95 protein-coding genes and 2 tRNA genes (1 of these 97 only partly in view) are annotated in these 110,156 nt (G+C 62.0%); 52 read left to right on the forward strand and 45 right to left on the reverse strand.

The genetic code is table 11. The features are described from left to right. Together WKV53_RS19665 and WKV53_RS19670 are read left to right on the forward strand one after the other, a co-directional pair. A protein-coding gene (locus WKV53_RS19665; protein WP_341406500.1) for a plasmid pRiA4b ORF-3 family protein crosses the window boundary here: on the forward strand, positions 1 to 473 show its 3' portion. Its footprint begins 91 nt before the window's first position; 473 of the gene's 564 nt are visible here — the last part of the coding sequence; its start codon lies beyond the left edge, outside the window; the stop codon is at positions 471 to 473. A 172-nt stretch (positions 474 to 645) separates the two neighbouring features. Beyond that, the gene (locus tag WKV53_RS19670) at positions 646 to 1,485 is read left to right on the forward strand and encodes a CvfB family protein (RefSeq protein WP_341406501.1); all 840 of its coding nucleotides are present in this window, start codon (positions 646 to 648) and stop codon (positions 1,483 to 1,485) included. Between the two features lie 31 nt (positions 1,486 to 1,516). Here the strand turns inward: WKV53_RS19670 and WKV53_RS19675 are convergent, their stop codons facing one another. The 3 genes from WKV53_RS19675 to WKV53_RS19685 all read right to left on the reverse strand — a co-directional run bounded on the left by WKV53_RS19675 (position 1,517) and on the right by WKV53_RS19685 (position 5,711). After that, positions 1,517 to 2,758: a hypothetical protein gene (locus tag WKV53_RS19675; protein ID WP_341406502.1), complete on the reverse strand. Its 1,242-nt coding sequence runs from the start codon at positions 2,756 to 2,758 to the stop codon at positions 1,517 to 1,519. Between the two features lie 96 nt (positions 2,759 to 2,854). Next, the gene (gene pdxH, locus WKV53_RS19680; protein WP_341406503.1) at positions 2,855 to 3,490 is read right to left on the reverse strand and encodes a pyridoxamine 5'-phosphate oxidase; all 636 of its coding nucleotides are present in this window, start codon (positions 3,488 to 3,490) and stop codon (positions 2,855 to 2,857) included. Between the two features lie 40 nt (positions 3,491 to 3,530). Continuing rightward, the gene (locus WKV53_RS19685) at positions 3,531 to 5,711 is read right to left on the reverse strand and encodes a PQQ-dependent sugar dehydrogenase (RefSeq protein WP_341406504.1); all 2,181 of its coding nucleotides are present in this window, start codon (positions 5,709 to 5,711) and stop codon (positions 3,531 to 3,533) included. A gap of 240 nt (positions 5,712 to 5,951) precedes the next feature. Here WKV53_RS19685 and WKV53_RS19690 point away from each other — a divergent pair, with 240 nt between their 5' ends. Continuing rightward, a complete protein-coding gene (locus tag WKV53_RS19690) occupies positions 5,952 to 6,326 on the forward strand; it encodes a VOC family protein (RefSeq protein WP_341406505.1) in 375 nt (124 codons plus the stop codon). Between the two features lie 142 nt (positions 6,327 to 6,468). Beyond that, positions 6,469 to 8,112, forward strand: coding sequence for a 3-keto-disaccharide hydrolase (locus tag WKV53_RS19695; RefSeq protein ID WP_341406506.1), 1,644 nt, complete (start codon positions 6,469 to 6,471; stop codon positions 8,110 to 8,112). Positions 8,113 to 8,119: 7 nt separating this feature from the next. Here the strand turns inward: WKV53_RS19695 and WKV53_RS19700 are convergent, their stop codons facing one another. After that, positions 8,120 to 9,346, reverse strand: a complete 1,227-nt coding sequence (locus WKV53_RS19700; protein ID WP_341406507.1) for an MFS transporter — start codon at positions 9,344 to 9,346, stop codon at positions 8,120 to 8,122. Positions 9,347 to 9,399: 53 nt separating this feature from the next. After that, entirely contained in the window at positions 9,400 to 10,299 is a 900-nt protein-coding gene (locus tag WKV53_RS19705) for a helix-turn-helix domain-containing protein (RefSeq protein ID WP_341406508.1), read from the reverse strand. A gap of 74 nt (positions 10,300 to 10,373) precedes the next feature. Here WKV53_RS19705 and WKV53_RS19710 point away from each other — a divergent pair, with 74 nt between their 5' ends. The 5 genes from WKV53_RS19710 to rimO all read left to right on the forward strand — a co-directional run bounded on the left by WKV53_RS19710 (position 10,374) and on the right by rimO (position 18,458). Then, positions 10,374 to 11,141, forward strand: a complete 768-nt coding sequence (locus WKV53_RS19710) for a 3-keto-disaccharide hydrolase (RefSeq protein WP_341406509.1) — start codon at positions 10,374 to 10,376, stop codon at positions 11,139 to 11,141. Between the two features lie 124 nt (positions 11,142 to 11,265). Then, on the forward strand, positions 11,266 to 15,432 hold the full coding sequence (locus tag WKV53_RS19715) for a cadherin domain-containing protein (RefSeq protein WP_341406510.1): 4,167 nt from the start codon (positions 11,266 to 11,268) through the stop codon (positions 15,430 to 15,432). A 51-nt stretch (positions 15,433 to 15,483) separates the two neighbouring features. After that, complete coding sequence (locus tag WKV53_RS19720; protein ID WP_341406511.1) at positions 15,484 to 16,245, forward strand: spermidine synthase; 762 nt, start codon at positions 15,484 to 15,486, stop codon at positions 16,243 to 16,245. 33 nt (positions 16,246 to 16,278) lie between these two features. Next, positions 16,279 to 16,944, forward strand: coding sequence for a hypothetical protein (locus WKV53_RS19725; RefSeq protein ID WP_341406512.1), 666 nt, complete (start codon positions 16,279 to 16,281; stop codon positions 16,942 to 16,944). A gap of 116 nt (positions 16,945 to 17,060) precedes the next feature. Further along, complete coding sequence (rimO, locus tag WKV53_RS19730; RefSeq protein ID WP_341406513.1) at positions 17,061 to 18,458, forward strand: 30S ribosomal protein S12 methylthiotransferase RimO; 1,398 nt, start codon at positions 17,061 to 17,063, stop codon at positions 18,456 to 18,458. 9 nt (positions 18,459 to 18,467) lie between these two features. Here the strand turns inward: rimO and WKV53_RS19735 are convergent, their stop codons facing one another. Then, positions 18,468 to 18,626, reverse strand: a complete 159-nt coding sequence (locus WKV53_RS19735) for a hypothetical protein (protein WP_341406514.1) — start codon at positions 18,624 to 18,626, stop codon at positions 18,468 to 18,470. Positions 18,627 to 18,904: 278 nt separating this feature from the next. Between WKV53_RS19735 and WKV53_RS19740 the strand changes: the two genes are divergently transcribed. Next, positions 18,905 to 21,601: a beta strand repeat-containing protein gene (locus WKV53_RS19740; RefSeq protein ID WP_341406515.1), complete on the forward strand. Its 2,697-nt coding sequence runs from the start codon at positions 18,905 to 18,907 to the stop codon at positions 21,599 to 21,601. Between the two features lie 65 nt (positions 21,602 to 21,666). Here the strand turns inward: WKV53_RS19740 and WKV53_RS19745 are convergent, their stop codons facing one another. Together WKV53_RS19745 and WKV53_RS19750 are read right to left on the reverse strand one after the other, a co-directional pair. Next, the gene (locus WKV53_RS19745) at positions 21,667 to 22,593 is read right to left on the reverse strand and encodes a sugar phosphate isomerase/epimerase family protein (RefSeq protein ID WP_341406516.1); all 927 of its coding nucleotides are present in this window, start codon (positions 22,591 to 22,593) and stop codon (positions 21,667 to 21,669) included. A 6-nt stretch (positions 22,594 to 22,599) separates the two neighbouring features. Continuing rightward, positions 22,600 to 23,091 carry a low molecular weight protein-tyrosine-phosphatase gene (locus tag WKV53_RS19750; RefSeq protein WP_341406517.1) on the reverse strand — a complete coding sequence of 164 codons (492 nt, stop codon included), beginning with the start codon at positions 23,089 to 23,091 and terminating at the stop codon, positions 22,600 to 22,602. Positions 23,092 to 23,111: 20 nt separating this feature from the next. Between WKV53_RS19750 and WKV53_RS19755 the strand changes: the two genes are divergently transcribed. The 3 genes from WKV53_RS19755 to WKV53_RS19765 all read left to right on the forward strand — a co-directional run bounded on the left by WKV53_RS19755 (position 23,112) and on the right by WKV53_RS19765 (position 26,887). After that, positions 23,112 to 24,926: an arylsulfatase gene (locus WKV53_RS19755; RefSeq protein ID WP_341406518.1), complete on the forward strand. Its 1,815-nt coding sequence runs from the start codon at positions 23,112 to 23,114 to the stop codon at positions 24,924 to 24,926. Positions 24,927 to 24,988: 62 nt separating this feature from the next. Continuing rightward, positions 24,989 to 26,389, forward strand: a complete 1,401-nt coding sequence (locus WKV53_RS19760; RefSeq protein WP_341406519.1) for a hypothetical protein — start codon at positions 24,989 to 24,991, stop codon at positions 26,387 to 26,389. A gap of 66 nt (positions 26,390 to 26,455) precedes the next feature. Then, positions 26,456 to 26,887 (forward strand): hypothetical protein, encoded by a 432-nt coding sequence (locus tag WKV53_RS19765; protein ID WP_341406520.1) that lies wholly within the window; start codon positions 26,456 to 26,458, stop codon positions 26,885 to 26,887. A gap of 168 nt (positions 26,888 to 27,055) precedes the next feature. Here WKV53_RS19765 and WKV53_RS19770 read toward each other — a convergent pair whose 3' ends face one another. The 3 genes from WKV53_RS19770 to rplM form a co-directional block, all read right to left on the reverse strand. Next, entirely contained in the window at positions 27,056 to 33,916 is a 6,861-nt protein-coding gene (locus WKV53_RS19770) for a hypothetical protein (protein WP_341406521.1), read from the reverse strand. Between the two features lie 341 nt (positions 33,917 to 34,257). Next, the gene (gene rpsI / locus WKV53_RS19775; RefSeq protein WP_341406522.1) at positions 34,258 to 34,653 is read right to left on the reverse strand and encodes a 30S ribosomal protein S9; all 396 of its coding nucleotides are present in this window, start codon (positions 34,651 to 34,653) and stop codon (positions 34,258 to 34,260) included. A 22-nt stretch (positions 34,654 to 34,675) separates the two neighbouring features. Further along, positions 34,676 to 35,107, reverse strand: a complete 432-nt coding sequence (rplM, locus tag WKV53_RS19780; RefSeq protein WP_341406523.1) for a 50S ribosomal protein L13 — start codon at positions 35,105 to 35,107, stop codon at positions 34,676 to 34,678. A gap of 261 nt (positions 35,108 to 35,368) precedes the next feature. Between rplM and WKV53_RS19785 the strand changes: the two genes are divergently transcribed. Both WKV53_RS19785 and WKV53_RS19790 read left to right on the forward strand, forming a co-directional pair. Next, positions 35,369 to 36,925, forward strand: coding sequence for a hypothetical protein (locus tag WKV53_RS19785; RefSeq protein WP_341406524.1), 1,557 nt, complete (start codon positions 35,369 to 35,371; stop codon positions 36,923 to 36,925). Positions 36,926 to 37,038: 113 nt separating this feature from the next. Next, positions 37,039 to 37,113 (forward strand) — tRNA-Asn (locus WKV53_RS19790). A 66-nt stretch (positions 37,114 to 37,179) separates the two neighbouring features. Here WKV53_RS19790 and WKV53_RS19795 read toward each other — a convergent pair. Continuing rightward, entirely contained in the window at positions 37,180 to 37,404 is a 225-nt protein-coding gene (locus WKV53_RS19795; RefSeq protein WP_341406525.1) for a hypothetical protein, read from the reverse strand. An 847-nt stretch (positions 37,405 to 38,251) separates the two neighbouring features. After that, entirely contained in the window at positions 38,252 to 38,377 is a 126-nt protein-coding gene (locus WKV53_RS19800; RefSeq protein ID WP_341406526.1) for an HNH endonuclease, read from the reverse strand. Between the two features lie 392 nt (positions 38,378 to 38,769). Between WKV53_RS19800 and WKV53_RS19805 the strand changes: the two genes are divergently transcribed. Both WKV53_RS19805 and WKV53_RS19810 read left to right on the forward strand, forming a co-directional pair. Next, positions 38,770 to 39,207: a phage terminase small subunit P27 family gene (locus tag WKV53_RS19805; RefSeq protein ID WP_341406527.1), complete on the forward strand. Its 438-nt coding sequence runs from the start codon at positions 38,770 to 38,772 to the stop codon at positions 39,205 to 39,207. Continuing rightward, a complete protein-coding gene (locus tag WKV53_RS19810; RefSeq protein WP_341406528.1) occupies positions 39,167 to 40,903 on the forward strand; it encodes a terminase large subunit in 1,737 nt (578 codons plus the stop codon). The genes WKV53_RS19805 and WKV53_RS19810 overlap by 41 nt, the downstream gene beginning before the upstream one ends. A 7-nt stretch (positions 40,904 to 40,910) precedes the next feature. On the opposite strand, the gene WKV53_RS19815 is transcribed toward WKV53_RS19810, so the two are convergent. Further along, positions 40,911 to 42,515 (reverse strand): P-loop NTPase fold protein, encoded by a 1,605-nt coding sequence (locus WKV53_RS19815; RefSeq protein ID WP_341406529.1) that lies wholly within the window; start codon positions 42,513 to 42,515, stop codon positions 40,911 to 40,913. A gap of 104 nt (positions 42,516 to 42,619) precedes the next feature. On the opposite strand from WKV53_RS19815, the gene WKV53_RS19820 reads away from it, so the two are divergent. The 9 genes from WKV53_RS19820 (at position 42,620) to gp17 (ending at position 48,374) form a co-directional block, all read left to right on the forward strand. Beyond that, positions 42,620 to 43,936, forward strand: a complete 1,317-nt coding sequence (locus WKV53_RS19820; protein ID WP_341406530.1) for a phage portal protein — start codon at positions 42,620 to 42,622, stop codon at positions 43,934 to 43,936. Positions 43,937 to 43,940: 4 nt separating this feature from the next. Beyond that, positions 43,941 to 44,846: a head maturation protease, ClpP-related gene (locus WKV53_RS19825; RefSeq protein WP_341406531.1), complete on the forward strand. Its 906-nt coding sequence runs from the start codon at positions 43,941 to 43,943 to the stop codon at positions 44,844 to 44,846. Further along, positions 44,833 to 44,988, forward strand: coding sequence for a hypothetical protein (locus tag WKV53_RS19830; RefSeq protein WP_341406532.1), 156 nt, complete (start codon positions 44,833 to 44,835; stop codon positions 44,986 to 44,988). The genes WKV53_RS19825 and WKV53_RS19830 overlap by 14 nt, the downstream gene beginning before the upstream one ends. Beyond that, on the forward strand, positions 44,989 to 45,342 hold the full coding sequence (locus tag WKV53_RS19835; protein ID WP_341406533.1) for a head-tail adaptor protein: 354 nt from the start codon (positions 44,989 to 44,991) through the stop codon (positions 45,340 to 45,342). Positions 45,343 to 45,414: 72 nt separating this feature from the next. After that, positions 45,415 to 46,704, forward strand: coding sequence for a phage major capsid protein (locus WKV53_RS19840; RefSeq protein WP_341406534.1), 1,290 nt, complete (start codon positions 45,415 to 45,417; stop codon positions 46,702 to 46,704). Positions 46,705 to 46,781: 77 nt separating this feature from the next. Then, positions 46,782 to 46,976 (forward strand): hypothetical protein, encoded by a 195-nt coding sequence (locus WKV53_RS19845; protein ID WP_341406535.1) that lies wholly within the window; start codon positions 46,782 to 46,784, stop codon positions 46,974 to 46,976. A gap of 3 nt (positions 46,977 to 46,979) precedes the next feature. Further along, the gene (locus WKV53_RS19850; protein WP_341406536.1) at positions 46,980 to 47,504 is read left to right on the forward strand and encodes a head-tail connector protein; all 525 of its coding nucleotides are present in this window, start codon (positions 46,980 to 46,982) and stop codon (positions 47,502 to 47,504) included. After that, positions 47,504 to 47,968: an HK97-gp10 family putative phage morphogenesis protein gene (locus WKV53_RS19855; protein ID WP_341406537.1), complete on the forward strand. Its 465-nt coding sequence runs from the start codon at positions 47,504 to 47,506 to the stop codon at positions 47,966 to 47,968. Before WKV53_RS19850 ends, WKV53_RS19855 begins: the two co-directional genes overlap by 1 nt. A gap of 4 nt (positions 47,969 to 47,972) precedes the next feature. After that, positions 47,973 to 48,374 (forward strand): tail completion protein gp17, encoded by a 402-nt coding sequence (gene gp17 / locus WKV53_RS19860; RefSeq protein ID WP_341406538.1) that lies wholly within the window; start codon positions 47,973 to 47,975, stop codon positions 48,372 to 48,374. 14 nt (positions 48,375 to 48,388) lie between these two features. On the opposite strand, the gene WKV53_RS19865 is transcribed toward gp17, so the two are convergent. After that, a complete protein-coding gene (locus WKV53_RS19865; RefSeq protein WP_341406539.1) occupies positions 48,389 to 49,144 on the reverse strand; it encodes a PEP-CTERM sorting domain-containing protein in 756 nt (251 codons plus the stop codon). A 508-nt stretch (positions 49,145 to 49,652) separates the two neighbouring features. Between WKV53_RS19865 and WKV53_RS19870 the strand changes: the two genes are divergently transcribed. The 4 genes from WKV53_RS19870 (at position 49,653) to WKV53_RS19885 (ending at position 51,672) form a co-directional block, all read left to right on the forward strand. Further along, entirely contained in the window at positions 49,653 to 50,237 is a 585-nt protein-coding gene (locus WKV53_RS19870; RefSeq protein WP_341406540.1) for a hypothetical protein, read from the forward strand. Between the two features lie 100 nt (positions 50,238 to 50,337). Then, entirely contained in the window at positions 50,338 to 51,213 is an 876-nt protein-coding gene (locus WKV53_RS19875) for a hypothetical protein (RefSeq protein WP_341406541.1), read from the forward strand. Between the two features lie 13 nt (positions 51,214 to 51,226). Beyond that, a tRNA-Met gene (locus WKV53_RS19880) sits at positions 51,227 to 51,300 on the forward strand. A gap of 111 nt (positions 51,301 to 51,411) precedes the next feature. Beyond that, positions 51,412 to 51,672, forward strand: a complete 261-nt coding sequence (locus tag WKV53_RS19885; protein WP_341406542.1) for a hypothetical protein — start codon at positions 51,412 to 51,414, stop codon at positions 51,670 to 51,672. A 307-nt stretch (positions 51,673 to 51,979) separates the two neighbouring features. Here the strand turns inward: WKV53_RS19885 and WKV53_RS19890 are convergent, their stop codons facing one another. The 5 genes from WKV53_RS19890 to WKV53_RS19910 all read right to left on the reverse strand — a co-directional run bounded on the left by WKV53_RS19890 (position 51,980) and on the right by WKV53_RS19910 (position 58,485). Beyond that, positions 51,980 to 54,538: a glycosyl hydrolase family 28-related protein gene (locus WKV53_RS19890; protein ID WP_341406543.1), complete on the reverse strand. Its 2,559-nt coding sequence runs from the start codon at positions 54,536 to 54,538 to the stop codon at positions 51,980 to 51,982. Positions 54,539 to 54,621: 83 nt separating this feature from the next. Beyond that, entirely contained in the window at positions 54,622 to 55,407 is a 786-nt protein-coding gene (locus WKV53_RS19895) for a hypothetical protein (RefSeq protein ID WP_341406544.1), read from the reverse strand. Positions 55,408 to 55,545: 138 nt separating this feature from the next. Beyond that, the gene (locus WKV53_RS19900; protein WP_341406545.1) at positions 55,546 to 57,513 is read right to left on the reverse strand and encodes a phage tail protein; all 1,968 of its coding nucleotides are present in this window, start codon (positions 57,511 to 57,513) and stop codon (positions 55,546 to 55,548) included. Continuing rightward, on the reverse strand, positions 57,510 to 57,926 hold the full coding sequence (locus tag WKV53_RS19905; protein WP_341406546.1) for a DUF6950 family protein: 417 nt from the start codon (positions 57,924 to 57,926) through the stop codon (positions 57,510 to 57,512). Before WKV53_RS19905 ends, WKV53_RS19900 begins: the two co-directional genes overlap by 4 nt. 10 nt (positions 57,927 to 57,936) lie before the next feature. Continuing rightward, the gene (locus tag WKV53_RS19910; protein WP_341406547.1) at positions 57,937 to 58,485 is read right to left on the reverse strand and encodes a hypothetical protein; all 549 of its coding nucleotides are present in this window, start codon (positions 58,483 to 58,485) and stop codon (positions 57,937 to 57,939) included. Positions 58,486 to 58,612: 127 nt separating this feature from the next. Here WKV53_RS19910 and WKV53_RS19915 point away from each other — a divergent pair, with 127 nt between their 5' ends. Beyond that, positions 58,613 to 58,816, forward strand: a complete 204-nt coding sequence (locus WKV53_RS19915; protein WP_341406548.1) for a hypothetical protein — start codon at positions 58,613 to 58,615, stop codon at positions 58,814 to 58,816. Here the strand turns inward: WKV53_RS19915 and WKV53_RS19920 are convergent. Continuing rightward, the gene (locus tag WKV53_RS19920) at positions 58,813 to 59,439 is read right to left on the reverse strand and encodes a hypothetical protein (protein WP_341406549.1); all 627 of its coding nucleotides are present in this window, start codon (positions 59,437 to 59,439) and stop codon (positions 58,813 to 58,815) included. The genes WKV53_RS19915 and WKV53_RS19920 overlap by 4 nt on opposite strands. Before the next feature lie 17 nt (positions 59,440 to 59,456). Continuing rightward, positions 59,457 to 62,453 carry a phage tail tape measure protein gene (locus WKV53_RS19925; protein WP_341406550.1) on the reverse strand — a complete coding sequence of 999 codons (2,997 nt, stop codon included), beginning with the start codon at positions 62,451 to 62,453 and terminating at the stop codon, positions 59,457 to 59,459. Between the two features lie 142 nt (positions 62,454 to 62,595). Here WKV53_RS19925 and WKV53_RS19930 point away from each other — a divergent pair, with 142 nt between their 5' ends. Then, entirely contained in the window at positions 62,596 to 62,883 is a 288-nt protein-coding gene (locus tag WKV53_RS19930) for a hypothetical protein (RefSeq protein WP_341406551.1), read from the forward strand. A gap of 1,197 nt (positions 62,884 to 64,080) precedes the next feature. Here WKV53_RS19930 and WKV53_RS19935 read toward each other — a convergent pair. Continuing rightward, positions 64,081 to 64,362 carry a hypothetical protein gene (locus tag WKV53_RS19935; protein WP_341406552.1) on the reverse strand — a complete coding sequence of 94 codons (282 nt, stop codon included), beginning with the start codon at positions 64,360 to 64,362 and terminating at the stop codon, positions 64,081 to 64,083. 151 nt (positions 64,363 to 64,513) lie between these two features. Here WKV53_RS19935 and WKV53_RS19940 point away from each other — a divergent pair, with 151 nt between their 5' ends. After that, positions 64,514 to 64,831, forward strand: coding sequence for a WYL domain-containing protein (locus WKV53_RS19940; protein ID WP_341406553.1), 318 nt, complete (start codon positions 64,514 to 64,516; stop codon positions 64,829 to 64,831). Between the two features lie 606 nt (positions 64,832 to 65,437). Here the strand turns inward: WKV53_RS19940 and WKV53_RS19945 are convergent. The 15 genes from WKV53_RS19945 to WKV53_RS20015 form a co-directional block, all read right to left on the reverse strand. Then, positions 65,438 to 66,070, reverse strand: a complete 633-nt coding sequence (locus WKV53_RS19945; RefSeq protein WP_341406554.1) for a hypothetical protein — start codon at positions 66,068 to 66,070, stop codon at positions 65,438 to 65,440. Beyond that, complete coding sequence (locus WKV53_RS19950; protein WP_341406555.1) at positions 66,067 to 67,059, reverse strand: DUF4747 family protein; 993 nt, start codon at positions 67,057 to 67,059, stop codon at positions 66,067 to 66,069. The genes WKV53_RS19945 and WKV53_RS19950 overlap by 4 nt, the downstream gene beginning before the upstream one ends. A gap of 146 nt (positions 67,060 to 67,205) precedes the next feature. Then, a complete protein-coding gene (locus tag WKV53_RS19955; RefSeq protein ID WP_341406556.1) occupies positions 67,206 to 67,517 on the reverse strand; it encodes a hypothetical protein in 312 nt (103 codons plus the stop codon). Between the two features lie 20 nt (positions 67,518 to 67,537). Continuing rightward, positions 67,538 to 68,155 carry a hypothetical protein gene (locus WKV53_RS19960; protein ID WP_341406557.1) on the reverse strand — a complete coding sequence of 206 codons (618 nt, stop codon included), beginning with the start codon at positions 68,153 to 68,155 and terminating at the stop codon, positions 67,538 to 67,540. A 45-nt stretch (positions 68,156 to 68,200) separates the two neighbouring features. Beyond that, a complete protein-coding gene (locus WKV53_RS19965) occupies positions 68,201 to 68,419 on the reverse strand; it encodes a hypothetical protein (protein ID WP_341406558.1) in 219 nt (72 codons plus the stop codon). A gap of 927 nt (positions 68,420 to 69,346) precedes the next feature. After that, entirely contained in the window at positions 69,347 to 69,970 is a 624-nt protein-coding gene (locus tag WKV53_RS19970) for a hypothetical protein (protein ID WP_341406559.1), read from the reverse strand. A gap of 10 nt (positions 69,971 to 69,980) precedes the next feature. Then, positions 69,981 to 71,306 carry a replicative DNA helicase gene (locus WKV53_RS19975; protein WP_341406560.1) on the reverse strand — a complete coding sequence of 442 codons (1,326 nt, stop codon included), beginning with the start codon at positions 71,304 to 71,306 and terminating at the stop codon, positions 69,981 to 69,983. Next, positions 71,299 to 72,129: a DUF1376 domain-containing protein gene (locus WKV53_RS19980; protein WP_341406561.1), complete on the reverse strand. Its 831-nt coding sequence runs from the start codon at positions 72,127 to 72,129 to the stop codon at positions 71,299 to 71,301. Before WKV53_RS19980 ends, WKV53_RS19975 begins: the two co-directional genes overlap by 8 nt. A 7-nt stretch (positions 72,130 to 72,136) precedes the next feature. After that, complete coding sequence (locus WKV53_RS19985; RefSeq protein WP_341406562.1) at positions 72,137 to 72,427, reverse strand: hypothetical protein; 291 nt, start codon at positions 72,425 to 72,427, stop codon at positions 72,137 to 72,139. An 8-nt stretch (positions 72,428 to 72,435) separates the two neighbouring features. Further along, positions 72,436 to 72,840: a hypothetical protein gene (locus tag WKV53_RS19990; RefSeq protein WP_341406563.1), complete on the reverse strand. Its 405-nt coding sequence runs from the start codon at positions 72,838 to 72,840 to the stop codon at positions 72,436 to 72,438. Between the two features lie 62 nt (positions 72,841 to 72,902). Next, positions 72,903 to 73,769: a hypothetical protein gene (locus WKV53_RS19995; protein WP_341406564.1), complete on the reverse strand. Its 867-nt coding sequence runs from the start codon at positions 73,767 to 73,769 to the stop codon at positions 72,903 to 72,905. 34 nt (positions 73,770 to 73,803) lie between these two features. After that, positions 73,804 to 74,061 (reverse strand): hypothetical protein, encoded by a 258-nt coding sequence (locus WKV53_RS20000; protein ID WP_341406565.1) that lies wholly within the window; start codon positions 74,059 to 74,061, stop codon positions 73,804 to 73,806. Next, on the reverse strand, positions 74,054 to 74,608 hold the full coding sequence (locus tag WKV53_RS20005) for a hypothetical protein (RefSeq protein WP_341406566.1): 555 nt from the start codon (positions 74,606 to 74,608) through the stop codon (positions 74,054 to 74,056). The genes WKV53_RS20000 and WKV53_RS20005 overlap by 8 nt, the downstream gene beginning before the upstream one ends. Next, complete coding sequence (locus WKV53_RS20010) at positions 74,605 to 75,108, reverse strand: hypothetical protein (protein ID WP_341406567.1); 504 nt, start codon at positions 75,106 to 75,108, stop codon at positions 74,605 to 74,607. Before WKV53_RS20010 ends, WKV53_RS20005 begins: the two co-directional genes overlap by 4 nt. Positions 75,109 to 75,140: 32 nt before the next feature. Next, positions 75,141 to 75,449 carry a hypothetical protein gene (locus tag WKV53_RS20015; RefSeq protein ID WP_341406568.1) on the reverse strand — a complete coding sequence of 103 codons (309 nt, stop codon included), beginning with the start codon at positions 75,447 to 75,449 and terminating at the stop codon, positions 75,141 to 75,143. A gap of 310 nt (positions 75,450 to 75,759) precedes the next feature. Between WKV53_RS20015 and WKV53_RS20020 the strand changes: the two genes are divergently transcribed. From WKV53_RS20020 to WKV53_RS20080, 13 genes are all read left to right on the forward strand, one after another. Continuing rightward, complete coding sequence (locus WKV53_RS20020) at positions 75,760 to 76,563, forward strand: S24 family peptidase (RefSeq protein ID WP_341406569.1); 804 nt, start codon at positions 75,760 to 75,762, stop codon at positions 76,561 to 76,563. 80 nt (positions 76,564 to 76,643) lie between these two features. Further along, the gene (locus tag WKV53_RS20025; protein WP_341406570.1) at positions 76,644 to 77,909 is read left to right on the forward strand and encodes a tyrosine-type recombinase/integrase; all 1,266 of its coding nucleotides are present in this window, start codon (positions 76,644 to 76,646) and stop codon (positions 77,907 to 77,909) included. A gap of 341 nt (positions 77,910 to 78,250) precedes the next feature. Further along, positions 78,251 to 79,090: a DUF6624 domain-containing protein gene (locus WKV53_RS20030; protein ID WP_341406571.1), complete on the forward strand. Its 840-nt coding sequence runs from the start codon at positions 78,251 to 78,253 to the stop codon at positions 79,088 to 79,090. Positions 79,091 to 79,530: 440 nt separating this feature from the next. Then, entirely contained in the window at positions 79,531 to 79,962 is a 432-nt protein-coding gene (locus tag WKV53_RS20035; protein ID WP_341406572.1) for a hypothetical protein, read from the forward strand. A 700-nt stretch (positions 79,963 to 80,662) separates the two neighbouring features. Next, positions 80,663 to 81,214 carry a hypothetical protein gene (locus WKV53_RS20040; RefSeq protein ID WP_341406573.1) on the forward strand — a complete coding sequence of 184 codons (552 nt, stop codon included), beginning with the start codon at positions 80,663 to 80,665 and terminating at the stop codon, positions 81,212 to 81,214. A 36-nt stretch (positions 81,215 to 81,250) separates the two neighbouring features. Further along, positions 81,251 to 81,715 carry a GNAT family N-acetyltransferase gene (locus WKV53_RS20045; protein WP_341406574.1) on the forward strand — a complete coding sequence of 155 codons (465 nt, stop codon included), beginning with the start codon at positions 81,251 to 81,253 and terminating at the stop codon, positions 81,713 to 81,715. A 113-nt stretch (positions 81,716 to 81,828) separates the two neighbouring features. Then, a complete protein-coding gene (locus WKV53_RS20050; protein WP_341406575.1) occupies positions 81,829 to 83,124 on the forward strand; it encodes a PQQ-dependent sugar dehydrogenase in 1,296 nt (431 codons plus the stop codon). A gap of 109 nt (positions 83,125 to 83,233) precedes the next feature. Beyond that, positions 83,234 to 83,575 carry a hypothetical protein gene (locus WKV53_RS20055; RefSeq protein ID WP_341406576.1) on the forward strand — a complete coding sequence of 114 codons (342 nt, stop codon included), beginning with the start codon at positions 83,234 to 83,236 and terminating at the stop codon, positions 83,573 to 83,575. 154 nt (positions 83,576 to 83,729) lie between these two features. Then, positions 83,730 to 85,085, forward strand: a complete 1,356-nt coding sequence (locus WKV53_RS20060; RefSeq protein WP_341406577.1) for a hypothetical protein — start codon at positions 83,730 to 83,732, stop codon at positions 85,083 to 85,085. Positions 85,086 to 85,193: 108 nt separating this feature from the next. Then, positions 85,194 to 85,817 (forward strand): 3-keto-disaccharide hydrolase, encoded by a 624-nt coding sequence (locus tag WKV53_RS20065; RefSeq protein ID WP_341406578.1) that lies wholly within the window; start codon positions 85,194 to 85,196, stop codon positions 85,815 to 85,817. Positions 85,818 to 86,043: 226 nt separating this feature from the next. Further along, positions 86,044 to 87,153, forward strand: a complete 1,110-nt coding sequence (locus WKV53_RS20070) for an aldo/keto reductase (protein WP_341406579.1) — start codon at positions 86,044 to 86,046, stop codon at positions 87,151 to 87,153. Between the two features lie 384 nt (positions 87,154 to 87,537). Continuing rightward, positions 87,538 to 90,456, forward strand: coding sequence for an RICIN domain-containing protein (locus tag WKV53_RS20075; RefSeq protein WP_341406580.1), 2,919 nt, complete (start codon positions 87,538 to 87,540; stop codon positions 90,454 to 90,456). Between the two features lie 211 nt (positions 90,457 to 90,667). Further along, positions 90,668 to 91,009, forward strand: coding sequence for a hypothetical protein (locus WKV53_RS20080; RefSeq protein WP_341406581.1), 342 nt, complete (start codon positions 90,668 to 90,670; stop codon positions 91,007 to 91,009). 51 nt (positions 91,010 to 91,060) lie between these two features. Here WKV53_RS20080 and WKV53_RS20085 read toward each other — a convergent pair whose 3' ends face one another. Beyond that, a complete protein-coding gene (locus WKV53_RS20085; protein WP_341406582.1) occupies positions 91,061 to 92,950 on the reverse strand; it encodes a glycoside hydrolase family 97 protein in 1,890 nt (629 codons plus the stop codon). Between the two features lie 125 nt (positions 92,951 to 93,075). Here WKV53_RS20085 and WKV53_RS20090 point away from each other — a divergent pair, with 125 nt between their 5' ends. After that, positions 93,076 to 93,768: an NAD-dependent deacylase gene (locus tag WKV53_RS20090; RefSeq protein WP_341406583.1), complete on the forward strand. Its 693-nt coding sequence runs from the start codon at positions 93,076 to 93,078 to the stop codon at positions 93,766 to 93,768. A gap of 151 nt (positions 93,769 to 93,919) precedes the next feature. On the opposite strand, the gene WKV53_RS20095 is transcribed toward WKV53_RS20090, so the two are convergent. Next, positions 93,920 to 94,984 (reverse strand): 3-deoxy-7-phosphoheptulonate synthase, encoded by a 1,065-nt coding sequence (locus WKV53_RS20095; protein ID WP_341406584.1) that lies wholly within the window; start codon positions 94,982 to 94,984, stop codon positions 93,920 to 93,922. A gap of 167 nt (positions 94,985 to 95,151) precedes the next feature. Between WKV53_RS20095 and WKV53_RS20100 the strand changes: the two genes are divergently transcribed. Then, positions 95,152 to 95,880 (forward strand): TlyA family RNA methyltransferase, encoded by a 729-nt coding sequence (locus WKV53_RS20100; RefSeq protein ID WP_341406585.1) that lies wholly within the window; start codon positions 95,152 to 95,154, stop codon positions 95,878 to 95,880. A 345-nt stretch (positions 95,881 to 96,225) separates the two neighbouring features. Here WKV53_RS20100 and hisH read toward each other — a convergent pair whose 3' ends face one another. The 4 genes from hisH to WKV53_RS20120 are packed head-to-tail and all read right to left on the reverse strand — an operon-like array spanning position 96,226 to position 100,716. Further along, complete coding sequence (hisH, locus tag WKV53_RS20105; protein ID WP_341406586.1) at positions 96,226 to 96,852, reverse strand: imidazole glycerol phosphate synthase subunit HisH; 627 nt, start codon at positions 96,850 to 96,852, stop codon at positions 96,226 to 96,228. Then, complete coding sequence (gene hisB, locus WKV53_RS20110) at positions 96,849 to 97,439, reverse strand: imidazoleglycerol-phosphate dehydratase HisB (protein ID WP_341406587.1); 591 nt, start codon at positions 97,437 to 97,439, stop codon at positions 96,849 to 96,851. Before hisB ends, hisH begins: the two co-directional genes overlap by 4 nt. Before the next feature lie 6 nt (positions 97,440 to 97,445). Further along, positions 97,446 to 98,510, reverse strand: coding sequence for a PTPDL family protein (locus WKV53_RS20115; RefSeq protein ID WP_341406588.1), 1,065 nt, complete (start codon positions 98,508 to 98,510; stop codon positions 97,446 to 97,448). A 52-nt stretch (positions 98,511 to 98,562) separates the two neighbouring features. Further along, complete coding sequence (locus WKV53_RS20120) at positions 98,563 to 100,716, reverse strand: DUF255 domain-containing protein (RefSeq protein ID WP_341406589.1); 2,154 nt, start codon at positions 100,714 to 100,716, stop codon at positions 98,563 to 98,565. A gap of 105 nt (positions 100,717 to 100,821) precedes the next feature. Between WKV53_RS20120 and WKV53_RS20125 the strand changes: the two genes are divergently transcribed. The 3 genes from WKV53_RS20125 to WKV53_RS20135 all read left to right on the forward strand — a co-directional run bounded on the left by WKV53_RS20125 (position 100,822) and on the right by WKV53_RS20135 (position 102,551). After that, a complete protein-coding gene (locus WKV53_RS20125; RefSeq protein WP_341406590.1) occupies positions 100,822 to 101,622 on the forward strand; it encodes a ParA family protein in 801 nt (266 codons plus the stop codon). Next, positions 101,609 to 102,256, forward strand: coding sequence for a hypothetical protein (locus tag WKV53_RS20130; protein WP_341406591.1), 648 nt, complete (start codon positions 101,609 to 101,611; stop codon positions 102,254 to 102,256). The genes WKV53_RS20125 and WKV53_RS20130 overlap by 14 nt, the downstream gene beginning before the upstream one ends. Positions 102,257 to 102,377: 121 nt before the next feature. Beyond that, entirely contained in the window at positions 102,378 to 102,551 is a 174-nt protein-coding gene (locus WKV53_RS20135) for a hypothetical protein (RefSeq protein ID WP_341406592.1), read from the forward strand. Between the two features lie 66 nt (positions 102,552 to 102,617). Here the strand turns inward: WKV53_RS20135 and WKV53_RS20140 are convergent, their stop codons facing one another. After that, positions 102,618 to 106,109, reverse strand: coding sequence for an ATP-binding cassette domain-containing protein (locus tag WKV53_RS20140; protein WP_341406593.1), 3,492 nt, complete (start codon positions 106,107 to 106,109; stop codon positions 102,618 to 102,620). A gap of 305 nt (positions 106,110 to 106,414) precedes the next feature. Between WKV53_RS20140 and ftsH the strand changes: the two genes are divergently transcribed. Next, positions 106,415 to 108,610, forward strand: a complete 2,196-nt coding sequence (ftsH, locus tag WKV53_RS20145) for an ATP-dependent zinc metalloprotease FtsH (RefSeq protein WP_341406595.1) — start codon at positions 106,415 to 106,417, stop codon at positions 108,608 to 108,610. Positions 108,611 to 110,156 lie beyond the last annotated feature (1,546 nt).

A 110,156-nucleotide genomic window follows, 5' to 3' on the forward strand; every position in this document is an offset into this window, starting at 1 on the left:
TCCTCCAGCTCAATGACTCCATCCAGGACGCCATGGGCTGGGAAAACAAGCACCCGCACGAGTTCCGCCACGGCAAGGGCAAGCGGCTGACCGACGTGATCGGTCCCGTCGGCCTCGCCGACCAGGTGCCGAAGGGCGGCGAGTTCCAGGACGAACTGAAGGTCACTCTCGCCGATTTCATCGGGAAGAAGCGCCTGCCGATGCGCCTGCTCTATCGCTACGACTTCGCCGAGGATTGGATCCACGAGGTCGTCCTTGAGAAGAGGGAAGACGGCGAGGAAGCAGGGGCGATCATGATCGATGGCGCCCGCGCCTGCCCGCCCGAGGACTTCGGCGGTGCCTTCCAATACATGGAAGCCCTCACCGGTCAGATCGGCTGGTATCGCGGCGAATACGATCCCGAAGCCTTCGACATCAAGGAAGTCGTCTTCGGCGGCAAGAAGCGGAACCCGAAGAAGCGGAAACTGCTTTAATACACTGGGACCGCGGAATTTATTCCGCGAGCGCAGGAAGCGAACAGCCGGGCGGAATAAATTCCGCGCTCCCAGTAGGCCGACGGGCGAAACTCGACAGCATCCGCGAAATCAACTCGCACTATCCTCTTCCTTGGCGCACTTGGCGTCTTGGCGGTTCATTCCTCTTCTCATGCCTGCCATCGGCCAACGCGCCCAACTGACCATCCTCCGCGAGCAACCCTTCGGCATCTTCCTCGATGCCGGCGATGAACTCGGCGAGGTGCTATTGCCGCGCCGCGAAATGCCGAAGCATTGGCAGATCGGTGGCATCGTCGATGTCTTCCTCTACCTCGACTCCGAGGATCGGCCGGTCGCCACGCTGAAATACCCGAAGGTGATGCCCGGTGAGTTCGCTTACCTCGAAGCGCTCTCGATCACCAGCGTCGGTGCCTTCCTCGACTGGGGTTTGCCAAAGGACCTGCTGCTCCCATTCCGCGAACAGAAGGAGCGGATCGAGCCCGGCAAGTCCTACGTCGTTCACGTCCACGTCGATGGGCCGAGCGGCCGCATCGTTGCCACCCGGAGAGTGAGCAAGTTCCTCAACAAGACGCCCGCGGACTACAAGGAAGGCCAGGAGGTCGAGCTGATGCTCTTCGGTAAGACCGAGCTCGGCTACAAGGCGATCATCGAGGGCAAGCACTCCGGCGTGCTCTTCGCGAATGAAGTCTTCCGCCGTCTCCGGGCAGGGGAGAAGACCAAGGGCTACATCGTGAAGGTTCATCCCGAGGGCAAGATCGACCTGTCCCTCTATCCTCCCGGCCGCGCCCGCATCAATGACCTCGAAACGCTCATCGAGGAAGAACTCACCAAGCGCGGCGGCTTTTGGGCAATCAGCGACTCAAGCCCCGCGGAGGAGATCCACAAGGCCCTCGGCGTGAGCAAGAAGGCCTTCAAGCAGGCGACCGGCGCGCTCTTCAAGAAGCGCAAGATTACCATCGGCGACGATGGGATCCGGTTGGTGAAGGAGTGAGATCTCCTCCACCTGCCGGCGATGCGGGAAGTCACTTGAAGGGGTCCGCCAGCGGATTGGGGCTGCTGTCGTTTGTGAAGACCGGAACGTCTTCCCAATCGATTTCCCAGTCCCTGAAGCCCTTGCCAATGCGGTCGCGGATTTGGTCCGTGATCGGCTCGGTGGTGAAGAGTGGCAGGATGGGGCGGCCCGATTGCGTCTTCTTGTATTCCTTGCCCTTCTCCTCGATGAGCAGGATGAATCCGACCACTCCGCCTGGCCGCTCGCCGATGCCAAGATCCATCTCAAACTCCTCGCCCTTCTTGACCTGGATCCAGTCGCCGAAGACCAGCGTGCCCATCGGCCCCGGGAACTCCTGGTCGGTCTTCGCCGGCTCCCAGCGCTCCTGGACGGTTTTCTGAATCTCCGGACGCGCGGCGATCAGGCGCAGCTTGCCTTTCGTTTGGACGCCGATGTAGTCGTCGGCCGATCCCACGAAGCGGAAGGTCATGTCCTTCGGCGCCTTCAGCTTGCCGCTGTAAATGGCGAACCAACCGGACGGCTTCATCTTGTCCGCCGCGCCGAAGAGGGCGGGGCCTTCCTGAGCCGGCCGGTTCGGGATGGCGAGCTGGGTCAGGTAGAGCGTGTCGGGAGCCTTGAAGTATTCGCGGAAGGCGATTTCGCGGAAGTGCCTCTTCTGGAGCTCCAGCACCCGCGAGGTGAAGTGCTCAGGATTTCCGGTGTCATAGTCAGTGACGGGTTTGCCCGCCTTGGTTTGCTTGAAGTCGTAGAGGTGACCCGCCAGGGCATCGAAGCGGGTTTCCTTGCTGCCGAAGAAGCTCGTGGAAACGAAGCCCTTGCCCACGCCGGGGCCGCTGCCCGGACCCGAGCCAGGCCCGGTGCCGGTTCCCAGACCCGTGCCATGGCCGCCTCCCGCGCCGCCTCCACTACCCGAGCTGGCATCGCTCATGGCCATCGGCAGCGCCGCATCGGCAAGCTCCGGAGAAGTGTCCGGCAGCGAGAAGGTCGCCGCGCTTGTCGATGCGATCCGCTTCGAGACCGCGGGGGAGGTCATCATACGCTTCTGCGCCTTGATCTGGCTGGCCTTCTGCCCCTCGTTTCCACCGCCGCCGCCACCACCCGGAAGGAAATCGAGCTTTTCCTGCGGCGGATCGACCCACTTCACGAAGTAGAAGATCGCGAGCAGCACGAAGATCAGGTGAACGAGCAGCGAGATGCTGAAGGCTCCTGCGCCGAAGCGTCGCTTGGGTTTGGGTGAATCGGGGTCGCTCATGGGTCTCGCTGTCTCCAACGGCCACCCCCGCGAATCTCTTGGGAAATTCTATCCTATCACTTCTGCTAGGTCTCGCCCCCCAAGCGCGGCTCCTCGTCACGGCGACAGCCGCTCGATCTGCCACGCACCGTCCTTCCGCTTGTAGAAAAACCGATCGTGCAGGCGTGCCGAGCCGCCTTGCCAAAACTCAATCGTCTCCGGAACCACCCGGTAGCCGCCCCAGAAGGAGGGCAGGGGGACCTCGCCATTCGCGAACTTGTCTTTGATCTCCGCCAGCTTCTGCATCAGCAGCTTGCGTGAGGAAATCACCGAACTCTGGTCCGACACCCATGCCCCGAGTTGCGACTCGCGCGGCCGGGAGCTGAAATACTTCAGCGACTCCGCTGCGGAGATCTTTTCAGCTCGCCCCTGCACGATCACCTGCCGCTCCAGAATCACCCACGGGAACAGCAGGGAAACCTGCGGATTGTCCGCGATGTGCTTTGCCTTGCGGCTCTGGTAGTTCGTGAAAAAGACGAAGCCGTTCGTGTCGAAATATTTCAGCAGCACCGTGCGCAGCAGCGGCCGGCTGATCTCATCCACCGTCGCCAGGCTCATCGCATTCGGCTCATGCAGCTTCAGCTCCACCGCCTGCTGGAACCAGCGCTCGAACTGCACCATCGGATCGGCGGCCAGGTCGTCACGGCGCAGCCCGCGGTCGGAGTATTCCTTGCGGAATTCGGAGAGATCCATGCCCGGGACTTAAGGCCGCAGCCCGTGACGGGCAAGACCCTTACTTCGCTGGCAATCGCAGGCGAGCGGGCAGCATCCCGGGAGCCTCTGCAATGAGCTCCCACGCCCCACCTGACTCCCGGGTGCCCGAGGCCGCGGGCAAGGCCAGCTCGCCCTCCAGCTTCCCCCGCTCAATGGATGCACCATCGGCCAGAGCCAAGACCGCCGCCAGGATCCGCCCGGCCTCTTGGTCGGTGAGCGCCTGGGGTGGCATCGCCATCTCACCCCAATCTCCCGTGCTGCCATTCTTCAAGCGATCGCGCAGATAGGTCACGGCATCTTCCCGCTCGCGGAAGCGGAATGAGACATCGAGGAATCGCGGCCCGATCGATGCCTGCTCCACCTGATGGCAGGCGATGCAGGCCTTCGCGGTGATCAGTTCCTGAATCTCGCCCGGAAGCTGGTGTCCGCCGGCATCGTGCCCGGTGGGTGGAATGTAGCGGCTGCGAACGGCCACAGCTTTCGTGGCCACGCCTCCGGAGGAGAAGGAAACCCGGAACGCCACCTTTTGCCCGAACGCAAGCGAATCGGGATTCGCTGGTAATGTCAGTTCCAGCGAAGGCTCCGCAGGACCGGCCTTGAGTGAAAAGCGCTTCACCGTGACCTCGCCCTTGCCATCAGACGCCACGGCGCGCAGTTCGGATGCGGATTTCGATTCCACGGAGATGGGCTCCGCGCTGCCGAGATCAGACTCATCCACGCCATCGGTGAGATACCAGTGGAAGTCCACGCGATCTCCATCCGGATCACTTCGCGACTTCACCATGAACGTGAGCGGACGATCCGGCACGGCCTCCACTAACAGCTCCGGCGCTTCATTCCCCGCCGGACGAATCCCTCGGATGCGACCGTCCCTGTTGAAATACCAGTTCGTCCCGTATTCCAGCAGCCAGAGTGTGCCATCCGGCGCCATGGCCATGTCCATCGGATGCAGCAGCCGTTCGAGAAGAGGCGTTAGAGTGGTGATCTCTTCCTTCTCATTCAGCTTTGCCTGCCACATGCGACCGCGCGCCCAATCGTAGGTGATGAGGCTGCGGCTATCGTCCGGGCCCAGAAGGTTCCACTTGCGAGTCTCATCGAAGTAGAACACCGGCCCGGCCATCGCATTGCGCGAGCCGCTTCCTAACTCCGGGAAACGCTCGCTGTCGCCATAGGGATACCAGAGGAACGCGGGCTGCGCGGGTGGCAGTTCGTGCAGGCCGGTATTGCGGTGGCCGGGATTCACCAGCTTGGCGGGATCGTTCCATTGGCCGTCTTTTCCCTTCGGCTGCCGGTAGGGCTTGTTGTCTGCGATCACGAATGGCCACCCGAAATTGCCCGCACGCTTTGCCTGATTGATCTCGTCGTAACCCATCGGCCCGCCGTCACCATCGCGTTTGCCATCAGGCCCCACTTCGCCCCAGTAGAGCGTCCCCGTTTTCGGATCGATCGAGATGCGGAAAGGATTCCGGCATCCCATCGCATAGATCTCCGGCCGGGTCTGCGGCGTACCCTGTGGAAAGAGGTTTCCCGAGGGAATCTCGTAGCCTTCTTCGGTCAGCTTGAGCCGGAGGATCTTGCCACGCAGGTCGTTGGTATTTCCCGCACTCCGCTGCGCATCGTAGTGCTTCCGGTTCTCGCGATCATCCACTGGTGCCACACCGCCGGAATCATAGACGCTCGTGTTGTCGCCGGTGCTCAGGTAGAGCAGCCCGTCCGGCCCGAAGGCGAGCGAACCACCCTCATGGGAGACCCGCTTGTCCCGTTCCATCGGGATCTCTAACAGATTCTGCTCGGAGGCTGCGTCCACGCGGCCATCGCGGATCGTGAAGCGCGCCAGTCGATTGAGCGGCTTCTTGGGATCGCTGTAATAGAGATACAGTCGCTGGTTCGTCGCAAAGGCAGGGTCCAGGGCGAGCCCGAGAATTCCGTCCTCACGTGAGACCGGACTATCGGGCGCGGTCGCACGCAAGGCCGCCACCTCCAGCTTGCCGATCTCAAACACGCCGCCCGTCGAAGGCCGCACCCGCAATACCCGGCCCTCGCGTTCCACTACGTAAAGGTCGCCATTCTCCGAAACCGCGATCTCCATCGGATCCTGCAGACCCTCCGCGACCGGTGGCGTAAGCTGGAGGTCGGTGGCAGCGCTTGCGGCCAAGGAGGACATCAGTCCACCCACAAGCCCGGTAAGGAGTCTTTTCATGATGCGAGGGCGCTCGCTGTCCGCAGTGACCGTGAAAATGAGGACGGCGAGGTGCCTTGAATTACCCCACGGGGCGCTTTCCGGTGACAATCCCCCTCATCGGTTACCAACAAGACCCGGATGGGTCGCAGGAAAGTTTCCAAAACACTCCTGACATAGGGTTGTCAGTTGGGCCTGCTGGAGTGTGCGTGTCGCCCCGATGCGAGGGCGGAATTCCAAACCACCAACATCACTACCACCATGAAAATCAATTCCCTGAACTGGTTCGAAATCTTCACCAACGACCTCGCGAAGGCCACCACCTTCTACAGCACCATCCTCAATACCAAACTGGAATCACCGGACTCCTCGGCTAGCTGCCGCATGGCGATCTTCCCCGGCGATCACGACAAGGGCGTCTGCGGCGCGATCTCCCAGATGGACGGCTGCAACCCCGGTGCCGGCGGCACCATGGTCTACCTGAATGTCGAAGGCGACCTCGATGGCGTCCTTTCCCGCATCCCCGCCGCCGGCGGCAAGGTGCTGAAAGACCGCATGGACATCGCCCCCCACGGCTTCATCGGCGTCTTCCGCGATCCCGAGGGCAATGTCGTCGGCCTGCACAGCTTGGTCTGACCCCCGTTTGTTCCCATTGCCTGCCGTCCCGCGAGGGCGGCAGGCCCCTTTGCATCAACCTCCCAATTTCCCCCGATCATGACAATCTGTCTGACAACCATGGTCTTGCTCTTCCGTAGGAACTCCTGCTTTGCCTTGTCCTATGGAAACCCGCTTTTTCTCCCCCTGCGCCGCCTTTTTCGTAATCGCCTCCGCCGCCAGCGCGCAATCGGGCGAGTGGAAGAGCCTCTTCAACGGCAAGGACCTGACAGGCTGGACCGTGACGGTGGACAAGCTGCCGGTGGGACAGGATCCCGACCACATCGTGCAGGTCCGCGACGGCGCGATCCACATGTATGCCGACACCGATCCGGCGACGAAGGTGCCCTTCGGCGTGATCACGAGTGACGCCTCCTACTCGCGCTTTCACCTGGCGCTGGAGTATCGATGGATGGAAAAGAAGTTCGCCCCCCGCAAGGACTCGATCCGCGACGCGGGCCTGCTCTATCACGCGTCGAATACGGCAAAGATCTGGCCGCCCTCCGTGGAGTATCAAATTCAGGAGGGAGACAGCGGCGACATCATCTTCATTCAGGAGAGCGGCTACAGTTGGGCCCATCCGAATCCCGATCAGGCTCCGGAAGGGCAGGGCGATGCCTCTCTCTTGCCGGAAAATGGCGGCTTCATTCGCAAGGCGAAGAACCAGACCTACTTCGGTCGCTTTCCCGAATACGATCACCCGGGCTGGAACCGCGCCGAGGTCATCGTGCAGGCCGACGAATCCGCCGAGCACATCCTCAACGGTCATACCCGCTCGCGCCTCGAGGGCATGCAGAATCTAACAGGCGGTGCCTTGAAGGAGGGCAAGATCTGCCTGCAATTCGAAGGCGCCGAGATCCAGTATCGCAAGGTCGAGATCCGAGAACTGGAAGAGCCACTTCGTCCGGACAAGACCCTGCTCAGCATGAGCGCCGTGAAGGACAAGCCCGCGCGCAGCGGAACCATCATCGTAAAGAATCCGCTCAAGCACTCTTTGCCCGCGGACATCTCGATCACTGGCAAGGACGCCGGTGCCTTCAGCGCCACAGCGGACAAGATGTCCCTCGAGCCCGGCGAAAGCATGGAGGTCAGCGTGAATTTCAAGCCGATCCATGGAGCCGACCGCTACAGCGCCGGCCTCCGTATCGGCACTCCGGAAAGCGGCACCTTCGTGATTCTCCAAGGCATCGGCCTCGCTGCCTTCGAAGGAAAGAACGAGCCGCCTCTCCAATCCATCGTCCAAGCGCTCGGAATGACGATCAACGTGGGCGACACGAACCTAGAGCACGATACCAAGGCTGACACCATCGGCGAAAGTCAGGACGTCCGCTACTTCACGAAGGCAGGCGAGGGGAAGGTCCGCATCACGCCGCTCGCGCGCTTCTCGCCTCCGGGCGCGACCCCATTCGGGATCGTCGCCAAAGGCACCACTGCCCTCGTCCAGTCAGGCAAGCTTGCTGACTCCGCGAGCATACCCGATGCCCATCAGTGCCTTCTTCCTCCGCTCGAAGGCGGTGCAAGTTCACTCGAAATCGACACTCCCGCTGAAGGCTTCGCGTTCTACATGAACGCCCATCAATACGTCTCCTTCACCGATCCCGGCCTCCCGACCGAAGCGAAGATCGCCCGCACCGCACGGGTCTACCCCGCCCAACGCCTCGCCGGCCGCGACCTCACGAATGCATTCGTCGTCGGCTTCGAGGAAGCCGCCAACGGCGACTACCAAGACGCCGTCTTCCTGATCGAAAACGTGAAGCCGCTTCCCTAACAGAAGCTCACTCCTTCTCCGTCTCCACATCCGGCAAGAAGACCGTCAGTATCCCGATCAGCGGCAAATACGCGCAGATCTGGAACACAAAGTTGATCCCCTGGTGGTCCGCCACCTTGCCCAGCACCGCGGAGCCAATCCCCGCAATCCCGAAGGCCAGCCCGAAGAATAGTCCGGCAATCATCCCGACCTTCCCCGGCAGCAACTCCTGCGCATAAACCAGAATCGCCGAGAACGCCGAAGCCAGCACCAAACCGATCACCACGCTCAGCGCAGCAGTCATACCCAGTCCCACATGCGGCAGCAGCAGCGAGAACGGAGCCACGCCTAGGATTGAAACCCAGATCACCCGCTTGCGCCCGATGCGGTCGCCGATCGGTCCACCGGCAATGGTGCCCACCGCCACCGCGGCCAGCAGCAGGAACAGGTAGTACTGCGAGCTCTGCACCGGGATGTGGAAGCGATCGATCAGGTAAAAGGTGTAGTAGCTGGTCAGCGAGGACAGGTAGACGTACTTCGAGAAAGTCAGCGCCACCAGCACCGCCAGCGCGATCGCCACCGTCTTAGGTGGATAGGCCGAGTGCTCTCCCGTGGCTTTCGCCTTCGGCTTCATGCGATGGACGTTCTGGCTCTGCCAGCGCCCGATGAAACTCAGGATCACCACGCCTAACAGCGCCACCGCCGAGAAGGCGATGATCGAGCGCTGACCGTGCGGCACGATGACCAGCGCCGCCAGCAACGGCCCGATCGCACTGCCTGCGTTCCCACCAACCTGGAAGATCGACTGCGCCAGACCACGACGCTTGCCCGCCGCCATGAAGGCGATGCGCGAGGCCCCCGGGTGGAAGACCGCGGAACCCGTGCCGATCATCGCCGCCGACATCAGGATCGTCGGGAAGCTGGTGGAATTCGCCAGTGAGATCAGGCCGATCAGCGTGAAGCCCATTCCAATCGGCAGCGAATAGGGCATCGGCTTTCGATCCGTGATCCATCCCACCAGCGGCTGCAGCAGCGAAGCCGTGAGCTGGAAAGTGAAGGTGATCAGCCCCAACTGCGTGTAATCCAGCTGATAGGAGTTCCTGAGAATCGGATAGATCGAAGGCAGCAGCGCTTGAATGGTATCATTCAGCAAGTGCGCCGCGCTGATCCCAAAGATCAGCGCCAGCACCGTATCCGTCTGCGGGCGTGTCGCGGCCATGGCCGCGGCCTCGTCCTGAGCAGTGGTTTCGTTCATGGGCCGGAAAGCGTCGACCCGATCCCCGGCGCGGGCAAATTCTCCGACCGGGACTAAGCTCCCTCTTTCTGGTATTTTTCTCGGATTTCATCCCGGAACTCCGCCGGAGTCCGATCCTCGTAGCGGCGAAAGAAGCGCCCGAAATACGACGGATCCTTGAATCCCAGCTGATAGCCGATCTCCGCCACGCTGAGTTCCGAATAAAGCAGCAACCGCTTCGCATCGAGCAACCGCCGCTGCCGGACATGCTCACCCGCAGGACGCCCGGTCGCCTCGCTCACCACGTCATTAAGGTGATTCGCGCTGACGCCCAGCTCACGAGCGTAAGGAGTGAGCGCCTGCCAGTCCCTGTAGTTCCGCTCCACCAGCAGTTGGAAGTCGCGCACCAGACTGGCCGCCCGCTGTGGCGCAGTGGCTTGCTCGTGATCCCTCCAGCGGCTGGCCTTCACCAAAAGGATGCGCAAGAACGCTCGAATGATCTCCGCCGCTCCGGGTCGTGCTTGGTTGAACTCCTCCTGAATCTCATCAAACAGCGCAGCGGTCGCCTCCCGCGCTCTGGCCGGCACACTCATCCACGGCGGAAAGTCGGCCGTGTAGTAGAACGGCAGCTCCAGCAGGAACTGCGTCGAACCCGCGGCCCCCGCATCGAAAAACTCACGCGTGAAGGACAGGATCGTCCCATCGGTCTCCTTGCCCGATTGCACCGCATGAATCTGTCCCGGGCTCAGGAAAAACAGCGTGTCACCCCGGACCTTCGTCTCGCGGAAGTCGTGCATCAGCCGTGCCGGACCCCGGATCAACGACATCTGGAAAAAGTCGTGATAGTGCGGGGTGAGCAGGGTGGGGTTCCACGCTCGCGATTCCTGATAGGGAACGGCCACGAAGCCCTCTCCCCGCAGCAGGGACTGCCGGTAGTCGCCCAGTGCGACGGCGGGAATGGCTTCGCGCTTCATCGGAGGAAGGCTGCTAGTCTTCTGCCTCTCTTCTTCCTTGGAAAGAGTCTTTCTCCCGCGAGAGTAACCGTCTTGTGAAACTTTCCACTCTCGCCGCTTTCTCACTCCTTTCCGCCTCGTCCCTTCACGCCGGAGTCGGTGTCGGAGCCAAGCCCGTCGAAGGAGCCGAAGTTGTCTTCGACGGATCGCGCGAGATGCTCGATGCGAAGTGGACCTACTGGCAGGGCCCGCGTTTCGCTTCCTCACTCCCGATCAAGTGGAAGATCGTCGATGACCCGGTCGACAAGGGCACGGTCGTCATGAGCGATGACCCCGCGGCGGCAGGTGGCCTGTATGGTACTGCCGACATCGTGACCAAGGAGGCCTACAAGGACTTCCGCCTCCACATTGAATTCAACATCGCCAAGCCAGGCGGCAATAGCGGCGTCTATCTCCAGAACCGCTACGAGATCCAGGTCCTCGACGGCGACAAGACCAAGCACGGCATGGCCGCGGTCATCAACGAGACCGAGTCGCCCTACGAGCAATACCTCGGCGCCGGCAAGTGGAACGCCTACGACATCACCTTCCGCGCCGCCCGCTTCAAGGACGGCAAGCTCACCGAGAAGGCCATGGTCACGATGTATTTCAACGGCAAGAAGGTGCACGTGAACCAGACCATCAATCAGGTCTGGGGCGGCGCGAATTCCGGCGTGGACGGCGGGAATGACGGCGGCAAGGGCATCACCGATACGCCGCAGGGCCTCAAGCTCCAGGCGGAAGGCCACGACGTGCGTTTCCGCAACATCTGGATCAAAAAGCTCGATCTCGAAAAGCCCGACTCCGACTTCGCAGCCGACTAACAGCAGCGGTGCCCCAAGCCGCTGGAGGCCAGTCGCCCCCACGGACGGGTGGCTATGCAATTTTATGCATCAAGTTTCTCAGATTTTGATTGTTGTCATACAGGATGCTGCGTAACTGGGATCGGTGAACCCAAAAAACCCCTCTGTTCTCCGGTGCCTTGCTGCGTCGCTATTACTCGCACTGGCGAATTCAGCCCATGGCGCGTGGTCGAAGTTCGAGGACTTCGAAAGCGGCTTTACCGCGAATGCGACCATCAATGGCGTGCACGGCTGGGTCGCCGATATCCCCGCCAGCGTCACGGCCGCCGCCGATCCCGCCTCTTCCGGCCGCGGACTGGTGTGCCGTGCCGTGCCCAGTGCCCGGAACGATATCTACAAAACGCTCGGTTCCCTACAGATTCCCAATGGCGCGACCGGCACCGTGTTCTTCGAGGCATTCATCCCGACCGCCGGGGCAGGGGATGAAAACATCAGCATCGGCCTGTCGGACATCGCCGCGCCGAATGACTATGCCACCTATGAGCCGCAATTCCGCTGGTTGAACACGGACATCTCTCCGCGCAATGGGGCAAACTTCACCGACACCGGATACAACCACAAGACCGGCGAATGGATGCAGGTCTGGATGGTGGTAAACAACGCCACGGACACCGTGGACATGCATGTCCAGTCACCGGTCGGCTCGACGGGCCGTGTGAAAGTCGCCACCGGCTACGGTTTTCGCAACGGCCTTGCCGCAAACGCGCTGGTCAGCTTCATGCTGATCCAGACCGCCGGCCAGGATGTCTACATCGACAATATCTACGTCGCCAATGGCAGCGAGGATCTGACCTTTCCGCCGATTCCAAGCCTCTTGCCGACCGTCGTTGCCGATACGATCCAGACCGGCGTCGGCGGTGCGATCGCCTTCGATCCTCTGGCCAATGACACCGGCAGGATCGATCCCGCCTCGCTGCAGATCGTCACCGGGCCCACCTCCGGCACGGTCGTCATTGAAGGCGGAAAACTTCGCTACCACCACACCGGCGTCACTACCGGCACGGATAGCTTCCGCTACCGGATCAAGAGTCCCGAGGGGACCTACCAGTCCGAGGGAAATGTGACGGTGAATATCAGCAGCAATTTCCGCCTCGCCAATGTCACGGCAAACGTGCCGGCGAATCCGCCCGCTGCCGCCGCCGGAGGCTTGGCGATCATCGATGGCCTGCCGGGTCTCACCTTTCCCGATGCCGTCGCGATGACCTCCGTGCCCGGCACGCCGAAGGCACTGCTCGTGGCTTCGGTCAATGGCTCCGTCTGGTATGTGCCGGACTCCACCGCGGCAGCGCCGGTGAAAATCCAGGTGCTCAATGTCGCATCGCTCTCGAATTTCACCCGCGGTCGCAGCATTTACTCCATCGAGTGCTTCCCGGATTTCGCCACCACCGGACACATCGTGGTGAATTATCAGGGCGACTCCTCGCGGCTGCCTGCACCCGGTGCGGGACAAACGGTGCAGGACGTGATGACCGGCCTCGACAAGAACGGCGCGCCCGATTCCGTCATCGAGTGCGACCTGCGCGTCTCGCGCTTTACGCTGTCGCCAGCACACATCGCATCGGCGGCGGACGGACTTTCCGCGACCGAGAATTCCGCCGCATTGGCCACCGAGTTGCCCTACATCAATCTCGCCGAGCAGAACCTCTTCCACAGCATCAACGACGCGAAATTCGGTCCGGACGGCTATCTCTACGTCACCTTCGGCGATGAAGGCGACCAAGGGGATCCCCACCGCAACGGCCAGCGTCTGACGAAGGACTTCTACAGCTCGATGATCCGCATCGATCTCGATCCGAACTCAACCAACCCGAAGCCGAACCCGCACTACGCCATCGCCGTCGGTGCCTTGAATGGCCTTCACAGCCCCAACACTCCCTACACCAGCACCTCGCAGACGCCGAACTTCCGGGTCCCCATCGACAATCCCTTCATCCACACCAGCCTCGGTGGCACCTGGGCCGGCAGCTTCGATGGCACCGACTTCTCCAGCCAGCTCACGAAGGTCCGCACCGAAATGTGGGCCGTCGGCTTGCGGAATCCCTTCAAGTTCCACCTCGATGCCGAGGATGGCACCGGTGCGACCGAGGCGTGGATCGGTGACGTGGGCAAGGATTCCCGCGAGGAATTCTCCATCCTGAAGAAAGGCGAGAACGGCGGCTGGTCCTATTACGAAGGGGACATCGTCACTCCCGGGCTGGCATTCGTGCCGCCGCAGCCCTCCGGCACCACGCCGTGGAAGCAGCCGCTTTTCACCTATCCGCACAGCAATGGCAACAACTCGGCTACCGGCGGCATCTTCTATCGCGATACCGCTCTGCCCACGCTGACCAATCGCTACATCTGCGGCGACTACGGCTCCGGCCGCATCTGGAGCATCAGCCGCGACGGCTCCTCCGTCATCGAGCTCGCCGACCTGCGCCTCAGCACCAATCGCATCGTGGACTTCCACGTGGACCCGGTGACGAAGGACATCTTCGTGCTCGAGAATGGCGGCAGCAACCGCGTGATGCGCATCACCGTGCAGCCGCCCGGTCCAGAAGACTATCCGACGAAGCTCTCGGACCTCGGCTTGTTTGCGGACCTTTCCAATCTGACGCCGAATCCCGGTGTGGTCCCGTATTCGCCAAACCTGACCTTCTGGTCGGATGGCGCGGAGAAGAAGCGCTGGTTCGTCATCAAGAACCTCACCGACATCATCGGCTGGTCACAGGATGGAAACTGGACCTTCCCGAGTGGCATGGTCTGGGTGAAGCACTTCGACTTCGACCTCGACCGCAGCCATCCCGGCACCGTCAAGAAGCGGCTGGAAACCCGTGTGCTGGTGCGGAACGCCACCGGAGCCTACGGCGTTTCCTATCGTTGGAACGAGGCGGGCACCGAGGCCACACTGTCTCCTAACACCGGCGAGGATTTCCCCATCAACTACACCGATGCAAATGGAGCGCCCGCCACTCTCGGCTGGCACATCCCATCCCGCGCCGAGTGCCTCAGCTGCCACACCGTCACCGCCGGCCATGCGCTCAGCATGAACACGCGGCAGTTCAATCTCCAGCAGACCATCAACGGCCAGACCGGCAACCTGCTGACGCTGCTCTCTAACAGCGGCTACCTCGCCGGCTTCACGGGAACTCCCGCGAGCCTGCCCCGCTTCTACAAGCCGGATGATACCAATGCCGGCCTCGAGGAACGCGTCCGCTCCTACCTCGCGGTGAATTGCTCCTATTGCCACCAGCCCGGCGGCGGCACACCTGAGTCGTGGGATGCCCGTCCTCATCTCACCTTGGAACAGACCCATCTGCTCTACACCCATCCCGTCAGCGAGGCGACCCCGGACCTGAGCGATCACATCATCCGCCCCGGCGACAAGGCCCACTCGGCGCTCTGGAACAAGATCAACGCCCGCTCCGTGATCAATGGCACCTTCAACGGCTACTCCCAGATGCCGCCTCTCGCCACGAATGTCTTCGACGAGCAGGGCCTCGCACTCATCGGCGAGTGGATCGATCATCATGCCAACGTAGCCCCGTCACCGGCAGCAGGCAGCATCGGCCAGACGAACCTCTCCGAAAACGAATCTGCCGGTCACCTCGTCGGCATGGCCAATGCCGTGGACCCCGATGTGCGCGAGGGCATCCCCGATCAATCGCTGCTGACCTACACCATCACCGCCGGAAATGATCGCGGCCTGTTTTCCCTCGACCCCGCCACCGGCGAGCTGCGCTTGAATGGCATCATCGACTTCGAGCGCCAGTCGCAGCACCAGCTCACCGTGGAAGTGGCCGACCACTTCGCACCGAATCCCGGCGTCCTCCACCGCACGGTCATCGTCGATCTGATCGACGAGACCAGCCCCGACCTCACCGCGGACCTGGATGGAAACGGTCTCTTCGATGCCTGGGAATCGTCCTTCGGCATCAGCAACCCCGCGGGCGACGATGATCACGATGGAACGAACGCGTTCTTCGAACTGCTGTCCGGCGGGGATCCCAGCGTCGCTGAGTCGCCATCGTCCCTCGGTCTCACCCACGTCCTCAATGGAGGTCAGGAACTCGGGTGGAACGTCCGCAATGGTTTCATCCTCGGCCAGGACTATCACGTCCAGCTCTCCGACGATCTCGGCGCGTGGGGCGAGCTGCAGCCGGTGGACTACACCGTCCAGTCCGTCACCCCGGTCAGCCCCGGCGTCTCCCGCGTGGTGATCAAGGTCCCCGCCGCCGGTCCGAAGCAGTTCCTCCGCCTGAGCGGGCCCTGAGACGGAGCTTTTCCTTTCCATCCTGCCGCCCGCCGTGACGAAGTGGGGGAGATGAGTCTCCGCTGCCACGCCGTCGTCGACACCGCCTACCAGCAGGTGCAGATCTGGAAATCGGAGCGCCAGTGCGAATTCCGGGTCGCCGGGGCGATCCACGCGTGGTGGCACGAGCGCCGGTTCCTAACAGGTCTGGCCTGGGACAATATCGCCGCCGCCGCCCTGCTGCGGCCCGCCGGCCCTCCGCGCTCGATCCTGATGCTGGGCCTCGCCGGCGGCACCGCCATGCGAATCCTCCGCCACCTCCTGCCGGATTGCCGGCTGGTCGCGGTGGACATCGATTCCGAAATCGTCGCCCTCGCCGAGCTGAACATGAAACTCGACGACCTCGGCATCGAGATCCACATCGCCGATGCCTACCAGTGGATCGCCGCCTGCAAGGAGAAGTTCGACGTGGTCATCGATGACGTCTACCTCGCCGGCCGCAGTGACGTCTTCCGGCCCGGCAAGTCCGACAATCGCCAGATTTCCTCCCTGAAGCGCCTGCTCACCCCTGGCGGCCTGCTCGCCGCCAATCTGGTCAATGGTCCCGGCCACCGAGCCATGCAGATCCGCACCCGCGCGGCCTTCCGCGCGGGCTTCCCGGTGGTCCGCTCGGTCACCACTCCGGACAGCATGAATGAGACCTTGGTCGCCGGTAAGGACGTCCTCCCGGTCTCCGCCCTGGGGGATTGGCTACGGGTTTTCCCGGATGCGACCGACCGGAAGCTCTGGAAGCGCCTGAAAGTCCGCCGTCTAACCCCCGTGGCGTCGCGTTGACAAGCCGCCGGGCCCCGCGCAACCTCCGCGCCCATGGATACTTTGAAGATTCTGCTCGGCGCCACCGTGGCTTTGTTGCTCGGCGCGTTGGGTGTCTCGCTTTATAACCAAAAGGCTCCGGCCCAATCGGCCGACTCGGTGGAGAAGGCGGAATTGATGCGCCAGATCGAGGAACTCCGCCTTGAGCAGGATCGCCTGCAGATTGAGAAGCAACGGCTCGCGCTCCAACAGGCCGCCGCCCAAGCCCCGCCAGTGGTCGTCCCGGCCCCGTCTTCCACTCCGGCCGCCGATGTCGCCGCCATGCAGGATCAAATCGCCCAGCTCCAGGCCGACAAGGAAAAGGCCGAGCGCGATGCCGCGACCGCTGACCGCGAAGCCGCCTTCGTCGGCGGCAGGGAGATCGAGAATCATGACAAGGAAGCCCGCCGCGCCCGCCTGATCAGCCAGGCGCTGGTCATCGCCCGCGTGAAGGAATGGGTGGAAAGCCCTGATGCCGGCACCTTCGCCACCGTGGACATCGTCATGCCGGAGAATGTCCAGCCCGGCACCATCCTCTGCCTGCGCCGCAAGACCGGGATCCTCGGCCGCCTGAAAATCGGCGACGTGAATATCGAGGGCGCCATCGCCAATCCGGTTTCCGCTTTCACCGAAACCCGTCCGCAGGCCGGCGACGAGCTCATCCTCGACCCGACCTTCTAAGCATCTCGTCGAAAGACGATGACCCAAGGGGCTGCACGTCACGCACGGCAGCCCTTCATCGCCTCTCACCTCTGGTCTCTGGTTCCTTGTTTCTCGCTTCTTCTCCGATTCGTCCCATGTCCACCACCGTCGGTCTCATCTCTCTCGGCTGCGCGAAGAACCTCATCGACTCGGAAGTCATGATGGGTCACCTCGCCGAAGCCGGCATGTCGCTCACCTCCGAGGCGGAGCTGGCGGACGTGCTCATCGTGAATACCTGTTCGTTCATCGACATGGCGAAGCAGGAGTCGATCGATGCCATCTTCGGTGCGGTCAATGCCCGCAAGGAGGACCCCGACCGCGAACGCCAGAAGATCATCGTCGCCGGCTGCCTGTCGCAGCGCTTTGCTAAGGACCTGCCGGGCATCATGCCGGAAGTGGACGCCTTCATCGGCCTCGACCAGATCACCAAGGTTGCGCCGATCATTGAGAACCTCGTCGGCAAGAAACCCGCCCCCGCGCCGAAGGAGGCGAACTCCGCCACCGAGGACCCGCGCGACTACGTCACGCTCAAGCCGCAGTACGTGCCGGACTACGTCACCCCGCGCTTCCGCCTCACGCCGGAGCACTTCGCCTACGTGAAGATCGCCGAGGGCTGCAATCACACCTGCACCTTCTGCATCATCCCGAAGATCCGCGGCATGCACCGCTCGCGCACTCAGGACAGCGTTGTCCGCGAGGTCGAGGCACTCGTGAAGTCCGGCGTGAAGGAAATCAACCTCATCTCCCAGGACACCACCTACTTCGGCATGGACAAGTGGGAGGGCCAGCGCCCGAACCCGAACTCGCCGGTCGACTCGTCCCGCGGCGAATCGCTCGCCACGCTGCTGCGCGAGATCAACAAGATCGAGGGCGAGTTCTGGGTCCGCCTGCTCTACACCCACCCGGCCCACTGGTCGGACGAGCTCATCAAGACCATCGCCGAGTGCGACAAGATCGCGAAGTACGTCGATATCCCGCTCCAGCACATCTCCGACCGCATGCTGACGGCGATGAAGCGCAAGACGAATGGCGACTACATCCGCGACCTGCTCCGCCGCATGCGCGCCGGCATCCCGAATCTCGGCATTCGGACGACGTTCATCGTGGGTTTCCCCGGCGAGACCGAGGAAGACTTCACGGAGCTGCTGGAGTTCATCCGCGAGTTCCGCTTCGAGCGAGCCGGCGTTTTCCAGTACTCGAAGGAGGAGGGGACCCCTGCCTACAAGATGACCGGCCAGCTTCACCACATGACCCGCAAGGGCCGCTGGAGCCGCGCCATGGCCGAACTGCAAAAGGTCGCCTCCGAGGTGAACCAGGCACAGGTCGGCAAGCAGGTCCGCGTCCTCGTCGAGGAAAAGGGCGTCGGTCGCACCGAATGGGATGCTCCCGAGATCGACGGCTCCGTGCACGTCGACGAGAACATCCCGGTCGGCAGCTTCGCCGATGTCACCATCGGTGACTGGCGCGGCTACGATCTCGTGGCCGCACGTTGATACCGCGGATCATCGCAGCTCCCATCCCGGGGATGGGAGCTCTGGTAGGCGGAGGCTCTCTTCCCGCAGCTTGGCATCGCTGCTCTCCAGGGCGAGGTCGCGGGCCTCGTCCGGGCTGTGTTCTCGCAGGGTGGGAATGACTTGCTTGCTGCCGATGTCCAGCCGCACCGCGGATTTTCCGGGTGATCTTACATCATCTTGGCAGATGGGTAAAATTCGTAGACCTCTCATTGCGAAATGCCACGAAAGTCAGTTAGTTAGACCATATCCATGTAATTTCTGCAGCCTTTGTAATGCCGCGGATTTTTTGGTTATTAGGGGATAAATAATTGGATCATGCAGAGCTTAGATTCGGTTAGAATTACACCATTTTGGTGATTTATGGATGAGGCTGAAGATCACCTCCCGGTGTTCTGAGACAACTGCAACCCCATCCCCACTCTGCCATGAATTCCAAAGAGATAAGCCCCGTAAGGAGGCTTGCTTCATACTCCTCCCGCTCTGCTTGCCTGGTATCATTGTTTGCCTGGCAAGTCGCTTCCGGTGCCGATGTTCCCGTTTCCAAGGGATCAAGTTCCGGCACTGGCGCCTCTATTAACCTGTCGATAGCCAGCTTGATCACCACCAACACGGGCAATCTGGGCCAGTCCTCCGGCACTGCTCCCGCGCCCTACTCGGTCTCCAAGTCTGCCGTTCCGCTGAATGTGAACACCGGCGTTCCCCTCGTGCTCGACCTTGTAGGCGCAAACGGCGCGATCAATTCCTCAGCCTCCTCCAACGTCGACGGCAGTCCCGGCTCCAAGACGACCGCTGCCACCGCACAGGTGGTCAATCTTTCGCTGGATGTTGCCCAACTTCTGGGTGGGCAACCGCTGGTCTCCGTGGGGGCTCCCACCGTGACGACGAATGTCTCGGTGGCCGGACAGGGAGGATCCTTCACTTCCAATTCCAGCGTTTCGCTCACCGGATTGACGCTCAAGGTACTCGGCGCATCCATCGATCTCTCGGGAATCAATCTTTCCAATGTTCCGCCGAATACCGGTGTGAACCTCGGCGCGAATGCCGTGGCGGGACTTGCCATCATTCTCAATGAAACCCAGACCACCGGCAACGCCGCTGGCGGCCTCACCACCACCACGAATGCCATCCGCATCAAGCTCAATGCGGTAAACCTCGGATTGATCAATGTTTTGAACGGCGACGTCATCATCGGTCACGCCGACGCGGCCGAAGGCTCCGATCCGGACGGCGATGGCATCTTCTCGGGCACGGACGGTGACAGTGATGGCGATGGAATTCCAGACGCCGTCGAAATCGCCAATGCCGCCGCGGGTGGCGACACCGACGGCGACGGCGTGGCCGATTATCTGGATCTCGATAGCGACAATGACGGCATCAACGATGTCATCGAAGCCGGCGGCAAGGACGCCAACGGCGACGGACGCCAGGATGCCAGCGGCGACGGCAATCCGGACGAGGATGGCGACGGCATCGTCGATTCGGTCGATCCGAATGACTTGATCACCGGCGGCGGTCACGGCGTGGCCCTGACAGTGCCGGATACCGATGGCGACGGTGCCAAGAACTACCTCGACCTCGACTCCGACAATGACGGCATCAGCGACGTGGTCGAATCCGGCGTGGGATTGAACACGGATACCAATGGCGTTTTCCACACGGGAGATACCGATGGTGATGGCATCGACAATGCCGTCGACGGACTTGCCGGTTACGGCGATGCCCCGGGCTCATCGGGTGCACCTCTGGATACCGACAACGACGGCATCCCCAACGCTTACGAAGTCGATAGCGATAACAACGGCACCAAGGATATCGCCGGCACGCCCTACGCGAGCCTTGATGGCAATGGCGACGGCCGCATCGACAATGGCGCCGATACCGACCACGACGGCGTCCCCAACGTGGCCGATGTCCAACCCGGCGTCTTCGGCGGCTTGCCGAACCCAGCCGGCGACAATGACGGCGACGGCATTTCCAACGGAGCCGAAGGTTCCGGCCTGGTGGATACCGATGGTGACGGCGTGGCCGACATTGCGGATGGCGACTCGGACGGCGATGGCATTCCCGATCTCGCGGAAGGCCCCGGCGATCTCGATCGCGACGGTGTTCCAAATGCCCGCGACCTCGATTCCGACAACGATGGCATCAATGATGTGATCGAAGGCGGCGGCAAGGACACCGACGGCAATGGCCTCCAAGATCCCAGCGGCGACGGAAATGCCGATGAAGATCACGATGGCATCGTGGACTCGGTCGATTCGAATGACGCAGTCGCCGGTGGTGGCACCGGAGTCGCGCTGACGCTTCCGGACACCGATGGCGATGGAGCGAAGAACTTCCTCGATCTCGACAGCGACAACGACACCATCTCCGACCTCGTTGAAAGCGGCCTGGGTGCCGTCGATAGCAACAACGATGGCATTGGTGAAGGAGCGGATACGGATCAGGACGGCCTTGTGGCTTCAGTCGACGGACTGCCCGGTGCCCGCGGTGATGCGAACGGCTCTACGCCGATCGATACCGATGGCGATGGCATCCCGAACTACATCGACCCGAACAGCGATAACACCGGCTCGCCGGACATCGTCGGTGCGGGCAATGGTGCTCTTGACGCCAACCATGATGGCAAGGTCGACAACGCCACCGATTCGGACGGCGACGGCATTCCGGATGTTGCTGATAACGACGACATCAATTCCGGCGGACTGGGCTTCAACCTGAAGACCTACGCGCAATGGGTGAACGAGCAATTCAGCTCACCAGCCAATACCAACCCGGCGATTTCGGGTCAGGAAGCGGATCCCGATGGCGATGGTTTCACCAACGCGGAGGAATTCGCCTTCGGAACCGATCCTGAGGACAACCGGAGCTTCCCGAAGGTCATGACCTCAGGCATCCCCGGTGCGATGGGCGGCGTCCAAGCTACCGTGACCAAGGATCCTACCGCCTATGCCTTCGTCACCGTCGAGGGTTCCCGCGACCTGGTGATCTGGCTGACCGGCCCCGGAGCGATCTCGGTCGGCACCGATCAGCCGGCGCTCTTCAGCGCCCAGATCAACAATGCCTTGCCGGGCGGTGAGAAAATGCGCGGCTTCATCCGCTTCCGCGTCATCATTCCCTGATAGAAACAGGACAGCACATCCCGCCGGTCTCCTTGCGAGGCCGGCGGGCTTTTCGTTTCCACGCCTCAGCTCCGCTCCGGGAACTTGTGCTTCCACACCGTCAGCGCGTCGCGGATGTCCTCCGTCTTCTGCGTCGGACTGAGTTCCCACACGATCGGGCAGCCTTGCGGGAAAAACGGCAGCAGCTCCTGATACTCCAGCGTGCCCATGAAGGGCGTGCGGTGATCGCGCGCCGGCCATTGGACATCGTGCAAGTGCCCGCCGATCAGGTGAGGGGAGATGCGCCGCAGCCACTCGACGTGGTCTAACAGCCCGAGGTTGTGCTTCAGCTGCACGTGGCCGAAGTCGTGCCAATAGCCGACCCACCGGTTGTCCGCGAAGTGCTCCTGCAGGCGCACCATCTCGCGCTCCGTCGGCATGTCCTCGAAGCGCGAGCGTGATTCCACGGCCAGCTTCACGCCATACTCCGCGGCCTTCTCCGCGATCTGCCCGAGTGCCTCGATCGCGCGCTGGTAGTAAAGCGGCGCGATCTTCTCCCGCTTCTTCACGAAGGCGATCTTCTCGGCCGCGTAGTCAGCGCCATTGCGGCCCTGCTCGGACACCATCGCGGTCAGCCGCTTGGTCCACTTCTTCGAGTCCATGGGCACCGAGCCCATGTGGAGCACCAGGTACTGCGCCTTGAATTCGGCCGCGATCTCCAGCGTCTTCAGAGTCATCTCCATCGCCCGCTGGCGGTCAAAGGGCCGGTGCGAGGTGAATTCATACGCGTCCGGCGCGTCGATCATCACCTCGACGGGCGAGGGGAAGTAGTTGTGCACCCCTAAGCACGTGAACTTGCCCGCCGCATACGCCTTCCGAATCCCCGGCAGCTTCGCGATGGTCATGCCATGCGATAGCTCGATGTTCGTGAACCCGAGTTCCACGATCTCATCGATCATCGCCTCGCCATCGTGATGGCGGGAGTTGTTCCAGCAGGTGGAGAAGGAAAGCATGGCGGTCTAGCCGATCTGGCGCTTCAGCGTATCGAGCAAACCCTGGCAGGCATCTTCCACCAGATCGGCGACATCTTCGAACCCGCGCTGGCCGCCATAATACGGATCAGGCACGTGGTTCGCTTCCTTCTCGACGCAGTATTCGACCAGCAGCCGGATCTTTTCGCGATGCGTTCCCGTCCGGTCGAGGCGGCGGAGGTCCGCCAGGTTGTCCTCGTCCGCGGCGAGCAGGAGGTCGAAATCGCGCAAGTCCTCCGCTGTCACCTGCCGCGAACGGCCCTCGATCGTATAGCCGCGGCGGCGCAGCGTGTCGGCCATCCTCGGGTCCGGGCCCTTCCCGGCGTGGTAGCCGATCGTCCCGGCGGAATCGATCTCGATCGCGTCGTTCAGCCCGGCGTCGGCGACCTGATGGCGGAACACGATTTCAGCGGCGGGCGAGCGGCAGATGTTCCCCATGCACACAAAGAGAACACGGATGGGCTTGCGGTCGGCGGGCATGGTGGCGAAAAGCTCCCGGCATGCTCCGCATTCCCGCGCTCGCGGCAATCGCAAAGGTCCTGCTCGCTGTCGCCTTCGCGGCCGGGCCGAACGTCATCGTCGTCATTACCGATGACCAGGGCTACGGCGACCTGTCTGCCCATGGCAGCACCCAGGTGAAAACCCCGGCGCTGGACAAGTTCCGCGCCGAGTCCACCTCGCTCGACCGCTTCTACGCCAGCCCCACCTGCGCGCCGACCCGCGCTGCCCTGATGACCGGCCTGCACGAGTTCCGCTGCGGCGTCAGTCACACCCTCATGGGCCGCAGCCTGTTGCGGCCGGGGATTCCGACCCTGCCGGAAATGTTCCACGCCGCGGGCTACCGCACCGGCATCATCGGCAAGTGGCACCTCGGCGATGCCTACCCGTGCCGGCCGGAGGACCGCGGCTTCGACGATGTCTTCGTCCTCGGCGGCGGCGGCATCGGCCAGACACCTGACTATTGGGGAAACAGCTACTTCGACCCCATGATCCGGCGTCGCTCCGGATGGGAAAAGACCAGCGGCTACTGCACGCAGGTCTTTTTCAATGAGGCGATCCACTGGATGAATGAGCGCGTCGCCGCCAAGCAGCCCTTCTACCTGCACCTCGCCACCAACGCCCCGCACGCCCCATACATCCCGCCGCAGAAGGACTCGAAGCTCACCGGCGCCGATGCCTTCCACGCGATGATCGACGACATCGACGCCAACTTCGCCCGGCTGATGGAAGCGCTGGAAAAGAGCGGCGCTGCGAAGGACACCATCGTCGTCTTCATGACCGACAACGGCTCCGCCATCGCCGCGTCCAATGCCGGCATGAAGGGGAAAAAGGGCAGCCCGGACGAAGGCGGCGTGCGCGTGCCATGCTTCATCCGTTGGCCGGAAAAGATCGCCGCCGGAAAGGTCGTCAAGGACGTGACCGCCCACCTCGACCTGCTGCCCACCCTGACCAGCCTCTGCGGCGTCACCCGCCCGGCGGATTGGCAGGGCGACGGCGTCGATCTGGCTCCCGCGCTGAAAGGGGAGACTGAATTCAAAAAGAACCGCATGCTCTTCACCCAGGTCGGCCGCTGGCCCGGCGATGCGCCTGCCGGGCGCTTCCGCGGTCAGGATTTCTCCGTCCGCGATGACCGCTCGCTCCTCGTCGGCCTGGAACTCTATGACCTCTTCGCCGACCCCGGCCAAAAGACGAACCTCTTCGCCGAGCGCCAGGTCGATGCCCAGCGCCTGCTGACCGCCTACGGCCGCTGGTGGAATGAGGTGCTGCCCGTCGTCCGCGAGCCCGTCCGCTACGTCGTCGGGGCGGAGGAGGCTCCGGTCGCCCACCTGACTGCGCATGACTGGTGGCCATCGAAGGAGGCGGACCAGGTCCGCGGCGCCGAATCCGTCGTCGATCAGGAACAGATCCGCACCTTCCTGCAAAACGCCCAGGTCGCCGCCACCCGGAATCCGCTCCCGGCCACCTCCGGCCACTGGAAGCTCCAAGTCGCCCGCGAGGGGAACTACGAGATCACCTTCGGCCTCGTCCCCCCCGAAGCCTCGGCCGAAGACCGCCGCGCCCTCGGCCGCCTCCGCCCCGGCACCGCCCACCTCCGCGCCGGTCAGGAGGAAACCAAAATGGCCGTCCAGGACGGCGCGACCTCGCTCAAGGTCCCCATGGACCTCGACTCCGGCCCGCTCGACTTCGAAGTTTGGTTCGATGGCCAGCTCCTCAACGACCGCATTCTCGGCGCATTCTTCGTTTCCATCGAGCGCAAGGGCGACCGCAAGGTCCCGAAGCTCGACCTGAAACCACGCCCCGCCCCGGCAAAGTGAAAGATTGGTCGCAACTTTCGCGGGGAGAACGGGTTTGAGACGACCGGAGATCGATACGTATCATGAAAAACACCGCCACCATCGGAATTGCGGCCCTCCTCGCCGGAGCTGCCGGGGGATATTTTGCCGGGAAAGCCGGCTCGCCGGACGCCACGGCCACCACCGCGGCGGAGTCTGCCATGCGCGACACCAAGACCAGCCTGCGTCCGGGTGCTGCTTCCGCAGGGGAGTCGAAAAAGGGAGTCCGCAGCGTGAAGGAAGCCCTGAGCGAGCCCGGCCAGATGGCCCGCATGCAGTCCCTCATGGATCTCTATGCCGGCATGAATGCCGACCAGCTCCAGGAAGCCGCCGGCAAGCTCGAAGAGCTCCCGATGGCCCAGCGGATCATGGCCTCCATGCTCCTCTTCAGCCGTTGGGGTGAAGTTGACCCGCAGGGTGCGCTTGCCCACGCCGCCACCCTTGGCCCCGGCGGATTCTTCGCCCGCCCGACCATTCTCCAGAGCTGGGCCAGCTCCGACCCGGCAAATGCCGCCAAGTATTTCAGCGAGCACCCCGGCGACTTCGCCAATATGGGCTTCGGTGGTCCCGGCGGCGGCGGCGAAGGCGGTGCCGGCACCATTGCCGCGGAATGGGCCAAGCTTGACCCGACGGCGGCCATCGCCTGGGCCAATAGCCTGAACGGCAACAACCAGACCAATGCCCTGCGCTCGATCATCACCGAGCTGGCAGGCACCGATCCGACCAAGGCCGCGCAGATCGTCACCACGCTTCCTGCCGATGAGCAGGGCCGTGCCTATGGCGACATCGCGGAAAAGATCGCCTCGAAGGATTTCGCCGCTGCTGAAACCTTCATCGCAGGCCTGCCGGCCGACGTCCGCGACCGCGCTCTCTCGAACGCCCTCAATGCGCTCGCCCGCACCGACCCGCAAGCCGCCGCAGCCAAGCTCTCGGGCATGGCCGAAGGGAACGACCGCGACCGTGCCATCTCCGGCATCGCCGACGGCTGGGCCCGTCAGGATCCCGCCGCTGCCGCTGCCTGGCTGAGTCAGCAGACCTCGGACAATATGGACAATGCCGTGCGCTCGGTGGTCTCCTCGTGGGCCGGCCGTGACAGCGCCGCGGCGCTCTCCTGGATCCAATCGCAACCGCAGGGTGACCTCCGCGACGAGGCGGTCGGCACCTACATCTGGACCAGCCGCAACTCCGATCCGCAGAGCACCATGCAGCTCGCGGAAAGCATTACCGACGAGAACACTCGCAACCGCTCCGTCTTCATGGCCACCCGCCGTTGGATGCAGCAGGACCGCGATGCAGCCACTGCTTACATCCAGCAATCCACGACCCTCAGCGACGACGCCAAGCAGAACCTCCTCGACGCGGGGAATAATGGCGGACGCGGTGGCTGGGGTGGTGGCGGCCCTGGCGGTGGCGGCGGTAACCGTGGTCGCCGCGGCGGGAACTAATCTCCCCCTGATTTGACAAGCCCGTCCCCGGCGCAAATCGTCGGGGACGGGTTTTTTCGTTCATTCATGTGGGCTCCGGAGGACACCTATGCCATCGCGCGCATCGATCTGCCCCGTGCTGGCACGCACGGCTGGCAGGTCCGTCTGCAACGCCGCGGCGTGAAATACGGGAAGTTCTTCGCCGACCGGCAGCAGGGCGGACCCCGCGAAGCCTACGACGCCGCCCGCAGGTGGCGGGATGAGCTGATGACCCGCTTCGCCGCGGAGGAAACTCAGGCCCGCATCTGCCGCCCATCCGCCAGGAATCAATCCGGCGTCGTCGGCGTCTCCAAGATCCGCATCATCGCTGCCAACGGCACCGAGTACTGGTTCTGGCAAGCCGCCTGGTGCCCCGCTCCTGGCGAGCGGCGCAGCATCAAATTCTCCATCAAACGCCACGGCGACCGCGCCGCCTTCCGCCTCGCCGTCGAAGCCCGCCGCGACGGCACCAGCCCGTAGCATCACACTGGGAGCGCGGGATTCATCCCGCCCGTCTTCCCATGTAGCGGCGCGTCTATGACCCTCGCTAAAAGCGAGGGTAAGGCTCGCATCACCCTTCACCGCGATCCCTCTTCCACCCAAGCCGCGGCGGAAGGATGCTGCCCTTCCGCCGCTTTGCTCCACCCCTCACAAATCAAAACTCTCAATCCGCGCCCCCTTCTCCGGATGGCTCACCAGCACCGCCACCTTCCGGATTTCCCCCAGCTCGCTCCCGGTGTGGCTCAGGTAGTCAAACTTCCCACGCAGGTCCGTGTATCCGTCCTTGTGGAAGACCGCCTCACCATTCGGCCCCTGCACATACACCTTCACATACGTCTGCGGCAAAGGCAGCCGGCTCGCGCTGTCGAACACCTGGATCGTCCGCTCCAGCGGCTGCCGCACCGTCTCCAGCGCCCGGCTATCCAGCACCCGCAGCACCTTCGTCTTCTCCGACTGCGCCGCCACCAGCACGTTGCCACGGCGGAATGCCTCGGGTAGCTCCACCTCCGTCTGCTCGCCCAGCAAGGCCACCTCGCGCGACTCATTCGCCCGGATCGCCGGTAGGGCTGCACCTTCGCCAGTAAGGAACGGGTCCTTCGAGAACATCACCTCGAGATCCACACTGAAGAGCTGCAGCATCGTCTTGTCGAGACGGTGTTGCTTCACCAGCAGCTTGCCGTCCGCGGCCAGCGCGAGATCGAGCGAAGGCGCTTCCTCCTTCGGCCGCTCCGCTTCCACCGGGCGCGGCACCTTCAGCGCCACGATCTCGTCGGCCTGAGTAAGGATCGCCTCAAAGCGCGACTTCCACAGCCCCGGCGGCAGGACGTTCCGGCGCATCGCGATCGCCCGCGCCTCCTCCGGCTCGCCACGATGGAAATGCACCACCGCCTTCAGATAATCATACGCCAGCTTGGCTTCCAGCTTCGTGGCATCGATCTCATTGAAACGAGCCAGTGCCTCCTCGATCCGATCCTGCATCAGCAGATGCGCCGTGAGCGCCAGCTTGTCGTCATCGCTCAGGGCCGGCTTCCACGACAACACCTCCAGGAACTTCTCATAATGCTGTGCCGCCTCCTCGTGGGTCAGCCGCTCCTTGTCGGCGAAACGATGCGCCCGCGGATTCACCAGCGGGTCGAATTCCAGCGTCTCCCAATCGCGGTGAATCACCGGCCGGATCTCTAACAGCGGACTATCCAGCCAGTCTCCGAATTCCGGGGATGGGACGTAGTCGGCCCCGGGAGGCATCGGCAAGACGCCTCCACTGCCTTCGTAGATCGGCAGCAAATTCTCCAGATAGTCCCGGATCGCTGGCAGCGAATCGTGGAGGAAGCCGAACGACGCGACATCCTTCGAGTAGAAGAGCCGCTCATGCAGGATCGGCGCGGCCTTCCGGAAAAAGTCCGCGTTGCGGAGACGCCAGCGGATCAGCTTGAGATCGATCGTCTTCAGGTTCGCCGTCTTGAGCCGCTCAAGCACCGCATCATCCGTGCCGTCGCTTGCAAGCGCCGGCCACGAATTCGCGTCCGCAGGCGGCGCTTCGGCGACCACCTTCAGCGTCCGCGTCGCGGTGCGGGCGAGCACATTGTCGGCCTCGGACACTTGCAGCGGATACATCGCGAATTCGCCGGCCGCGGGGAAATAGAAGGCTAGCCGCAGGTTCAACACGCCGTACGGTTGCAACTCGTGGGTCGAGGTCAGGGTCGAAGGTTGCCCGTCCAGCGGGATCGCTCCCGCGGGGATCTGCGAAAGCACATCCACCCGGCGGCCGACACCCTCCGGATTCGTCACCACCAGCGAGGCACCATACGGCACGCCGGCGATGAACTCTCCCGTGATGCTGTTCTCGATCTGCCGCCCCTCGACCGTGCGGAAACGGTCATCCAGTCGATGGAACGTCTGCCGCACCAGCACCGGCGCATCCGGCGCCACCTTCTGCGTCTCGCGGGTATCCTTGTAGAACAGCAGCATCGGCTCGCGTGCCTTGACCCGCAGCGTCGATCCATCCACCTTGGTTTCCGGCCGCTCTGCCTTGAAGGGCAGGTCCAGCATCGCCAGGCAGAACAACGCCTCGTTGGCGTTGTGCGTGCACGCATTGAAATGCGGCGAAAGGAAACCGCCCTTGCCATCCCACGCCGCGAGATCCAGCCAGAAGCGATTCAACGGGATGAACGGCTCACCGGTCGGTCCACGATACTTGTAGTAGTTCGACTCGAACCACAGCCGCGTCTGGTCGCGCTCGGAACTCCACGAAGGACGGGACCGCGGAGCCGAGAACGGATCGGCAAGGACACCGCCACCGGATCCTCCGACCGAGTTCGGCAACTCGGCAACCCCTTCGAGAGCGCCTGCTCCTGCAGCAAACGGATCAATTCCCGCGTCTCCGGCTCTGTTGCCACCGCCGACAGTCGAGTTCACGAGCGAATCGATCATGTCGATGTTGGTGGGTGTGTTGCGCACGATGAGCTTGTTCCCGACGATTCTGGCGGAGGCACCGGGAGCTTCGGCAACGCCGCGCTCCTTGAGAAGATCACCAATGCTCACACGCGGTCTGAGTTCCGGGCGGTCCTCGCTGCCAGGTTCCGCGAATGGATCCGTCGCTCCGGAGTCCACTCCGCCTCCGAGTATGGTGACAAAGTCGGGCGGGATGGTGAAGGTGTGGTTGAGCAAGTCCTCACCCACCTCGGTGGCGGCATTGATGGTCACCGCGTAGTCGTCCACTTTGTAGCGGAGGTGAGTCTTTTCGCAAACGTAGCGGAGCGCCTCACCAAGCGGGACGTTGCGGAGATTCAGTTGATCGATAATGAGGACTCCCGGATCTGCGTTTACTTCGCCTCTTGGTCTCCTGATCACGAAATTTACGCCTTTCTTCGATGGGTCGCTTTCGGTGGTGTCGTATTTGGCCGCGCGCGAACGGAGGAAGTCGACGGCTTCAGCAACGGAGGTGTCGTCGAAGTCGATTGCCGGAATGATGATGGTCTGTAGCTTTTGGAATAGGTAGTTTGCTCCACTGGTTTTCGCTGCTCCTGTCAGCCCGCCGGTCAGTATCTCGTTTCTCGCCAGTCCCAGCGAATCCTGCGTCGCCAGATCCGTCCCGCGCAGCGTCTGCGTGAACAGGATCGTCTCCTGCTCCGGCGTCGGCGCTTCCAGTTCCCAGCGCTGCTTGAGTTCAGCCGCGATCCGCTCCCGCACCTCCGGCATCGCCTGCGAAAGCAGCGCCTTCTCCGCCGCATTCAGACGCTGCCACGCATAGGGCCGCAGGTGCTTGGAAAGATCCCGCCCGAGCAGGATGTCATCGATCACCGTCGGCTCGCGTTTCTCGGCCAGCATCGGCTTCACATACTTGGTGAAGAAGTCCGGATCCTTCCTCGCAAGGAACAGATGCAGCTCATGGCAAGCATGCTCGGAAAGGAAGGCCAGCTTCCGCTTCTCATCCAGCGATGGCCAGTCGAGCAGCGGCAGGAAGTCATTCAGCCGCGCATCGCCCGTCGCGCCTACCAGGAATTGATGCGCCTCCGCCAGCGTCGTGAACGCCCGCCAGTCGGCATCGATCACGCTCTCGATGCTCGCCTCCGCACCCTTCGCCAAGGCCGCCGCGCGTCGCGTCCCCACATGATACTTCTGCGCATCCAGCGGCCGCGAAAGCCGGCGATCCCGCAGCGGCGTGTCCGTCGCCTTCAGCGGCACCACCAGATGATGCCGTCCCGCCGGATCAGCCGCCACGATGTCGACCACTTGGCAATTCGAGAAATCCGCCGCAGGCACCTGCACCATCCCATTCGCACCCACTTCCAGGTCATATCGCAGCACCGAAGGAGCCGCGAGGAAGTCGATGCTCGGCCCGCCATCTTCGCCGGTCTTTCGCGACTCGGGAGCGGGAGGCGCAGGCTTGAAACTCCGTCCACCCGCGCCGCTTCCCGTCCCGCGGCCTCCGCCCCCGGACTTTGGATCTTGGCGCGTCTGCGTGAGATCGTCCTCGCTCCAGCGATTCACCAGCAGTCCGGGACGCGGCAACATCGAACCGGGGAAAGTCTTCGCCGCACGTCGATCGAGGATGTAGCGCATCTCATCCCCGAGCCGGCTTTCTTCTTGAAACGCCAGACCCGTGAAGCCCGGCTGCAACGCATTCGGCATCGGCGGAGTGAAAGGCTGCAGCGCCTCGCCCGAATCCCACGAGTGCAGGAAGCGGCTGCCCAGCAGTGAGACCCGCGTGCCCGGCGTCGCACCTTCGATTCGCACCACCAGTGAGCCCGCCTCTTCCGTTGCCGCCGCGATGAAAGGCAGCGAGGGTAAGGAGCGCGGCAGCAAGCGGGTAGGGGACACCAGCAGCCCATCGCGATCCACTCCGCCCGAGACCCGCACGGCGATCGCGTGGCCATCTAGCCGGAGCGCGTAGTCACCAGCCGCCAGCCCGCGGGCCACCAGTCGGCGATTCTCCACTGCCAGCTTGTCGAAATGATCGCGGAGGATGACGCCCTCGCGCTTCTCTAACAAACTCACCCGCGCATGCTCCGGTGCCGCCATGAAGCGCACCAGCGGCAGCCGGATTTCATCGCGAGTGGACAGCTGGATCTCCTCCGGCAGGTCCATCCATCCGCCATCCTCATCCGGGAAATAACCGGCCGGAGCGATGTCCGGACCGGTCACGCGGACTTCGGCGATATCGGCCAGCTTGCCAAGCGCCACCCGGCCCCGGTCATCGCTGCGCAGCGCCAGCTTGATCGTTTCGAGATGATTCCGGTGCTTGAACTCGAAATTGAGCGGCCGCGAGGCCAGCGGCTCACCATTCCGCCCGCGCAGCTCCACGCGATGGCCGTCCGTATCCCGCGTGAAGAAAGCAGCAGCAATGCGCCCCGTGCCGAGGATCCCGTTCATCGCATAGCTGTGCTCGGCCGTCAGCGGAATCGGGTCCGCTCCGTCGCGCGGCGTGACCGTGCCGGTCAGCCGCAGCTTCAGCGATGTCGCATCCGCCGGCACCTGGAAGGGCACGAACATCTTCGGCGTGAGCTTCAGGTCCCCACCGATCACCCGCTCGGTGGTGATGCCGCCATTCAAGGTCGCGATCAAAGTCAGCGATGGTTTCTCGATCCACTCCAGCGGCAACTCATAGCCATGGCTGGTCAATTGCAGCCGCACGAAAAGATTCGCCTGCTGGTCGGCGAGCAGTTGCTCGCGATCCAGGTGAAAGCGCGCCTGAAGTGCGATGTGTTCGCGTCGCGGTTCCAGATCCAGCGGCACCGCGAGCTTGCCACGACGGACCAATCCACTGTCCCGAGCATCATCCGTGCGATCGGGAATCAGGATCCGGCCGTCCGCGCCCGCGGTGAAGGTCTCGCTCCCCAGCGAAATCGTCGCGTCCTTGAGCAGCGCCCCGTCTTCATTGAAGACCCGCACGCTTTGTCCCCGCGCCTGTCGCTCGACGTAGGGAATGAGCCGGCCCTTTCTAACAAGCGCCCGCGATGACACCCCGCGAGACACGCATTCCACGATCCACGCGCCCGGACCGGCCAACTCCGGCAGATCTAGTAGTTCCCGATGAACCACCAGCGGCGGCTGTTGGAAAGTGATCCGCTTCTCGTGGTGCGGCACCAGCCCCTCCAGATCCAGATCCACCGGCGGCTCCTTGCCTTCACGCTCCATCCACGCCGGCAGATCCAGCTCGAAGATCCGCACCAGCAGCTCCGGCGTGTATTTCAGATCCAGCGGCAGCTTCACCGCGGCATCCGCTGGCAGCGTGATCGGCTGACCGGGTGCGAAGGAAATGCGCGTCTCCTTCTGCAAGGACTGCACCTCCGCCGGATCCAGCTCTGCACCCCAGCGCACCGGATCCGCCCCGGCCAGCAGCTTGGCGCGTGCCTGCAAGCGACGCAGCACCTTCTGCTCGATCAGATCCTTGAAGGCATCCGGCGTATCGGCAGTCGCCAGGAAGTGCTGGAGGTAGGCCTCGATCAACTCGAGGTCGTCGCCGATCGGCGGACAGGCCGTGGCGGCTTCGTAGTCGTGGCTCGCATCGATGCGCGGATTGGCCACGAAGTTCTCCGTGACCTTCAGCAGGGGATGGCTCGCCCGCGGCAGCTTCAGATACGCGAGGAAGTCGTCCAGCGGCAGCTGCCCAAGTTCCCGCTGCAGCCGCAGGTGATGGAACAGCACGTGGGCCTTCAACGAATTGAGTGCCGGCGGCGCATTCTTCAGGAAATCGCGGCAAGCGGCGAGATGGGCAGCGTGCGCGGCACGATCGAGCTCGAAGTTCGTCTCGCTCCCCGGCAGCAGCGTGACAAGGCAGCGGACCACGAAGTCCTCATTGGCCTGCAGGGTGGGAATGGCGACCAGCAGCTGCTCCAATTGCCCACGGGTCAGCAGTTCATGGATCTTCGCCGACCCGAACCTCGGAGGATGATCCAGCGCCAGCACCTTCACGATCAGCGGCACCACCGCCGGGTGATCCGCACGAGTTAGCCTCTCGTTGAAGTAGCGTAGCTTCGCCTCGTCGAAGGTATCCAGCCGGTCGAGCTCCGAAAACAAGCGCTCCTCGGAGAAGCCGCGATAGCCCGAGTTGTTAGAGCGATCATTGGCCGCGGTCTCGAAGGCTTGCGCGGAGACCAGCGCCGGATCCAGCCGGTCCGGCAGCTTCGCATCCGCACGGGCATCGGGCTTCGCGTCGTCGAACTTCAGATCGAGCAGCCGCACCAGCGAATCGATCGTCTTCTTCGGCGTCGCATCATAGCGCAGCAGCAGCTCGCGCGTCTCAAGCGTCTGGAAGCCATCATCGGACACCGGGTTTTCCTTCCGTCCCGACTCCGCCTTCCACGCATCCATCGTCCGCCGGAAATCATTCGCCCGGCCCGCGAGCTGATGATTCAGCGCTTGGTAGAAAAACCAGTCGCGCGTCTGCGGCACCAGCCGGGTCAGCGCGGAGTCGCGAGTGGCCGGATCGGCGAAGGCTTCCTTGAATTCCAGATCGGCGGCAGCGAGGGGAAGCGCGAGTAGCAGGGAAATGAGGATTTTGCGCATGCTCGAGATATAGGAGAGCCACGCGGGGAAGGTCCACACTGGGAGCGCGGAATTTATTCCGCCCGAAGCCACGGGCGCTGCCACCTCCATCCTCGGCTCCCGCCGAATCGGGGGCTTTCCTTAAAATCCCATTTCAGAGAACAATGAAACGAGCGAAACGAGCAAAAGGAATAGGGGAGGGCGGAACCTCTGCCTTTCTTTCGTTCGTTTCGCTCGTTTCGTTGTCATCCGCTCAGAACTCCGACAGCCCACCACCTCCTACGGAATGACTTCCTCTCTCCCGGCAGACACGAAAAAGCCGCATCCCTCTCGGAATGCGGCTTTCGTAAACTCGGTAGCGATTAGCGCTTGGAGAACTGGAAGCGCTTGCGGGCGCCGGGGCGGCCTGGCTTCTTACGTTCCTTCATGCGCGGGTCGCGGCGAAGCAGGCCGTGCGGCTTGATCACCTTGCGCAGCTCGGCGTCGAAGATGGTCAGCGCGCGGGCCACCGCGAGGCGGATGGCGCCGGCTTGGCCGTGGGTGCCACCGCCGGCAGCGGAGACGACCACGTCGAACTTGTTCAGCAGGTTTGCATGCTGGAACGGGGCCAGCACGGTGTTCTGCAGGGGCAGCGTCGGCAGGTATTCCTCGAAGGAACGACCGTTGATGACGATTTGGCCGGTGCCTTCGGTGAGGCGGACGCGGGCAACGGCGTTCTTACGACGGCCGGTGGCGCTGAGGTTCTTGGCTTCGCTCATTTCAAAAAGAGGTCAGTGGGGTTCAGGCGATTTCGTAGGCCTGCGGCTGCTGGGCTTCGTGCGGGTGCTCGGCACCGGCGTACACCTTCAGCTTGCCGTATTGCTGGCGACCGAGGCGGTTCTTCGGGATCATGCCCCAGACCGCGTTCTCGACGAGCAGCACCGGGCGGCGCTTGCGCACCATGCGCGGGGTTTCCACCTTCTTGCCGCCGACGTAGCCGGTGAAGCGGGTGTAGATCTTGTCGTTTTCCTTGGTGCCGGAAAGGGCAACCTGGTCAGCATTGATCACGATGACGAAGTCACCGGTGTCAATGTGCGGGGTGAAAGTCGGCTTGTGCTTGCCACGCAGGAGGCGGGCGGCCTCCACGGCCACCTGGCCCAGGATTTTGTCCTTGGCATCGATCACATGCCACTTGCGCTCGATGTCGGTCGGCTTGGCGGAAAACGTCTTCATTGAATTGGAACTGAAAGGTGCCTGTCAGCGACGGGACGGTGCACGTCTCGCGGCGAAGGGGCGCGCAAGCTAGGGATCGCCACTAGGGGTGTCAATCGGAAATCCGCCGGAACTTTTCGTCCCGCAGACGCGCGAATTCAAACCCCTCTGCCGCTACCCTGTCGAGAGGGCATGCAAGGTGCTTGGCAGATTGCAGCGCCAGCCCTTTCTTTACTTGTGACGGACTCCCTCTCCCTCCAACATCCGGCCATCCTGACCCCCATGGTAGAGCAACTCACCGTCCAGCCGTTTTTCGATGTCCTCGGGCAGGCCTGCGCTCCCCACGCTCCGGGAGTCAATGCAGCCGCCACCGCCCGCTTGGAGCGCGTCCTCAAGTCCCCGGTTGATGCTCCCGGCCGCGGCATCCTCCTCCGCGCGCCCCGCGCCGGCTTCGGGAAATCCCACCTGCTCGGCTACGTCCAGCAGCGCCTCGGCACCACCCACGAATTCCTTCCCATCCACCCGCTCGAGGGCTCGCGCGTCGATGCCTCCGGCGCCATCGAGGCCGCCCTGCGCCGCCTGACCCGGCCGCTGCCAGCGGGTGGGGGACTCACCTCGCTCGATCTCCAGGCCCGCCGCCTCTTCTCGATGGCCCTCCAGCCGCTGGTCACCTCGGGCGAGGTCCCGTGCCAAGACCGCGAGGCCGCCCTGACCGCCCTGCGCCAGCGCCCGGTGGAAACCTTCGACTTCCACCACTCCCAAGCCGTCACCGCCCATTGGACCAAGGAAAACTTCGAAGTCCTCGGCCCGCGCCTCGCCCTCGAGCTGAGCCGCCGCACCGGCACCGCGCTGAATGAGTCCTCCTTCTGGCTGGCCTCGCTGTTCCGCTTCGCCGTCGCCACCCCGGAGCACCCGGGCCGCACCGGCATGATCATCCAGTCCGCGACCTCCGAGGCCGGCGTGGAACGTTTCGCCGCCCTGCTCGCCATGCTTTCCCTGATCGGCCGCGTCGTCATCGTCGCCGATGATCTGGAAGGCCTCCACGCCGACCGCGCCGCCGCCCTCCGCTTCGCCAGCTTCCTCGCCAGCGTCCGGCAAGAGGCCCCGCGCGTGGATGCCATCGTCTCTCTCAATGACGATGTCTGGCAAAGCGCCTTCGAGCCCGCCCTCAGCGGCGGCCTCCAGGATCGCCTGGGAGAGGTGGAGGTCCGCCTCGAGCCGCTCGATGAGCAGGCCCTGATTTCCCTCCTCGAAGCCCGCACCCCCGGCCGCGCCAGCTCCCTGCGCCACCGCCTCGGCCTTTTCCCCGCCGAATTCTACGCCCGCCGCATTCTGCGAAAGGTCGCCGAGATGGACGAAGAAGCCGGCTACATCGAGGCCCCCGCCCCGGAGCCGACCCCAGCCCCCGTCGCTGCAGCAATCCCCGCCGCCGCCGTCGCTGCCCCTGCGCCCCAACCGGCACCTGCACCGGTTCCGGAAGCCACACCTGCGCCAGCACCCACTCCAGCTTCAACTCCCTTCAGCGAACCACCCGCGGCAGTCGCAGCCCCCGCACCCGTTCCACCAGCGGAGCCCGTCTTAGAGAGACCTGCGGCCCCCGACCTCGTCGAGCCCCACGCCTTGGACCTGGAGCCCGAGCTCCGCCCCGTATCTTCGCCTGTCGCCTCGCCCTTCGCCGAAGCCGCACCACCACCACTCGCGAAGCACGAATTCGAAGCCGAAGTCATTTCCGAATCCAAGCCCGCCGCCGAGCAGGAACAAGAGCCTGTCGCAGCCACTGGCGGTGATCGCATCGATGACCTCCTCCGCCAATTCCGCGAACGCTACGGCCGCGAGTGAGCAGGGGAAGCACACGAAAAAATTGCTGAAGAAACCTTCGATTTTTCCCTTGCCAGTTCGTAGGTCGTCGTCCCATCTTCCGCCCGCCCCGGTTCCCGGGGTTGGTTCTCAAATCCGGCGTAGCTCAGCGGTAGAGCGGGTGGCTGTTAACCACTAGGTCGTAGGTTCGATCCCTACCGCCGGAGCCATAAAATCAACGACTTACGTTGATTGTTCCGATTCTGATCCGATAGAATCGACATTGTGCGCCAGGCTCACTGCTGCCTGTTTTGCTCCACCTCAATCGAGATGAGCACCACCGCGTAGGACTTCGCGCGGATGAACCAACGAGTCCCGAAACTGTAGGGCATGCCGCCGTATTTCTGAAGCATCCTCACCATCGCCCTCTCCTTCAACCCATGCCGCTCGCCGATCTCAGCCACCGGGATTTCTTCAATAGGGCTGATGGTTACGGCTGCCTTGCTGGCTGCTTCGATCATTGGCCCGAGATGTTGGTCCAAGATGTGCCAGCGATCAGCTGGAGGGAAGTGAGCGAACTTCATCCGCTTTGACATACACCATATGGGCTCGGTGTGGCAAATCTGCGGGGCGAACTTTCCACCTGTCCCGACTTCGCATCGTCCTTGTCGCCCAAATGGGAGAGGTGAGGGCACTCTCACCGCTTGGATGGAGTGCCCAGCCCGCTGCTGCCGCCGTCTGGGTTTTGGGTTTGGGGCGGTCGGAGGCAGTGCGCGCCAGATCCCTGAGGTAGCCAAGATGCTACTCAGACCGGCTCCGGTCGCAAACGACTTTTGCCTGCACCTGCTACCCTGGGGCTTGACCGCCATGACTTCGTGAGTATTTCGGTGACGACGTCCTGACGTCTTGCTCAAGGGAACGACCGTGATCCCACCGTGCGGCCCGAGAGACCGATCTGAGGTAACATAAGGCGCTCGCTGCCGGTCGGGCGTAGTAACGGGGGAACCGGCATCCAGCCTTCTCCATCTGGTGAGGGCTACCTCCTCCCGGAACAATGCCTAAAAAGAAACTTGGACACCTTCAGCGATCCGTTCTCCAGCTAGCCCGAAGAAATGAAGGGTATGTTTGGGCAGATCTTATTTATCAGGAGCTCTTCGGCCGTGCGCCCAAGGCGGGGCATGGAATGCGCGATCCTATTGACGGTACCACTCGGAACTCCGTTTCACGCACACTTTTATCGTTAGAGAAGCGGGGGTTGCTAGTACCCGCACCGGATGTGCGAGGCTTCAAACTGAGCGATAATGGCCAGGACCGAGCCGCTGCATCGTAAGCCCACGGGACGCACACGACGTTCTGCAACGATGGTTGTCAGCCGAAGCGTGCTGTCTTCTTCGAGTGACACGAATGGCAGAGAGCCTGATGGTTGGCGCGGTCCCACTTGTCCCCTCCGGCGTTGATGGGCTGGATGTGGTCGGTCTGAAACGAGGGGGCCACGGCTCCCGGAGGACCGAACGAAACAACCAGGGGGGTGCCATCCACCCACACCTTCACAGCGTCGCAGAAGCAGATTGGATGAGCTCGCAGGTAGCTCCGCGAGTAGCGCTGCCACGCAGGGTCGTAGGCATTGGCCTGCCTCAGGGACCTGAATGTCCCACCTTTCTTAACTGTTCGCTGGAACGTCGCATTTCGCCTCATGGGATGGTCAAGGTTGGTTAGAGGTCAGGCGAGGGTGGGGGAGGGGGGCAAATCTCTGCCACTCCCGAAACAGCAGAGCGCGCCCAAGCCTTTTTAATCGCTCTGTGGGTTTTGACGGGGTGGGGGTCAACGGGGCCAACCTGCCGTCCAGCGGGTTCTCCGGAAACGTCCATGGCGGCACGTTCGGGTCGATGGGCGCCCGAGGGACCAAGCCGAAAGAGAACCTGTCCGTGTTGTCGGGCACGTTGGCGCCGCTTTCCTTGAAGGCTCCGGTCGGAATCAAGGGTGGCGACGAGGCGAAGCGGGAGTATGAGCGGCTGGCGAACGAGTTGGTGAAGCTCGGGCACCTCACCGACCTAAACCGGCAGTTGCTCGTCGATTACGTCGAGGGCTGGGCCATTGCCGCGGATGCGCTGAAGGAGGTGAACGATGAGGGGGTTACCCTTACCGGCGAGAAGGGCAGCAAATACCTCCATCCCGCCATGACCGCCTGGTCGATGGCCCGGAGCGCCATGGAGACCGCGGCGAAGGCGCTGGGGATGACCCCCCTGGCCTTGCAGTCGATCAAGAACGTCAAACCACCGAAGAGTGAAAAGAAGGAAGACGGGCCGTCCAACTTCCTCACCTGAGGCGATCGAGCATGTCTCGATCGACTACGCGCGGGAGGTTGTGGCCGGCGACCGGATTGCGTGCCGATGGGTGAGGCTGGCATGCGAGCGGTTCCTCCGTGACTTGGAGCGGACTGACATCCGCTTCGACGTGGCGGCTGCGGACCGAGCGATCGGGTTCATGGAGACGTTCCGGCACTACAAGGGCCAGTGGGCGGGCACGCGGATGAAGCTGGAGGCGTGGCAGAAGTTCGTGGTGGGAAACATCTTCGGGTGGAAGTGGGTCGATAGCGGACTGCGTCGGTTCAAATACGCTCACATCGAGGTCCCCCGAAAGAACGGCAAAACCCTGCTCGCTGCCGGCATCTCGCTCTACATGCTGTGCGCCGATAACGAGGGGGGCGCGGAGGTCTACAATGCGGCAACCAAGAAAGACCAGGCGATGATCCTGCACCGGGACGCTCGTGTGCTGATCGAGAAATCGAAGGACCCGGACTTCAGGGCAGCTTTCGCCATCCGGAAGAACCCGCCGATCATCGAGTATGGTGCCGCGGACTCGTTCATGAGACCGCTGGGTCGGGACACCGAAGGCGACACCACCGACGGCTTGAACCCGCATGCGGTGATTGCCGACGAAACGCACGCATGGACGAAGCTGGGTTTCTGGAACGTCCTTAACTCGGCGCTTGGTGCACGTTCCCAGCCGCTGTTTCTGATGATCACCACGGCCGGCCACAATATGGACTCGGTCGGCCGCTCGCACTCGCTTATCGTGCAGCGGATCTTGAAGGGGGAAGACGGTGGGGAGGGTGACGACTACTTCGGCATCATTTTCACCATCGACGAGGAGGATAAGGAGCGCCTCGACGATCCGATGGTGTGGGCGAAGGCCAACCCGCTCTACGGCATTACCGTCGATGAGAAGAAATTCCGGTCCCAACTCGCGCTGGCGAAGGCGGACCCCGCGATCAACCGGGAGCTGAAAACCAAGTGGCTCAACATCTGGATCAACCAGGCCTCGCTGTGGCTCGATTCTGACAAGTGGGCGAAGGGCGTGCACAGCTACGATAAGGCGAAGCTCGACGGCCTTCGTTGCTACGGCGGGCTGGATCTTGCCATCACCCGGGACCTCTCGGCGTTGGTGTGGGTCTTTCCTCCGCAAGACTGGCTCGAGCGGTGGACGCTGCTTTCGCACTTCTGGTGCCCTGCGGCGGATATCAACACCCGGTCCAAGCGCGATAAAGTGCCCTACCAGAGTTGGGCAGAGAATGGCTTCATTGTTCCTACGCCCGGTGAGGTGATGGACCACGGCTACATTACCGCCCAGATCCTCGCCGATTGTCAGCGCTACGACGTGCAGGCCGTGGGCTACGACAAAACCTACGCCGCCTCACTGGTCAATCCGCTGGTGGAAGAAGGGGTGAACATGCTGGCGTTCTCACAGGGCATCATGACTATCTCGCCGTATGCGAAGGAATTGGAGCGGCTGGTCATTCAAGGGACGCACCTGAATCACTTCGGCCACCCAGTGCTGGCGTGGAATGCGGGCAACGTGGTGGTCCACATGGATGCTAACGGCAACATCAAGCCGGACAAGAAGCGCTCGGAGGAGCGCATCGATGGCATCATCGCGAGTATCATGGGGCTCGGGTGCGCGATCGAGATGGAGTATGACGGATCGCTGGCGGGGCAATGGGACTGCACGGTCCTCAGCTGAAGCTATTTCAGGCCGGGGGCAGGATCGAATCAACCCGAGACTCATCCAGCTTACTTCGGCGCCTGAGCTTAGAAAGTATTCCCCGCATCAAGCTGATTGCTTCTGCGGCTGCCTGATCTTGCGAAAAGCGACGTATGAACTCTTTCAGGATGTATTGGACATCCGAATCGCTTGTCTTGATCCACTCCTCTATTTCGCGGCTGCTAAAGTTGGCCAAGAACTTCAGCTCACTGGGATTCCAACTATTGCTACCCGCAAGTCTCTTAAGAAGCTCATCAAGCGTGAAATCCGGAATTGTAGCCTCCATCTTCTCGGTTGCTTTGACCCGCACCGACTCAGGAAGCCGGCTCATTGTTAAATCGAACCAACGACCATGTGTCATTGCAGCCACGAAACGATTTAGTGAGGCTTCAAATGATATCGACACATCCTTCGGAATCCTGACCTTAAGCTGTTTCAGGAAATCGACCACCGTCGCGAATTCTGCTACCGACACGTCAGATCCATGCTCCCGCAGGAATTGAATCTGCTGTTCAACGAATTCGCGGTGGGATGTCGTGAAATTTGTGTAGTAGCGAGCCCAAATCTGGCGATGTATTGCGGTAATGTTACCCACTCGGTTTGCCTCGTTGCGGCTGGTTAATAGCTCATCCCAGTCGGCGAGCTTCGCGAATCCGTGGATCAAATAGTCAACAATGACCTCGTCCTCTTCTGCTGGGTAGAACTCCAATTTTTTCAGAAACTCAAGATCCGGCTTTTCGCGTTCATCCTTGTCCAAAAAGAGCGAATAATAGTTGGACTTAAGCACCTCCTCTATGGATACCACAGATGAGAACGCGTGATGGACGATTGTAAGTATTACGCATTTTTCTAAAAAGGAATGAAGAATGAATGGATATTTTTCTGATATGTCCTTTTCGAAATACTCGATAGCCCACGCTACGCGCTGCATCACTCTTATATTATTCAATTTCAGCCGGTGGAACGCCGCGCTAACGGATTCTGGAATGCCGCTTTGCCAGATGATTCGCAAATTGTCCGAAATTGACGGGGAGTAGGTTATCTCAAGATCAACGACCTTCTCGCGGTACTCGTCGAATGCCTTGGCTGCATCAGCGGAGAGCTTGTCGTCGTTGAGAATCAGCACGACTTTGCAGCCCCGATCCTGTGTCAGGAGTGAAATCATCCCCAGGACGCTGGAGGTCGAGACGCTTTCCTCTTTCCTCTCCAAGTCGTCGATGCACACCAGGAAATTGTTGATCAAATGGCTCTCGACGACCTTGTTAGCGATGCCAACCAAGTTCACGTGGGGGGTCTGAAAATATCCGGCATATTTCAGTATAGGACCAAGCTTTTCCAGATGCTTCTTCGGAGACTGCTCATCGACAATCTTGAAATTGGAGGAGATCTGACTTGTGAGTGCCTCTATAGAAGTGGCACCAAAAAGCGACGCATAGGCGTAAGCAGTGAATTTTAGGCCGGACAGTCGGTTGGAGAGGAAACTGCGCCAGAAAAAAGTTTTCCCCACACCCCACTCGCCTTTGATCACGGCTACGCGGAGCGAATCATTGCTGAGGAAGTTCTCGAGACTTCGTTCAAGGGGGGAGATCATGACTCATCTTGATACAAATGTGGTGGGATCTGTCCACCCGTGAACGGGGCGAAAGGAGGCATCGGGATGGGGTGTGAACCGGGCCGGTGCGGCACGGTGACGGGGTGTTCAGCCGTCTGAAAGCCGCCGCCACTGTCCTTTTCACGGGCCAGAATACCCCTGCCGTGCCGGTGGATGGTGGGGACGAAGGGACCGATTCCGATGTCGGCACCACTTCCTTGCCGCCAAACTGGGCGAAAATGTGGGGCGGCGACGGGGCGGGCACCAGCTCCGCGGACCGGCTCGCCGCCGTGTATGGGTGCGTGCAGGTAATTGCCACGTCGATCGCTGCCATGCCGCTGCAGTTGTATCGGAAGAACGGTGACCGTCGCGAAAAGGAGACGGCCCATCCTCTCGCACGGTTGCTTGAGGGCCGTCCCAATGAGGTGATGACGTGGACCGAGCTGCGGGAGGCGCTACTGTATGAGCAGATCCTTCGTGGGAATGCCTTCGTCAGGGCATTTTGGTCCGGAGGCAACGTGCGGGAACTGTTCCCAGTGCCGCGGGCCAACGTGACTGCCAAGCTGACGGACCAGCGTCGCATTCAGTACAAGATCGGCACCAATCCGAACAAAGTGCCGGAGGGGAACTTCGGCTTCCAAGAGGTGCTGCACTTCAAGGCGCTGACGGGCGACGGCTTGGAGGGAATCAATCCGATCAAGCATTGCCGCATGAGCACTGCGGCAGCGGCGGCCTTGTCGCGCTACGGCCGCACCTCGGCGGAGGAAGGCCAGCCCTTGCGCGGGATTATCACGGCCGAAACCACTTTCAAGAATGATACCCAGGCAAAGCAGGTGCGGTCGCGGTGGGGCCAAGCGTGGAACGACGCAAAGAATGGCGACGGCATCGCAATCTTCGAGGGTGGCGATATGAAGTTCCACCAGGTGACGATGAGCATGCGGGACGCGCAGTTCATCGAGTCGATGGAATTCTCGGTCGAGGAGATCTGCCGAATCTTCAACGTGCCGCCTCACCGGATTCACAAGCTCGACCGGGCCACGTTCTCCAACATCGAGCACCAGTCGAAGGAGTTCTATACCGGGACGCTGGTGCCGTGGATCACGCGCATTGAGGACACGCTGGACCATTGCTTGCTCACCGAAGGAGACCGGGCCGCCGGGCTCTATTTCCGGCACAACGCCGATGCGCTGCTCCGCGGAGACCTTAAGACGCGGTCGGAAAGCTACTACCGGCAGATCACCTCAGGCGTGATGAAGCCCAACGAGGCGCGTGCGCTCGAGGAACGGCCGCCGGTGGAAGGAGGCGACCAGCTTTTCATTCCCACGAACCACGTCCCGATCGAATTGGCCGGCAAGGTGGCGGCGGGTGCCCCTGCGAAGGACCAAAAGACCGACGAAACCGATCCTCCAACCGACTCCTAATCCGATGCCCAAGAAAAAGAAGTTTCCCGAGCTCGTCGCCACCGACGAGTTGCTTGCCGTGCTCGACAAGCGCCCGCTGCCGGCGGCGGCGCGGCGCATCGATCCCGAAAACCGTTTGCCCAAGTTCGAGGTGGTGAACGCTGCCGCGGGCGGGAAGAAGAAGGCGGCGATTCACATCCTTGACGCCATCTCGTGGTGGACCGGCAACGATGCGCGCACGTTCCAGCAACGGCTGGCGGCGATCGATGCGGACGAGATCGATCTCTACCTCAATTCCCCGGGCGGTTCGGTGTTCGAGGGAGTGACGATCTACAATCTTCTGGTGGCCCACAAGGCGACGGTGACGGTTCATGTCCTCGGCTTGGCGGCTTCCATCGCCTCGGTGATTGCGCTGGCGGGTGACACCGTCCACATCGCGGAAAACGCGATGTTCATGATTCACAACCCGTCCGCCGGTGTGTGGGGCGAGGCGGAGGAACTGCGGAAGGTTGCCGGTGTGCTCGACAAGATCACCGAATCGATCCTCAACACCTACGAGGAGCGAACCAAACTCACGCGTGACCAGCTTCGCACGGCGATGGCGGCCACGACCTACTACACGGCGGACGAGGCGGTCACCTCCGGCTTTGCCACGGCCAAGGTGGCATCGGTGAAGGCCGCGGCGGCGCTGTGGAGCCCCGATGATTTCCCGGAACTCAGTCCCGAGGCGCTGGCGCTGGCGGTTGCTGCGGAGGACGACGAGGAAGAAAAGGAAGAGGAAGAGCCTACCGGAGAAGCGGGCAAGCGGACGGCACCGCCAGCGACGGATGATGACATCCAAGAGCATCCCCATGAGCCGACGCTGGACGATGTCCATGCGGCTGAAGATCTCCTCAAATCCATCCGCGCCGAGTTCGATGCTGACGACTGAAGAAATGGAGGTCTTGAAGGACCTGGCCGGTGCCATGCGCGAGCTCGCGGAGTCAAACCGCGAGCTTGCCGCGGCGCAGATCGAGCACGCGGAGGCGTTGTTTGGTGGCAAGGACGAGGAGGACGCTGCCACGCTCGATTGAATGAACCCGGGTCTTCTCAACCAACGAATCCGGATCGAGCGCGCCGGTGCGGGTGCCGACGCTCTCGGGCAGCCCACCGAGGCGTGGGAGCTGGTTCTGTCCGTCGCCGCCCGCCGGATGCGGGACAAGGCGGCGGACGAGGCGGTCATTGCCGACCGGGACACCGAGAAGCGGACGATTCGCTTCCGGGTGAGGTCGCGGCCGTTCACGCAGATCTACGAGCCGGGCGACCGCCTGGTGGAAGCGAAGCGGACCGACCAGCCGGAGACGATCTGGAACATCACCGGGTGGACCGAAGTCGATGGCACGAATGGGATGTATACCGACATCCTGTGTGCGGCACCGGCTCGCTAACAGCGGCGAACGGGGCGAATGAGGGTTGCGCGATCTACGCAGTGCCCCGGATTCCCGGGAATGCTGCGGGGCATGGATCGACAAGACATCATCCGACGAATCGCGGCAACCACGGCGCTCATCACCCCGAAGCTCGGAGAGTATGAGGCGTTGATCAAAGAAACCAAGGGCAAGGGGGAGAACGGTGCCGACCGCCCGTTCACGGCCGAGGAGATGACGAAGCACGTCACTCTCGGCAAGGAGATCAATGTGCTGAACTCCTCCCTTTCCACGGATAAGGGCATGCTCAAGGCGCTGGACCTTTCCAATGCGTCTGACGATGCGACTGCCGAGCAGATGAACCTGCCAGGCCGGGAAAAGCTGCCGCAGGCGAGCGATGAGTATTTCGAGAAGTTCCAAGCCCTGGGCCGCGTCGGTTTCAATGCCGCGCGAATGGACCCGGAGCAGTTCAAGGCGCTTTCCACGGTGTCCCCCTCGACTGGTGCTGTGCTGATCCCCACCGTCATCGAGCAAGCCATTTTGATGGAAGCCGCGAGCCTCTGCCCGCTGATGCGCATTTCGGGGGTCGAAATGACCTCGACCATCCACGGACAGATTCCCTTCATGGGAGAACTCGGCGTCCTCGCTCCACGCAAGGAAACCGAAGCCTATGCCGGCTACGATCCGACGCTGTCGGCAAAGGCGATCGACATCTACAACTACGGCGGACTTTTCCCGGTCTCGCAGGAGATCATGGATGACGCCGCGGGCCTTCCCGGTGCCTTCGCTCGCGTTTGGGGCCGTGCCTACGCTTCCACCATTGAAGAATACGGCTGGAAGGGGACGGGTGGACAGACTGCCTTCTTCAACCAAGCGGGCGGTGCGATCACCGTGACGCTTGCCGGCCGCGTGTGCCCCGGTATCCGGACGCAAAACTCAACGGTGGTGCCGGTCGTGGTAGCCCTTGCCGCCGCCGCGGTTGCCTACGACGACGTCGTGAAGCTGAAGCAAGCGGTGGTCCCCGAGGCCCGTGCTGGCGGTGTCTACGTCATTTCGACGGACTTCGAGACCAAGGCACTCCTCCTTAAGGACACCACCGGCCGCCCGATCTGGACGCCGTCGATGATCGCCGGGCAGCCTGCCCAGATCAACGGATCGCCCTACGAAGTTTCCAGCAAGCTGGATGCTGCCACCACTGGCCTCAATCCGGCGTTCTTCGGCAACTTCAAGCAGGGTCACCGCATCGCGGTCCGCAAGGGCCTCACGATCAAGACCAGCGAGCACTACCTCTTCGGCAATGGCATGATCGCCGTCGCCGGTGATGTCCGCTGGGGTTCGCTCGTTGAATACAACGCCTACCTCGCTCGCCTCAACATGGCGTAAGCCTGACCACCTTGGGTTAATCGGAAGGGCCGGCCGGGTGACTGGCCGGTCCTTTCTCTTTTGCTTCCAACTCGATCATGAAAAAGAAACCAACCTCGAAAGAAGGAGCGGCGGATCAAACGAATGCCGCAGCAAACACCGCGACCGGCGATAGCGACAGGACGGCGGTGGCAGTCCGAGAGACGTCTGCGTTCATTACCCCGCAGATGGCTTCCTGCAACTACTTCGCTGGCGATCCGACCTCCGTCGATCCGAAGGACGAGAATCCTTGATTCATGGCCAAGCCTGTCATTCCCGTGACCGAGGCAAAGCAACACCTGCGGGTTGAGCATGACCTCGATGATGCGATCATCGCCGCCTACACGGAGGCTGCGGTGGACCGGACCTTGCAGGAGATCGGTCTGGCGGGCGTGCTCGAGCGCGTGCACTCCACGGAGACGACGTTGCGGGAGTTCGGTTTCCTCTACCCGGTGGAGGAAGTGACGTCCGTCGAGAAGAAGGGCACGGGCGGCGAGTGGCAGACCTTGCCGGCGGAGGAGTGGACGCTCTCGGGCAACCTCGAAGAGCGGCACGTCCTCACGCTGGGCGCTGGTCATCTTTCGGGGAACTGCTACCGGGTGACCTGGAAGGCGGGCTTGAAGCCCTTGCCCGCCTGGTTCCGGGTGGCAGCGCTGTTCCTTATCGGGCACTACTACGAAAACCGTAGTTCGGTGCTACTCGGGCAGGGAGTGGCGGCCGTGGAGGTGCCGATGGGATTCAAGCACCTCACTGCGCCGCACAAGCGCTGGTTTTTCGCCTGATGGGTGCCGAGATCAAAGTCGAGGGATTCAAGGAGCTGCGGGACCGGGCGCTGAAGCTGGACAAACGGCTTCAGCGCAAGGTCTACGGCGCCGCGGTGCGGGCCGGTGGTAAGGTGCTGGTCGATGCCGCGCAGGGGAAGGTGCCGGTGCGTACTGGATCTGTGAAGGCCTCGCTAGTGCACCGGGCCAGCTCGAAGCCGTCGCAAGGGTTGTTCGGGGTCAAAGTGACCATCAAGGGCGGGAAGCTGGCATCGGCTCGGGTGGCGCATCGCCGCGGTGGCAAGGGCAGCGAGTATCACCCCGACGCGGTGGAGCGCTACTACCGCTTCCAAGAGCTCGGAACGAAGCATCACGCGGCCCAGCCGTTCCTCAAGCCCGCCATCGAAGGCAACCAGTCGGCCGTGCTGAATGCCGTGAAACAGGAGCTAGCGGCGGGTCTCGAACGTGAAGCCCGGTCACTGTGAGGCCATGATCAATGACCTGCTGACGTGGTTCGTGGCGGCCGTGAAACAGGAGCCGACGCTGGCGGCGTTGCAGGCCCGGGTGTTTCCGGACGTGGCGCCAGAGCAGACTCCCAATCCGTGCATGATCTATCAGTTCATCGAAAACGAGGGCGAGCCGGTGCTGGATGCCGGGGCGGCAACCCACGGCACCCTCGCGTTCCAGGTGAGGATCTACGGTGACTCCCGGCGCGAAGCGAATGCCTTCCGGGAATCGATCCGGCTAAAGTTCCAAGGGATGACGCCGCAGGCGATTGGCGGCGGGTGGAAGATCGAGGGCAGTGCCTGGGGCGACCTGCCCGATACCTACGAGAAGGAGACGAAGGACTACGGTGCACTCGGCGTGGTGGAATTCCATGTTGCCCGGTAGCCCAGGACTCCGTGTTAGCAGCGCTGGCGCTTGCGGCGAAGGAAAAGGGCGAGGATGCCGGCGCTGAGGAGAGCGGATGATGGCTCGGGGATGAGGACGAACTGGGACTGGAAGCCATTGGGCGCGCTGCCATATGCCCCTGGCATCCCGTTAGCGAGGATGTCCATCTGAATCGAAGAGTTCGTGGGATAGTCGGTGAGATCCAGCACACCATTAGTGGTAAACCGAACGGTGAAGTTTTGAGACTGGGTAGTCGTCTTAGATTCGCCTTCAGAAAAGACCGTCATCGAATAGGTCATGAGCCCTTGCATGGTCCCAATGTCGCCGGGGCCGAAACGATAGGTCTTGCCGGTCCACGTGAGGGCACGGTCTCCGGAGTCGAAAGTTGCCGCGGACAGATCTAGGGTGACGGTCACTGTCGAGTAGCCATCGGCGAAATGCGGCTGGGGGCCCTGGGGAAACTGCGGTGCGTAGTCGTTCACTCGCTGATTCGTGACGCCGGTGGTGTATGAAATCGTGGCCGAGGATCCACCCATGGAACCGGAAAGCCGTGCGGTCAGATGGTCGGGATCGATTTCCAAGGTGGTGGTAAGCTGCGCCTTAGGTAGCTGCACGTAGGCCGACTGGCCGCCGGTTTCGGGATGGGAAATCTGGAGGTAGGCTGGAGTCATGTAGGCGAGTTCCGAGGTGATGTAGGTCTGCACCGCATGGGACGGCACCACGGCGAGCAGTTGGGCAACAGTAGCGAGAAGGATGGCTTTGATTTTCATAGTTGAGGGGTTGTTGTGCCAGGTAGGCGGCGGACATGATGGCACTAACCGAGAAGTGGATGGCAAGGCCGGGTGGAGGCGTGACCGCGGATGGCGCGGATACCGTTGATCTTTGAGGAATGAGGGCGGCGAAGTAACGTGGACAGAATGTCCACGCTCCTTAATGGCTTTGCCGGTAAACGGGGCGAGCAAGGTTGCCGCCCTTCCCGTTACCTTGTTCCGGAGCTGGATGCTCCAAGCCGTGAAAGGCGACTGCACGAGACTTCAGCGACCAAACGGCACACCACGGCATGCTCGCCTTCCAAGGAAGGATCTACAGTGACTCTCGGCGCGAAGCGAATACGCAGAGGAAGTCGTCAGGTACATGTCCCAAGGAATGACGCCGCGGGCTATCGGCGGCGCGTGGAGGATCGAGGTCGGTGCCTATGGCGAGCTGCGATTTGGAGGTCTCTTCTGCGGCTAGGGAAAGATTGACGGAGTGGAAAGGTTCTCCTTCGCTGGGAGGCGCATGAAATCCCTCCTAAGCACCCCGCTCCTGACCTTGACGCTCGGGTCTCTGTCTGCTCCGGCGCAAGGCGCTGTGATCATGGCCTCGACTTATTGGACGAGCCTAGCGGACGGACCCTATTATGGGACGACGCAGCCATTCCTTTCCGCGGGCACTCGCCCAGCGGCCGAGACCTCGATGTCAGGCTACGAAGGTCCGTCCGGCGGCCAGGTGACGATTGATCTTAACATGGGCGAGACGGTGATCAGCGCAAAGATGATCGCCAGTGCCGTGACCATCACCGGCACGGTCTTTGCGCCCGTAGAGTGGAATATGGTTCTTTATGGGAACTACCCGGCGGCCGGGTATCAGGCAGGGGATCAGGTGTGGTATACCCAACAGCAGCATTGGGCCGGGTTCTTCACCCAAATGGACTGGAAGTCGGAGATCATGATGTACTTCGAGGTGGTAACCAATCAGGGAACCTTTGTGGATGACAACGGTGGAACTGGTTACCTGATTCACTATGGAAGCATCCCAGAGGGATCGACGGTTACGCTTGGGCTCTTCGGGCTGGCGATGGCAGCGAGACGTCGCAGATGGTGAAAAGGTGCGCCCGGAAAACCGGAAACGGCGAGTGCGGATCACGTTGCGAACGGGGCGAACAAGCAGCCGCCGCCCTCCCCAGCGCCTCGGTGACTCGCCGATGGTGCGAGGCGTGAAAGGCAACTGCACGACTCTCCAGCGTTACAACGGCACCGGTTGGGACACGATTTCCAAGCGGGTATCCATCACCGGTCCCAGTCGCTCCCGCGAGACGGTCGAGCAAGAGCTCACTTTGGACTGTGATGCCTCCGGCGGCAGCTCCACGAAAAAGAAGAGTCCGGGGACCAAGGAAATCGGCGACATCTCGGTAGAGGTGCTGTGGAATCCGAACACGCCTTCCGGGACCAAGCAGGTCAACACGGCGACCGGCGCCGGCACGGTGACGGTGGCGGGCAATGCCTCGTTTACGGTGACCGATCCGGCGCTGGCCGGATCACCGAAGGCTTACGCGGTGCCGGTGCCGACGGGCGCGCCTGCGGTGTGGATGGCTGCCGCTCGCTTGTGGTTCCAAACGAATGCCGCCGCCGCGGACTTGCGTGCGCTCTACGACATCTCCGGAGCCACCGACAAGCTGATCCTCACCGCGAGCGATTCGCGAGCAGATGTGCCGACCTTGAACGTGGCGATTGCGACGGGGTCGGCGACCGGGATTACGACAGCGGCGACCTCGGCGGACACGACCGCCGGTGTGGCCGGGTTTGACAACGATGAGAACCATCACCTGTTCGAGGATGACTACGACGCCGAGGTGGCAACCTTCTGGAGAATCGTCCATGAGAATGCGGCAGGCACCGGGATGCTGGTGCACGCAACCGTGAAGGAAATTGGCGAGCCGAGCCACGAGCCGAACAAGGACGTGAAGGTAACCTTCACCTTGGAACCTACCGGCGAGTTCTTCAAGAAGGCCAACGACATCGAGAGCTACGTCTTGCCGGCCTCGATCACCGCTCCGCAGAACAACTGGGGCCACAACTGATCATCCTCTCCCTCGCGGGGTAGAGCAGGCAGGTAGCTCGCTAGGCTCATAACCTAGAGGTCATCGGTTCAAATCCGATCCCCGCCACTCTTTCAAAGCTTCAATCATCAGTCCTCCAATCACCAATCGAAGTGTGAGGGGGAATGATGGCCAACCGTCCAAGTCGACAGGATGTCGCACTCCTTATTTGCCTAACCGATGAAACAGCGACTCAAGCTCACCGTCCGTGCGATCCGTGCCATTCAAAAGAAGCATGGCATCGAGAACCTTCTCCAACCCAAGCCCGAGGATGAGGCCAAGATGGCGAACCTCGATTTCCTGGTGGATTTCTACTTCGAGGGCTCCCGTGGTTGGGACAATGCGCCGACGATTGAGCAGGTGGAGGACGTCGAGATCGGCGATCTATCCAACGCGGTGAAGGCGGTCTTCAATGGCGCACCGGCGGAGGGAAACGCCTGACGGAGGCATGGGCGCGGCTGCACGTCGCGACCGGCCTCCGCAAGGACGAGTTTGAGCAGCTCGACATCGGCGAGCTCGCGGCGCTGAATGACGCGTTGGAGCAGCGGCATCGTTACGAAGCCCGGCGGGATGCCGGGTTCAAGGCGATGCTGTGCAACCTGCTGGCCGGCGGGAAGAAGACGTGGCGGGAGGAAGACTTCCTTGCCGAGAGTGCTGTAGCCGTACCACCCGAAAGCGAAGAGGCCCGGCAAGCGATCGAAGCTTACCGGGCCAGAGTGGCGAGGGGGCGGAAGAAAGTGCCCGGTGATCAGGGAACCCAGACGAACTCGGACGGGCCGGGATGAGAGCGGACCTTGAAGGTGAATAGATTGACCTGTCCCGGCTGGGCGCTTGAAACCGCGCTGAAGACGCCGGGACTCACGAAGGCACCGCCGGGCGTGCATGCCAGATGGACCTGTGGCGCCACGATGGCCCCGGTTCCCGCGTTCCGCGCGACCACCGAAAAGCCGGTAAAGGTCCGCTGAAGCGTGAACTTCATCTGGGTCGTGAGCGAGGTGTAGGGAATGCCCGTGTCCACTTCGCTCACCGTGCCGCCGTTGCGGAATTCCATCTTGAGGTTCGCATCCGGCACCGATCGATCGAGCTTGAGCCCGATGCCATGGTCCGGGGTCATGTCCGCGGTCGAGTCGCGAGAATAGAGGCCAGCGCGGAAGATGCCGCTTGCCGGAGCCCACGGGCACGCCATCTCGATCGCCATCTCGTAGGTGTTGCCAAACCAGAACATCGCCGCCTCCAGCATGAGGCGGGCTTGTTCGGAGCCGCCGCTGGTGGTCGAGTAGAACTCGACATTGTTGCCGCCGGTCACGCTGCCGCGGACAAGGTAGCCGCCCGCGATATTGGTGATGGTCCAACCGTTGTTGCCGTAGGGGCTGGTTCCTCGGGAACGAATCCACGGTTCATGGAAGATGAGGCCATGGCCGAGGTGCTCATTGATGGTCTCGGAGCGATTCTGTTGGACGACATGCTCGAGCTGCGAGCGGGTGGCGAAGGTGTAGTCGATGAAGCGGCAGATGTAGCCGCTCTGCATGGCGGGGTATTCCAGGCCGCCCGTGTAATAGAAGGCCGAGGCGTCGCTGCTGTTGATGACCACGTTGCCCTGGCTGGAAGAGTCCATCCGGCGGACGATGAAATTCGCGTTAACGAAGGTCGCGCGGTCGACCACCAGCGAGGACGCACCGCTCAGATCGACGAACGACGCGCCGGTCGACTGCTCCATGTTCATGGCCACGATCACGAGACTGGAGACCTGATAGAGGTCGGCAAACTTCTCGCAGAAGGTCGCGTCCACGCCGATCACGGTGAGGTCCTTGCAAGAGAGCCCATAGATGGCGGTGACCGAGCAGTGATCGAAGTAGCTGGCGCTGATGAGGTGGTTGGCCGTTGCTCCATTCGGTCCCACGCCGATCTCGGAAAAGTAGATGCCGTAGTCGCAGAAGCCGAAGGTGCACCCATTGATGAGGTGGTTTGCCGTGCGGTTGGAAACGAGGTCGTATTTGAAGCCGAGGATCTGGACCTGATCCATCACGAAGCCATTTCCCACCCAATCGTTCGCGCCGGTCGCCGGGTCGCCAATCTGGACCCCGGTACCAACTTTGCCTCCCATGGCGGTATTCGAACCCGAGACCTTGAGATTCCGCATCGCGGCCCCGAAAGCCGAGGTGAAGTAAACCACCGGCGAGGTGCGGACGGCCGGGAAGAGCACCGCGGGAGAGTCGGTGAAGTTCGAATTGTTCGCCCCGTGGATGAGACCCACCACACCGCCCTGGCCCATGCCGACCAGGTGCGTGTTGATGCCAACGGTAACGTTGCAGAGATAGCGGCCCTGCGGGAAACAGACCGTCTGGATCTTGTCCGATGCGACCGCGGCATCGATCGCCGCTTGCACCGCGGCGGTATCGTTGGTGCCCCAGAAGGCCGCCGTATTGGCGACCGAGGAACCCGCCGCCACTGCGAGGGTGACCTGGCCAGAATTTTGGTAGCTGGCGATGGTGGTGATGAGGTCGGCGCTTGCGGCACCCGCTTTCTCCACCCGGATGTATTTGCCCACATCGCCCGCCGAGAATCCTGCGTAGCCGGACGAGAGCACCGCGCTGCCACTGGTCATCGAAGCGACGAAGATCGCCTTGGCATCGCCCGCAGCTCCGAAGGCCTTGACCGAGATTGCGGCCCCGAGATCGATGGCCGCCTGAGCCGCTTGTGCGGCGCTCATCGCACTGATGCTGGCAAGGGTCACGTCGGCACTCGGCAGGCCGAGGTTGGCGAGGGCCTGCTCCTTCTGACCACCGGTGAGGGACTGGGGAATGTCCGGCCGGATGACGGGAAGGCCTTCGAGGTAGGACCATGCCACCGGCGGAGCATCGAGGCCCTCGCTGCCGGACTGGGGATCGAGGAGGCGGAACTCGGCGGAGATGTAGGTCATCTCGCTGCCGTCATCCGCCACATGGCGGACGATGAAGCGGTAGCTGTCCTGGGCGAGGGCTGCCTCGGCCTTGGTGAAGGTCGCCGCGAGGAGCTGCTTGGCCCCACCGGCCCAGTCGCCAGCCACGAACGTCTCATCGCAATCGTCGGCATCGAACTCCTTCCGCATGAGGGAATCATCGGCGGAGGTGGCATTGAGGGACTTGACCTCGACGATGATGGTGCCGACGCCGGCGGCGAGGAGGTGCTGGCCGTTGTCGGTGAGAGCGAGTTGGAAGGCGAGGTCGGAGCCGCGCCACGCGAAGGGTGCCTCCTGGGTCGCAGCGTCACGAACGGTGCGGGACTGGGAACGGGCTTCGCAGAGGATGCGAATGATGTGAGACGGCATGCCCGGATTGTGCCGGGCGACCGGTGTTCGGTGATCAGTGGAGGAACGCGGTTGGGGGCGTTCGGGAGGAGATGAGACGCATCCTAGCGGCCAAGCGGAATAAAGCCGCTCACCACTGGGGGCTGCCCTTTGTCGAACCGGGCAGGAGCCCCGCTGGATGTGCAGTGGATGAAGTCGGCCCCATACGTTGACGGAAATTTGAAATCTCGTCGGATATTGCCGTTCAGTGTCATGATGCACGAGCCATTGTAGATGCCGCCTTCGCCGCGACTGCAAGGCATGCAAAGCGACACTGCTTCAATTTCATTGTCGAGGTCCGCAGTCGACGCGTTTCTTTCTTCCAGCCAGTTGAGCAGCCGTCGACCATCAGCGTCATCCCAGCTGGGCGAAGGCCACTCGAAGGTCATGGCAAAACTCCAGCCTTCCAGCACGACAGGCGGCTTTACGGTATTATCTGAAGACCTCGATATTGCAGGGGTAAATTTGACGCATTGAAGTTCGCATAGTGTCTTTGATCGGCTTAAGAGAAACAGCTTAGAACCCAGCACGGATTGCGGCATTTCCTTGAGGTGGTCGTCCAGAAATGGCCCTGTTGCGAATACGAATATGTCGACGCGGACCGACCTAACCGGCACCTTGGCCGGGTCGATGCGTGCAAGCTCAAGACGCGCTTCGGCGGCCTCTTTCTCGAGTAAAGCGGCGCGCTCGCGAGATTCCGATTGGAAACGTTTCAGTTCCCCGTCCTTCCAGTCGGCTTCCTTGGCTGCGAAGTACCAGGCACCGAATCCCGCAACGGCAGCGAGAACCGTTAGGACGACCGTCGCGACGCCGCAGGTCTGAGACGCCTTGGAAATGAATTCCGATGTCATAGGCGACGCGGTTTACAAGAGTTCGGTATCGGAGGCTGCAACAAAACGTCGCGAAATTTGGAAGCGACTCTCTCTGGTAGAATGGCTTCCGCGGTTCCAATCTCCGCGCCGCCCAAGTCGAATGAAAGTCGACACTCCTTATGGCGGCAGCTTCTCAATGCCTTGCTCCGGACCGATGAGGTTGTTTTTGAAGAAGGCTTGGATGATCGAGACGTCCGCGACGCCATAGTCGACGGCGATCTCGCCGGAGGGGAAAACGACGCTGGTGCTATTGAAGGCACGGGAGAGCGAGCCGTTGGTGATGGTCGCGGTGTAGGTCGCGGTGCTCGTGTAGTTGAAGAGCGAGGAACCATCGGTGGTGGTGACGTAGGTCTTGACCGTCAATTCGACCTTCTGGAGCTCGCTCTCGGTGTATTCAGGCGGCTCCCAAGTGATGGTGTAACCGGCATTAATGCGGTGGTTGGCGATGATGTCGGCCGGGTTCGGTGGCGTGGTCATTTCCCACTGGGGATTCTTCACGCCACGGGAGCGGATGCTGGCGAGGGCACCATTGCCGCGATTGATATCGAGCTCGTCGGTGTCCGCGTCCCACTCGTAGATGGAGGGGTCATATTCAATGAGGTCGAGGCGGGTAAGGAACTTGTCCCCATCGCGGAGGAACGTGAATCCGTCGACCTCGAAGACGGTGGCATCAAGGCCGATCTCAAGGGAGGTGTATTTGCAGAGGTCTCCCGGGCGGACCAGAAGCCCGCGGAGGTCGAGATTGATGGAAAGGGTGCGGCGGAATCGGGCGCGGCGGAGGGCGATGCGTGCGATGCGCTGGGCGGCCGTGTAGCTGATCGTGAGGGGGAGATCGATGTCCAGCCAGTTGGTATTGCCCTCGGCGGCGATGGCGGAGGTGTCCTCGTATTGCGGGAAGGACGCGGGCTGCCAGTCGGCCTCATCGAAGAAGTTGCCGCGGACGGCGTTGGGGAAGGCGCGGTCCGGCTGATCGAAGTTCAACTCATAGGCACCCTGCACCATGGCCTCGGTGAAGTGGGGCGTATCGGCGTCGGCTTCCTTGGGTGCCCCGGCCTCGATGAACCAGGTGCCCGAGCTGTAGCGGATCTTGCCGGCCATCGCCTGCTCGAGGGTCTTGAGGACCTCATCGTGCGGCTGGTCCGCGGTGAACACCCCATCGCCCCGGTAGCGCTTCTCGCTGCCGCCGCCTTTCAACGGCACGTCCTGATCGCAGACATTCGCCGAGGCATTGAGGGTGGGCGTGTCGATGTTGGCCGGGTCCACTCCCATCTTGGTGACGAGGTAGTGGCGGGCCTGGAGGGCGGGATTGCGGCTCCAGGCGGTGGAACTACTGCGGGTGTCGTAGATCTTGGCGCCCTTGACGATGGCGGAGAACTCGGGGGACTGGCCTTCCCATGAGACGCTGAAAGCTTTTGTCACCGCGTAGATGGCGGCGATGCCGTGAAACTTGTCGGTGGTCTCGATGACATCCGGGATGCCGATCGGGTCGCCCAGATTCGGGGTATTGCGCGGATCGAGGGCATTGCGCATCTGGTTGCCGATGTCCTGCGTGGGCGTGCCCTTGAAGGTCCAGAGGATGATGGTTTTGCCGTATTTTCCGGCGACGCGGCCGAAGGTCTCGCCGGGGATGACCGAATAGGAGAGCTGCTCATCGAACATCCACACCGATTCGATCTCCTGCACCTCGTGACCGGCGAGGGCGACGAGGAGGTGGGTCTCGAAGCCGATGCGGTTGTGGGCGAAGATCAGCGGGCCACCGACACGAGCGCGGCCGAAGATGGTGCGGCGCGGCGTGAGAGGCTGGCGAAAGTTGCGGCGGGCATTCCGCTGGATGCTGTTGAATTGGTCCTGTAGGGCTTCCTTGCGCTGATCGTTCGCCTGCTTGAGGGAGTAGGCGATCGAGGCGACGGCGACCACGGCTTCGACGACGGCCGCGTATTCGACGATGTAGGAGACGATGGCGACGATGGCCTCGCCGATGCCGCCGAGGCAGGGCGGCCGGTGAGGCGACCACGGGAAGCCCGGATGGCCGATCTCCGCGCGGACGCCAGGCGGAAGGTAAGGGATGGGTTCGTGGCTTCTCATGGGGCGGGCCAGCGGAGGGCGGCGGTGGCGTGGCGGCGGTGGAGGTAGGCGTGGCCGGCGAAGCCGAAAGCCGAGGCGACGATTGACTTGCCGCGCCAGATGCCGGGGTGATCGCCATCGGTGAGGATGATGTCACCGGTTCGGAAGTCGCCGGGATCGGTCACCTGCTGCCATCCAGCGGCGAGAAGTTGCCCTTGCACGGCCATGCAGATGGTTCCCTTTCCCGCGACGTGCTTGCGGAGGCCTTCATTATGAGTCGCGTAGGTGCCGCGGATGGAATCAGCGTGGGAGGAGCCGGACACGAGGTCGACCCAGCCAGCGATGAAGAGCACACAGTCATGATCGCCGGGAACGTAGCGTCTGCCAAAGGTGGCTCGGAGGTAGGAATCGAGGTCGGCGATGAGATCCTTCATAGTGCCGTTCTTAGAGCTTGATGGTGATGTCCTGCAGGGACGCGACGAAGCGGAGCGAAGTGTCGCCGGGGTAGAGCCCTTGCTGGTGGGCGTCCGTGTAGAGCGAGCCCTCCGAATCGCGCAGGCGGGCGAGCTCGTTGCCCACGGTCATCCGGAGGGTGGAGCCTTCCGGGGCGCGGGAGAGTTGGAGGGTATCCATCTTGCCCCGCATGAGCAGTTCCACGCCGATGAGGGTGCGGGTGTCGCCGAGGAAGAGGGCGAGGTAGACCTCGGCGAGGCGGCGCTTGTAGACGATGCCCGCGAGTTCGGAGAGGAGCTGGTTGGGGATCTCGGTAAGCGAGAGCTTCAGGCTCCCGGCGCGGATGTCGCTGTATTCCTCGATTGGTTCGACGCCGGCGAGGCAGCCGAGGCCAAGCCAGGTGTGACCGTTCCAGACGACGGGGCCCAAGCCGGTCCAGGCGAAGAGCGGGTCGCCGAGGATATCGAGGTGGACCAAGAGCGCCGGGGTGATGGCGCTCGTCTGGATGGCATCCGCGAAGTCGGGACTGAGATCTCGCATTTGCGAGAAGTGTTCAGTTTCCAATGTTCAGTTTTCAGCATGGGCAGCGGGGGATTCCCGCCATTCGCGGGAGCGCCGCCAATCTGCTCGTCCCTTGCATCCCACGCATCATGGGCTAGCAGTCCGCATGGATGAAACCGCGCTACGAACGTTCGTTGAGGAGCAGATCGAGTCGTATCATGCCCCCCAGGGAAGCTCTGGCGTCGGCGACCAGTCCGCTGCCGACCACGTGCGCCGCTCGCTGGCCGAAAGCGGAATGAATGTGGCGGTGCCTCACGAACTGTTTGAAAAGGTGCTCGCGGATTCGCTGGCGAAGCATGACGAGAGCTAGTCCACCAATATCTCCTGCACGCCGGTCAGGCTGAAGGTGTAGGGCCGGGAACGTTCGTAGGCATCGGCCTCCCACTCGGGCGCTTGGGAGGTGAAGCGGAAAACGCCAATGGCATCGCGGACGATGAGCGGGGTCTCATCCGGTACCGTCCTCATGATCTTAGGCCAGAGGGAAATGGTGGCGGTGCCCGTGGCGGAGCTGTTGACGTCGGCGCGGACCTTGGAGAGTTGGTCGCCGACTTGGACCCAGTCGCCCGCCTTGAGGATGCCGGGGACGTTTGGCGTGAATCCGGAGACGGAGATGGTGCGATCGCCCGGGGTCGCAGCAGCGGTGAGAATGGGATTCCCGGTGGCCTTGCCGAGGGGCTTGCGGCGGGCGGGGTCCGGCATGCGGAAGAGACCGAAGGGTGCCTCCAACATGAGGAAGAAGCCCTCGGCAACCTGTGCTTCGCGGCGGTTGAGGCGGCGGACCTTCATGACAAACGACCACCGCTCGAGCTGGCCGCGCTGGGCTTGCGCTTGACCGGAGAAGGGCGACTCGGCGAGGCCGTGATTGCTCTCCATCTTCCATGAGATGGTGATGGCGTTGAGAAGTTCCTCCGGAATGTCGATGGGGTCGGGCATGGGCCAGCGGTAGGTGGTCAGGTTCCAAACGCGGACGCGCGACGGCCGCCTTGGGCAATGAGTTCGGGGATGGTTTGGATGATGTCCCGCTTGAGCATGGGGAGGATCTTGGCGAGCTCCTGGTGAGAGACGCCCGGCGCGAGGTTGATGGGGGTGGTAACGTTGATGACGGGACGGCCGCCACGGCGGGCACCGGAGGAGCGGCGGATCTTGTCGTGATCGATGACCGTCTCGTTCGGGTGTACCATGGCGAGCATGCCGCCGCGGCCGTCGAGGCCACCGGTCCTGGAGCCGGTGCCGGTGAAGCCGCCGCCCTCGAAGGAGGTGAAACCCTTGAGGACGGTGCCGAGGAGATTGCCCCAGGTGGACGCGTCGCCCGCGCTGTCCCCGGTCAGCCCGGCGAGGCCTTTGAAGAGGGCTTCGAACGCACCCTTGAGCGCGGAGCTGGCGAGGTCGGCGGCGAGGCCATCGATGAAGCCCTTGAAGTTGAAGCGACCGTCCTTGATGAACTGGTCGATGGCCGATGAGACGTTGTCGAGCGAGTGCTTCCACACGCCCTCGAAACGCTCCGCTTCCTTCACCGGGTTACCGTCCTTATCGAGCTCGATGGCGCGCGGGGCGAAGGCGAGCTTGAAGCCTTGGCCAAAAGAGAGGTTCTTGCCGGTGCGGCCGAAGTCGACGAGGGCCTTGCCTGCGGGCGAGATGCCGTCGGTGACAAGGCTCTTGAAAAGCGAGACGCCCTTTTCACAGAGATCAGTGAGCCACGAGTGACCCACGGCGCGATCGGTTTCCTCCTCACCGGTATCGCCGAAGACGTTGAGCGCCTTGCGCGCTTCATTGATGCCGTCGCGGAGGCTGCGGAGCGGAGCGAGGGCCTTGTTGCCGAGGTCCTCGAAAGCCTGGACGATTCCGGCGACCGCGTTCTTGGAGAAGTCCCAGAATCCCTGAATGGCCGTCTGAATCTCGGTCCAGATGCCGACCGCGACTTCCTTCACCTTCTGGAAGGCGGCGACGATGGGCGGGCCGAAGCTGGCGGCGATCCATGCCCCGAACTCCTTCAGCTTCTCCCAGACGGGGGTGAGGGCGGTCAGAACGGCACCGATGCCGAGCTTGATCGCATCGAAGGCGAGCAGCGCGACATCCTTCACGAGCCCGCAGGCTTCCGATGCGACCTGTCCCCAAGTGGCGAAGGCCTCGCGGAGTGGCAGGAGTTTTTCCCACAAGGCGGAGATGCCATTGACGAGGAAGTCGCGGGCGGTGGCGAAGGCGCTCTTTACCGAGTTCCACGCCTCGCCGATGCGAGCGCCCATGTCCTTGAAGAACTGGACGATGCCATTGACCGTCTCGCCCGCGCTGGTGCCCGCGGCGGGAAGCTCGGCGGTGAGCCAGGTAACGAAGGAGGTGAGGCTGGCGATGGCGCTGGTGACGCCCTGGACGATGCCAGTGAGCGCGCCGCCCGCCGCCTGCTTGAAGGACTCGAAGAGGCTGGCGCCATCGGTCCCGAACGCCTTGGCGACGGCAGTGCCGAAGTTCGAGAGCGAGAGCTTCAGGGAATCGAAGAGCGGTCCAAAAGTGGCGACCAGCGAGGACCATGACGACTTGAGCTGATCGAGCAGCGGCTGGTTGCTCTGTACCCAACCGGAGAACCACGCGCGGAGATCGTTCCACGCGCCCATGAGCTGATCCTTGAACAAGATGGCGCCACCGACCGCGGCGGCGATGGCGATGCCCCACGGGCCCGTTAGAAAAGCGGTGACGGCACCGAGGCCGGTGAGAAGCGCGGGACCGGCGGTGACGATCGAGGAAAGTGCCAGCGCGAACGGCGGCAGAAGGGCGGCAGTGGTGGCGATACCAAGGCCGAGGTTCTTGGCCCACTGCGGGAGGCCGGAGAGCTTGCCAAGGAGATCGGAGCCCTTGTTGGCGAGATCGGTGAGGCCCTGCAGGAAGCCGCCGCTGGTGAGCTCGATGGCAATGCGCTGGAAGGATGCCTTGAGCGCATCGATGGCGCCGCGGTAGCCCTTGGTGCGGGCTTCCGAGAGTCGCTCGGCGGCCTGCTGATCGCGGGTGGCCTCGATGTAGGTCTGAAGGTCCGCTGCACCCTTCTCGGTGAGGATGGCGGCGGCGCGGATGGCATCGGAGCCGAAGATGGTTTGGAGAGTGGAATTGCGCTGGGCTTCGCTCAGTCCCCCGAGCTTGGTGCGGAGGATGTCGGCGACCTGGGTGATGTCCTTGATCTTGCCCGCGCTGGTGGTGAATGAGATGCCGTATTGGGCCATCGCCGCCGCGGCTTCATCCGTGGACGGAATGAGGCGGGACAACATCGTCTTGAGCGAGGTGCCGGCATCGGAGCCTTTCAGGCCGTTGGAGGCGAAGAGTGCGAGAGAGCCCGCGGTCTCATTGAGATCGAGGCCGAAGATCTTGGCGACCTTCGCGCTTTGGGAGAGGCCTTGGGACAGGCTCTCCACCGAGGCTGTGGAAGCGATCGAGGCACCGGCCAGCGCATCGGCAATGCCCGCGGTATCCTTCGCGGTGAGCCCGAAGGCACCCATCTGCTCCGCCATAACCTCGGCGGCGCGGCCTAGGGCGAGGCCCTCGGTGGCAGCGAGGCGCATGGTTTCCGCGAGGGCGCCCGCGGATTGTTCGGCCGGCGTGATGCCCGCCTTCGTAAGCTCAAGCATGCCCTCGGCGACCTGCTGGGGGGCGAAGGTCTTGAAGGCCTTCGAGAGGTCGAGGGCCTGCTTGGAAAGACCGGCGATGGCAGAGTCTCCGAGTTCGGCAGCGGCGGCGGCCTGGTTGATCGTGGTTTCGAAGTCTCCGGCGACATCGATCCCGCTGGCGAGGGTGGCACCGAGGCTTGCGGAGCCGATGAGGCTGCCGAAGTTGGTGAGACCGGAAAGGCCTTTCGAGATGCCCTTGGCACGCTTCTCCAGGTCCTTGGTGAAGTTGCCGAACTTCTGGCTGAACGTCGCCACGTCCAAACCCAGACGGACTTGCAGTGTGCCGAGGAGTGCCATTCGGCACGAGAGTGCCGAGTGGGCGATGATCGGTGATCAGTGACAGATGGTCTTTCGGGCCATTCGCGGAGTCCGTCCGGCTGCCGAAAAAAGTGCGAGCCCACCGCTTGACGAATTCCGGAGATGAGTATTTTCCGGAATTATGGCACTGCAAAAAAATGCATTGATGGCCGACCTTCGGGGGGCGATCCGCCATTACCGCGTGATTCGCTTTGCTTACGAAGGCCGGAAGTATGAAGTGGAACCTCACGAGCTGGGGCGCAACCCGGTGACGGGTACCTACGAACTCAAAGCGTGGGTGCGCCGCACGGCGAGTGAACATCCCCGCTGGCTGACCTTCAATTATTGGAACATGCGGGCTCTGGAAGTATTGCCGGACACCTTCTTGCCCAGGCTGGTCAAGGAAAGCGACACCTCAATGGCTGGTTGAGGTGCGTCATGCTGATCCCTGATGCCGCGGGGCGGGATCTTGCCAATCAGTGGGCTGCTTGATACTCTCCCTTAGGCCTCCCAGCCAAGGGCGGCAGGTGCACGGGTTTCACAACCGCACCTGCCGCCTTCTCCGGGGAGGTATCGCGCGGTGTTCAATGGTCTCATACTTGATCAAAAATGGCGAAGCGGTCGGCGAAATTTTAAGGGCCGACTTCGAATCCCTCCCCGAAAATCCCGAGCACCGATGGCACGACTATCAAATCATGCTCACCAAGCGGGTGACTGCGCACGCCGGGGACAACTTCAATATCGTCATCTCTAACGGCACAACGCTGCCGTATTCAGTCTCCCGGTGCTATGTCGGCCCAGACGGCTGGGTGGTCGAGGGTCAAATCCTATTCTAACCCTCCGACTATCCGCCCCGCCGGGGGGAGGACCGGCTGGGGGTTGGGAAAGTGGAGCAACATCATGATGGCCTTGAGGACTGCGCGGCATCACGCGATCGCGTAGGGGGGGCGGTGGGACGAGTTGGAGGTTGCGGGCGCTGGGTAAACTGCGGGACATAATCCTGTCTTGGATCGACGACACTTGGAACCCACACCTCTTTTCTTGGACTCCGACGGACTCACCACCATCCCACCGTGTGGCCCGAGGAACTCATTCACTTGGGCAAACAACGCTTCGCCGCCGGCCGGGCGAAATAACGGAGGAGCCGGCAATGAATTTCATTTGATAGCAGCGCGACGCTCTACAACGTGGCGCGGTCATGAGCGCTCTGCCGGGTAGCCTCGGCACCAACACCCTCCCCGTCGCCGGGGGAGGGTTTTTCATTTAGTGACGACTTGTCCTCGGCGACACGGCATGGTATTCGCGGGGGATGGACCGGCATCTCCCCAGCCCGGAAAAGGTGATCAAGGACCTCGGGTCGATGGCTGCTGATCTTGTCGACATGCGAAATCGCCTGGAGCGGTTGCAGCTTCACCCTGGAATCGAGCGTCCTCCCGTTCCTGACCGCACCAGGACGCCCGAATGTCCATCAAAAGCTCCCGAACAAGAACCGGTGCACCAGCGCGACAGCGGCGGCGATTGCGGTCACGACCACCGACGCCACTAGCAGCAGTTCATCAGGTCCAAACTTTCGAATCCTCGGCATCGCCGTTCCTGTTAGTCAGCCCTCACTCCTTGTCAAACGACGTCAGGCGTCGTGGCCATTCCTCCGCAGGATGAACTGCAGGAGCGCGCTCGCCTCAGCCACCTTGTCGCCGGACAGCCGGGCGAGAAGGCCGCGAACGTAGCGGATCGCCCGGGGATGGCTCTCGTGGTAGTGCTCGCCGCCGATGTTGAATTCGCGGCCGACGTCGACCTGCCAGTAGAAGACCTCGAACTCGGCACCGGTGGCGTCACGCACGATCGCCTTCATGTCCTCGACGCCCCGGGTAACGGTGACCGCCTGCTCATTCGCAAGCCCTGTAGGCAACGGGTACCCGATCACGTCAACCAACCAGCCGTTCATGCCGGATCTCACTGCCACGCTGCGCATGCGAACAGCGTAACGGGGAGGTCAAGACGGGGGCAACGCTGAGGAAACGTCAGTTGAAAAACCAGTCTAACCGAATTTGTTCGCAATTATGCGTGTTTCCGCATCCCTCAATGAAATCAGGTCGGCAGTCCGCGGCGGCCGCCGTGTGGCGTTCGAACATGGCCGTGAAAAGGTGGTTGCCGACCTTTATATGCTCGGGCATTCGAAGAAGACGGGAGCCTACGTTGTCGTCGCCTGGTGCCACGAGCCCGTCCAAGAGTGGCGACATTTCCGATTCTCAATGATGTACGACATTGAGCCTTTAGGGGAGATTGAGAGGTTCCGCGAGGATTTCAATCCGAACGACCCCAAGCTGGTGGCCATCGACTGCATGGTGCCCTACCTCCCCCCGCGTCGGCACCACTGAGCGGATTCCCGGTGTCTCAGGGGAGGGTATCGACCCCAATCCCCACCTCTGAGCTCGCGGCATCTCGAAGCCTTTTCGCTTCCACCTCAGCCTGCTGAGTAGCGGACAATTTCTCCAGAATGTACGAGGATACAGTTTCCAAGTCGGAAGGCTCTCCCTCCGGCATGATAGTTCGAGCCATGTAGAAGGCGTCGAGCAATTCGGAGTAACGGGAACTCGGAAATTTCCGGCGGAGTGTGAGGAGTAGACCAACCTCCGGTGGCAAAGGGTGGGGAGAGCTCATGGCGGGAGACCTCCAATTTACTCAAGACACCCTTACTTTCCACAAAATTGCACGTCGCAAATCTGCGCTAAATTACGGTGCGCACGCGAACAGCAGAGAGGTGGCGATGCCGCAGAGCCTCCGGCCCGTCACCGGCGGTGCGTGCACTGGACGCGCCGGAGACTCTGGACATAGCAGGGCTATCACAGCAGTAGGACCGTGCCAGCAATTTCCGATCCGAGCCCGGGCCCTAAATCCGCAAGGGATTGCTACCGCGAGGGGGAGACAACGCGCGTTTTTTGATCGGGCTCGTGCCGTTCAAGGATTCTTGGTCGGCTGGGAGGTCAGGGCGCTTCGTTCTTAGCGGCGTGCTCGATTTGACCAGCCTTAATCATCGTCATAGCGAAGTGATACACGTTGAACACGAACGATTTGAGCTGCATCATCACAAATGCCCAGAACATCACTGACATGATGAACGTAGCTTGCACCAGCTTCATGCGCACATCTTCACTCACCTCGAAGATCGTCGCCCACGATTGAAAAACCCCCTCCTTTTTGCCAAAAGCGATAATGCAAAGTTGGAACATCGCAAACGCGAGGAAATAGATAAAAACTCTAACGATCGTGAAAAAGTTATACTTCAGGTAAATTAGTTGGGTCTTTTTGTGGCGCTTACGAAGCATTAGTTGAAGTAGGGAGGGACTTGCGCTCGCAGCGAAGATCGTGAAGCCGGCAATTAAGAAGCCTAGGAGACTGACCGCCGAATTGAATCCTAGATTTGCGAGGTCCTGAATGGCTTCCAAGATTTTCTCCCCATTTTGTATGAACGCGAATCCGCCTGCCACCACCCCCGCCAGTACCGCAACGATCCAATTGAAAATCGAATCAGGAATTCCTAGCGATGCGAGGTAGATTTGCCAGAGGTTCTTCTCGGCAAGAACGTCGTCTGGATTCTTTGAGCGAGCAAACTTCATAGGCCGTAGGAGTCTTTGATCATCCTAACCTTCTCCTTCACTTTGTCGATGACGTCCGGGACAATAATCGAGGCGGTTTTCTTAAGTCGTTTAAATGCTCCGTATAGCTCTAGCGCGGCACTTTCTAGATCCTCGGAGAGCTCCGGGATCGAATGCTTCAGCTTTAGGCTGTCTTCATCGCCCTTCATTTCGGACCCCCCAAAGTCGACTCCGTTTAGTTGAAGATCGTGATTTCCCTGCTTGGCAAGAGCTGCCACCTGCTTTGTCGCCTCGTCCTTATTCAAGCCTTCTTTGTTCTCATAACGGAGAGTCGTTTTCGTGCTTTTAAGGAGATCCTGGGATGTCCGAACTTGGTCGAACAGTCCATCGTTATCAAATTCGCTATTCGTTTTCTTGAGGGTCGTTGTGATGGACTTTAACCGAGCAAACTTTTTGATGAAATCTTCGACTGATCCTTCGTTGGCAATAGGGGTGATGCTGATACTTGGATACGGATATTTTTCGACTAACTGCTTCTTCTGCATTCGGCCGATACCCGGGTGCTCAATTTTGGACTGAAAGTCGATGAACGCCTTGTGCTTCAACTTCAGAAACTTCGCCAGCGTGGCTTGGAACGTCCCGACACTCGGCGAACCTGTGTTCTCCCTGACGTAAATGAGCCGGTGCGACCCCACCACAAGCAGGAAGAGGGAGGAAGGGGAGGAATGCAGAGTATCCTCAGTGGGGCGGAGTTCGTTCTCAATCAACTGCTGCTCTGAGGCGATGACCTCATCTTTCACCAATCGTCCCACCACCCCCAAGTCGTCTTTCAAATTCACAAGCCTTGGCTCGTGAAGCAGATAATGGGTGCCGGTGAAGCTCCGACGCAGGGTGTCATCAGTGAGGGCGGGCGCTACCACCTCCTCGAAAAGGTCAACAAGGTTCAAATGATCTCCAAACTTAACTACGAAATTGGCTACTTCCAAGTATAGGGACTTAGTTTTAGGCATGGGAAGGATTAGGCTTACCCTTCGCGAAATAGCTGAATCGACCCATAGCACCAGATTTATCTACGTATCCCATTTTTCCCACGTCGAAAATCCCTGTTTGCTCTGCCTACCGATCTCTCAACCTCGAGGGTGTTCGCCTCGATCCCTCATTTCTCCTCCGGGTCCAGCTTGTCAGACTTCGCCCCTTTGATCTCCTCGACCGCGGACGCCACCTGCTGGGATAGCTCGACGATCTTCGAATTGTGCCCGTTGGCGGTGTCGAAGGCCGTCGTGGAAATCTCGGTGTTCGCGTCGATCCTAGCCACGAGATCCTTCTTGTTCTTCGACTGCCGCCAGATGAGCACCGCGACACCGGCGGTGGTGGCAAGGCTGGAGATGGCGGCAACGAGGGTGCCGAAGTGACGGATGATCGCGTCAATCTGCGATTCGGTAAGGGAGGCAAGGATGGTGGTGGACATTGGAAGAGGGTATCAGGGTGTCAGATGATCGGGCCTTCAATCAGGATGTTCGGGAGTAGCTTCTGCCCGTACTTCTTCAGCGCGTTCACCGCCTCCTGAATCCACGGCGAGCCCTCGGGCACCGTGAGGCAAAGCCAGCTCGACGTGCCGGTGATCGGTCCACGGCCGAAATGGAGGTTCACCTGCTGGTGACCCCATTCGTCGTAGTTGCGCGGATCGTCCCGGCCCCACATGCGGCGGATGTGGAACTTCCCTTCGTGGGGAATGCCGAGCTGCTTGGCCACCTCCGCGTCGTCCGCCTGCCGGAGCGCCGGCTTGCGGCCCTTGTGAGCGCCGGAGTACATCCACCACACGCCGGGCTTGAGCATCCCGTAGGGCTTGCCAACGCCTTCATTCCAGCCGAGGCGGGATGGGTCAGTGTTCGCGTTCGCGGGGAGCATCCACTCCGGAGTGACCAAGAAGAAGGCGTCATCGAAATACCCGAAGTCGTTCTCCTTCGTCGGGCCCATCGACTCCGCGCGATAACCACGAACCGCGAGGTTGTAGACCTTCGGCAGCGGTCCGGTGTTGCCATCCTTCAGCCACGCCTCAAGGGCGAGCGTCTTGATGAGGGAAACAGGTGCTTTCGGCAGGTTCATGGTGTGGTACGGTTGCAAGCGGCGACTTCCTCGGGCGAGATCCGGTCACTTCTCAGCGCGGATCTGCGGTTGCTTGGCGGCGACGACAGCCGCGGCGGTGGTGGTGACGGCGTTTGCCCCCGCGGTGAAGGCGGCCCCGTCGAAGGACTGAATGACGGTTCGCTCCAAGGCCTTCCCGGTAAGAGGGTCGAGCTTCTCGGTGGTGGTCGTACTGCAAGCAGGACAAAGGCAGGCGACCGCGAGGGTGAGGAGCCGGGCTTTCACCACGTCACCCCCTTATTTGAGTGGCCGAACCGGCCCTCGGCTTTGGGCGTTTTCAGCCGCACTGACGGCGTGTCCAGTGGGTTCGCGGACCCGTTCCAAGAGGGTGGGGCAACGAGCCCGCACGATGAGAGCGCCAGAGCCAGTCCGGTCGACAGAAGGCGGAGTTTTGTTTTCATGCACCGCCAGTCTTCCGCCTGAGCGGATCGCTGGAACTAGCAGAGAGACCGCTTTCAAGCCGTTCGGGAGGCGAATCCACTTTCAGAATTCCGGGCCCGGTGTTACCTGCCCACGATGGCCATTCCCTGTTGCCCCAAATGCGAATCCGCGGAATTCGAAGTAAGCACGATTACCCCCAAGGGGTCGATCCATCCCCTCAACGCCATCCATTGTGCTTCGTGCGGTTCGGTCGTTACTTTCATGGAATTCCACAACATCGGATCTCGCCAGGCGATGATTGCGAACCACCTTGGCCTAAGATTGGAACCTTAGCTTCGCACGCTATATACGGGCTCCGGGAGCAAACGAGCCGCATTTGGTCCGAGCGCAGCTAAGAGGAGCTACTTCCACGTTATGCATTCCGAACCCCCATCCGCTTGGCGAGTGGTCTTCAGTGTGCCCTCCATTCCGGGCTTTAAGTCAATAGAGGCCCGGGTGAACGGCTGTAATTGGAAACCCCAGGTTGGAATGACGCTGCGGATGCTGAACGAAGGTAAGGGTCCCGGCATGAAATATGCAGTCGCCTCGTGCGAGATGCTCGCAGCCGAAAAGACCCTGAATGTAAAGTTGCGACCGCTTGAAGACCCCAACGACGTACCTGGGATTCCTCTGTTGGACGATCTTCCCGGCCCCGTCGATCTTCCGGAATAATTGCTACTCAGAACCGCGATCAGCCAACTGTCGCGGCCGGGCCTTTGCATACGCCGGTGATCAGCGCTTGGCGTGACGGAGGACGCCGACGTAAACGGCCTTGCGGGTGAAGAGCAGCACCGGCTGCCGGTTGGCGGACCGCTGTTCCTCGATCAGCGTGAGGACCGTCTGCAGCTCACCGGGATAGCAGGCATCGGTGAGGATCTCCACGTTGGAGGGACAGTCGTTCCGGTGGTGGTGGGGATGCTCTTTCAGCAGCGCCTCAAACGCGGCCGGCCGGTTGTAAGAAGCAGGACGTTCGACCGGGCCGCGTAGGGCAGGGAAGCGCCGTTGCGATTCGATGGTGAGCGACCAGTCCGGCTTCATCGCCGAGCGCGGGGCGCAGGCAGTCCGCACGCTGCGGCGGCGGTTGCGATCCCGCTCCTTTTTGATGGCTGCCGAAAGTTGCGACAGAATGGCGAACTCCTTGTTAGAGAACAGGATCAGGCGGCGACCTTGCAGAGACCCGCAGAGTTTAACGGCGTGCTCCGGCGTGATTTCGAGGTGGTTGGTCAGCAGATCGACCGGCGGCGCTGTGCCAAGGCCGCTTTCATTGGTGAACCCGCGCAGGCAATCCAAGGCCAGCGCCTCGTGGAGCGGAAGCTTCTGAGCGATGCGACGGGGGCGGGGAAGTACGAGTTTCATGGTAGGTCGATCATTTCTTGAACTGCTTGTCCGTGCGGCCCTTCCGCGCGGCCTTCCATTGGTCGGCCTGCTTGTTTACGACTTCTGGAGGCGCCTCCTCCGGCGGAGGCGGCGTGAATGGCTGGAAGGCCTGTACGGCACCATTGAGGCGGTAGTGCAGCGTGACGTCCTTCGGTCCGTTCCGCACCTTGGCCAGCTTGATGCCGTCGTCGCCGATCATCAGGGCCACATCGGAGTCGAAGAGGATGGCGTCGGACTCGCGGCTATCGCCTTTCTTGTTCACCTGGGAACCGGTGAGGACCGGGCAGTTCAGCTTCTTGGCAAGCTGTTTGAGGCCGTTGGAGAGGCCGGCAACCGCTTCCTCGCGGTTCTGGTTCCGGTTTCGCTCTGCCTTGAGAATTTGCAGGTAGTCGACGACCACAAGGTCGAGCCCGTCATTCTCGTCGGCGAGCCTGCATGCTTCCCGCTCGATGTAGGCCAGGGACATTCCGGGCGTGTCGTTCACCCAGCAGGTTTCCTCGACCAGGATTCGGATCTGATTCTCGATCGCCTGAAGGTCCAGCTTCTTGGCGCGCCTCGGCTGGGTCATCAGCTCCATCGGAATTTTTCCGCGGTTCGACACCGCACGCATCCCGATCTCGATCGTCATCATCTCGACCGAGAAGAACGCCACCTTGTATCCGGCCTTCAGGGCCGCGCATGCGATCTGGAGCATCAGGACCGACTTACCTCGGGAAGTTTGAGCGAGAACGGTCCAGAGGCTTCCGTCCTTGAGCCCGCCGGTGGCGGCGTCCAGATCGTCCATGCCAGTCGAGATGCCCGGGATAGGGCCCGCAGCCGCAAGCCGCTTCATTTCCTCCATCAGCTCCGCCATCACCTGCCGCATCGTCTTCGACCGCGTGGGGCCCGCGAGAGCCCGCCTCATCGCCTCACGGGTTGACTCCAGGGCTTCCAGCGCTTCGTCGGTAGTGGTCGCGTCAGTGGCCCATGCCAAGCCATCGCGCTGGATGCGCATGGCATGCGTCATTCGCAGGTCCTTCAAGTATTTCGCCCAGGCACGGCCCCCGGTGGTCTCACGGAACAGGTCCGAGATTACGATGTGTCCGCCGATAGACATGATCTGGCCGGAGTGCTCGAGCGAGGCGGAGAGCGTGGCCTCGTCGACGGGTTCGCCATTGCGGGCAAGCTCGGTGATCGCGTCGAAGATCGGCTTGCAGGCGTAGAAGTGGTCCGAGTCGAGCCCGTCCGCGGAGGCACGGCGGCGGAAGGATTCGTCCCTCGCCATGAGCGAGAGCACCGTGCGCTCGGTGATTGGCGACTGCGGGATCTCAGACACGGAACTCGGAGGTTTTGAGGGTTCGTCCCAACAGGGAGTCTTCGCCGCCGGTGGCTGTCGGCGCGGGCACCGGCGTGATTCCCCACTTCCGGTCCTTCACCCAGACGTGGGCTGTGCAGACGTACTGGCCGCCCGCCTTGGTCCACTTCTCCGACTTTCGCCAAAGGCCGAGCGAGTCGACGAGTTCGTCGTGCTCCGGCCGCTCTGATTTCGGGATCGCGTCCCACGCCTTCCGCACCCTGGGCTTGGAGGAGCGCTCACGGCCACGGGGGAAGATGTCGTAGGCTTCCCAGATCCGGGCGCAGCACTCGGCGTCTTCGTCCCACGGGAGATTTCCAGAATCCGCCCCGTCCCCTGTGGGGACTATAGGGGTATTATTAGAAGAATGAAGAGCATCGTTTTGGCATGCGTTCGGCATCGCAGTGGCATCCGGTTTGGCATGTGCCGCTTTCTTGCCACCACGCTGCCGCTTTGATGCGGTGGCATCGGTGTCCGTCTTCTTGTTTCTCTTTTCCCATCCGTTTTTTGCGTTTTGTGACTGTCGGTCGCGAAACGCCTTCTGTTCGTTTCGAATTTGTTCGAGACGCGCATTCCGGAGGAGACCATCAGCGCCGACGTCAAATTTCGCCCGCACGGATGCCACCGCATTGCCATGGCATCCGCCCAGTCGCGCGAGGGTTTCGATGTCGTCCGGGAGAGCACCGTGCTCCCATTGGTAGCAGAGGAACCGGATGTAAGCGCCGGCCTGCTCCGCGGTGAAGATGGCGGTGCCGACCAGGAAGTCTTGCGGGTAGAATTGGAAAGCAGGTGCCTGGGTGTTCATGGAAATGTTAGACGTCGCTGGAGGTCTCCAGCGGGAGTGCGGAAGGAGTTGCGAGGTGGACGCGATGAACGACACCACGGGTGCCGTCGCGGGCCGAGATGAAGCCGAGCTCTTTCAGCTGCTTCAGGGCAGCGTCGACGGCGCGCCCGGAAAGACCGGTGGCGGCCGCGAGCTTGTGGAGGCGCATACCGGTCTCGCCCGCGGCATTTGAAAGGCGCGCCAATGTCGCCAGCACGGCTTGTGACCCGTCGTCACCCGTCGGTGTTTGCAGCGCTGCCTGCTGAAGTCGCTTGTTCATCGGGATCTCTATTTGCGGACAGATGGGCGAAACTTCCACCACCACGGCGGCAGTGGTGTATGGGTTTGCTCCGAGATGCCGATGGCTTCTTCCAAGAGCCTGCAATCCGACCTCAGCCGCTTCCGGGCGATAGTCATGGTGGAAATCGTCGAATAGCGGCGCATCACCTCCGCCGAGTATTTTTTGCGCAGGAACTCTTCGATCGCGTGCATCTGCACCACGGCACCGGTGATGTCTTCCCACAGCCCCACGCGCTCCGCCTCAGCGGCTCGCATGGTCGCAAGGAAGCGCACCTCCCAAGTGCCGGGGCCGCGCCACACCGCGGCGATGCGCTCGGTCACCGGCATGGTCATCGGTTCAGCCGGTCCGCCCTGCAACTCGTAGCAGAGGTTCAGGAGATCGGGATGAGGCATGCAACGCCCCACGGCATGGAGCGTTGCATCCTCATCTTCAGGCCCGGCATGGAGAGCGATGCTCAAGCAGCGGCAGTGCCTGGGTTGGAGTCTGGAGCGGCATAGATCTCCCATCCTTTCGCCGAGCAAACCATGCCGACGAAGTCGCGGACCATCTCCGCGGTGCACCACGTCTTGGCGGTGAGATCCGAGACCCACTTGAGCAGCCGCGTCGGGTTCGGGATGTCATCGAGCGCCACTGACCATGTGGGTCCCGGCTCTTCCGGCCGGCACTCGACGACCACACGGTCACCGAAGATGACCACCGGGCCCTTGCCCTCTTGCTTTGCCGTCAATTTCCGCCGGAACTCTTCGGCGGCTTCCTTCGCCGTCCACATGCGGCCCTCCGGTCGTCGCGTAGTTCCTTCGCGGGCGATACTCTCACGGATGATGGCGAGCTTCTCTTCATGCGCCTTTTGCGTCTCGTAGACCCGGCAGATCACCGGCAGCATCACGGACGCGAGGCGGGCGTCGTGCTTCCACCACTCCTCCGAGGGACCGGGCCCATGGAATGGGGAGGTGTTTTTTTCGATGATGGTCGCGACGTCTGCCAACCCGGCGACGATCTTGCGGTGATCGAGGCCGGATTCTGCGGCGTAGTCGCGGGCGGCTTGGAGCACCCGCATGGTGCAGTCGTGCATGCCGGTGTGATCCTTCACCTCACCGCTCGCGCGGAAGATGGCGGAGGCGACGGCAACGGCGGCGATAAACACCTCGTTCGACTGCGGCACCGACCACGCGGGCGAGGCGGGAGAGGGGACGCCTTCCGACTCGGAAGCCGGCGAGGTCATGGCTGCGAGCCCTTCACGAAGCTTGCCGTGATCGTCAGCAGCTTCGCGGCGACGGGTGGCGAAGATTCCGGCAAGGTCGGAAATGAGGATGATGGTCATGGAATTGATGGATTGAGATTTAGGTGGTGGATTTTCAGGCGATGCGTTGCTCGATGCGGATGGCGTCGAGCTCGGTGCGGCTCCAGCCGCGGAGGTGTCGGCGGATCATCGCGACTGGCGTGTCGCGACGGTGCCGCTTGGCGAGTTCGTGAAGCCGGCGGAGTTCCTCCTGGTCGGCGATCACGATGGTGATCGGCTCCAGTTTGGCGGCTTCACGCGCGGCCTTCCGCTCGGCTGCCGCCTCATGGTCGAGGGCCTGTTCGAAGGCGACGAGGGCAGGAACGTCAGGCACGGGCGGACCCTCCCTTCTTCTTTGGGCGATCGATTCCGAGCTGCACCCACGCGTCGTATTCGCAAGTCTTCGGGAACTTGCCTGCACGCGCGCACATGGAGTGCGAGAAGATCGTTTTCGCCTGATCCTGCACGTCGGTGTCGTCGGCGAGGTTTCCCTCCTCCTCGGCGTTCTTCATCTGCCTCCAGACGAGATCGGTGCCTCCTTCAACGAACAAGGTCACCAGCCAGCCCAGCGGGCGGTTGAGCACCTTCGCGGCGATCGCTGTAAGCTCCATTGCCTCCGCGAGGATCGACAGCTGGACCGTGACAGGATCGGCGATCGGCGGGCGCTGGTCAGCACGGACCAGCGCTTCAAGGAGGTCATCGCCAAACGATTCCAGTTCCATGTAGAACTGGCCTTCCATCACCATTTCGGGCGTGAGCCCGAAGTGGCGCGCAAACTCCTCGGCAGCTTCCAGCGTGGCACGCGGGACGGTGACCTCCACCATCTTGAGCGGCTGCGGATCGGCCCTGGCCTTCCGGCGCCGGAGTGCGGTCGCATTCAAGACGCACCCCCTTCCAGGGAAGCCTTCGCCTCCTGCTGAAACTTCAAGGCTACGGGGCGGAGCTTTTCGTAGAGTGCCTCCATTTCCTCTGGGCTCCGGTCGCCGTGTTCCGCGACAATGTCGTAGGTCAAACCGTTGAACGAGACGTCGTAGTCACCGCTCAAGCCGTCCTTCACCATGGTGTCGATCCATTCATCGACCCACTTGTCGGCGTCCACGTCGGCAATCGCGCAGCACTCCCGCAGATAGCGGACGCGGCGCTCATCGACGAACACCGGCAGCTTGCCGGAGGGGACCACACAGAGGGTGAGGGGCACCGTGAACTCGCCGCCGGCTTCGATCTCCTTGAGGAGAGCGGTGAGGGCGGCCGACTGGGCGATGTCGCGAAGATCCCTCACATCGAAGCCGAGCTCGTCGGCGAAGGACTTCAGTTGATCCGGATTGAGGTGCGGGGTATCTCCGGCGTTGACCGGAGCCTGCATTGTGGTTACTGGTTTCATTGTAGTTTGTGGATTTGCCCGCGCGGGGCGATTCATTTGGCAGGGGTCGAGGTTGCCGCCTCGGCCCTTGCTTTTTTCCGCTCTTTGCCCGGCCAGACGGTTTTGCCGTCGAGGTAGGCTTCGAGATTCTCAAGGGTCACCCCATGCTTGCCGGGACTCGTCTCGGTGACGGGCATGCGCTGGGGAACGGTGTGGCGGGACAGGCCCGTCATTTGGCAAATGGTTGGAATCGGGAAGGTGACGAGCCGCTTGGCACCGCCGGCTTCCTTGATCGCGGCATCGGCGACAATGCGGGCAGCCATCGCCTTCACCTCCTGTAGGTCGGTTGGGCTGAAGTTCATGGCTCAGTTTCCAGTTGGGGCGGTCGAGAGTTCTACAGGGGGAAGGGGAAGACGGCCGGTCGCGCGGACCTCGGCCACCAGGCGCTCAACGGCAAGTTGGATGACTTTCGACTCACTCGTTCGATTCGCGGAAGCGATTCGAGCGAGGTCACCTGCTAGGTCGTCGGCTAGGTATGTCGCTTTTGGTTTCATTTGGAATGGCTACAATGAAGCGCAGTGTCGCGCAACGAAGAATGCGCTACAGTGTCGCACAATATTTCGCAAGAAAAAACGTGCTACAGTGTCGCGCATCTGCCAAATTGCCGAAAAGATGGATCGCGAAAGGAAGAACAATGCAATCTCCGTGCGTTTGGAGCCTCAGCTTCGAGAGCGCGCGGCGGCCGTCGAGAAAGCAACCGGGATCAACACCGCGGACCTAATAAGACAATCCCTGGAGGCAGTAATACGCTCGTTCGAGCTGAACGGGAAAATCGATTTCCCCATCTATGTAGTCGGCTCCGAAGGTATGCTCTCCGCTGTTGCCCAAACTTTCGTTGAAAAGGAGGGCGAAAAGATGCGGGGACGCATCGAAGAATTGCTTTACGCAAGGATGGAAGAGGAGTGGCGGAAACACACGGGACTCTTCCCTCCAAAGGAAGGCGATGGGGGTAATTATGTCATCGAGGTAGACGACTGGGTTTCCGCGGGCGGACCTGAGAAGGAGGATCGGATCAGCATTGACTGCATCGTCACTGAGAAAAACTACCCCGAGAACTACCGCGCTTTCCAAGTGTCTGGACAGTCGATGTATCCGGAGATCGTAGATTCCGAGGTCGTAATTGTTCGGCCAAATCACGAGATGGCTGATCCTGTATCGGGATCGCGGGTGATTTTCCGAGATGACGCCGGTAGACTATCGCTTCATCAGTTTATCATCGACGCGAACGGCGTCCGGTCATTGAGGCCGTATAATCCGGTATTTCCCGAGATCAAGCCCATCGCTGCCGGGCTCATTGATGCAGTTGTTGTCGACGTGCTCCCGTTGCCCGAAGGGCAGAAGGTTATGACGGAAGCTGAATTCCGAGCAATACACGGCTGGCCACCAGGTCACCCTGACGCTCCTAAGCCCACTTGATGCTACGAAGGGGCGCGTTCGTCTCCCAGTCAAGGTTTCCACTACGAGACTGCGCTTGGTATCTATCACTCCAATCATCCATGCCCGCATCCCCTCGCAAAGCTTTCAAAGTGCGCCGAGGTAACTCACACCTCACGTGCTACCCGTGGACGCATCCGACCACCCGCAAGGAGCTATGGCGTTACGCGTGGCGCGAGTCGGTCGGCAAGCCGTGGCGCTACGTGACCGAGGCCACGAAGGCCAACATCGAGGCAAGCGCCCACGAGAAGCTCGAACAACTTGAAGCCGGCGGGCTGGTCTGGAGTGGCCTTGCTGGCGACGAGCAGAGGTTCCTCGAAGCGGTTCACCGGCAAACGACACCCGCGGATTGGCCGGCGGTGCTCGACTTCCTAAAGGCCCGGAAGCGCAGCTCCGACATCGTAGGCGCCGTCGCCCGCTTCATGGACTGGAAGACCGAAGCCGCCGGTGAAGAGACCCCGCACCTTGCCCGCGTTCGGGGAGTACTGGAGGAGATGTCCACCGCCTTCACCGGCCGGGATGTCGCCGAGATCCACGCGCCCGATCTGCTTGAGTGGTGGCGTGGGCGAGGGGAGGGGAAGAGCCCGAAGCGCCGGAAGGACATCCGCAGCGCCCTAGTGACCTTTTGGTCTTGGGCGCGCCGCGAGGGCATCGCCGGTGCCGATCCGATTACTCCGGCCGAGCGCATCCCATCGGTGCAGGTGGATCATGGCGAGCGTCGCGTCCTGACGATCGACGAGATGGAGAGGCTCTTCGCCGCCGTGGACCCGAAGTTCCGCGTCTGGGCGGTGCTGGGCGCGTTCGCCGGTCTCCGGCCCGAAGAGATCGCCCCGCCGACCAAGGGCTCCAGCAAGAAGAAGCGGAAGCGCGGGCTGCACATCGAAGAAATCGACTGGACCTTCGGCGTGATCCGGGTGCCTGCCGTTGTCTCAAAGGTGAACACGCCCCGCGTGGTGCCGTTCAACGATGCTCTGCGCGCCGGCCTCGCTTGGGCGAACATTGAGCCGGGAATGACCGGCCCGGTCTGTCTGCTCAATCCCGTGGAGGAAGGGGAGACCATGCGGCTCGGGAAAGCGGTGTTCAAAACCGGCTGGCCCCAGGACGCGCTCCGGCACTCCTACGGCAGTTACAGGAATGCGGTGGTTCGCTCGCTCCCGAAGGTGGCAGAAGAGATGGGAACGTCGGTGACAATGCTCAATCGCCACTACCACAATCCCAAGGCCGAAGAGGAGGGACACCAGTGGTTCGCACTGCGTCCAAAATGTTCCGATTTTGTTCCGATGAAACGGAGGTCTAAGGCTGTAAAACCGATCGAGGCCACCGGCTGACCCCTTGATTTAGCAAGGTTTTCTATGGATTCGACAATTCCAGCACATGCCTTTGTAGTTTCGATCCCTACCGCCGGAGCCAATTTGAAAGGTGCGCATCCTCAAGGGGTTGCGCGTTTTGTGTTTCGATACTCGGCAAGAAGCTGAACATTTCGGCCCTTCAAGTGGGATGGTCCGCCGGGGGAAAGTTTAGGTCTTCCAACGAAGCCGCAACGATTCCAACGATGGGGGACGAAACCGCAATGGGGATGACACCACCCCAGCCATCCGGGAGATTCGGCTTTTGGAGGTTCTCGCGAGAGAAAGTAACCTTTTCGTGCTTCGAAACGAAATCAATGAACATGGACTCTGGCGTGCGGCACATTCTGGTTTTTGGCGCAGCGGCGGTCGTCGCATTCGTTGTTCCCCGACGATCATGCGCGGGCGAGACCGCCCCCGGCCTGCCACATGAGCAGAAAGCGAATTTCGATTCCGCCCTCTCCGCGGAGATCTTGAAATTGTTCGCAGAAGATCAGAAGCTGCTAGCTCGTTTTGGAGATGCGAAACGAGACCCGGAATTCAGTGGCGCTTACGAGAGGTATAAGGGCACCATCCTCAAGACGCATCCCTCGGTTTTTTACGATCTCGCCGTTAAAGAATTGTGGGCTGCCGACCCTGACGCTCTGGCGCTCGTGACAGAAATTGTTAGATGGCGCGCCTCCACAACCGGCAGATTGAAAACGCTGATTTTACAGAACGGATGGCCAACACGTCAGCTCGTGGGTGACGAGGCGGCGGCAGCGGTTTTCTTTCTATTCGGACACGCTGACACCGACAATGCGTGGAGACGAGCGCAGCTCGACACGATCAAGCGGGTTTTCGAGGTAGATCATTTTAACCCCCGGCTATTTGCCCATATTTGCGATCGAATTGAGTCTGTGGACAATGCCGCCCAGATCTTCGGAACAGTCATGGGACCCGGAACGGCGGTGGGAACTGCGGAGCTATACCGCCCGCTGAAGGACGGCTACGACGCCGTCAATCTCCGGCGATTGCAGATAGGACTGCCGCCCATGGAAGCAGATTTGGAGAGGTTCAGAAAAGGTGCTAAAGTCGGCCCCTACATGACGCCGATTTTCAAAGAGTGGAACATGTCTGAGGTGTATTCACCAAGCGAGGCCGTGGAGAAACCATCGGAATAGGCGTTCGACTTCCGAAACGATGCGCTGAGGGGCGGGGATGTCTGCTTAGGCGCCGATTTCGACGACCAAGCGATTTCCTCGCAGACCGTCGCAAAACAAATGGGGGCGCTAGAATTCATCGGTCGCGGCAATTGTGCCGTGATGGGGGCGTAGCTCGGGACGGTGATCGGCCCTTGGGTTGACACTCAGCGGCTTTTTTCCAAGCTTTATCAAGAAAGTCCGCCTAGTCTGGAGTGTTAGATATCCGGCTCCGGGTGGGCTAATAAACACGGTTCGGCAAGAATCCCATGACGCGACTGGCACGGTCTCTTCTCTTGATCCCCTTTGGTGTAGTGCTCTTCGTAGCGGGTAATCTGGCATCACCCATCTTCCGCGGCAATCAAGGGCAATGGCTAACGTTCCGGAATACGAGCCAATGGACTGAGGGAACAAGAGGCCCCGTGAAGTTTCCCGGAAGCTTCGCAATTGAACTGGTGAGCGAGATCAACCTGAAGGTTTATCGGATAGAAGACGGCGAGGATTCACTTGAAGAGAATATCCGGCTCGATCCGAAGGATTTCCGTGTGGTTTATGTGACCCCGGTGATTCCATCAGACGGACAGTCCAGAGTTGTGATTTATGCGACCGGTTCGGCCGGTAAAGACCGAAGCTGGACATTGAAGACCGGCGAATTCATGGCGATGGGGTGCAATCCTTGGGTAGGAGGGATTGACCGAAGGCTTCGTCCTGGTGAGGAGGTGTTCCTTTTCGCGTTATCAATGTCACTCACGCCAGATGGGACACCAGTTACTGGCTCGGTTCAGGCAATGAAGGCCGAGTCTCGATCACACAAGAGCGCCTTCCTGGCATTTACGTGCGAAGCGATCCAATGAAAGCCAAGCCGAACAAGTCATGCCTGGCAACCCCGTCAGGGCGGAGCAATAAATACTGCCCAGTTTGAAATTCTCCATGAATCGCTCACCGCTTCTCGCTCTTTCTGGCGCGTTCATTCTCTGTCATTGCACGCAACAAGGCCCGCTCCCGGAAGGCCGCCCTGACGCGGCAAAGTCTCCAACTGGAGAGACGAAGTTCGCCACACGGTCGCATGGCATTTCCACGCAGCATGCGATGAGAGAGCTGGTGCTCGCGCTTCCTGACGTCTGGGGAGATGTCAGCCCAAAGTTCGCTGAGTCGTTGTTCGACAAGCAATACCCTAAAGGACCACCCGAGGACTTTGCGGCAGTGGAAGGGCAAGGCTTAATGGCTTCATTCACGGTGGCGCGATTGGAGCCTGACCTTGTCTCTGTCGCGAACCACTGGGATCTCGCTGGCGAACACGATGAGGTGCGAGTCCTGAGGCGGACGCCGGATGGGTGGAAGGATCTCACTCCAACTCTATTTCCCTATCCAGTTCCGAAAAATGAAGACGTCAGGGTTCGGGGCACTCGCGGCGGAACAATATCAGTGCAGCTTAAATTCGGCGGACCTTCGCAAAACTACCACTGGGACGGCACGCGATATAGGAAGATCCAACCTGGCAAAACTACGAATTAATACCGAACAATTCGCGACTCCGCCAACCTGCCAAGCGCAATGATTCGACTTGCTCGCTTGATTCTCCATCGGCTCGGCCTCGCAGACCATCCCGAACCTTGGAATGGTCCGGTGGGAGACTTCTTTATCTCCGACAAGGATGCTACCTGCGATTATCTCAGCCAGCGGTTTTCTCAGGAGGCTGTTGAGATACTGGGCAAGATTCTTGGGTTCACGATGGTCGCGAAGATCAATGGCCGTGCCTTTCTCATTTCTCGGAACTATGTGGAGGAGATGACTGCGGAGCGAGTCGTGAGAAGAGGGAGAGACTTTCTCACTACGGTCGGATATTCCGCCATTTGGGAGCGCCAGCGACGATCCACCATCTATCGATCCGAGTCCGGGCAGGGCTACTGGGTTGCCTCAGATCGTCCGCTTCACGGCTACAGGGAGCATTTTCGATCCATCAGTGCGGATGAGTTTCAGGCTCTGACAGCTCATATACCCCGCGACCCTGCCGGGTATCCCATCGTCACTCCTCCAGACGAGTCCACTTTGCAGACAGCCCGCAGCCTTTCCCAGTCATCACCCCGTGGGATCAGGCTTGATTGAATCCGCTAGCTCCCGAGCTATAAACTCGTGCCTCCCGTGAGCGAAATCCAAACCAAAGTCGAAGAGCACTGCTCACCCCAGGACCGTGAGCTGATCGTACGGGAATTGGTCCGCTTCAACGACACCCACGCCGCACCGGAAAACTACCACGATCTGGTGGTGCTCTCCCGTCGCGATGGAGCGCTTGTTGGCGGCCTCATCGGCTACACCCACTGGCACTGGCTTTTCATCAAGCAGCTCTGGGTCTCCGAAGGCCATCGCCAACTTGGCATCGGCACCAGCCTCATGACCGCCGCAGAACGCGAAGCCGTCGCGCGCGGCTGCCTTCATGCACATTGCGACACCTTCGATTTCCAAGCCCTGCCTTTTTACCAAAAGCTCGGCTACCAGACGTTCGGAAGTCTCGCGGACTACCCGGTGGGCCACACGAGATACTTCCTCTCAAAGCGAAACCTGAAGGAACCGGAAAGTCCGGCCCGGTTTGTGCAGCCAACGCCGTAACCGAAACAGCCGAAGAACCCGGGACTTTTATTGGACCGCTAGGGTGAATTCGCTTACCGCTTCCCGCGTCCGAGGCTCACGCCTCCAGTCCCCCCCGGGCTTTTCATGTCACCATGTATCGCCCGATCCTTCTCTTCCTTTTCTCCAGCCTGCTCGCCCACGGCGAAGCCGACTCATCGCCGCGTTTGGTGCCGGTCTGCCCGAACCTGGTGTTCGAGGACAATGCCTCCGCCGCCGCGGTGGTGCCGGATGACTCAGGCCGAGTGATCGTTGGCCTCCAGCGGGGAATGCTGAAGCTACTCCCCCAATCGGAAGACGCCTCCCAAGCGGACACCTTCCTCGATCTCCGCGAGAAGATGAAGGAGGAGACCGACTTCGAAGAGGGGATCCATGGCATCGCCTTCCACCCGGACTTCAGGAACAACCGCAAAGTCTACCTCTCCTACTCCCAACGCGGGCCGCGCCGCACCATCATCAGCGAATTCACCGTGCCGACTGGCGATGACTTCAAGGCGGAGCCGGCCAGCGAGCGCATCATCCTCGAGCACCCACACCCGCTCGGCAATCATTGGGGCGGCGGCATTGTTTTCGGGAACGACGGCCTGCTCTACATTGCCATCGGCGATGGCGGCCTGCGGGACGATCCCTATCGTCTCGGCCAGAATCTCTGGAGCCTTCACGGGAAGATCCTCCGCATCGATGTGAACCGCCAGAGCCGCGCGCTGCCCTACGGCATCCCGGAGGACAATCCCTTCGTGAATCGCCAGGAAATCCGCGACGAGATCTGGGCCTATGGCTTCCGCAATCCCTGGGGCATCTCCATCGATCGTCCCACCGGCAATCTCTGGTGCGCCGACGTCGGCCAGGACAAGTGGGAAGAGGTCAATCTCGTCAAACCCGGCGGCAACTACGGCTGGAGCGAGCGGGAGGGCCCGGAGCGCTTCGCCACCCGCGCGAATGCCCCTGAGGAAGGTGGTCCCTTCGTCCAGCCCTATCACGCCTATCAGCACTCGGAGGGCATCAGCATCACCGGCGGATTTGTCTATCGCGGCAAGCAGCTGCCATCGCTCGTCGGCCACTACCTCTTTGCCGATTGGGGAGCCGGAAAAGTCTGGGCCATCCCCGCCGAAGGCAAGGCCCCCGATGAAGCCCCCAGGCTGCTCTTCGCCAAGACGCCGGACAACCACCCGGCGTTCGTCCCCACCGTCTTCATCGCGGACGCCTCGGGCGAGCCACTGCTATTCTCCCACGCGCCGTCCGTCGTCTACACGCTAAAGGAAAACCGCGCTCTCGCTGTCACCGACGAGATCATCCCCGAGCAGGAAGAAAGCCTGCCCTCAGTCACTCCGGACGAACCCGACCTACCAGGCGACGTCGCGCCGGATGAAGAGACGGAAGTGTCCATCTGATGTCACGCTGGCTCTTGGTTTGACACTCAACGGCTTACATTTAAGCCTTTAGGGGGAAGTCGCTCTGGATGGTGGGTTCGCTCTCCGGCTCGATTTCTCGATACCCACTATGGATCTGGATCCCCAGAAAGATCGATCAAGCGCCAGTGCCAATGGCCGCCTCAATTTCTGCCTCAACTTCTTTCGGCTGGGAGCGCTTCTGAATCCATTCATCTATTTCTGCGCCCTGATGCGCGCAAATCCGAAGAGCGACTGGCTTGGCGTGGTCGCGCTTGCGGCACTGGTGCTTCAACTGGTTTTCCCTTTTGGCCTGCTGCTCATAATCATGGGACCTCGGGCGAAATCATCCGATGTGATTTATGACTTCTTCATCGTGCTGGTAGGGTGGGCGATCGTGGCAGTAATGGTCTACTTCCTGATCGTCTACACCGCAGCCCACGCAGGATGTTGAATATAGCCTTCTAGCTGCGATATCGACCCCTTGCGCCATTCGGGGCCGTCCTTGAGGGCCGGATCAGTTGGAGCCTAATGCTCCATGGCATTCGCTGCATGGGAATTTACACAGCATTGACACCCGGCTTTCCATCCTCAGGTATCATTCGGACATGTCCCGATTCGTCTACCTGGTTCTCCTTCTCGCAATAATCGCGGGGCGCGCCGAAGAGGCATTGTGGGAGGACAACAAGCTCACCCCGGGTCAACCCTTTCCCGGACGCGTGATGGCTGTGGAAAGCAGTTGGGGTGGCTACCGGTTGGTGATCGAGAGCATCGGCGAAGGAGACAAGGCCTATTGCATCGCCCAGGCTTGGCCAGGTGGACAGCCTCACTTAAACTACAAGGTGATCCAGAAGGCCGACCTTCCGGTGTCGAGCTCCACGATGATCTATTTGAATCCGGCGATCGAGGTCGGTCGCTTCAGTTGGTCGATGGGGCCTTGGAAGATCGGAGAGGTCTTCGGTGATGACGACTGCCTGAAAAAGGCGGTGGCCATGGACCCGGCCACCGCGAATCGACAGGACGAACCGATATTCAGCGAGTTGATGCCCGGGCGGATCTTCTCCATTCCCGAAGAGGGTCCTACGGATCCTGTCGAGTTGAAGAAAATCTACGACCACTATACGGGAAGCAAGTTCGCCGACATTGCCCATGAGCTTGCCAAGCGCGTCAGCGAGCAGCTGGATCTACGCGGCTACATTCCCGAGGAGAAATTGGCAGAGCCTTGGACTGATAGCCTCCAGTTGACCCTTTCCCAAGCGTGGCGGTATCAGATGGACTCGGTCGCCCGGAAGGAAACCTACGGCGAAAAATTCGGCACCCTGATGTCGGTTTTGGAAGATCCCAAGGTAGGCCAAGGCAGGATGTATGCTTTGGCGGAACTACATACCCGCATCTATTGGGGAAACCAACATGGTGATAAAAGCCTTCCTCCCATGGAGGAGACCCTAGCTCGTCTGAGCGCGATCGCCTTGAACAAGGCCGAGGGGACCGAGCTTCGGCTGGCATTGGTACCCATCCTCTACGAATACGGCGATCCGAATGAGTATCTGGATTTGGCCATTGAACTCTCGTCGCTCGAAAAGAAGCCGCATCGCATGGCCGAAGCCTTTCGCTTGGCCACGCCCGTCACCAGTGCCGACCGGCTGACAAAGGCGAACCGCGCAAAGTTCCTGAATCATGCATTTGAGCTTCTCCGGCGCATTGATGACAAAAAATCGGGGACCGGTTATTTCCTTGCCGGCCATATCGGGAATTTCGTCGGGGTATCACCGGTGAGAGACGGCCAAGGGGCTTTCTCTCCGGACCAGACCCTCCCTGAGTATCGGGTCGATCATGGGCTCACGGAATCCTTTTTCCAGAAGTCCGTGGATAACGCCATGGAGTGGTGGATGAACAACTGGAGCCAATACCAAGGCGACCAGGGAGGCGGAGAGGAGCCGGCTTCCCACCCCGGAGCGAAATGAACCCCGTCTTTCCCAGACCCTACCCGATCGGCAGCCGCGCCTTCCAAATTCCGTGATTGAGTCACCGCGGAAAGGCGCTGGAATGCCCGAGCGTAGAAACGCGTTCCCATGATCAAAAAACTATTCACGGCCCTGATGGCCTCCGCCCTCGTCCTCACCGCGTCCGCTGCCGACCAGGAGAAGGATGAAAAAGGATTCGTTTCCCTCTTCGACGGCAAGACCCTCGACGGCTGGAAGGTCGGCGGCGACCAGAAGGCCATCCGCGTGGAAGATGGCGCCATCGTCGCCAATGGCAACTGCACCCATGCCTACTACATGGGCAAGGACGGCAAGGCGAGGTTCAAGGACTTCGAGCTCCGCGCCGACATCATGACCAAGCCGAACTCCAACGGCGGCTTCTACATCCACGTCGACTACCAGGATTCCGGCTGGCCGATCGCCAAGGGCTACGAAGTGCAGGTGAACAACACCCAGTCCGACGTCGTCAAGTCCGGCAGCCTCTACCACGTCGTCGATAACAAGGTGCCCTTTGAGGACAACACCTGGATGAAGTACGTGATCCGCGTCAAAAACGGCAAGATCACCGTCTCCGTCAACGGCAAGGAACTCGTCGACTACAAGCCCAAGGACGAGGAGAGCAAGCTCCAGAAGGACGGCGGCACCTTCGCCATCCAGGCCCACGACCCGGGCAGCACCACGCTCTACAAGAACATCCGCGTCAAGGAGCTCTGATTTGAAAGCAGGCAGGGACGTTTCTCCGAAATGTCCGGCAAGGGGGCGGCTGTCATCCACGGCTCGCCCCCGATTTTTTGGCCATCCGCCAGAATCCGGACCGCCCGGAGCCAATCCCTGCCAAATCCCTCACATTCCCCGGCGCGGGTTCGCATCATTCCTGCGAATCCGCGCACATCTTGAGAGCCGGTTGACCGCCGCGGCCCGGCGATTTAGGAGTTTCCCCATGGATTTGACCCCGACTGCCTACGGCACCTGGAGCGCCGGCCGCTTCATGCACTTCGGCGACACCCTGCCCGAAGAACGCTTCCTGTCCTGCATCCAGACCGCTTGGGATGCTGGCATCCGCACCTACGTCACCGCCGACGTCTACGGCAATGGCAAGGCCGATGAACTCCTCGGCCAGGCCCTCGCGGACAAGCCGCGCGAGGAATACTGCCTCGTAGGCATGGTCGGCCACGATTTCTACGAGGGCCAGCGCCAGGGCCCCCGCGGCTACCCGCGCTTCACCGAGCTGCACGCCCCCGGTAAGTTCCGCGACTACCTCCGCCAGTCCTGCGAGAAGTCCCTCGAGCGCTGCCGCACCGACCGCTTCGACCTGCTGATGCTGCATAATCCGGACGAAACCGGCTACACCAGCGATGCCGTCTGGGACGGTCTCCGTGCCCTCAAGTCCGAGGGCCTCGCCGAGCGCATCGGCCTCGCCCCGGGCCCAGCGAATGGCTTCACCCTCGATCTCATCGACTGCATCGAGCGCCGCGGCGCCGACATCGATTGGATGATGCTCATCCTCAATCCGCTCGAGCCCTGGCCCTCCTGCCACGTCCTTCCCGTCTGCGAAAAGAACGGCATCAAGGTGCTCACCCGCGTCGCCGACTACGGCGGTCTCTTCCACGGCGACATGAAGCCCGGCCACGTTTTCAAGCCCGGCGACCACCGCGCCTACCGCGCCGAAGGCTGGGTCGATCACGGCCTCGCCAAGATCGAGAAGATGAAGCCCATCGCGGAAAAGCACGGCCTCTCCCTGATCCAGTTCGCCTCCATCTGGAATCTCAGCCAGCCCGCCGTCGAAAGTGTCGTCCCCACCTTCATCCAGGAAGCCAGCGACGGCGCCCGCTCCATCGAAGACCAGATCCAGGACTTCGCCGCCCTGCCAAATGTCCGCCTCACCGCCGAAGAATCCGAACAGGTCCGCCAGATCGGCGACAACACCGGCTGCATGACCCTCAAGGGCGCCAGCAAACGCCATCAGGTCAGCGAGCGCCCCGACGAATGGCCGATGCGCGAGGACCTGCTGGAACTCGCCGGCCGTCACGGCCTGGGCACGGAGTGGTGACCTCTCGTCACCTCCAGCCGAGCGCCTTCAACGCCCCCATCGGGGCATAAACGAAACAGCCCCGGGCAACCCCCGGGGTTTTTTGTGTCCCGGCATCAGCACCCGAAAGGGGAGCGATCCGGCGGGTTCTAATGTCATTATGCAATGCCTGCGGAGTCGACGTGTTGATTGCGGGATACTCTTTGCATGCAAAGGGGAGATATCGTGCAGATTATGGAACGTGTTATGGCTATTTTGCGGAGAATGCCGATGGGGGTTGCCATATCAAGGCGACTTCATTTGGAATGTTAGTTCCCCTTTTGGGGATAACCCATGAAACCTAATAACCCATTGTACACGAATCGTCCTCCGCGAACGCGCCGGAGGCTCCTCATCAGTGCAGCCTTGATCGGAATATCCGGAATCGGGCTATGGCATCATAGGGCGAACTCCGTCCCACCGGATGCCCTCGGACAAGGCCAGGGAGATCACGCGAATGCGCCCAAGCGCGATCGCCACGTGGTCGATCCCGAAGCCAAGCGGATCGAGATGCTGGCGAAGCGCGGTGAAAGCGCGATCCCCACGGGCATGGAGGACACCCAAGGTCCTCCCGTCCCCGCCATGGTTCCCGAGCGCGAGCTCATCAGCTCGGGATGGAAATCGGATCCCGAGCCCGCGGTCGCAAACTTCGCCCAATGGGCGAGCGTCTACTTGGCCGGCACGGCAACCGATCGGACGCGGCTGGAAGAGAACGGCGTGAAGCTTGCCGCAGAGCGACGCGAGTTCTTGAAAGCCGAGATCGCGAAGGATCCACGCCGCGTTCTCGCCGATTCCATCCCGCTGGCAGTGCGGGATCAGATGCCGGCGTCGGTTGAAGCCCTGCTGGAAGACCGCGTCGATGGTTACGGCGACCTCTACTCGCTGCACACCACACCGGGCATGGATGGTCAGGGCGGTGCCCCGGTCATCGATCAGGCACGCGTTGGCGGCGAGAGCTACCAGGCCTTCCGCTATGGCAAGCGGACAAGCACTCCCTACATCAATGGCGGCTCACTCCACGGCGTCGCCATCGACAATCAACTGGCCGTGCTCGATAGCCCGCTGCGGACGCTGGAAACGGGCGAGAAGCTGCAGGGTTCCACGGTGAATGAGTATTGCCCGGTCTCCGAACAGACGGTGGCCGCTCCCGCGAGCAGCACGGTGGCAGGGACCGAGAAGACCCTCTTCCAGATCGGCACCGATCTCTACGGCACCTGCGAACCGGCACACGTCACGAACGTGGAGTCCGCCATCGTGTCCGGAGAACAGAATGCCGACAATACCGAGAAGACGCTGACCAACCACGACCTGCAGGCGATCTACAAGAAGAGCCTCACCGGCGGATCGCGGATCTATGCAGCCGGCGATGCCGGCGTCGGAGGATCGGGCGGCTACATCGGGAAGCCCCCGACGAGCCTGACCCACGGTGGGAAGAATATCCTGATCATGCGCGTCCAGCCGACGGACAAGCCATTTCCCTCATGGGCCACGGTTGCCAGCTTCCAGGACACGGTCACCCGTGCCGATGGCTGGGACGCCCGCATGCGTCGCATCTCTTATCAGAAGACATGGATCAATCGCGCCGATGTCACCCCGGTGATGACGCTGCCGCAGAACTCCGCCTACTACACCGGCAATGGCTACGATTGGGGCCGCTGGGCGGATGACTCGAAGGCCGCAGCTGCCGCGCAGGGCTACAATCTGGCGGACTACTCGTGCTTCGTCTTCGCGCACGAAGGCTACAGCCAGTTCGGCGCCGCCGGCTGGGGTGGTGGCGGAAACATCTGGTGCAATGGCAACTTCGATGTGCGCCTCTTCGTCCACGAATACGGCCACGTCTTCTGGCTGCCGCACGCGAACTCATGGTATGCCACCGATGGCAATCCCATCTCGCCTAGTCGCCAGCATCGCGAATACGGCGATGCGAACGATCCGATGGGCAATGCCTGGGGTGCGAACCAGTACAATACCTTCAACGCCTACTTTAAGAACTTCTGCGGCTGGCTGCCGGATACGGCCGTCCAGACGATCTCCCGCAGCGGGACTTACCGCGTCTATCAGGATGACGGAGGCACGGCATTGAACCGCACCCTGGCGCTGAAGTTCGGCCGCGACTACGAGTTCAACTACTGGATCTCCGTCCGTGGCGATGCCATCGCGCAAACGAACTTCAACAACGGTGCCGCCGTCATGGCGGTCTCCTCATGGCGGGCCTCGGACAGCAAGCTGCTCGATTTGAACAATCCCGGCGATGATAACCGAGACAACGCACCGTTGGCCGTCAACCAGACTTGGTATGACGCCGCAGCCGATCTGACGCTGAAGACCATCGCCGTCAGTGGCACGAACCCAAACCGCTATGCCGATGTCCAGGTGACCTTCGGTCCTCGAAATCAGGGCGGCTATCGCCCTCTGGTCAGCGGTGGCGTCTATCGCTTCAAGAATCGCCAGAACGGCAAGTACCTCGATGTCCCCGGTAACAGCTCGGCCGACAACGTCTCCGTGCAGGTGGCCACGGCATCCGGCACCGCATCCCAGAACTGGGTGGCGTGGCGCAATGCCGACGGCACCTACAGCTTCAACCACCAGGGCACGAACAAGTGGCTGGACGTGGTGAGCAACGGCGGCGGCGACGGCGTCGACGTCATCCAATACACCGGAAACGGCGGCGATGCCCAGAAATGGTGGGTCGCACAGAATCCGGCAGCCCATCTGTTCCTCGTCCACAAGGGCACCGATTCCAAGGTGCTCGATATGGACCCGAGCGGAGTCAACGATCTGCACCAGTGGGGTCACAACGATGGCAACTGGCAGCAATGGTATCCCGAGCTCGTCGCGATCGTGCCCGGCACCTACCGCCTGCTGCCGAAGCACGCGCAGTATCAGGCGCTGGACATTGCCGGCGTCTCAACCGCGAACGGTGCCCAAGCCCACATCTGGGAATACGTCAGCGGTGCGAACCAGAAGTATGAAGTGAGCAACCCCGTTGGAAGCTGGCTACGCCTGACTCCCACCCATGCGGTCGCCAAGGCACTCGATGTGAATGCCGCCGGCAGCGCGAACGGCACCAAGATCCAGCAATGGGATTGGTTCAATAACAATGCCCAGCACTGGGGCATCAGCCGCACCGACGGGAACTGGCTGCGCTTCACACCCGAATGCGCCTCCGGAAGCTGCATGGAAATCACCGGTGACGACACCGGCGTCGCAAACGGCAGCATAGTGCAGCTGTGGCAGTTCACCGGTGCCCAGGACCAGCAGTGGCGCTTCGCCGATGCGGAGTGATCTGCAATTTCCTCTCCTGTGCTTCATCAAGGCCTGCTCCGCTTCTCCGCGGGGCAGGCCCATTGCATCGCCGCTAACCTTGTTCCGGACATTGTTGAAATGATCTTCCGGGCCGGTGTTCGGTATGTAGGATGCGCGGATGGCAGTGGGAAGAAATAGGTGTGGAAGCGTCATTCGGTGGGCGGCGGTCTCTGCGCTGCTGGCGGGTGCGGTGGCGTGCAAACCCGCGAACAACGCATTGGCGCTCGGCGAGTATCGCGGAGAGAAGAGCGGGATCACCGAAGTGATCCTTCTGAAGAAGGACGGCGTCTTTGATCACAGTGCTTTCCGCGATGGAAAGCAAATCCTCAGCGAATCAGGGACCTTCACCGTCAGCCCGAACGAGGTCACCTTCGTGGAATTCACGGAAGTCTATGATGTCATAATGGATGCGATGAGACCGCCGGGGAAGAAGTTCAACTCCTACGCTTTCACCTACATCCGGGATGATGCCTTCGCTGAGTTGAAGGCCGATGATGAGCGGAAATTCGCCCTGATCCAGTGGCTGCCGTGAGCGAGAACGGGGACGATTCTCGAAATTTGAAGGGTTGGAGGATCGGGCGGATCAGGAATCTTGCTTGAGCACGAAGCCGCCGCGCGCCGGAAGCGTATGCGTCCACTTGCCAGTCGATGCTGGCACCGCCTGTTCGTCCAGACTCTTGAGAGCATCAGCCCCTTCCTGAACGAGCTTCCACCCCTTGTTACCGAAGCCAGACAAATCGAGCTCCACCGGCCGGTCGCCTGCAGTGCCATTGATCCCCGCAATGAACCAGGCATCCCCCGCACGCCTCGCAAGGATCACGGCGTTGCCGGGCTCCCCAATGAGACACCGCGTCTCATCCCAGCGGGCAGGCGCAGTCTTCAGAATCTCCCTCGCCGCAGCAGGAAACGCCTCATACGTCTCCGGCTTGTCAGCATAGTGGACGATGCCCGAAGTAAAGATCAGCGCGGTAGCCAACTCGTGAGCGGCGGTGTTCTTCCGCGGGTAGCGCTTCTCCGCGAGCCCCAGCGGCGTGAAGTCCATCGGCCCCGCGACATTGCGGGTAAAGGGTAGAATGGTCGCAAGCTCCGCGGCCTTCTCCGGATACCGCTCGTCATACATGTAAGACTCCTCACCAAGCACAGATTCCGCAGCGACGAAGTTCGGCCACGTGCGCTGCCAACCGCGTGGCAGCGTGCAGCCGTGGAAATTCACCAGCAGCTTGCGCTCCGCCGCATCGCGCAGCGTTGCTTCCATCGCCTCAAGCGCTTCCTGCCGATCCGTCGACCAGAAGTCGATCTTCACCCCGCGAATGCCGAGCGCGGCGATCTCATCCAGCCGGCGCTTCCTACGATCCGCATCGTAGAAGACCTCAGCATGGGACCAGACCAATAGACCCACCTTGTCCCGCGCGGCTTGCTCTGCCAGCGCCTTCGTGTCCGCCTTCTCCCAACCGGCATCGAGCAGCGAATATTCCCAACCCTGCTTCGCGGCATACGTGATGTAGCTCGAGTAAAGCTCGGTCTCGTTCCGCCGGTCCGGATACGCCCACCAGCTCCACGAGGCTCGCCCCGGCTTGATCCACGACGTATCAGCGATCTTCGACGGCTCAGCGAGATCAGTTACAAGCGTCGAAGAAAGGATATCGCCAGCGCTATCGCCGACCGCGATCACCCGCCAGGGCATCGTCCATGGCAGCGAGTGACGCGGCTTCACACCATGGCTGTATTTCACGCGTTTGGTTCCTTCATCCTCGAAGGGAAATGCGATCCGATAAACACCGCCGGATGAATCAGGCCCGAGGTGGCACGCACAATAGTTCTCACCCGTTCCGGACTCGGTGAGCAGCAGCCATGCGCCGGGCGTCTGAAAGAGCGCCGGAAAATACCAGCCGCGGGTATCGCCACCGCGCGAATAGGGCGGGGGATCGCCAGGTTTCACCGCGAAGTAGTAGTCCTCATAAGCGGGGCTGGAGGAACTCGATGCATTGTAGGGCGAGATCCATCCCTTCGCTTCACCCGGCACGCGGAAGCCGCTCGCTTCCTCATCCACCGTCAGTTCATCGCTCTCGCCTTCGAGCCGGTAGCGAAAAGCCACCCCTTCATTGCCCGCATCCAGATCGAGCTCCATCCTCGCGCCGCCCTCATTCGCAAGCGTGATGCTCAGTCGCCGATGCCCTTGATCCACCCGCGGCCGGATCCCGGCAAATAGTTCGTACTGCTCACGATGCTCTTCAACTTTGCTGGTAGAGATGACCTTCAGGCCCTTCGCGAAATCGTCGTTCCCCGCCTTCAGTCCCAGCGGCGAGGTTCCCAGCACCTCCTGGCCCTTGCGACTCACGCGATAGCTCGGCACACCCGCCTCATCCAAATCCACCGTGATCGTATTGTGGCCGTCAGGAGAAGCGAGCCTTGCCACTTCGGCAGCGGGGCAGACTCCAAGCAACAGCAGGGCAAAACTCCAAACAGGCCGCATGCCCCTCAGACGCCCCAAAGCACGCCGCCCTTTCGGCAATGACGCGTCCGGGAGGTCGCCCAAATATGCGACATCCGTTTTCCCATTGAGTTCATCGCACCGGGGACACAATGGTTGGTCCCGAAATGAACATCGTGATCCTCACCGGTGCCGGCATCTCCGCAGAGTCCGGGATCAGAACATTCCGGGACGAGGACGGCCTGTGGGAAGGCTACAGCGTGGATCAAGTCGCCACCAAGCTGGGCTTCGGCGCGAACCCCGAATTGGTGAATCGCTTCTACAACCTTCGCCGCCGCCAGCTCGCCGAGGTGGTTCCCAATGCCGCCCACACGGCTCTGGTAGAGCTGGAGGAGAAGCTCGGAAATGGCTTTCTCCTCATCACCCAGAACGTGGACGATCTCCACGAAAGGGCAGGCAGTCACCGCCTGATTCACATGCACGGCGAACTGCTCAAGTCGCGCTGCACCTGGTGTGAGATAATCTCGCCGTGCGACGGCGATCTTCATGCCACCGACTCCTGCCGCAAGTGCCGCCGTGACATGGGCATGCGACCGGACGTGGTCTGGTTCGGCGAGACTCCCTACGAACTGGATAGAATCGGCAAGGCCCTGGAATCCGCGGACATCTTCATCGCCATCGGCACCTCGGGCATTGTCGAGCCAGCATCACGATTCTCCATCAAGGCCAAGGTCTACGGCGCCAAGACCATCGAGGTGAATCTCAACGAAACCTCGAAGACCTCCGAGTTCGACGAGATCATCCGCGGGCCAGCCAGTGAAACCGTGCCCGCATTGGTAAGCCGCCTTCTCCAAAGCTGAACGCCGAAAGCTCGCGAGTCTTCCGGTCGCGTAGCGACCCAGGAAGGTAGCCGGGGACTTCAGTCCCCGGATTCCCGTGGCAAACGATTGGTGTCGCATCGCGACACAGGAACTAACGCCACGTGGCCGCTTCGTTCCTGAAACCAGTGCCTCAGAGCGCCCTCCGCGCCCGCACCGCCTCAGCAAACCTATCCAGCACCGCCACCGTATCATCCCACCCAATGCACGCATCCGTCACCGACTGCCCACGCGTCAGCTTGGAAAGATCCGGCACCAGCTTCTGGTTTCCTTCGACCAAATTCGACTCGATCATCGTAGCCACCACCTCCTTCGAGCCTTCCTCGATCTGCTTGCATAGTGCGTTCGCCACCAGCGGCTGGTTGCGATAGTCCTTCATCGAGTTGCCGTGCGAGCAATCGACCATCACGTGCGGCGGCAGGCCCTGCTCGCCGAGCATCTTCACCACCTCGGCAATCGGCTCCTTCTCGAAATTCGGTCCGGTCTTCCCGCCGCGCAGGATGATGTGGCAGGAGTCGTTGCCAGTCGTGGAAACGATCGCCGACACCCCTTGCTTGGTGACCGACAGAAAATGGTGCGGCCGCGACGACGATTGGATCGCATCCAGCGCGATTTGGATCGAGCCACCGGTGCCGTTCTTGAAGCCGACCGGCATCGACAGTCCCGAAGCCAATTCGCGGTGAACCTGGCTCTCCGTCGTCCGCGCACCGATCGCACCCCACACGATCAGGTCCGCAATGTACTGCGGCGAAATCGTATCAAGGAACTCGGTACCAGCCGGAATCCCCAGATTCGCCAGCTCTAACAAAAGTCCGCGAGCCACCCGCAGGCCATGGTTGATATCGAAGGAATCATCCAGCTTCGGGTCATTGATCAGGCCCTTCCAGCCGACCGTGGTGCGAGGCTTCTCAAAATACACGCGCATCACCACGAAGATGTCCTTCTTCAGCCGCTCGGCCTCTGCCTTCAGCTTCTTCCCGTATTCGATCGCCGCCTCGGGATCGTGGATTGAGCAGGGCCCCACGATCACCAGCAGTCGGTCGTCCTCGCCCTTCAGGATCGCCTCGCACTGCGAGCGGGCGTCGGCCACCAGTTCCGACGCTTCTTCCGACACCGGCAGGAAATAATTCAGGATCGCCGGTGAAATGAGCGGATTCAGGCCGGAAATGCGGAGGTCGTCGGTGCGGTGGCGGGTCACGCGCGGGAGGAAAGGGGAAGTCGCCGCCGTGGGCAAGTAGCGAGTGCAGAACGATTTGGGCGGAAAATCGAACCGCCCGGACCCTTGGTTCGCCAAGAAACGGCAAGGAATCGGGTTTCAAGACTTGGCGATCTTGGCGTCTTGGCGGTGAATCCTTCTCCCCAACCGTGAAGAAAGAACGAGTCGATGCCCTGCTGGTCGCCCGCGGCCTCTGCGAATCCCGCGAACAAGCCAAGCGCCTCGTTCTCGCCGGCGAAGTCCGCAGCGGCGACCGCGTCGTGGACAAGCCCAGCACCAAATTCCCCGAGGACGCCCCGCTGGAGGTGAAGGAAAAGCCGAGATACGTCGGCCGCGGCGGCCTGAAAATGGAAGGCGCGCTGGCCGCCTTCGGGATCGACCCCACCGGCTGGACCTGCCTCGACATCGGCGCCTCCACCGGCGGCTTCACCGATTGTCTCCTCCAGCACGGCGCGACGAAGGTTCACGCCATCGACGTCGGTACCAACCAGCTCGCCTACAAGCTCCGCACCGACCCCCGCGTCGTCGTGAAGGAGCAGTTCAACGCCCGCGGCCTCGAAGTCAAAACCCTCGGCGAAAAGGTCCGCATGATCGTCATGGACCTCTCCTTCATCTCGCTGACGAAGATCCTCCCCGCAGCCTTCGGGGTCCTCGAAGACGGCGGCTCCATCGTCTGCCTCATCAAGCCCCAGTTCGAGCTCGAGCGCGAAGACATCGGCAAGGGCGGTATCGTCCGCGACCCCGAACTCCATCAGCGTGCGGTCGACAAGATCCACACCTTCATTACCGAAGAACTCGGCCGGGAATGGAAAGGCCTCATCGACTCACCCATCACCGGCACCGACGGCAACCGCGAGTTCCTCGCGTGGCTGGGATAAAGGATCAGCCTAGGATTTTGCCTGATCTTGAGTGGTAACCCGGCTCGGCCAGCCTTCCCGGGTAAGCTTGTGAACGGTTCCATCGTCGGTCATCTGGCGGTAAGTCCCATTTCCCGCGGTATTGCTGCCAGCGACCTGATTGTATCGAGCAACGAATTGTGAGCGGAGTTCCCAAGTCAGGAAGCAACTTCGATGCATTCCCGCGTCAGAAAACCTCCAAAGCGGATCACTAGGTTCTCCAATGAAGTGTGAAGTGGCAACCAAGTCGTCCGCTCGTTGAAGGAGTTCGCTGCAAATGGGGCACCGGCTATGACCGAAAGCGATTATAGCCATTGTAGCAGACGGTTAGCCCTCCACCAGCGCCCTCACCTCCAGGAAATTCCCTAACAGCTTCAGCCCCGCCTGCTGGCTCTTCTCCGGGTGGAACTGCGTCGCCACCACCGCTCCCGAGCGGATCGCACTCGCGAAGGTCTCGCCATACTCCGTCGTCATCGCGATGATGTTCTCATTCTCCGGCACCGGGAAATACGAGTGCACGAAGTAGAAGTAGGGCTCGCCGCCAAGTCCTTCCCACATGGGATCCGCGAGCTTTACCGGCACCGCCGAGTTCCATCCCATGTGCGGGATCTTGCGGCCGTCTTCGGTGAAGCGCTGCACCTTCCCGCGGAACACGCCCAGCCCGGGCACGCCCGGAGCCTCCACGCTTTCCTCGAAGAGAATCTGATAGCCGAGGCAGATACCGAAGTAGGGCCTGTTAGAAGCGGCCCAATCCCGGATCGCCCCGGTCAAGCCACGCTTCTCCAGCTCGCCCATGCAATCGCCGAACGAGCCAACGCCCGGAAGGATCAAGTGCGTGAGCTCCTCCATCTCCTCCGCTGAGGAAACCAGGCTGAACTCCACACCCAGCGCCTGCACCGCATTGGCCACGCTGCGCAGGTTGCCTGCGCCGTAGTCGATGATGCCGACCTTCACAGTGCCTCCTTCGTGCTCGGAATGCCCTTCACCCGCGGATCGCGTTCACAAGCCTCGCGCAAGGCACGGGCCAGACCCTTGAAGATCGCTTCGGCGATGTGGTGGCCATCGCGGCCATACAGCACCTCCACGTGAATGTTCGCCCGCAAGTTCGACGCCAGCGCACGGCAGAATTCCTCCACCAGCGTGAATGGGAAATTCGGCGCCGACGGCGTGTTCGGCGCCGCGCGGAATTCCAGGTGCGGCCGATTGCTGAGATCCACCACCACGCGGGCGAGCGTCTCATCCATCGGCAGATAGCAGCAGCCGTAGCGGCGGATGCCCCGCTTGTCGCCCAGCGCTTCCCGCATCGCATCGCCGAGCGTGATGCCGGTGTCCTCCACCGTGTGGTGGAAATCGACTTCCAGATCGCCCTTGGCGTCGAGATTCAGGTCGAACAGCCCGTGCCGCGAGAACAGCGTGAGCATGTGATCGAAGAATCCGATCCCCGTGGAGATGCTGGACGTGCCCTCTCCATCGAGGTCGATGGAAAGGTCGATTTTAGTCTCCGCCGTTTGGCGGTTCTGGCGGGAAGAGCGGCTGAACATGGGAAATCAGTTGGACGGGGCAGGAGCAGGTGCCGCCTTCGTGAGGATGTCCACGTAGGGCTGCGGCAGGCTGGCGCTGCGGGCGTTCGAAAGGGCGGTGGACACATCCTGCTGCGTGGCGCCGGTCTTGGTCACGGCGGCCCAGGCGGCGTCATAGGCTTCCTCCGTCTTCGGCAGGTTGGCGGTCGGGGTAGTTTCCAAGCGGCGGATCTCGGTCTCCAGGTTGCGCTTGGTCTCTTCCAGCGGGGCCTTCACATAGGCATCGAGCGGCGGCCACTTGTGACCGGCGGCCTTGTCCTTCTCCAGCCGGGCCATGTACTCGTCCAGCTCCTCCTGGAGCGCCGAATTGCTCATGTTGCGGTCCGAGCTGGACATCGCGGCCAGTCCTTCGGCGCGCTTCTTCGTCCGCGCATCGAAGCTGGCGAGGCTGGAGCTGACAGCGGTGAGCTGCGCCTTCATCAGCTTCACCACGTAGGGAATATTCTCGCGGTAGGCGGTGCTCCCCTGGAAGCCGGTCTCCAGCTTCGTCCACGCACGCAGCGCGCTGACCGGGTCGCCCTTGTCAGCCGCGGCCTTCATCTCGGCGGCTTGGATGCCGGCATCCAGCGCATACGCCTTCGGCAGGCGGTCGTTGGCGGACATCAGCTTGCCTTCGAACTTGATGCCACCGGCGTTCACCACATCCATTTCCTTCTGCAGCGCCGCCAGCACCTTGAGCGCTTCACCCTTCTTCGGGCTCTGCGGGTACTTCTTGATGAATGCCTCCACCTTGTTCGCCTGTGCGTGATAGACCTCCGCGGTCTGCAGGTCCGGAGCGGGCACCAGCTTCGCGATTTCAGGGAACTCCGTCTCGTCCTTCCGCTCCGCGGTTTGGTTCACCACGTTCGCTTTCGGGACACGGCGCTCGTCCTTGATCGACTTGGTGACCTGCACCGAGATGATGTAGTCGCTCCCGTCTTCCTTGACGATGGTGCCCTCGAACTTGGTGCCATCCTTCAGCTCGAAGGTATCGGCCGAGACGCTGGCGATGGCGAGCAGCGGAAGGTAACGGAAAAGGCGGTGGGCTTTCATGATGGGCAAAACAATCCGACGCCTCCGGTGGGATGCGAGAGGAAAAATCGCGTCACGGTCTGGTAGTTGCGACCGCGGCGGCCAATTCGGCCGGATTGGCGGGGGTGACAGTGCTGCCATCCGGGCGGAGAATCTTCGCGGTAGCACCCTTCCCGATCCGCCTCGCGATCCGGTCGAGCGGCAATTTCGCGGCCGCCTCACGCCACTCCGCACTGGGATTGGCGGGTAGCTCGACGATCACCCGCGACCGGCTGAAGGAGGCTGCCAGCAGCGAATCGCTCACCACCACCGGCTGGCTTTCCAGCGGCGGCAGGGATCGGGCCAGCTTCGCCATTTCCGGCGGCGGCGGCTGTCCCAGCGCCTCCAGACGAGCCGCGTTCATCCGCATCAGGCCGGCGGTGGAGTCGTCGAAAAGCATGATTCGGTCGGTGAGGGGGAGCGTCAGCGGCGTCGAGGCAGGCCGTGCCTCCAGCAGGCGGCCGTCCTTGTCGGTGAATTGCTCCGCCACCACCGTCGCCAGATCTCCGGCCCAGAGCCGCCACGAGTCGTCCAGCGTCACCTCGGCCAAATCCAGCGCCGCTTGAATGGCCAGCGCATAGGTGAAGGCCCGCGCATCTCCGACTGCTTCCGGGACCGGCGGGCCTTGCTCGATCAGCAGATTGTCCTTGGAAAAGGCTTCCCGCGACCGTTTGGCGAGATTGAGCGCCTTGTCCCGCCAGGCGGCCTCACCCGTCGCCGTGAAGAGGGCCACATAGGCGGACACCATCCGGAAGCTCGGCGAGGCGGCTCCTGCGGTGGCCGGTGCTGGCTCCGGCGTCCTGGCGCGGCGCGCCTCCAGCAGCTTCTTCCGCCCGCTTTCAAGCAGTGCTGCTGCCTGCGCCGCATCCACCTTGGCCTTGGCTGCCGCTTCCGCCAGTGGCACCCGCGCGCTGAGCGAATTCAGCCGGAAAAACTCCTTCATCGGGTCCGCCTCCATGGCCATGTTGCCCAGATCCTGCACGCCACAGCGCGCCTTCCACAGCGCGGCCTCTTCAGGAGTCAGGGCGGCATCGATTTGTTCGCGACTCCACAGCAGGTTGCGCAGGTTCGTGGGTGCCGGCTGGCGTTGGTTGGAGAAGAGCCCATCCTGGGTCGAGTATTGCTCCTCGGCGAATTTCACCGCACCTCGCGCCACTTCGAGCGGTCGCGCCTCACCCGTTGACGCCTGTAGGCTGACCAGGGCCCGCGCGGCCCGAGCCTGCGTCATGCAGGTCCTCTGCGGCAGCGGGAGTTCCCACGAATTCCCGCGCCGGATCGAATAAACGCCGCCATCCAGCGGATCGACCATCGCGCTATTGAGCACATGCTTGCCGAAGCCCGTCACCGCCTCGCGGCAACGTCCGGCCACTTCCGCCGGGATCGCCGGATCGTTTGCGGACGAGGCCAGGCACTGCAAGCTCCCCAGCGGAAATAAGCCACCGGCACCCGAAAGGATCCCGATGTCTGCCTCATACTGGCTGCTCAGCTGCCGCGTCATCCGGATCAGGAAAGCATCGCGCCCTGCGGCATCCACCACCGCGTCGGGGAGAATGATCTGCTTCAGCCGCCTCTCATGGTCCGTCTTGCTGTTGCGGAGCGTGAAATCAGGATCCTCCGTCCACATTTTCGTGACCAGGTCGATCGCCTTGTCGAAGACATCCCGGAAATCACCGCCATTGGGCTGTCCGCAAATGATCGGCCGCCACGCGACCTCGCTGCCTTCCGGCGACATCACCAGCAGGAAGGGGAAGCTGAGGCCGCTCGACTTGCTCTCCTCGCTCAGCAGGGCCGCAGCCACGCCGCATTCGCGAGCGGATTCCAGGTCCACTAGCACCGGGATGAATTCCCCGTTGAGCCGGGACACGCATTTCGGGTCGCGGTCGATCGCGTCGAGCGCCTCCAGACACCCCGGATACTGTGAGCTTCCGACCAATACCACCACCAGTCGCTTGGCATCCGCCGCCCGCTTGAGCAGCTGTGGCTCCCACTGCTGCCAGTGAACCGGCGAATCCTTGCGGGCGGCCAGCAGGCCCTGAGGACCGTTGACCATCCGGTTGACCTGCATTTCCGGCGCCAGCACGGGCGGGGGTGCCCCGGCCTTTCCAGCGCTAATCTCTTCTTTCCGGCAGGAGGAAAGGGAGACCGTCAAGGCGAGCAAACCGACGGCGGGAAGACTGGCTTTCGTCATGGAAGGGAAGGGGCTGATGCGTGGCAGTAGCAGCTTGCAGAAAAGGCTTCCGTGCTTACAAGCCCTAGCTAGGCTGCGGCAGCGAATTTTCCGTAACCAAACAGTGTGATCAGTATTGCGGTTTCCAGTCAGAAAGGAGGCGTGGGCAAGACCACCGCCTCGATCAATATGGCTCATGCCTTCGCCCGTGCCGGGCTGCGAACCCTGCTCGTGGACGCAGATCCTCAAGGCTCGGTGGGGCTCTCGCTGACCCGCCAGTCGCGCATGCTTTCCGGCTTCTACGACTACCTCGCCGATCCCGGTATTCCGCTGGAGCGGCTGCTCGTCCCGACTCGCTTGGAAACCTTCACCTTGGTCGCTGCCGGCCAGGCCAGCGACTACGAGGTCGGCGGTGCTCCCACCGGCGCTCACCTCGCCCGCGTCCGCGGTTTCCTCCGCGCCGTCGAGGCCCGCGGCTTTGACATCTGCCTCATTGATACGCCCGCCGGTCTCTTCGGTCTCACCGCGGATATCATCGCCTCCAGCGATGCCGTGCTGGTCCCGCAACAGGCCGAGCCTCTCGGCATCCGCTCCGTCCCGAAGATGCTGGAAGGACTCAATCGCCTCCGCGTCATCCATCCGCGACTCATCGTGCTCGGCGTGCTGATGACCATGGTCCAGAACGACATGGCGGAGAGCCGCGAGTCCGTGAATGCCCTCCGCCAGCTCCTGCCGGGCGATCTCGTGCTGCGCACCATGATCCCGCGCGATGCCCTGTTCGTGAAGGCCAGCGCCCGCGGCCTTCCCGTCGGCGTGCTGGAAGACGGGGCAGGGGCCTTGGCGGTCTTCGATGCCCTGCGCGCTGAAATCGAAGCCAAGCTCGAACGTTCCGGCCACACCTCCCTCCGCCGCGATGGATCCGCTTGAACCATGGGTCGATGCCTCGGCGGTCCGCCGTCTCGCCGAAAGCCTGCTCGCTGATCGCAACGAGCCGGCAGTAGCCGACTCGCCGGACGCCGGCTTCGGCACCGACTTCGTCGGCTTCGCCGGTGGCGCACCACGACCGGTCGCTTCACCACCACCAGCGCCTGCACCGCTCGCGGCCCAGGTTCGGGATTTGCCGGACGATGAAGTCTTCGAATCCGAGCTGGATGATTCTCTGCCCCCGGTGCCTGCGCCAGCACCCGTCGAGCCCCTCCCGCCCGGCCGCGGCCCGCTGCTCGTCCGCCTCGCCCGTTTCCGCGATGCCCTGATCCGCCACACCGGTGCCCGCGGCGTCTTCATCCTCGATCGTGAGGGCAAGCCCGTCATGGAAGACCCCGCCTACGCGCGCATGCACTTCCTCGCCCGCAGCCTCGCCCAAGCCTACCGCCCGGTCGCCGGCCAGGCCGGCAACGTCCACGTCAAAATCGGCGCGAACGAAGTCCTCGAAGTCGTCCCCGTCGAAACCCCCTTCGGCTGGCTCGTCCTAGGCACCGTCGTCCCTCGCCCGCTCACCGCCGTCGTCGTCGCCGAAATTGCCGCCGCGCTAAAGCAAGCCGCGACGCCGGAAGGCGCGTGAGTTCGCAGCCATGAACGTCAACGGCTTTCCCCTTCGTTGTCCCCATTGTGGTGGCGATTCATTCAAGCGAAGTCGGCTGCCCATGGGTGGTCCCGGGTTGTCCCTCTTTGGTTTCGAATTGATGGGCGAGGATGCTGTGGTTTTCACCTGTCGCACCTGCAATCGCATCGAGCTGTTCGGCAGCGCCCACACGACCGAAGTCGATCTTCGGGGTAAGTCCATCGACTGCGATCGTTGCGGCACCTTGATTCCTGCGACCGCTGGCGTTTGCCCGAATTGCGGCCAGCCAAAGTGACGCGTCATCACTCTCCCAAACACTCCAATTGATGATTGGAAGATGGGTGATTGATGATTTCCCCACCTACCTCGTCCGCCGGTTCTGTATCCCCAGCACCGCGGACGTCGCCAGTCCCGTCCCGAAGATCACCATCAGCAGGATCGTGCTGTCGTAGTCGACCGTGTCGTGCCACACGCCACCCACCGGCTTCTTCAGCGCCAGGAAGATGTGCCGCGGCTTGTCTTCATTGCGATAATCGAGCCGGAAAGTCTCGGCTTCGCGGACCAGCAGGTCGATGCGGTCGTTGACGAAGAACTCCGTGAGCGGGCGCGCGCGCGGGTCCTTGGACCGCACCTTCAGGGCGTCGATTTGCAGCCGGTTCCCGCCGCGGGCGAGCAGCGTGATCTGCTCGGCCATGTCCTCGGCATCGCTTGCGGTGGCCGCTTGCGCGCCGCCCAGTTTGACCAAGCCTTGCAGCATCAGTTGCAGGCGTTCCTCCACGCCGGGCTCCAGCGGGCTGGGCATCTCCTTGATCCCATCGATCCGGCGCTGGATGCGGATGCGCTCGAGTTCATAAGGATTCCGGATCGCCTGCGTCACCACCATCGCCTCATACGCATGGCGCAGTGGCATGAAATCCGAAGGCACCGGCACTCCGCCGCGCTCACGCTCGATGCCGCTGTTCTCGAAAAGCCCGCGGTTCATCTCGCGGAAAGGAACCAGCGCCCCGGCCAGCAACATCTGCGGCACCAGCAACAGCGGCACTGCTGTTAGGGCGGCCCGCTCGGTCTTCACGATCGACGAGACCAGCAGCGCCAGCCCGGTGCCGGTGCAGGCTGTTAGAGTCATCCACATCCACTGGCTCGGCACCGTGCCGCGGATCTCTAACAAGAAGTGGCCGATCAGCGTGTAAACGAAGCACTGCGCCGCCGCGACCAGCCCCAGCGCGCAGAATTTCGCCGCCACGTAGAGCAGGGGATTCGCCCGTGAATTCCGCTCGCGCCGCAGCACCGGACGATCGCGCAGGATCTCCGTGGCCGAGTTCGTCAGGCCCAGGAACATCGCCACCGTCGCCGACAGGAACAGATATGCCGGGATGTGCAGCGCCGTGGGAAACTCATACGCGCCTTGCTTCGAGGAGCGCAGCGTCACCCCGATCAGCATCGCCAGCAGCGGCGCCTCTAACAGCGTCGAGTAAAGCGTCCCCCGGTTGCGGAACTTCGAGAGCAACGACCTCTCGAAGTAGGTGGCGAACTGCGCCCACGCACGCTTCAACCGCCGGCCGACCCCGGGCGCGGCATGGATTGAGGACAGCGAGGCGTCTTGCGCGGTCTCGATGCGCGACGGCGGAGCGGTGTCGCCCAGCGCATGCACCAGCGATTCACTCTCGAAGCGCTCCTGCCAGTAGCTCGGCGGGAAACGCCGCGCCGCCGACGGATTCTGGCCACCGCCGATCTGGGCGAGGGGAGTCTCCAGCACATCGAACACGAAGTCCGCCCCGAGCGGGATATTCGCGGCGATCGCCGGGTGCGAAATCCCCAGCTCATCCGCCGTCTCGCGGAAATACGCGATCATCGCCGCCGGCGAACCGAAGAAGGCGACCCTGCCACCGGTATCAAGCAGCAGCACCTTGTCGAAAAGGTTCATCACCGTCGCTCCGGGACGATGCAGCGAGGCAATCACGATCTTGTCTCGCGCCAGCGAGCGCAGCGTCTCCGCCACGTGCTCCGAGTCCTTCGACGAAAGCCCCGAAATCGGCTCATCGAACAGGAAGACCTCCGCCGGACTTCCAAGGTCCAGGCCCAGGTTAAGCCGGCTCCGCTCGCCACCGCTGAGCGTCTTTTCGCCCGGCGATCCCACCCGTCGCCGGGCGATCGCCTGCAGCCCGAGCTCCGCCAGAATACCATCCGCACGCCGCGCGATTTCCTCGGATGAAAGGAAAGGCCGCCGGATCGTCGTCGCGTGCCGTAAATGCTCGCGCACCGTGAGCTGCGGATTGAGCGCCTCCTCCTGCGGCATGTTCGCGATGAAGCGGATCAGCTCCAGCCGGTTCTGATAGAGGGACGATTCATTGAGCCGGACGCGGCCGCGGCTCGGCTCGAGCTGGCCCGCCAGCACCGACAGCAGCGTGCTCTTTCCGCTGCCGCTGGGGCCGATGATGCACATCATCTCCCCGCGAATGATCTCGAAGTTGACGTTGTCGAGCGCTCGCACTCCGGGCACGAACTGATGGATCAGGTCCTGAACCTTGAGCGCCTCGATCAGGTTCCGCTCCTCATCGATGATGCCCTCGCTGAAGCGGCAGCGCAGCGCCTGCGTGCGGGAGAGCCGGATGATCGTGCCATCGCGCAGCGGCGCCGAGGTTTTCACCTGCACGCCATCCGCAGTGATGCTGCCTTCCGCCTCGCGGACGAAGAGATCGCCGGTCCGGCGTTCGGAGTCGAAACGGATCCGCAGCACCACCCGCGGCGCGAAGCCCGGCGCCAGCAGCATGTCGCCGCTTTCCAGCACCGACGGGTCGTTCGAGACCCGGAAATCGCGCTGGTCCGGCTCCATCCGGAATCGCCCGCCCGCCTCGACCCGTCGCCGGCGCAGCGCGTCCAGCGTGATCGAGACCCCCGCGGGATCGGAAAGCCGTTGGTGGTGATCGCAGAAAACCGGCCTGCCGGGAAACAGCGGCCCCATCCCCTCGATGATGAACTTCGTCGGCCGCAGCGCCTCGATTTCCGCCTTCAGGCCGAAGCGCACCCGCACTTCGCTCTGGCGGCTCCGGGCGCGGGCGCTGCTCAGGCCCTCGTCCGTGCTCGCGAGGAAAATGGCGGCGGTCTTGCCCGTCAGTTTGACGTTGAGGAAGGAAATCAGGTCCTCCGCCGTGAGCGTCCAGCCGGGCAGCACGATCTGCTGGCGCTCCCGCATCCGCAGGAATGCGCCGCTTTCCAGCGATCGTCCCCGCACCCACAGCGGGTGCTCGCCGGTATTTCGCACCAGCACCAGATCCGCCGCCCGGTAGACCCGGAAGGCATAGCCGATCGCTTCCGCAGGCAATTCCACATCGACGGAGTCCCCGAGGCCAAAGACGACCCGCTCGAATCCCGGATGCTCGCTAGCCTCGTCCCCGGACATTTCCGCCAGGATCTGCCGCGCATGATCCGGCCGGCCGAGGCGGCGTAGGAAAATCTCAAACGAGCTGCGGCTGCTCTCCGAGCGGCCCACCGCATCCACCAGCGTGTAGAGCTGCAGGCCCACTGCCATCTTCTGGGAGTCGTCTAGTAACTCCCTCAGATCCAGTGCTGTGCGTGCCAGCGGCTTCTGCTCGCGCACCGCCCGCTGGACCCGCCGGGCCAGCCAGCTGTGGTCAGCCTCGGGGAAGGCGCTGCGCAGCAGATCTAGAATCAGGTCCGCTTCATCGGCATCCAGCTGGCCGTCGATCGTGGCGAATCCCGCGAACGCATCCACCAGCAAACCGAGCACCCGCGAGGCGTTGTTTTTGGCCACCCGGCGCTTCGCCCACCACGTCTGGTGCACCGGACCCTTCCGCGGTTCCGGGGCCTCATCGGGAGCCGTGTCGTGATCCATCCGCGCCATCCATGGCAAACCCTTGCCGCACCGGCAAGAGCGCCGGAAAAAATTGGGTTTTCTTTCGGGATTATAGCGCTACCCTGTCGCGCCCTCTGCACTGTCTTCCCCGCTGATGCTCGTTTGCCTGCGGCGACCGGAAAAGGGCGATTTCCTCATCAATCATGTCTGACCCGTCTCAAAACCGTCCGCCGCAGGGTTCTGGCGCGCGCGGACCGAACGACCCGCCTGGATTCAACTGGCGTCTCGCAATTCTCCTTAGTGCCGCGTTTCTCATCCTGGCCCTTGCTGTCTTCAGCAATGGGATGAGCTCGACCATCCAGTCCCTGTCCTTCGCGCAATTCCGCGAGAAATGGGACCAGGGCTTGGTCTATCGCGATGACGCGAAGTTCCCGCTGAAGGTCACCACTCAGGACAGCGCCTACAATGCGGTCATCACCGGTTACCTTCGCAATTCGCCCGAGCGTGGACCCGGCGAGGAGCCCGGCACCAAGCCGATCCGCGCCACCGTCCGCACTCAGGATGTGCCCGCCATTCTCGGCCAGTCCGTGGCGTTCCGCCTGACCAGCGAAGCCGCTCCAGCCCCCGGCGTGGAAACCGTCGAGCTTTCCGAAGCCGGTTTCCGCCAAGCCGCCGCGCTCGGCGAGATCAAGTCGCTGGATAGCAAGGGCCCGCTCACCGTCTACTCACCGGACGGCAATCTCGCCGTGATTGTGGCCAATCGCGAGATTCCCCCGACGCCTGCTGCCCCCGCCGACCCGAAAGGCGCCGGCCCCAAGCAGTTCAAGGTGATCGCCCCGGTGATGATGCTCGGCGAAGAGCTCGGTAAGCTCCTCAATGACAACGGCATCTACGAGGCTAACAACGACTTCCTCAAGAGCGCCATCTTCACCTTCCTGCCGGTCCTGCTGATCGTGCTGCTGCTGTTCTTCCTGTTCCGCCAGCAGATGAAAGCCGCCGGCCGTGGCGCGATGTCCTTTGGCAAGTCCAAGGCCCGGCTGCTCACACGCGATCATAACAAGGTCACCTTCAAGGACGTGGCCGGCATTCAGGAAGCCAAGGAAGAGCTCTGGGAAATCGTCGATTTCCTCCGCGATCCCCGCAAATTCCAGAAGCTCGGCGGCTCGATCCCGAAGGGCGTCCTCATGGTCGGCCCTCCGGGCACCGGCAAGACCCTGCTCGCCCGCGCCATCGCCGGCGAGGCGGACGTCCCGTTCTTCTCGATCTCCGGTTCTGACTTCGTCGAAATGTTCGTCGGTGTGGGTGCTTCCCGCGTCCGCGACATGTTCGAGCAGGGCAAGAAGCACGCTCCTTGCTTGATCTTCATCGACGAAATCGACGCTGTCGGCCGCCACCGCGGTCACGGCATGGGCGGCGGTCACGATGAGCGCGAGCAGACGCTCAACCAGCTCCTCGTGGAAATGGACGGCTTCGACACCCAGGAGGGCGTCATCATCATCGCCGCCACCAACCGCCCGGACGTCCTCGACCCCGCGCTGCTGCGCCCCGGTCGTTTCGACCGCCAGGTCACCGTGTCCCTTCCAGACGTGAATGGCCGCGAGGAAATCCTCCGCGTCCACGTGAAGAAGATCAAGCTGGCCCCCGGAACCGACCTCGGGATCATCGCCCGCGGCACCCCCGGCTTCTCCGGTGCGGAACTCGCCAACCTGATCAACGAGGCGGCTCTTCTTGCCGCCCGCCGCGGACTCTCCGCCGTCACCATCGCCGAGATGGAAGAAGCCCGCGACAAGGTCCGCTGGGGCCGCGAACGCCGCAGCCTCGCCATGTCGGACAAGGAAAAGACCGGCACCGCCTGGCACGAGGCCGGCCACGCCTACCTGAATATGGTGCTGCCGCACACGCACCCGCTGCACAAGGTGACCATCATCCCGCGTGGCCCGTATCTCGGCGCCACCATGTATCTGCCGGACGGCGATAAATACTCCACCCAGCGCAAGGAAGCCCTCGCCAACCTCGTGATGACCATGGGCGGCCGCATTGCGGAGTCCTTCATCACGGGCGACGTCTCGAACGGTGCTTCCGGCGACATCCGTCAGGCCACCTCCCTCGCACGCCACATGGTCTGCGAGTGGGGCATGAGCGACAAGCTCGGCATGATCGAATACGGCGACGGTGACAACCCGGTCTTCCTCGCCCGCGATGTCTCGCGCAGCCGGAACTACTCCGAGGACACCGCCCGCGTCATCGATGCCGAGATCAAGCGCTTCATCGACGAAGCCTACGATCACGCCACCGAGGTCCTCACCACCAACAAGGACAAGGTGGAGCTCATCGCCAATGCTCTGCTTGAATACGAGACGCTGGACGCATCCCACATCCGCGACCTCATCGAGACCGGCGAGATGAAGAATCCGCCCAGCGCGCCCAAGCCACCACCGGTCCCTGACGAATTCCGCAAGAAGCCCGCCGCCAAGCCCACCGAGGACAAGCCCGACGACGGCGGCCCTCTCCCCGGCGAAGTCGTAGGCGCCCCGGCCTGACCGCCGAACGGCGAAATCTGAAATTCCCAAAGCGCGGTGTGGATCGTCCACACCGCGCTTTTCCTTTCCACCGGGCGCCGGGAACAGCGCGTTCGAGCCACCAAAGGCGCAAAGGGCAGGGGACATCCGCACCCCAAGCCCACTGGGAGCGCGGGATTCATCCCGCCCGAATAGGTCCCCACGGCCTCAACCCACCAAGCCCCCCCGGGAGCGCCGGTCTCCAGGCCGGCCGAACGGTCCCCACGGCCTCAATCCACCAAGCCACCGCCGAGAGCGCTGGTCTCCAGACCGGCCGAACGGTCCCTCATGGCCCGCCAAAAAGTCCCGCCCCTGAGGAGAGGGGACACTCCTGTCCCCTAGTCCATCCCTTGTCGCAGCTCCTCATCCCCAGAGGAACGCCCCATCCCTCTCCGTCCCAACGGGACGATTCATAAAAGCCCGGCACCAAAGTGCCGGGACACTTGCCCTCCAGATCAGCGTCCCAACGGGACGCCTCATGCGGGGAAGAGCCCGAATACCCCGCCAGCCTCCCCTTCATCTCGTCGCTCACTCCCAGCATCGCGACGACCTCCGCTCCAGCCCCTCGACCTCGCAGTCTCAAAGCATCCCTGCAGCTCGCTCCATGCGCCAGCAAAGTGGTCCGCACACTTCGTGTGCGGCAACCGAACCACCCTGAGCGCTCCGCTATCCCCCAATTACGCCCGTATCTCCCTACCTCGGGACCGCCAGCCTCTAGACCGACCACTCCTCCAGCACCACTCCTCCAGCACCACTCCTCCAGCACCACTCCTCCAGCACCGCTTCTCCAGCACCGCTTCTCCGGCACCGCTTCTCCGGCACCGCTTCTCCAGCACCGCTTCTCCGGCACCGCTTCTCCAGCACCGCTTCTCCAGCACCGCTTCTCCAGCACCAAAGGTGCGAAATCCCTCAGCCCAGCCCATCGGGCTGGGTTTCCAGTGCGTAGCAACGGCGGCCTGAAGGGCCGCGAGACCGGCAAAGCTGATTCCCGGAATCAAGGAGGCCTCTTCCAGCAGCCTCTCCCCCTGAACGAACCGGACCGCAAGGGAAGGGGACTGCCCTCTTCCAGGCACCACATTACACCGATATCGCCCACTCACCCTCCACCACCGCTTTTCACCATTCCCGAACCACCCTCCGCCCTACTCGTTCGCCATCCCTCGAACCTTGAATTTCAGCGCCTCACAGCGCCATTCATTAACTACTATGAAAATAGTAGTTCGCGTCACGCAATCCATCACACACCCCGCAAACCAAGCAAATACAAGGCGCGCAGCCCCTCCGAGGGGATTTTCACCCCCGGATTTGCGCCCAATCCCCGCGATTTCCCACCTACGCCGCCTCTAGTAACAAGATCCCCGCAAAAAAGTTCAGAGCCCGAATCTCGCAAAATCAACGTGTTGCGCGGATTGGGCGAAAAAACTCCGAAAAAGCATCACGAAAGGTATTGACCCCCGGGGTCCGGGCACCTTAGGTTCTCCCCGCCGCGCGGCACCAAGCGCGGCGCGAGAGACGGGAGTCGATCGCG

The organism is Luteolibacter sp. Y139, from assembly GCF_038066715.1.
Lineage (GTDB): Bacteria > Verrucomicrobiota > Verrucomicrobiia > Verrucomicrobiales > Akkermansiaceae > Haloferula > Haloferula soli.

Bases quoted from the DNA above. Each gene is read 5' to 3' on its own strand.
- WKV53_RS19670 (WP_341406501.1), top strand. From the start codon at position 646: ATGCCTGCCATCGGCCAACGCGCCCAACTGACCATCCTCCGCGAGCAA.
- WKV53_RS19675 (WP_341406502.1), bottom strand. From the start codon at position 2,758: ATGAGCGACCCCGATTCACCCAAACCCAAGCGACGCTTCGGCGCAGGA.
- pdxH (WP_341406503.1), bottom strand. From the start codon at position 3,490: ATGGATCTCTCCGAATTCCGCAAGGAATACTCCGACCGCGGGCTGCGC.
- WKV53_RS19685 (WP_341406504.1), bottom strand. From the start codon at position 5,711: ATGAAAAGACTCCTTACCGGGCTTGTGGGTGGACTGATGTCCTCCTTG.
- WKV53_RS19690 (WP_341406505.1), top strand. From the start codon at position 5,952: ATGAAAATCAATTCCCTGAACTGGTTCGAAATCTTCACCAACGACCTC.
- WKV53_RS19695 (WP_341406506.1), top strand. From the start codon at position 6,469: ATGGAAACCCGCTTTTTCTCCCCCTGCGCCGCCTTTTTCGTAATCGCC.
- WKV53_RS19700 (WP_341406507.1), bottom strand. From the start codon at position 9,346: ATGAACGAAACCACTGCTCAGGACGAGGCCGCGGCCATGGCCGCGACA.
- WKV53_RS19705 (WP_341406508.1), bottom strand. From the start codon at position 10,299: ATGAAGCGCGAAGCCATTCCCGCCGTCGCACTGGGCGACTACCGGCAG.
- WKV53_RS19720 (WP_341406511.1), top strand. From the start codon at position 15,484: ATGAGTCTCCGCTGCCACGCCGTCGTCGACACCGCCTACCAGCAGGTG.
- WKV53_RS19725 (WP_341406512.1), top strand. From the start codon at position 16,279: ATGGATACTTTGAAGATTCTGCTCGGCGCCACCGTGGCTTTGTTGCTC.
- rimO (WP_341406513.1), top strand. From the start codon at position 17,061: ATGTCCACCACCGTCGGTCTCATCTCTCTCGGCTGCGCGAAGAACCTC.
- WKV53_RS19740 (WP_341406515.1), top strand. From the start codon at position 18,905: ATGAATTCCAAAGAGATAAGCCCCGTAAGGAGGCTTGCTTCATACTCC.
- WKV53_RS19745 (WP_341406516.1), bottom strand. From the start codon at position 22,593: ATGCTTTCCTTCTCCACCTGCTGGAACAACTCCCGCCATCACGATGGC.
- WKV53_RS19750 (WP_341406517.1), bottom strand. From the start codon at position 23,091: ATGCCCGCCGACCGCAAGCCCATCCGTGTTCTCTTTGTGTGCATGGGG.
- WKV53_RS19755 (WP_341406518.1), top strand. From the start codon at position 23,112: ATGCTCCGCATTCCCGCGCTCGCGGCAATCGCAAAGGTCCTGCTCGCT.
- WKV53_RS19760 (WP_341406519.1), top strand. From the start codon at position 24,989: ATGAAAAACACCGCCACCATCGGAATTGCGGCCCTCCTCGCCGGAGCT.
- WKV53_RS19765 (WP_341406520.1), top strand. From the start codon at position 26,456: ATGTGGGCTCCGGAGGACACCTATGCCATCGCGCGCATCGATCTGCCC.
- WKV53_RS19770 (WP_341406521.1), bottom strand. From the start codon at position 33,916: ATGCGCAAAATCCTCATTTCCCTGCTACTCGCGCTTCCCCTCGCTGCC.
- rpsI (WP_341406522.1), bottom strand. From the start codon at position 34,653: ATGAGCGAAGCCAAGAACCTCAGCGCCACCGGCCGTCGTAAGAACGCC.
- rplM (WP_341406523.1), bottom strand. From the start codon at position 35,107: ATGAAGACGTTTTCCGCCAAGCCGACCGACATCGAGCGCAAGTGGCAT.
- WKV53_RS19785 (WP_341406524.1), top strand. From the start codon at position 35,369: ATGGTAGAGCAACTCACCGTCCAGCCGTTTTTCGATGTCCTCGGGCAG.
- WKV53_RS19795 (WP_341406525.1), bottom strand. From the start codon at position 37,404: ATGATCGAAGCAGCCAGCAAGGCAGCCGTAACCATCAGCCCTATTGAA.
- WKV53_RS19805 (WP_341406527.1), top strand. From the start codon at position 38,770: ATGGGCGCCCGAGGGACCAAGCCGAAAGAGAACCTGTCCGTGTTGTCG.
- WKV53_RS19815 (WP_341406529.1), bottom strand. From the start codon at position 42,515: ATGATCTCCCCCCTTGAACGAAGTCTCGAGAACTTCCTCAGCAATGAT.
- WKV53_RS19825 (WP_341406531.1), top strand. From the start codon at position 43,941: ATGCCCAAGAAAAAGAAGTTTCCCGAGCTCGTCGCCACCGACGAGTTG.
- WKV53_RS19830 (WP_341406532.1), top strand. From the start codon at position 44,833: ATGCTGACGACTGAAGAAATGGAGGTCTTGAAGGACCTGGCCGGTGCC.
- WKV53_RS19835 (WP_341406533.1), top strand. From the start codon at position 44,989: ATGAACCCGGGTCTTCTCAACCAACGAATCCGGATCGAGCGCGCCGGT.
- WKV53_RS19840 (WP_341406534.1), top strand. From the start codon at position 45,415: ATGGATCGACAAGACATCATCCGACGAATCGCGGCAACCACGGCGCTC.
- WKV53_RS19845 (WP_341406535.1), top strand. From the start codon at position 46,782: ATGAAAAAGAAACCAACCTCGAAAGAAGGAGCGGCGGATCAAACGAAT.
- WKV53_RS19850 (WP_341406536.1), top strand. From the start codon at position 46,980: ATGGCCAAGCCTGTCATTCCCGTGACCGAGGCAAAGCAACACCTGCGG.
- WKV53_RS19855 (WP_341406537.1), top strand. From the start codon at position 47,504: ATGGGTGCCGAGATCAAAGTCGAGGGATTCAAGGAGCTGCGGGACCGG.
- gp17 (WP_341406538.1), top strand. From the start codon at position 47,973: ATGATCAATGACCTGCTGACGTGGTTCGTGGCGGCCGTGAAACAGGAG.
- WKV53_RS19865 (WP_341406539.1), bottom strand. From the start codon at position 49,144: ATGAAAATCAAAGCCATCCTTCTCGCTACTGTTGCCCAACTGCTCGCC.
- WKV53_RS19870 (WP_341406540.1), top strand. From the start codon at position 49,653: ATGAAATCCCTCCTAAGCACCCCGCTCCTGACCTTGACGCTCGGGTCT.
- WKV53_RS19875 (WP_341406541.1), top strand. From the start codon at position 50,338: ATGGTGCGAGGCGTGAAAGGCAACTGCACGACTCTCCAGCGTTACAAC.
- WKV53_RS19885 (WP_341406542.1), top strand. From the start codon at position 51,412: ATGAAACAGCGACTCAAGCTCACCGTCCGTGCGATCCGTGCCATTCAA.
- WKV53_RS19890 (WP_341406543.1), bottom strand. From the start codon at position 54,538: ATGCCGTCTCACATCATTCGCATCCTCTGCGAAGCCCGTTCCCAGTCC.
- WKV53_RS19895 (WP_341406544.1), bottom strand. From the start codon at position 55,407: ATGACATCGGAATTCATTTCCAAGGCGTCTCAGACCTGCGGCGTCGCG.
- WKV53_RS19900 (WP_341406545.1), bottom strand. From the start codon at position 57,513: ATGAGAAGCCACGAACCCATCCCTTACCTTCCGCCTGGCGTCCGCGCG.
- WKV53_RS19905 (WP_341406546.1), bottom strand. From the start codon at position 57,926: ATGAAGGATCTCATCGCCGACCTCGATTCCTACCTCCGAGCCACCTTT.
- WKV53_RS19910 (WP_341406547.1), bottom strand. From the start codon at position 58,485: ATGCGAGATCTCAGTCCCGACTTCGCGGATGCCATCCAGACGAGCGCC.
- WKV53_RS19915 (WP_341406548.1), top strand. From the start codon at position 58,613: ATGGATGAAACCGCGCTACGAACGTTCGTTGAGGAGCAGATCGAGTCG.
- WKV53_RS19920 (WP_341406549.1), bottom strand. From the start codon at position 59,439: ATGCCCGACCCCATCGACATTCCGGAGGAACTTCTCAACGCCATCACC.
- WKV53_RS19925 (WP_341406550.1), bottom strand. From the start codon at position 62,453: ATGGCACTCCTCGGCACACTGCAAGTCCGTCTGGGTTTGGACGTGGCG.
- WKV53_RS19930 (WP_341406551.1), top strand. From the start codon at position 62,596: ATGGCACTGCAAAAAAATGCATTGATGGCCGACCTTCGGGGGGCGATC.
- WKV53_RS19940 (WP_341406553.1), top strand. From the start codon at position 64,514: ATGCGTGTTTCCGCATCCCTCAATGAAATCAGGTCGGCAGTCCGCGGC.
- WKV53_RS19945 (WP_341406554.1), bottom strand. From the start codon at position 66,070: ATGAAGTTTGCTCGCTCAAAGAATCCAGACGACGTTCTTGCCGAGAAG.
- WKV53_RS19950 (WP_341406555.1), bottom strand. From the start codon at position 67,059: ATGCCTAAAACTAAGTCCCTATACTTGGAAGTAGCCAATTTCGTAGTT.
- WKV53_RS19955 (WP_341406556.1), bottom strand. From the start codon at position 67,517: ATGTCCACCACCATCCTTGCCTCCCTTACCGAATCGCAGATTGACGCG.
- WKV53_RS19960 (WP_341406557.1), bottom strand. From the start codon at position 68,155: ATGAACCTGCCGAAAGCACCTGTTTCCCTCATCAAGACGCTCGCCCTT.
- WKV53_RS19970 (WP_341406559.1), bottom strand. From the start codon at position 69,970: ATGAAACTCGTACTTCCCCGCCCCCGTCGCATCGCTCAGAAGCTTCCG.
- WKV53_RS19980 (WP_341406561.1), bottom strand. From the start codon at position 72,129: ATGAACACCCAGGCACCTGCTTTCCAATTCTACCCGCAAGACTTCCTG.
- WKV53_RS19985 (WP_341406562.1), bottom strand. From the start codon at position 72,427: ATGAACAAGCGACTTCAGCAGGCAGCGCTGCAAACACCGACGGGTGAC.
- WKV53_RS19990 (WP_341406563.1), bottom strand. From the start codon at position 72,840: ATGCCTCATCCCGATCTCCTGAACCTCTGCTACGAGTTGCAGGGCGGA.
- WKV53_RS19995 (WP_341406564.1), bottom strand. From the start codon at position 73,769: ATGACCATCATCCTCATTTCCGACCTTGCCGGAATCTTCGCCACCCGT.
- WKV53_RS20010 (WP_341406567.1), bottom strand. From the start codon at position 75,108: ATGAAACCAGTAACCACAATGCAGGCTCCGGTCAACGCCGGAGATACC.
- WKV53_RS20015 (WP_341406568.1), bottom strand. From the start codon at position 75,449: ATGAACTTCAGCCCAACCGACCTACAGGAGGTGAAGGCGATGGCTGCC.
- WKV53_RS20020 (WP_341406569.1), top strand. From the start codon at position 75,760: ATGGATCGCGAAAGGAAGAACAATGCAATCTCCGTGCGTTTGGAGCCT.
- WKV53_RS20025 (WP_341406570.1), top strand. From the start codon at position 76,644: ATGCCCGCATCCCCTCGCAAAGCTTTCAAAGTGCGCCGAGGTAACTCA.
- WKV53_RS20030 (WP_341406571.1), top strand. From the start codon at position 78,251: ATGGACTCTGGCGTGCGGCACATTCTGGTTTTTGGCGCAGCGGCGGTC.
- WKV53_RS20040 (WP_341406573.1), top strand. From the start codon at position 80,663: ATGATTCGACTTGCTCGCTTGATTCTCCATCGGCTCGGCCTCGCAGAC.
- WKV53_RS20050 (WP_341406575.1), top strand. From the start codon at position 81,829: ATGTATCGCCCGATCCTTCTCTTCCTTTTCTCCAGCCTGCTCGCCCAC.
- WKV53_RS20055 (WP_341406576.1), top strand. From the start codon at position 83,234: ATGGATCTGGATCCCCAGAAAGATCGATCAAGCGCCAGTGCCAATGGC.
- WKV53_RS20060 (WP_341406577.1), top strand. From the start codon at position 83,730: ATGTCCCGATTCGTCTACCTGGTTCTCCTTCTCGCAATAATCGCGGGG.
- WKV53_RS20065 (WP_341406578.1), top strand. From the start codon at position 85,194: ATGATCAAAAAACTATTCACGGCCCTGATGGCCTCCGCCCTCGTCCTC.
- WKV53_RS20070 (WP_341406579.1), top strand. From the start codon at position 86,044: ATGGATTTGACCCCGACTGCCTACGGCACCTGGAGCGCCGGCCGCTTC.
- WKV53_RS20085 (WP_341406582.1), bottom strand. From the start codon at position 92,950: ATGCGGCCTGTTTGGAGTTTTGCCCTGCTGTTGCTTGGAGTCTGCCCC.
- WKV53_RS20090 (WP_341406583.1), top strand. From the start codon at position 93,076: ATGAACATCGTGATCCTCACCGGTGCCGGCATCTCCGCAGAGTCCGGG.
- hisB (WP_341406587.1), bottom strand. From the start codon at position 97,439: ATGTTCAGCCGCTCTTCCCGCCAGAACCGCCAAACGGCGGAGACTAAA.
- WKV53_RS20115 (WP_341406588.1), bottom strand. From the start codon at position 98,510: ATGAAAGCCCACCGCCTTTTCCGTTACCTTCCGCTGCTCGCCATCGCC.
- WKV53_RS20120 (WP_341406589.1), bottom strand. From the start codon at position 100,716: ATGACGAAAGCCAGTCTTCCCGCCGTCGGTTTGCTCGCCTTGACGGTC.
- WKV53_RS20130 (WP_341406591.1), top strand. From the start codon at position 101,609: ATGGATCCGCTTGAACCATGGGTCGATGCCTCGGCGGTCCGCCGTCTC.
- WKV53_RS20135 (WP_341406592.1), top strand. From the start codon at position 102,378: ATGGGCGAGGATGCTGTGGTTTTCACCTGTCGCACCTGCAATCGCATC.
- WKV53_RS20140 (WP_341406593.1), bottom strand. From the start codon at position 106,109: ATGGATCACGACACGGCTCCCGATGAGGCCCCGGAACCGCGGAAGGGT.
- ftsH (WP_341406595.1), top strand. From the start codon at position 106,415: ATGAGCTCGACCATCCAGTCCCTGTCCTTCGCGCAATTCCGCGAGAAA.